Here is a 114603-nt window from a genome sequence, read left to right as displayed (position 1 = left end):
GGCCGTGTGCTGCATCGGCGTCGCACGAAGGTGCTATATCCGGGTCGGCCGGTTGCCGCTAGTCTGAGGGACACTTGTCACATCAGACACAGGAGCAACATGCTTGCGCGCGTCCTCCGCGGCGCCGCGGCTCTTGCCGCGGTGGTTGTGATCATTGCTTCGGGCAGCGTGTCCGGTCCGAGCGCCTCAGCGGCGCCCCAGGTGGAAACGGGGCGGGTGTCCACGGGGTTGGCGGGGTTCGCCGCAGGCAACATCATCTCCGACGAGGTCTTCTTCGCGAACGACACGATGTCGGCCGGCGACATCCAGGCCTTCCTGAACGAGAGGGTGCCTGCGTGCCAGGCAGGCTATCGGTGCCTGAAGGACTTCTCGCAGAGCACGACCACGCGGCCGGCCGATCTCATGTGCCGGTCGACCTATCAGGGAAGCAGCCGTCAGACGGCTGCGGAGATCATCTACCACGTCGCGCAAGCCTGTGGGATCAACCCGCAGGTGATCCTGGCGACGCTGCAGAAGGAACAGGGCCTCGTCACCCACACGTGGCCGAGCGACTGGCGCTACACGATCGCGATGGGTCAGGGATGTCCTGATACCGCCGCGTGCGACACGCGCTACTACGGGTTCTTCAATCAGGTGTACGGGGCGGCGTGGCAGTTCAAGCGCTACGCGAATCCGCCCGGGACGAGCAACTTCTTCACCTGGTACGCCCCCGGCAAGACCTGGAGCATTCTCTACAACCCGGATCGCGCGTGTGGTTCGTCGCCCGTCTTCGTCGCGAACCAGGCGACCGCGAACCTCTACTACTACACGCCGTATCAGCCCAACGCGGCTGCACTGGCGGCAGGGTACGGCACGGGCAACGGCTGTTCCGCCTACGGCAACCGGAACTTCTACAACTACTTCACCGACTGGTTCGGTTCGACGCAGACCCGTCTGGGCGCGGCCATCTCCACTGCCTACGCGGCGCTGGGCGGCAGCGGCGGATTCCTCGGAGCGCCGCTGGGCCCCACGACCTGTGGGCTGAGCGGCGGCGGGTGCTACCGCGACTACGCGGGGGGCGCCATCTACTGGACGCCCGCGACCGGCGCGTGGGCGCTCTCGGGCAAGGTGCGCGACGTCTGGAGTTCTCTGGACTACGAGCGAGGGTTCGGCTATCCGCTCAGAGCTCAGGTGTGCGGCTTGCCGGATGGCGGCTGCTATCAGGACTTCCAGAGCGGCGTGATCTACTCATCCGCGTACGGCACCTTCGGCCTGAACGGCTGGATCCGCCAGAAGTGGTCCTCGCTCGACTATGAGCGCGGTCTCGGTTTCCCGACGAGCAGTGTCAAATGGCTGGCCAGCGACGCCTCGTATCAAGACTTCCAGCGCGGCGTGATCTACTCCACGCGCGGCGGAACGCGGGCCCTCGTGGGCAAGATGCGCGAGGTGTGGAGTGCGCTGGATTATGAGCGCGGTCTCGGCTTCCCGTCCAGCGACGAGAAATGCCTGCCGGACGGCGCTTGCTTCCAGGACTTCCTCGCGGGCGTGATCTACTCGTCCGCCGCCGGGACGTTCGGACTGTCGGGGGCGATCCGGCAGAAGTGGTCCGCGCTGGACTACGAGCGCGGGCTCGGGTACCCCGTCACTCCGGCGCGGCTCCTGGCAGGGGGCGCCCGCTACCAGGACTTCCAGCGGGGGGTCATCTACTCGTCGTCGAGCGGCACGTTCGCCCTGACGGGGAGCATTCGCGCCACCTGGGCGGCGCTGGATTACGAGCGTGGACTGGGGTTCCCCTCAGGCGACCCGAGGTGCCTGGCCGACGGCGCGTGCTATCAGGACTTCGCGTCCGGCGTCATCTACTCGTCGTCCTACGGTACGTACGGGCTCACGGGGGCGATCCGACAGAAGTGGGCGGAGCTCGACTACGAGCGGGGACTCGGCTACCCGACGGGGCCGCAACGATGCGATGCCGTGACGAAGGTGTGCAGCCAGACCTTCGTCACGGGCACCATCACCTGGAACCCGTCGACGGGAGCGCAGGTCGGCTGATCAACCGCTCGACCGCCTGGATGAGGGTATCGGCACGCGAGTCGAAGGAGTGGGCGCTCCGGACGACCTCGGCCACGGACTTCAGCTCGGCATCGTCGGGGAACAGCAGATCGATGTCCCCACTCAGGAGTTCGATGAGCTCCGGAACCGAATCGTAGGTGCGGACAGCGCCGCCGAACTCTGCTTCGATGTCTTCGACAGAGTCGCTGATCACCCGCCCGCCGGCGGCAACGACATCGTACGGACGGTTGGAGATGAATCCGGCGGCGCGCATCGCCGGCCAGTGGTCGTTGAGCACGACGGCTGCGGACTCGTACAACCGCGGCAGCTCTTCGTTCGGCACGTTCGTCGCCGCGATGGCGGACCCGGGGATGTAGCCCGTCCAGTCCGGGCCGAACACCTTGACCGGGATGCCCGCCTCGAGCGGACCGACGACGGAAGGCCGGGGGATCCCCCGCGCGGTGCCGACGAAGACGATGTCGTCGCCCCGCGGCGTTCCCCGAGGCCGGAAGCGCGTCGTGTCGGTGCACTGCAGGAGAGGCTGCACCTCTCGACCGAAACGCTCGGAGGCCGACTGCGCCCACGACCTCGACGCTGCGAAGACGAGGTCGAAGTCGGCCAGCTCGGCGGCCGTGATCTCGTCAGGATGGCTGATGATCCACAGCACCGATGTGCCCGTGCGCGGGGGCCGGATGCGAACGGGACCACGGAGCACCAGATTCACGTCGTCCAGTGACGTCGTCGGCCGGTGGGTCGCTTCGATCGCGTCCACAACGGCCTCCATGCCTGCGGAGCGCAACGCCCGCGCGAGTGCTCCGGCGAAGTGGGTGTCGCCCCAAGCCTGGCCGGCGCGGCCGGCGGGGGCAGCCGTCTTGATCGCCCACCGCAGCGGACGACTTCCGCCGGCCGCTCTCATCACCATCGGCCTCGTCGGCGTGTCCCGATCCGGGGCCACAACCCAGCCGGCTGCTCCCAGGACTGCCTCGACATCGGTGTCGCGAAGCGGAGTGGACCCTTCGCGTGGGGGTTCGCGAGGAGCTTCGACAGCGATGTCCAGAAGCGTCGTGCCGCCGGAGCGGATGTCGTCACCCCGTCGACGGGAGTAGGTGGATCCGGCGATCTCCGGCACCTGGATCGCGGCGCCGAGCTCGACCGCGTCCTCCACGGGGTGGTGAGCGAGAAGGTGATGGCGGGCGCCTCGCCATCCGATGACACCGGCGGACGCGATCGTGCCATCGGGGGCGACCCACAGCGGGGCCGCCGGGCCGTCGGCGGCGGCGTGGGCCAGTCGGATGACGGCGGCGGGGGAGATCACGGCGTGCGGGCCGCGCACCACCACGATGTCGGTCGCGAGTTCTGCGTCCTCGACCACGGGCTCCCCGAGCGAGACGTGCAGATCCGGATACGCGAGGTGCAGCAGATACGCCTGGGTGAGGACATCGGTGGAAGGACGATCGAGGTGGATCTGCGCCGACGACGGCGACCGCGAGATGACCTCGGCTGCCAGGGCGAGTGCCTCGTCGGGATCACGCTCGTCGGCGGCAACCTCGCACACGAACGTGAACGCCGGCACGCCCTCGGGCTCATCGTGGGACTCCGGCCCGAGCACGGTCTGTGCCGCGGCAGCGGCGGCGGCGACGCGGACGGCAGACCAGGGGATGTCGTGGGCCGAGTCGCCACGCCCCAGCCGCACCCGCCCTTGACGCTGAGCGCTGCGCCACGCATGCCCGAGAGGCCCGCCGCTGTCGGTGGCGACCTCGGGATGGCGTTCGGCGTAGTCGGGCGCGGACCACGCCGGGCTGACCTCGAGTCGCTGTCGATCGTTGACCAGGTACGCGTACAGGGCGGGCACTCGGTCCGAGTCGGACAACTGGCGCGAGATCGTGCGTTCGCACGCGAGCGGATTGAGGCTGAAGCCCTCACGGAAGCCGTCGCGGACGTATCGACGTACCGCGGCTCGACGGGTGATGCGGCGACCCGCCTGGGCGACGACGAACGGCATGTCCACGACATCCGCTCGCAGGATCGTTCGTGCCCACCAGAACCGGTCGATCCGGCCGATGACACCACCGACGAGGGGAGCCGATCGCGCGCGCCGGATGGCGGACCGAACGCGCGACAGCATTCTTCGATTATAGGAACGACCGACATTCGGCTTGAGGAAGTGTTAGCTTTTGGCTGGCTCGGCCTCCCGCCGCACCAGCAAGGACGATGCGTGCTCGCGATTCTGACCGCCGTGATGGCGCCCGCTGCGCTGTTCGGGGTCTTCGTGCTGGCGGGCGCCGCATTCGCGAAGTCCCTCCAGCCGCGGGTCGGCGCAGACGGCGCGGTGATGATGGGGCTCGCTTGGCTCGGAGCGGCTGGTCTCGTCACGTTCTGGACGAGCTTCATCGATCTGCGACTCGGTTCGGTCGTCGGGGTGCTGGGCGTGATCGTCTCCCTCGGGGCGATCGTGTGGTCGCGCGCGTGGCGGCGGTGGCGCGCCATCGTGCCGGTGGGCTTGGTGGCGGTCGGCTCCACACTGGCGACGGTCGGGCTGTTCCGCCTCTGGATGGCCCCCGTGGGGCTGTTCGAGTTCTCGAGAACCCGCACTGTCGCGTGGATGCTGCCGGTCGACAACGTGCTTCCATCCGCCCTGGCGGACTGGTTGGCGGGCGACAGACCGCAGTTCCTGTCGGGGGACTGGCTGCCGAGCGATCGGCCGCCTCTTCAGACGGGCCTCCTGCTGCTTGCGAGGGGGGTGCTCGGACCGCTGGCCGGGATCTCCCGTGGATTCGCGGGCGAAGAACTCGCGTACGGAACGAGCGTGGCGGCTCAGTCGCTTGGGGTCGTTTCGATCGTGGCGCTGATGTGGGCGCTCGGTTACACCACGCGCATCGCGGTCGCGACCGTGGCCTTCGTCGCTGCGCTCCCGACGACCTACATCAACATGGTGTACACCTGGCCGAAGCTGCTCGCAGCAGCGTTCATCGTGGGCGCGATCGCCGTTCTGGTGGCCGCGGTCCGACGAGCCGAATCGCAGGTGACCTCCGTCATCCTGGCTGCTGTCCTGTCACTGCTCGCGATCGCGTCCCACGGGGGCGCCGTGTTCGTGCTGCCCGCGGTGCTCACGCTGGCTGTGATCGTCTTCGCGCGCTGCAACTGGGCGGAGCGAGGGCGGATGACGGCCGGCGCGATCGCCGCGTTCGCCCTCATCTACGCGCCGTGGATCGCCTTCCAGCGCATCGTCGCGCCGCCCGGCGACCGGCTGCTCAAGTGGCACCTCGCCGGGGTCGTCGAGGTGGACGATCGCAGCTTCCTCCGCGCTCTCGTCGACCAGTACGCCGCCTCGTCCTGGATGGAGCTTCTTCAGGTGCGCGCCTCCAACCTCGCGACGGCGCTGTGGCCGCAGTCGCTCGAAGGCGCCGATGTCTGGCGCGACGGGTGGCAGGACCGGGCACAGCACGCGGCGTTCTTCAACACCGCAGCGGCGATCGGGCTGGGCGCCGCGCTGGTCGGCGGCGTCCTGGTGACGGCTCTGATCTCTCGCATCCGCCATCGCAGAGACGATCGGCTGCACGACGCTGCGGGGCTCTCGCTCTTGATGCTGGCGTGCATCGTGCTGTGGTCGCTGGTGCTGTTCCAGCCGGAGGCGGCAATCGTTCACCAGGGGTCCCAAGCCTGGCTGATGATCCTGAGCGCCGTGGCATTCGGTTGGGTGGCTTTCACGAGATGGCGTCTCGCCACCTGGATCATCCTGCCGGCGCAGGCACTGTGGACGATCGTGGTGTTCGCCGACTCGGCCTTCTACGCCGACGCGCCGATGTCGCCGGCGGCGGTGTCGACGCTCTGCGTCGGGGTGGCCGTCGTCGCCACGGCCATCATCACTTCGCCGGGGCGGAGTGTTCGATCGGCAGCGGCTCGTTCCGGTAGACCCATCGGGTATACGCGTAGTACCTGAAGCCGGTCGCGAGAGCCTGACCGATGAACGTGCCGAACACGTTGTCTGCGACGGGGCCGTCGAGCCCGAGGACGTAGCGCGAGAATGCCAGGCAGCCGAGCTGGAGGAGGATCGCGATGACGTTGGCGAGCGCATAGAGCGTCACCTGCCTGACCGTCATCGGCGTGTGGCGATCGCGGTAGGTGAGGACCTTGTTGCCGAAGTAGGTGGCGACGAGGCCGACGAGGATGGCGATCGTCTTGGCGACCAGGGGATAGTGGAACAGCGGCCCCTCGCCTCCGGCGAAGACGAGGAGGTTGTACACCACGGCGTCGATGATGAATCCGGCTCCGCCGACGAGCAGGAACACCGACCCTCGCTTGATGTTGCGGATCAGGAAGGCACGGACGTGCGGCGTGTCGAATCGGGAGGGGCTCATGGCGTGTTCACTTCCTCGCAGAGCGCAACCGGAGCGGTGGTCTTCTCTACCACGAGCTCCGTCGGCTCGAGCATGGTGAGGGTTGTGCGTCCAGGGTCCAGTGCGACCGTCTGAGACAGGCCCCGAGCCTCGCCGTCCTGTGCGAAGAGGGTCACCGAGGCGCCGGTGGATGCCTCCAGATCGATTCCCTCGGGCCCCGCCGAGATCGTGGATCCTTCCTGCAGGAAGATCTCACACGTCGCCGGGCCGCCGGCGGAGGCACTCGTGTTCAGGCCGACCGTCGTCAGCGCTGTGAGGCGTGCGTCCTCGCCGTAGTCAGATCGACGCATCCCGAAGTCGGCTTCGAGCTCTTGGAGCTGCGAGATCGTCCGGGGCAGGTAGACAGGGTCGGGACGCGCATCGGGATCGACCTCCCCTGGATGCTCATCTGCGAGATCCAGAGCGGCGGAGAGGACGTCATGAGTGCCGAGCTCGCGGGCTGAGTCGCCGCCTGCCCGGAGCACCAGCAGGCCGGCGTTGTAGACGAACACCACTCCGATGAGGGCGACGACGGCGATCGTGCTCGCGACCGCCCGGCGGGCGATGCGCGAGAGGATCAGCGCGATGGCGGGAAGAGTGAACACCGCGGCGATGTAGATGTAGCGCGACTCGTCGGCGGAACCGGCCCCGAGCTTCGCCCGGCTGTAGCCCGTGAGGACCCCGAAGACGAGTCCCGCCGCCAGCATGCTCAGCGCGACGACGGTGGCCACCGTCAGTCGCGCTCGGGCCGCGGTCACCACACCCCACACGGCGATCGCGGTGACGACGACGATTCCGAAGCCCGGCACGGGCGTCGACGCGTTGTAGGCGCCGACGAACATCGTCCCCACGAACTCGGGAATGCCGGCCAGGATCTGACCGAGTCCCTGCGCCCGGAAGATCGCAGTGGGGTTGGGTCCCGCGACGATCGTGTACCAGAAGAGGTAGACGAGAGCGGGTACGCCGACCGCGACGAGCGCTTTGACCCACCCGTGCCGGTACCAGGCGACGAGCGCGACCGCGACGAAGAAGGGAAGGACAGTGCCCGCGGTGGCGGCTCCGGCGGTCAGCAGAGCGATGGTGGCGATGAGGCCGCCTGTTCGCATCGTCGGTCGCACGACGACGAGAAGCGCTCCCAGCCCGAAGGCGATCGCGCCCATGAAGCCCATCTGGAACGCCCACAGCAGGTTCTCGCCGGCCGCGCCGTAGAAGACGAAGACGGCGGCGAGCGCCGTGGCGATCCACGGCGTGGACCCGGCGTGCGTGAGAACACGCCACAACAGGTGTGCGACGACCAGATGCGCGGCGATGGCCACGCCGACGTAGGGAAGATAGCTGCCGAGCCCGAAGGTGTTCTGGAGAAACGTCCACACGCCGATCGGCAGGGCGCTCCAATGCCCGTTATGGCCTTCGACGAACCGCTTGGCGGCCTCGGGCTGCCAGATGATGTCCCACTCGTCGAAGAAGAACCACTGGTTGCGGGCGAGGAACAGGAGCGCGCACGCGCCCAGCAGCAGGGAGAGGTAATGCACCCAGGCGGCGGCGCGCGGGGAACCTGAGGCGCGCCACGACGGCGCCGCCACCTGAGTCGCGGTCATCGCTCCTAGATGGTCCCCTCGGCGATCGCGTTCTCGATCCACGGGATGACCTCATCGAGCATGTCCTCGAGGCTGGTCGTCGCTTCGAAGCCCAGGACCTCCTTGGCCTTCGTGACGTCCGGCACGCGCTTCTGCACGTCGTACTCGAATGCGGGGTCGCTCACGAGGTTCAGGGGGACCTCGGCGCCCTTGATCTTGCGCCAGATGATCTCGGCGAGTTCGACGACCGTGTGGCCGACCGGGGTCGAGATGTTGAAGTCGTTGTTGAGCGCAGCCGGGTGGCCCAGGCTCAGCACGATGCCGCGCGCCAGATCGCCACCGTAGGTGTAGTGGCGAACCTGGTTGCCTTCGCCGAGGATGTGCAGCGGGTCCTGGCCCTTGAGCACCTTCTGCACCAGGTCCGGAACGACGTGGCTCATGGCCAGCTGCACGTTGCCCGAGTGGATCTCGACATCGCCCAGCGCGCGCGATTCGCCGATGCCGACGCAGTTGAACGGGCGGAGGATGGTGTAGTCGACGTCGTACTGGCCCTTGGCCGCGCGAGCGAAGTACTCGACCGCGAGCTTCTGGAAGCCGTAGGACGACAGCGGCGGCGGGACTTCGAGCTCGTCGCCCTCCTTGGACGGCCAGCGGTCGGTGGACTCGAAGACCATCGACGACGACATGTACGTGACCTTCTTGAGCTTGCCGCCCGCCTTCTTCACGGCGATGGCAGCGTCGCACGAGGACGCGATGATGCGCTCGTTCGCGGCGATGAGGTCGTACTGATAGGTGTGGAAGTAGGAGATGCCGCCGATCAGCGCGGCGCCGGCGATGAAGTGATCGCAGTCCATGAGCAGCTCGGTGAGTCGCGCGGTGTCGGTCACGTCGGCGACGACGAGCTCGTAGTTCGGGTTGTCGTCGTACGACTTCTTGACCGGGCCGTACTTCGAGTAGTTGTCGACGCCCACTACCTGGTACCCCTGGCGCAGCAGCTCCTCGACGACGTAGCCGCCGATGAATCCCGCCGAGCCCGTGATCAGGACCTTTTCCATTAGTTGTTTCCCTTCGTGCCGCGTGCGGCGTCTGCGATGTCTTCGACGGCCAGGGGGCGGCCGAATGCGAAGAAGTACCAGCGCAAGTACTTGGGAATCCACTTGCGCAGCTGGAAGTTGGAGGCGCCCGCGGTGCGGTCGAGCCAGATGGTCGGCAGCTCCGCGACGGGGAGCCGCGCACGGCGCGCCTTGGCGGTGAGCTCCAAGCCGATCTCGAATCCATCCCGCGACTGGATCGTCACGGTCCGCACGAAGTCGGTGTTGTAGGCCTTGAAGGAGTTCGTCGCATCGCGGGTCCCGATGCCGGCGAACAGGTGGAGGGAGGTCCCCGCGAGGCGCGAGAGCGTCCGCTTGATGCGCGGACCGCCGATCTGCTGGCCGCCGGCCATGTAGCGGCTGCCCGCGGCGACCACGACGCCGCGCTCCACGAGGTCGGCGAGCTCGTCTATCTGGCGCGGATCGTCGCTGCCGTCAGCCATCGTGACCACCACGGTCGGGGCGGCCGCGACGTCGAATCCGTATCGGATCGCCTGGGCGGGCCCGCGGCCATAGGTGTTGATGACGCACCGGATGCGGCCGTCGGCAGCGGCAGCGCGTTCTACCACCGGGATCGTGGTGTCTTCGGGGGTGTCCACCACGACGAGCAGCTCGAAGTCCATGGTAACGGTGGAAGCCACGCGCGCCAGGAACGCCGCGATCTCCTCGCCCTCGTTGTAGGCCGGGACGATGATGGAGACGCGAGGCGAGTTGCTCAAATGAGCACTCCGTTCCCGAGGAGATTCCAGACGTCGGCGACCGGCTTGTCGGTGCGCAGCTCGCGGTACTCCTTGTGCGGGGTCGCGATGATCAGGATGTCGCTGCGTTCGAGCACCTCGTCCAACGACAGCAGGGTGTCGTCGACGGATGCCGGGACGTGCGGGTCGGTCGCGATCACGGTGTGGGCCTTGAAGCGCAGAACTCGCTGCAGCTTGTAGGAGAGGCTGGAGCGGATGTCGTCAGAGCCGGCCTTGAACGCCATTCCCAGGATGCCCACCGTCAGCTTCGACAGATCATGCTGTCGCTCCAGCTGGCTGGCGATGTACAGCGGAAGCCCTTCATTGACGAGCATGGCGGAGTGGCCGAGCTGGAAGGTGTTGTCGCTGAATGCGGCCAGCTGCATGGTGTCTTTGAACAGGCAGGGGCCAGCCGCGAAGCCGGGGCCGGGCATGTCCTGGGCACGGGGGTAGTCGAAGGTCAGACCGGCGCGTACGCGCTCGAAGTCGACGCCCTTGGAGTTGGCCATCATGTAGAACTGGTTCACCGCGGCGAACTTGATGTAGCGCCACGTGTTCGTGAACAGCTTCGCCAGTTCCGCCTCTTCGGGAGACAGCTCCACGATCTTCTCGGTCAGTGATCCGAACAGGGCCTTCGCGCGGGCCGTCGCCTCGGGGGAGTACCCCGACACGATCTGGGGGAGCTCGAACAGCTCCGTCATCGCCTTGTGCTCGGCGATGCGCTCGGGGCAGAACGACACATCGACGCTCAGTCCCATCTCGGCGACCATGTCCCTCACCAGCGCGGTCACGCCGGGGTAGATGGTGCTGCGCAGGACGAGCAGCTGTCCGTCGCGGAAGAACGGTGCGCAGGTGCTCAGCGCGCGGGGGATGGCGTTGGGGTCGGGGTTGAGGTGTTCGTCCACCGGGGTTCCGATGACGACGACCACGTTCTCCGCGCCGGCGACGACCGACGGATCAGTGGACGCCGTGAGCATGCCCGAGGCGACCACGTCGGCCAGCACGTCATCGGCGCCGGGTTCGATGAACGGCATCTGAGCGCGGCGGATCTTGTCGACCGCGGCTTCGGCGACGTCGTACACGACGGTCCGCTTGCCGCGGCTCGCGAGGGCGATCGCAAGCGGCAGGCCGACGTGTCCGCCGCCGCCGACGACGACGACGTCATTCTCGAAAGTCACGGTGAGGCTCCCCATCGGTCGGGTGGACAACCTGTAAATCGTACCCCACCCCCACCGCCCGAACCGGCGCCGCGACGGCGTCCCCGCGGGCCGGATGATAGTGTCGGGCCGAGTTCGGCGGATGGGAGCGGGAACACGTGTCTGCGACGAATCCACGGGTCGGCGTGGCCGTGCGTACGAAGAACCGACCCTGGTTCCTGAAGCGGACGATCGCTGACATCGTCGCTCAGCGCTACGCGAGCTGGAGCGTTCACATCGTCAATGACGGCGGTGACCCGTCCGCGGTCGACGCGCTGGTGTCCGCTCTTCCAGATGAGCAGCGCCGTCGGATCCGGATCAGCCACAACCCGGCGCCGAGCGGACGCTCCGCAGCGGCGAACCAGGCGATCCGCGGCTTGGACACCGAGTTCGTCGTGCTGCACGACGACGACGACCTGTGGGATCCGGGCTTCCTCGAAGCGACTGTCGCGCACCTCGACGCGCAGCCGAACGACGTCGGGGTGATGGTGCGCACCGAGATCGTCTATGAGAAGCAGGAAGCCGGCGAATTCATCGAGACCGGGCGCGCGCCGTTCTGGCCGGGCCTGACAGAGATCACCTATTCGGATCTGCTGCAGGTCAACCGCGCGGTGCCGATCTCCTATCTCTACCGCCGGAGCCTCCACGAAGAGGTGGGATACTACCGCGAAGACCTGCACGCTGTCGAAGACTGGGAGTTCAATCTCCGCACGACTCTGCGCCATCACATCGGCTTCCTCGACGGCGAGCCGCTCGCGTTCTGGATGCAGCGGGCCGGGGTCGGCGGCGAGCTGGGCAACAGCATGTACGCCCTTGCGTCAGAGCACGAGCACTTCGACCGGCTGGTCCGCGACGAGGCGCTTCGCGCGTACGTGGAGCAGAACGGTCCGGGATTGGCCCTCTACCTGACGCGCTACATCCAGGACGAGGTCCAGCGACAGCTCGACGAGCGGCGCGGACCCGGGCAGCGGATCATCGAAGCGGCACGCGGATGGCGCCGTCGGCAGCGCCAGCGATGAGTGAGACCCCCGACTGGCACCTGCTTCAGCGCTGTGTTCTGACGACCGATCCGGAGCGTGCACCTCTCTACGCCCGCGGTGGATCGCCTCTGTCCCGCACCTCTCTTGCGCTGGCGCCGGGGGAGTCCGTGTCGTACGCCACCTACTTCGGCGCGTTCCCGGGCGGATACTGGGCGAGATACGCCGGCGTGAGCGACGTGCGCGCCGCAGTCACGATCGAGGGGAGTGCGTCGGTCAGGGCATGCCGCACGGATGCCGGCGGTCGCACGTCGGTGGCGGCGACGGCGTCCGACGCGGCCGGCCGGACGGTCGTGAGCACATCGGTCGATGTGGACACCGGCTGGGTGTGGCTCGAGGTCACGGCGGGCGCGGACGGCGCGACGGTCTCGGATGTCGTGTGGGAGACGAGCCGGGCCCCTCGTTCGGACGTGTCGGTGACGATCGCGATCACGACCTTCGACCGGGAGCAGGAGTGTCTGCGTCTGCTCGGACGGCTGGTCGACCCGGAGGTGCGCTCGAGCGTGGTGCGCGTCGTGGTCGTGGATCAGGGAACACGTCCGCTCCGCGACGCTCACGGCTTCGCCGCGGTGTCAGCGCGACTCGGGGATGCCCTGCGACTCGTCGAGCAGCCGAATCTCGGCGGCTCAGGCGGCTTCAGCCGCGGGATGGTGGAAGCGCTCGACGAACAGAGCAGTCATGTGCTCCTGCTCGACGACGACGTCGATCTGGAGCCCGAGTCCCTCGCCCGCGTCGCCCGGTTCGCGGCGCACGCGGACGGACCGCTGCTGGTCGGCGCGCAGATGCTGAGCCTCATCGAGCCGACGGTCCTCCACTCGTTCGGCGAGCATGTCGCGCGTCGGGGATTCTGGTGGGAGCCCGTCGAACCGTCGCTCTCGTCGGCCGACCTGGCCCGCGTGACCGTGGAGAACACGCCTGCGCTCAGCCGCCGGATCGACGTCGACTTCAACGGGTGGTGGATGTGCCTCGTGCCCTCGGCGGTCGTCGAAGAGGTCGGCGCTTCGCTGCCGCTGTTCATCAAATGGGACGACGCGGAGTTCGGCCTACGCGCGGCGGAAGCGGGCGTCCGTACGGTCACGCTCCCCGGCGCCGCACTGTGGCACATGCCGTGGACCGCGAAAGACGACGGGCTGGATTGGCAGGCGTATTTCCAGTTGCGCAATCGTCTCGTGGCAGCGCTCATCCACGGCGGGCGACGAGGCGGAGGTGTGCTCCGATCGTCCTTCCTGCAGGACGTCAACCACCTCCTGTGCGCGCAGTACGGTTCGGTCGTGGTGCGCAATCAAGCCCTGCGGGACATCCTGGACGGACCCGGGCATCTCGAGCGGACTCTGCGGGAGGGACCCGGGCGCCCAGCGCGGCTCCTCGCCGGTGAGCATCAGGTGGTCGTGCCCGTGGAGAAGCTCCCTGAGACCCGCCCCGCGACGGTGATGCGCCCGTCGGGTGTGTTGTCGACGGTCGCGCGCGCCGGGCAGGTCGTCGTCCACCAGCTGCGCCGGCCCCGTCCGTCGACGAAGCCGCCGCGCCTCCCACGCGTCGACGGGAAGTGGTGGTCGCTCGGCGTTCTCGACACCGCGGTCGTCGAAGCCGCTTCCGGACGGGGAGCGTTCGTGGCCGTCCGAGACCGGTCGCGGGCATGGCGACTGCTCCGGCAATCGGTGGTGCTCAGGATGAGACTGTGGGCCACCTGGCCGCGACGCGCGCGGGATTACCGCGCGGCGGCACCTGCGCTCGCGTCTCCTGCCGCGTGGCGGGAGCGACTCTCTCTGAGCGCCGCCGAGGATCTTTAGACTGTTACGGGCGCCCGAGCACCCGGAAAGGCTTCACGACACGCATGGATCTTCTCATCGTCGGCTCCGGATTCTTCGGGCTCACCATCGCCGAGCGTGCCGCGGCATCCGGGCGCAACGTGACGGTGATCGATCGACGTCCGCATATCGGAGGCAACGCCTTCAGCGAGGACGAGCCGACGACGGGCATCGAGGTGCACCGGTACGGTGCCCATCTGTTCCACACGTCGAATCCGGGGGTGTGGGAGTACGTCAACCGCTTCACCAGCTTCACCGACTATGTGCACCGCGTGTACACCAACCATCGCGGCGTCGTCTATCCGCTCCCGATCAACCTCGGCACGATCAATCAGTTCTTCCGCGCCGCCTACTCGCCCAGCGAAGCTCGGGCGCGTGTGCACGAGCTCGCCGGCGAGTTCGATCCGACCCAGGCGCAGAACCTCGAGGAGCGGGCGATCGGTCTGATCGGCCGTCCGCTGTACGAGGCGTTCATCCGCGACTACACCGGCAAGCAGTGGCAGACCGATCCCAAGGACCTGCCGGCGGAGGTCATCAGCCGGCTGCCCGTCCGCTACAACTACGACAACCGGTACTTCAACGACACCTGGGAGGGTCTCCCGACCGACGGCTACACGGCCTGGCTCGAGCGGATGGCAGACCATCCCCGCATCGAGGTGAAGCTCGGCCTCGACTTCTTCGATCCGTCGCAGCCGCTGAACAAGCAGGCGACGGTGGGCCAGGTGCCCGTCGTCTACACCGGAGCCGTCGACCGGTACTTCGACTACACCGAAGGCGCGCTGTCGTGGCGCACGCTCGACTTCGAGCAGGAGGTGCTCGAAGTGGGCGACTTCCAGGGGACGCCCGTCATGAACTACGCGGATGCCGATGTGCCCTACACCCGCATCCACGAGTTCAAGCATTTCCATCCCGAGCGCAGCGACCGGTATCCCGATGACACGACGGTGATCATGCGGGAGTACTCGCGGTTCGCCTCTCGCGACGACGAGCCGTACTACCCCGTCAACACTCCGGAGGACCGCGCCGGACTGCTCGCATACCGTGAGCTCGCCAAGGGCGAGCGGAACGTGTTCTTCGGCGGCAGGCTCGGCACGTATCAGTACCTCGACATGCACATGGCCATCGGCTCCGCGCTGTCGATGTGGAACAACCAGATCGCGTGACCGATCTCAGTTGGTGGGAGGCGGCGCCCGCCCTCCTGGCAGCGATCGCCGCGGTGCTGGTGCCCGGTGCCGTCGCGCTGTCCCCGCTGCGAATGGGGCTGCTGGCTCGAGCGGCCATGGCGGGTCCGCTCTCCGTCGTCTCGATCGGCGTGGCCGGTATAGCTGCGTCGGCGATGGGGATTCCTTTCGCTGCGTGGCAGCCGATCGTCGCCGCGGTGATCTTCGGGGTGCTCGTGTGGCTGGCGCCCCGCCGTGGAATCAGCGTGCCAGGCCGCGTGACGCCGCTTCCGCTGGTGCTGGCGTGGCTCGGTTCCGCGGCCATGATCGCGGTCGTCGCGTTCGCGGCGACGCCGAGCCCCGCACTGGTGAGCCAGACGTACGACAACGTCTTCCATATCTCGGCGATCGCCGACATCCTGGCCCACGGCGACGCGTCGTCGTTCACCCTCCGTACGCTCATCGAGACGGATCGCGCATTCGCGTTCTATCCTGCGGGCTGGCACTCGATCGTCGCGCTCGTCGTCCAGACGACGGGAACGGCGATCCCGGTCGCAGTGAACGCCTCGTGGATCGCCGTGTGCGCCGCCATCTGGCTCCCCGGTGTCGCGTGGCTCGCTCAAGTCTGCAGCCCGACTGTCCGACCTGCGACGGCTGCGCTCGTCGCGATGCCCCTCGGGGCCGCCTTCGGCGCGATGCCCTACGCACTGCTGACGTGGGGCACGCTGTACCCGACGTTCCTCGCCACCGCCCTGCTCCCTGTCGCTGTCGCGGCCCCCGTGCTCGCCGCGCGCACGCTCCGCAGAGCGCAGCCCGCCTACCGGCGACGGGTGTGGTCATGGGCGGCAGGTGGCATCTTCGCCGTCGTGGGGGCGGTCCTCTTCTCGCAGCCCCGCGTGCTCGCGAGCTGGGTTCTGATCCTTGCGGTTCCGGGAGCCGCTGTGGCGTTCCGTGCCGTACGCGAAGGGCTGGCCGGCGGGCCCGATTCGCGCTTGCGTACAAGACGGGTCCTCGCCGTGGCGGCGGTCGTGGTGGCGGCGCTGGCTGCGGCCGGCGCCTGGTACCTCGTCTTCCGCCTCGGGCTCTTCGAGCGACCGCTCACCGACCGGCTCGGCGGCCCGCAGGCGGAGGCTGTTCAGCCGCTGTGGGTCGGTGCCTGGCAGGTGATCTCCCAATCGTGGCTCACGGGTGTCGGGGTCACGGTGACGGCGCCCGCCATCCTTCTGGCGGCGTCCGTCCTGTTCGGCGCGGTCATCGCATGGCGCGACCGTCGCACGCGGTGGATCGTGATCGCCTACCTCGTCGTCGCGGTGCTCTACGTGTTCGCTGCCGGCTCCGACGATGTCGTGACGAAGCTCGCGACCGCTCTCTGGTACAAGGACAAGTTCCGCTTGAGCTCGGTGCTTCCCGTCCTGGCCATTCCGATCGCAACGCTCGGGATCGTCAGCGCTGCGCGGCTGGTGCGCCTTCGATCCTCCTCGAAGGTGGTGGCGGTGGCCACCGCCTGGCTGGTGGCGGTGGTGTCCGCGTTCACGCTCGCCGTGTCGGGCGTGCCGGCCTCGGTGGGGGCGGTCTTCCAGATGCCCCAGACCGGCGCGCGCACCGAGGTCGTCTCCGCGACGCAGGTCGCCTTCTTCGACGGTCTGGGCGAGACCATCCCGGTGGGGCAGCGGGTGCTGGGCGATCCGTGGGACGGCTCCGCCTGGACGCTCGCCTTCGGATCGCGGGAGCCGGTGTTCCCGCACGTGAACGGGCAGTGGGATGCCGCTCGACAGAAGGTGGCGTGGCAGCTCACCGAGATCGACACCGACCCGGCCGTGTGCGACGCGCTCGATGAGCTGCGCGTGCGGTACGTCGTGTACTCCCCGCATGCGCTCGGAGGCGGAGATCCCGCGGGCAATCACTTCCCGGCGGTGCACGATGCTGTGGAGGCCGGACTGTTCACCGAGGTGGCGTCCGAGTCCGACGTGCGGCTGTACCGCATCGACCAGTGCGGTCCGCTGCCATGACCGAGCGGCACGGATCGGGCCGCGAATCCGGCTCACCTAGACTCGACGGTGTGAGCATTGCCGCCGTCGGCGCCCCCGGATCGCCCCGGCGCTACCTCCACTCGCTGTGGCTCCTTTCGGCGCGCGATCTCAAGGTCCGCTATGCCACGAGCGCACTGGGGTATCTCTGGTCCATCCTGGATCCGCTCGTCATGAGCGCGATCTACTGGTTCGTCTTCACTCAGGTGTTCCAGCGCACGGTAGGGCACGAGCCGTACATCGTCTTCCTGATCACGGCGCTGCTGCCCTGGGTGTGGTTCAACTCCTCCGTATCGGATTTCACTCGAGCCTTCAGCAAGGACGCCCGACTGGTGCGGTCCACGGCCATTCCGCGCTCGATCTGGGTCAACCGCATCGTGCTCAGCAAGGGCATCGAGTTCCTCTGCTCACTGCCGGTTCTTGCCCTCTTCGTCGTGATCGCCGCATTCTCGGAGCATCCCGTACACCTCAACTGGGGACTGCTCTGGGTTCCGGTCGCGATCCTGCTGCAGACGGTCCTGCTGGTCGGGCTGGGTTTGCTCGTCGCGCCGTTGTGCGTGCTGTGGACCGACCTGGAACGCACCACGAAGCTCATCCTCCGCGCGCTGTTCTACGCCTCGCCCGTCATCTACGGCGTGGAGGATCTGCCCGGCGCGTTCGAGACCATCGCCGCGTTCAACCCCCTCTCCGGGATCTTCGCCCTCTACCGTGTCGGATTCTTCGCCGAGGAGTGGGATCCGTGGGTCATCGGCATCGGTGCGATCATGTCCTTCCTGTTCCTCGCCCTCGGGATCTTCTGCTTCCGGCGGCTCGAGCGCCCCGTCCTGAAGGAGCTGTGATGGCCGGCACCGATCTCGCGATCGAGGTGGACGGGCTCGGAGTGCGATTCCGTCGCAACCGGCGCGGCCGGCGAAGCATCAAGGACCTCTTCTCGGACTCGAACCGACGCTCGAAGCCCGACGAGTTCTGGGCGCTGCGTGATGTGAGCTTCGATGTGAAGCCGGGTGAGTCGATCGGAGTGGTCGGGCGGAACGGGCAGGGGAAGTCGACGCTGCTGAAGCTCGTCGCCGGCGTGCTGCTCGCGGACGAGGGCACGGTCTCGGTCAACGGGGGTGTGGCACCGCTCATCGAGATCACCGGGGGCTTCGTCGGCGACCTGACGGTTCGAGAGAACGTGCGTCTGACATCGGGGCTGCACGGCATGGCGAGGGCGGAGGTCGCGCGTCGGTTCGACGGCATCATCGACTTCGCCGAGTTGGGCGACTTCGTCGACACGCCCTACAAACACCTCAGCAACGGCATGAAGGTGCGCCTGGCATTCTCGGTCGTCTCGCAACTCGAGGAGCCGATCCTGCTCGTCGACGAGGTCCTCGCGGTGGGAGACAAGGCGTTCCGCGAGAAGTGCTATGCGCGGATCGACGAACTGCTCGCCGAGGGACGCACGCTGTTCTTCGTGTCGCACAGCGAACGGGATCTGCGGCGATTCTGCACCCGCGGGCTCTACATCCATCAGCATCGACTGGCGATGGATGCGCCGATCGGGGAGGTCCTCGAGCGCTACGATGCCGACCACTTCGGCGGCAGGCCGGCACCCGCAGGAGCCGATTAGACACGCCTGTCGCGAACGGGTTCCCCTCGTGCGACGAAGCTCGCCGCCGGCGCGGGCAGAGGCCCTGGGCATGACAGAATGTTCGAATGCGTCTGGGGCTGCACCGCTTGCCGCGTCGGTGGCGGTGGCTCCTCGGCCACAGCGCCACCCGCTATCTCCTCGTCGGCGGCTTCGCCTTTCTCGTCGACATCGGCCTGCTCGCCCTCTTCCACGAGATCCTCGGATGGCCGCTGGCGGTCAGCACGCCGACCGCATTCCTGCTCAGCTTCGCTCTCACGTTCGTCATGCAGCGGCAGCTGACGTTCACCACCTCGGCGAAGGTCGTCGGGAGCGCGGTTCGCTACACCCTTCTCGTCATCTTCAATGCCGTGGCGACGACATTGATCGTCGCGGGCGGCGCCGCCATCGGACTGCCGTGGGAGTGGGCCAAGGTCGTCGCCGTCGCGTCGACGACCGTCTGGAACTACTTCGCCTACCGCTACTGGATCTTCCCGCGTCCGCCGGCAGGCGAGTAGCCCCGCGTACCACCTGGGCCTGGTCGCTAATCGCTCTCGTCCCCGCGCGCCGGGGGTGCCTCGGCGGCGCCTGCGCGAGTACCGCCCTGAGCTCGGCGCATCTCGTCGAGATCGGCGCGGAGGATGGCCAGATCCTCGGACACGCGGCGGACCTCGTCTTCGGACTTCGACAACTCCCAGGAGAGGTGGAGCGTCACGCCGACGAGCAGTACGATCGCGAGCGCGAAGATCAGGTTGGCCGGCACCTCGACGCCCAGGAGACGGGTGAGGCCGATCAGCAGCCCGGGGAACACGGAGATGACCAGGAGGGTGAACCCGATCACGAGCCACAGCGTCGCGTACTTCTCGCGAAGCTGTCGCCGCAGGAGCAGGCTGATGATGATCGTCAGCACGATCAGGGCGAAGCCGATGCCCGCGACGATGATCATGACCGCGGCTCCCGGACGCCGGCTCGCCGAAGGAGCGCGAGCGACAAGGCGAAGACGGTCCGCAGAAGGTATACCGACGCGCCGAGCGGGTTCTGGCTGGGCTTGCCGTGCGCCCGCGGGCGCATGGCGACGGGAACCTGAGTCACCGTCAGCCCAGCGTGGATCGAGGCGACGAGGGAATCGACCGTGTCGCCGAGGTATTCCGCCGGGTAGTAGCCGACGTACTGATCGATCGCTCGCGCGTTGGCCGCCCGGAATCCGCTGGTCACGTCGGTCAGGGTGGTCTTGGCCATCCGAGACAGAACGGCGGCCAGCAGCTTCATCGCCCAGCGTCGCGGACCGCGGGCCGAGTAATCTCCGACGTCGGCGAACCGGGCGCCGATGGAGATGTCAGCGTGCTGGAGCCCATCGAGCACCGGCACGATGTCGCGGGGGTTGTGCTGTCCGTCGGCGTCGACTTGGATCGCCCGTGTGTAGCCGTGCCGCTGGGCGTAGGTGAACCCGGTCCGCATGGCACCGCCGACGCCCATGTTGAAGGGGAGGCTCAGTACGACGGCTCCCGCTCGGCGGGCCACCGCGGCGGTGCCGTCGACGGAGCCGTCGTCCACAACGACTACCGTGTACTGAGGGCCCTTCAGGTGCTCGAAGATCTCGCGCACCGTTTCGCCCACATTGGCCGACTCGTTCCACGCGGGTACGATCACCAAAGTCCGTGATTGTGTGTCGACCATCGGCGCCAGTTTATCAGCGGGCCTTTCGCTCCACGGCGCGACCACGGCCGCGGATCGGCACGCCCACACGAGGAGATGAATGACCACGCCCGTCATCAACGGGTCGCGCCCGGCGGCGCCTCGCGATGAGCACGTTTCCCGGCGATCCTGGCAGTGGCTGCGCCGTCCTTTCGCGCTGACCGTCACCCTCATCGCAGCCTTCTTCGTCGCTCTGACGGCCGGCGCGGTCTTCCTCCCGCTCGCCACGGGACCGGATGAGCCGGGCCACTACGTGCATGCGGCGGCTGTCGTCCGGGGCCAGGCCGCGGACCTCACGCCCACCGTCCCGGCGGCGATCGACAACCTTCATCGCTTCGCCGGGTGCTTGGCATTCCACCCCGAGGTCACAGCCGTCTGCCAGGACGAGCAGTCCGTCGAGGATCCTCTCGCGCCCGTCGTCAGCGACACCGCCGCAGGCCTCTACAACCCGGTCTTCTACGCGTGGACGGGGATCGGCTCGCTCCTGGACCAGAGCGAGTCCGGCCTCTACTACGCGCGGATCCTCTCGGCACTGGTCACGGCGACCATCTTCGGCTGGGCGGCGTCCTACCTGATCCGCACGGCGCGGAGCAGGTGGGCTCCGATCTCGCTCTTCGTCGTCTGTGCACCCCTCGTGCTGTACATCGGCTCCGTGCTCAACCCGAGCGCATGGGAGATCGCCGGCGCGTTCGCGGTCGTCGTGTCGGCCTGGGGGATCCTCGGAGCGCGCCACCCCGACCGGTCGTGGAGCGAAGCGCACTCGCTCCTCGCGATCGCGGGTGCCGTCATGATCGTCTCCCGTGGACTGTCTCCGGTCCTGTTCGCGCTCCTCATCCTCATGGTGGTGATCCTCGCGGGATGGAAGCGTGTGGCAGCCGTGCTCCGCAGGTGGCCGACGTGGGCCGTCGTCGGCGTGGTTTCGGTGGTCGGCGCGGCGAGTCTGCTCTGGGTCGCCGTGAATGGGACGAACTACGTGGGCATCGAGCGCCCGGCGACCCTGCTGGACGGCATCCGTGCGATTCCCGTCTTCTACGCGGACACGTTCGGTCAACTGTCGATGATGTATGGGAGTCTCGGCTGGCTGGACGTGCCGCCGCCTCAGCCGCTGGTCATCATGTGGGTCATCGCGGTCGGCGCGTTCGCGTTCGTCGGCTTCGCCGGCTCGCAGGCGTCGGGCAGATTCGCGATCGCGCTCGCCGCGGCGGTGTGCGTGCTGCTTCCGGGTGTGGTCGCCGGCATCCAGTGGTCAGGCCTGGACTGGCAGGGCCGGTACACCTTCCCGCTTGTCGCCGGCCTGCTCGCGGTGTCAGCCGTCAGCGTCGACGAGGTCTTCGCACGCGATCGCGCGCTGCCCGCGGAGATCGGGCGACGGCTCGAAGCCGTCGGCACCTGGGCTGCGGTGGCCGTCACCGCCATCGGATACGTGTGGATGCTGGTGCTCGTCGCCAAGCGCTACCTGATGGGCTACGGCGCGTCGCTGTTCTCGCCTCCCACCTGGCTTCCGCCGGTCCCGCCTGTGGTGCTGGGTGTGCTGTCGGTGGGCGGCTTCGCCGCATTCGGGGCGATCGTCCTGCTGGCGGTGTGGAGCGGGAGGGTGAACCTCGCCGCAGACGATCGTCGGGAGGCCGCGCCCGTGGAGTCGACGACCGCGTGAGATCGTCGCGGGCCCGTCACGGGCCCGCGGAATTCAGCTCGAGGCGGCCGTCGCGGCCTCGAGCGGCGGCATCGGCTGCCACGACGCGTCCTTCGCGATCTTCCGGCCGTCGCGCAGGCCGCGGAACAAGTGGGATGTCCCGCGGAAGGTGCGCTCGACGAACACCAGCCGGATGAGCTCCTTGCCGAACGTGAGAGCCGTGCCGAGACCGAAGAGCAGCGGGTTGTACACGTCGAGCGAGCGGTAGTACTTCTTGATGTACGCCCGGTTGCGCATGATGTAGTACCGGTAGGCGTTCGAGGACGCGTTCATGTGGCGGATGCCCATGTCCCACTGCTTGATCTCGCGCGTGCGCCGCAGCACGAACTCGTCGACGATGACCGACTCGGTCTTGCGCGACGCGAGCCAGCCGTACATCTGGTCGTCCCAGTAGATGAAGAAGCGCGGGTCGGGCAGCCCGATCTGCTGGACGATCTCGCGGTGGATGAACATTCCCTCGAAGCATCCGGAGTTCATCGGCTTGTAGCCCGACTCGTCGAACTCCGCGGGGGCGAAGGGGATGGGGATGCCGAGGGGCTCGGCGACGCGGTACTGCCAGTAGAACGCGCTGCCGTCGTAGTCGTACCGGCGTCCCTGGATGCTCTTGAAGCGCGGCGCCCACTTGCCCATCTTCGCCAGGCCGTCGGGGAGCACCTCGACATCGTCGTCCATGAGCCAGATCCACTCCGAGCCGAGCTCGTACGCGACGCGCATCCCCTCGCTGAAGCCGCCCGAGCCGCCCGTGTTGGTGTCCAGCCGTCGGTACACCAGCACCGACGGCTCGAGGCTCTCGCGGAACGACTCGACGACGTCCGTCGTGTCGTCGGTCGAGGCGTTGTCGATGATCACGATGTGGCCGGGCTTCGGGTCCATCGTCGTGAGACTCGTCAGCAGACGCGTCAGCAGCCCCGACCGGTTATAGGTGACGACGGCGATCGTCGCGGTGGCGGGGTCGAAGGGCGCGGCGGACGATGCGTGGGTCACGTGGATGATCTCCGGAGAAGTGTGGCGGGGCGCCGAGACGTCGGGCCGGAGAGAAGCCTACCCTGCCCGCCTCCTACGCTCCCTGGGCGTGCGGCAGTCCCGACGCGTCCGCACCGCCCGTGCCGCCGGCATCCGCTCCGTTGTCGAGCTTCTCGCGCCAGGAACGCGACTGCCCGGCCCGAACCGCGCACAGGACGAGCATGAGCCACCCGAGCCCCGTGAGCGTGAAGCTCTCGAACATCGAGTCGACGAGCAGGGCCACGAGCATGAGCGGCGTCCACGCGTAGACCACCGACCGCCGCTCGCCGGCGACGAGCCAGGAGCGCGCGAGCGCGAGAGCGCCGAGCGCGAGGAAGAGGACCAGGCCCACCCAGCCGAGCTGGAGTGCGACGTCGAAGTAGGCGTTGAGGCCGGTGGCGTGGGTGGTGTCCAGCCAGAAGTTGATCGCGTTGAAGGGGTATTCCTGCCGGTTCCACACGCCGAACCAGCCGAAGCCCTGCACGGGCCGCTGGCGGAGGATGTCGACCATGAAGTTCCACAGCTCGACGCGCATGGAGAAGTCGGTCCCCGCGCCGAGCAGGGCGATGATCGGATGACGCGCGGCGTAGCCGACGATGACCCCGATGACGACGATGGCCCCGAGTGCGAGCTGCAGGCCCGCGCGTCGCTCGGGCTGGGCGTGGCGCACCAGCGCGAGCGCCCCGACGGCGAGGCCGACCGCGAGCGCGAGCACGACCACGGTGGGGGAGTCGCTGAGGGCCGCCATGCCGCCCGCGAGCACGACGGAGACCACCGAGAGGCCGGGCGGCACGGACTGCGTGCGGTACTCGATGAGGAACGTGATGAGCGCCAGCACGGCGACGAAGCCGAGCAGGTTCCGCGTGCCGAAGATGCCTTGCACGGGTCCGAGCTGGGCGAGGTTGCCCTGGATGCCGAGGAACGTGAAGGGGACGTCGAGCAGGATCCCCGACAGCACCTCCAAGGTGAGCGACGCCACCAGGAGCACGCGCAGCACGTCGCCGAGGGCGCGCACGGTCTGCAGCGTGTCGCGGACGTGGCCGATGACGACGGCGAGGAAGGCGATCGCCGCGAGTGACACCCAGCTCCAGAACGAGCCGGCGGTGTCGCCGCTCCAGAAGATGCTGGCGAACGCCCAGCCCACGAACACGATCACCGTGGTCGGCACCAGGCGCAGCAGCGAGACCTCCCGTCGACGGGCGACCATGATGGCCGCCCCGAAGACGCACAGCCCCGTCACGATGCTGATGTACGTGACGCGGCCGGCGACCCGCTCGATGGCGAACGCCGAGAACACCGTGGCGAAGACGACGAGGGTGAAGGCGCGGGCGAAGGATGCCGAGGCCAGCAGCGCGCCCAGCCAACCGGGCGATTCGGCGTGCGGAGTGTCGGTCACGCGCTGCGCCCTGCGGAGCGCATCGCGCGACGAGCCGGCCGGCGGGGGGATGCCGCGGGGTCGCCTCCCGGTTCGCGGCCGCCGCCTTCGCGCGCGACCGCCTCACCCCGTTCGATGGCGGCGCTCTGCTCGGCGGGGCCGACGCCGACGTGCGGCGACTGCTTGATCTTGGCCCCGAGCATCACGATGAAGAGCCAGCCCCACAGCAGCAGCGGGCTCGATTCGGCGAGGCCCTGCACGAGCAGGATGGCGCCGACGAGCGTGGGGAGGAGCGTGAGCGGCGAGTACGGGCGGTCGGCGCGAAGATCCCACCGTGGCCGGTCGATGGCGAAGAACCATGCGCGCCAGACGAAGGCGAAGTACAGCAGCGCGAGCAGCACGACCCCGACGATGCCCAGCTGCATCGCGACGTCGATCCACATGTTGTGCGCCTGCATCACGGTCTGACCGTGGTCGACGACCCAGCCGTCGAAGGCGGGATCCGACGGCACCCACGGCGTCGCGAAGCCCCAGCCGACCCAGGGACGCTCGGCGGCGCGGCCCAGCACAGCCTCCCAGATCGCCTCGCGGCCGGTGAGGTCGGCGCTGCGGCCCAGAGCGGTGAAGATCGTGTCTCGGAGCAGCCAGAGGCCGACGAGCCCGCCGACGCCGACGAGTGCGTAGGCGACGTAGTACTTCGTGCGCTCACCGGGTCTCGTCGCGGTGCGCATCAGGAGCACGGTGATGAGGACGACGGCGACGGCGGCTGCCGCGAGGTAGGCGGTCGCCGACCCGGCCCGCACGAAGAGGTAGGCCGCCAGGCCGGTCCAGATCCACAGGAAGGTGCGCCGGGGCGCGCCGGAGGCGAGCCGGATCGTGAAGACCACAACCGCGAGGAGGGCGACCGGGGCCAGCAGGTTGGCGTTGCCCATGATCCCCTGGAGGCGACCGGGGAAATCGAAGAGGTTGTTGCGCGACCAGTACTCGATCGGGTCGTCGGCCTTGTCGACGACGAAGCCGGGGAGGATCGGCTCTCCGATGAAGACCGCCACCCACAGCTCGAACAGGATCGACAGCGCCAGCACCCATTTGAGGGCCGACGCGACCGCGCGGACGAGCTCGCGCCAGGTCAGCACGCTGCCGATGAACAGCGCCTGCAGGGTGGTGATGTAGAGCAGCAGCAGGGTGAGCGCGGTCGTCTGCGGCCACACCGACCAGGTGAGCGACAGCGTCGCCCACACCACGTATGCCACGACGAACCAGGGCAGGCGCCGCCACTGCACGGGCGGACGCACCACGACCCACAGCACCGCCGACAGCAGCCCGCCGGCGATGGTGATGACGGCGGTCGTGAGCTCGCCGAAGGCGTTCACCCACGCCGTGCCCGAGAGCGACATGAACAGCACGAAGATGCACCAGCCGCGCAGCATGAGATGGCCGGTCTTCTCGCGGACCGGCGGTTCCGGCGGCGCCGACGCCGGGTGCTTCGAGTGGACGGCCATCGCTCTCAGGGTACCCCGCGGCCTCGGTTCCGCCGTGGGCGACGGGCGGGCCGGCTCGGCGCGCCGTCGCTAGGCTGTTCGGGTGCTGATCCCGCTCGCCAACGACCCGCGCGATTACGCGTGGGGTTCGACGTCCCTCATCGCAGATCTCGAGGGTCGGGCACCCTCCGGGCGTCCCGAGGCGGAGGTGTGGTTCGGCGACCACCCCGGTGATCCCTCCGAGACGCCCGACGGCCGCACCCTCGACCGGTGGATCGCCGACGAGGGGTCCGCCGCCGGGATCGACGAGCCGCTGCCGTACCTGCTGAAGCTGCTGGGTGCGGCATCCGCTCTTTCGATCCAGGCGCACCCGTCCAAGGCGCAGGCAGAGGCGGGGTACGCGCGCGAGGAGGCCGCGGGCATCCCGCGCGACGCCGCAGACCGCACCTACCGCGACGCGAACCACAAGCCCGAGCTCATCGTGGCGCTCAGCGACACCTTCCGTGCTCTCGCCGGCCTGCGCGACCTCGACGACACACGTCGCCTCGTCGCGGCGCTGGGGCCGGGTGCGGCGCCGCTGGCGGAGCGGCTGGCGGACCCGGATGCCTCGCTCACGGCGATCATCGGCTGGCTGCTGTCGGACGGGGCCGATGCCGCGCGCGACGTCATCGCCGCCGCCGTCGCGGCCGAGTCCGGCGAGTTCGCCGCCGAGCTGGAGCTCGCCCGCACGCTGGACGCCGGGTTCCCGGGCGACCCCGGCATCGTCGTGGCGCTGCTCATGAACCTCATCACGCTGCGGCGCGGACAGGGGCTCTTCGTGCCGGCGGGGGTGCTGCACGCCTACTTGGAGGGGCTCGGCGTGGAGCTCATGGCCGCGAGCGACAACGTGCTCCGGGGCGGCCTGACACCCAAGCACGTCGACGCGGCGGAGCTCGTAGGCGTGCTGGACCCGACGCCGAGTCTGCCGCCGATCGTCACGCCGCGGACCGTGGACGACGGCGTCGTCCGGTACGACGTGCCGGTGTCGGACTTCGCGCTGCTCGCCCTCACGCCGTCCTCGGAAGCGATAGACCTCGCTCTCGACGGCCCCGCGATCGCGCTCGCGACCGCGGGTGCGCCCCGAGTCTTCGGGCGCGCCACGGACTCGTCGGCGACCCTCGCGCCGGGCCGCGCGGTCCTCGTGACGCCCGACGAGGGAGGTGTCCGCGTGGCGGGCGACGGGCAGCTCTTCATCGCGCTGCCGGGCCGCTGAGCGCGCGCCCGAGCGCTCGGTGACCGGACTGTTATCACAGTGCGACACGCCGTCGGCGCGTCGTGAAGGTTCAAGAGCCGGTTGAGCCTTTACTATCTGCGACTTGACCTCACCGAACTACACGGGTGTAATTATCCGTACACGCACCAGCGTGGAGCAGGATCTCGGGGGGTGAGAACGACATGACGGTTTCGCAATTCCGTTCCGGCGTTCCCGACGACTGGTTCGTCGATCCGGTTCAACTGGGGGTTCCGGGGGTACGCCGCAACATCGATGCGGAAGAAGACAATCCGCTCGCATGGCAGACCGATGCGCTGTGCGCGCAGACCGACCCGGAGGCGTTCTTCCCTGAGAAGGGCGGCTCCACGCGCGATGCCAAGCGCATCTGCACGTCGTGCGACGTCCGGGGCGAATGCCTCGAGTACGCGCTCCAGAACGACGAGCGGTTCGGCATCTGGGGCGGTCTGAGCGAACGGGAGCGTCGCAAGCTCAAGCGTCGAGCGGGCTGACGCGCACGCCGGTCGGCCGGTTCGATCCGGTCGACCCGGCGCGTGCGCCCGGGGTCGCCACGGAGCCCGCCTAGGCTGACGAGGACATGCCCGCCGCAACGTCGAACCGAGTCCACGCCGTCCTGGTGGTGCGTCCTGACGGTCGCACGCCCGCGGCGTTCCATCTGCGACGGACGCTGGCGGCGCTCGCCGAGCAGACCCGACCGGTCGACGTGCTCACGATCGTGATGTGCGGCGGCGACGATCATCTGTTCGAGATCGCGGATGCCGCGGGCGCAGAGTCCGTCGTGAGGGCGCCGGCCTCCACGGGCTACGCCGCGGCGACCGCGCTCGTCACGCCCGGGCTCGAGGGCGACGCGGTGTGGCTGCTCGCCCAAGACACCGCGCCGGAGCCCGATGCGCTGGCGCGGCTCGCCGGTGCCCTGGAGGTCTCGCCGTCCGCGGCCTTCGTCGCGCCGAAGCTCGTCCGCTGGGACGACCGCTCCGAGATCGTCTCACTGGGCGTCGGCATGACGCGCTTCGGCCGCGCCGTCGGTCTCGCCGACGGTGAGCTGGACCAGGGGCAGCATGACGCGCACGAGGATGTGCTGGGTGTCGACATCCGCGCGGTCCTCGTGCGGGGCGAGGCGTGGACGCGGCTCGCGGGCCTGGACCGCGGGCTCGCGGGGGCCGACGAAGGGCTCGACCTCGGGGTGCGCGCGAGACTGGCGGGTGGCCGTGTGTCGCTGGTTCCCGCGGCCCTCGTCGCCGTCGCGGGCGACGGCGTCGCCGGTCTGCCCAGCCCGCTGACGCCCCAGCGCCGACGGCGCGCCGTGTACGCCGAGCGGGTCGCGCAGCTGCATCGGCGACAGGTTTACGCGCCGGCGTTCGCCGTTCCGCTGCACTGGCTGTCGCTGCTGCCGCTCGCCCTGTGGCGCACCATCGTGGCTCTCGCGCGCAAGCAGCCGGGGCGCATCGCGTCGGAATGGGCCGCCGCCGCGACGGTGCTGGTCGGCATCGCCGGGATCTGGCGTGCCCGCCGCCGCCTGGCCCGCGCACACACTGCCTCGTGGGGTCAGATCGCTCCGCTGCGCACGACCCAGGGCGAGCTGCGCGAGCGACTCGACGACGATCCCGAGGTCGCGATCGGCGGCCACCGCCGGAGCGACCTGAAGTTCTTCGTCGGGGGCGGCGCGTGGCTGGTGCTCGCGGCCCTCGCCGTCTCGGTCGCCGCCTTCCCCGCCCTGCTGGCGTGGCCGGTCCTCGGCGGCGGCGCGCTGCAGCCCCTCGCGACGACCGTCGGGCAGCTGTGGGACGAGGCGCTGTACGGTCAGCGCGCACTCGGGCTCGACACGATCTCGGCCGCCGACCCGTTCGCCGCGGTGGTGGCCCTGCTCGGCACGCTGTGGCCGTGGGCCACGTCGCGCGCCGTCGTGCTCCTGTGGGTGCTGGCTCTGCCGCTCGCGGCCCTCGGCGGCTGGTTCGCCGCGACCCGCGTCACCGAACGCGCGAGCCTGCGACTGCTGGGCGGCGCGGTGTGGGCACTCGCCCCCGCGTTCGTGGTCGCCCTCTCGCAGGGGCGACCGACCGGGGTGATGGTGCACCTGCTGCTGCCGTGGCTGTTCTACGCCGGTGCGGTCGCGCACCGTTCGTGGGCGGGTGCGGGCGCGGCGTCGATCCTGCTCGCGGCGGTGCTCGCGAGCGCGCCTTCGCTGGCGCCGGCGATGGTCGCGCTGTGGCTGGCGGCGCTGCTGCTCGCGGTCGTGCTGCGCTCCGGTCGCGGAGCGGCCCGCCTGATCTGGACGCTGGTGCCTTCGCTCGCTCTGGCGGCTCCGCTGGTGTGGAACGCCGTGGCGAACGGCCGCGCGTGGGGTCTGCTCGCCGACCCCGGGGTGCCGTGGGCAGGGCGCCAGGTGGCTGCCGACGCCGCCGGACGCGCGCTCCTCGCCGCCGGCATCCCCAGTCCCGATCTCGCCGGGTGGGCGACGTTGCTGCCCGACGGGCCGACGTGGTGGGTTCCGCTGCTGAGCGTGCCTCTCGCGCTGCTCGCGCTCGCCGCGCCGCTCACCCAGCGCTGGGCCGTGGGCATCGTGATGCTCTTCGTGACCGCGCTCGGTCTCGGCACCGCCTTCGCAGCCGTCGGGGTGTCGGTGGCGTTCGTGCAGTCGCAGACGATTCCGCTGTGGCCCGGGACAGGCCTCAGCCTGGCGTGGCTGGGGGCCCTGGGCGGCGCGCTCGTCGCGCTGGACGCGGGTCTGGCTCCGCGCGTCGCGCTGGCGCGCGGGCTCGCCGCGGCCCTGGTGCTGATCGGGGCGGTGGTGCTCGCCGTGCCATCGCTCACGGCCTTCACCCGCGACGCCGCGACGCTCTCGAACGGCCCTGCCAGCACGCTGCCCGCCTTCGTCGCCGCAGAGGGGCGGGACGATCCCGACGTCGGCACGATCGTGCTGACGCCCCAGGCGGACGGCGGTGTCGCGGCCCAGATCGTGTGGGGCGCGAGCGAGACGATGGGCGGCCAGAGCACGCTGCTCGCCGCGCGGACGGCTCCGACGTCTCAGGACGACGAGCTCGCGGTGATCGCCGCCGACCTGGTCACCCCCTCGTCCGAGGATGTCGTGGCCGAGCTCGCCGCCCGAGGTGTCGGCTTCATCCTGCTCGCGCCCGCCGCGCCGCCCGAGACCGACGCCGCGCGGACGCTGCGCCTGTCGGCGATGACGGCGCTGGGGCAGCGCGAGACGCTCGTGGTCGTCGGGGACACCGCCAAGGGCGAGCTGTGGCGGGTCGTTGACGAGCTCGCGCCGCGACCCGGAGAGCCGGCATCCGTCATCACGGCCGCACGATGGATCGCCTTCGGGCAGCTTGCCGTGTTCGGCGTCGCGCTGCTGCTGGCCGTGCCGACCGCCACGTCGGTGCGAGAGGCGCGGCGCACGCCCCGTGTGGTGGGGCCTCACTGGCAGGAGGGGCGATGAGCGACCGCCGAGTGTTCCGCTGGGCGACGACGAGCGCCCGGCTGCTGATCGGGACCGCCGTGTCGGTGGGGGCGGTGATCGCCGTGGTCACCGCGGTCTCGGTCCCCTGGCCCACGCTCGACCGCGAACCGCTCGCCGTGCCCGCGACACCGGCGCCCGCGGCATCCGTGATCTCGTGCGATGGCCCGCTGCTGGCGATCGGCCGGAACCCGACGGATGCCGACGCGCTCTCGGTCGCGGCGCCCCAGTCCGTCATCGCGGGTGTGGCGGAGGGGGAGCCGGCGGCCGAGCAGCGGCTGGAGGCGACCGGGATCGGTCCCGGCCCGCTCGCGTACACCGCCGTGCCGTTCGACGGGCAGGCGGTGGACGTCGCCGCGACGGGCGCGGCGACGGCAGCCGCCGACGACCTCTCTGGTTTCGCGGCCTCGGCGTGCCGCCCGCCGCTGCTGGACTCCTGGCTGATCGGCGGCTCGGGCGCGACCGGCGCCGCGGACCTGGTGCTGATCGCGAACCCCGGTACCGTCCCGGCCACGGTGCAGCTGACGGTGTACGGCACCGCGGGTCCCCAGTCGCCCCCCGGCGGCGTCGATCTCGTCGTGTCGCCCGGAACGCAGCGGGTCGTGCCGCTGGCCGGTCTCGCGTTCGGCGAAGAGACGCCGGTCGTGCGGGTGTCGGCCGTCGGCGCGCCGGTGCACGCCTCGCTTCAGGCGAGCATCACGCGCACGCTCACCCCGGGAGGCGTGGACCAGGTCGGCCCGGTGGCGCAGGCCGAGACGACGCAGATCATCACGGGCATCACCGTGGAGCGGCCGTCGACCACCGACGTCGCCGAAGAGGTGACGGTGCTGCGGATGCTGGCGCCCGCTGCCGCCGCGACCGCGCGGGTGACCGTGACCTCGGTCGGCCGGGCCGAGCCGCAGCGCGAGCCCGAGCAGGTCGCGCTCGAGGCGGGCAAGCCGATGGAGCTCGCCGTCAACGGGCTCAGCGCCGGCTCGTACACCGTCACGGTGGTCGCCGATGCGCCGGTCGTCGCCGCCGTGTGGCAGGCGACGGGCGTCGGAGAGGGCGACGACTTCGCGTGGTTCACGCCTGCGCCCGAGGTCGCGGTGCCGTCGCTGTTCGCTACGCCCGGAGGGCCCACTCCGTCGCTCTCGATCGTCAACACCTCCGGCGAACCCGTCGCTGTCGCGGTCACCCCGGCCGAGGGCGGCACGCCGCTCGATGTCACGGTGGCGGCGAACTCCTCCGTCGCCGTGCGGCTCACCACGCGCACCCTCTACACGATCGATCCGGCGGCTCCGGTGCGCGCAGGACTGTCGTTCGCGGGCGACGGCGCTCTGGCGGGAGTGCCGGTGTGGCCGGCGGACGTGGCGACGCGCGAGGTCGTCGTCTACCCCTGACCCGTCCGTTCCGGATGATCCGGCGCAGCGTCAGAAGTAGCGGAAGCGCTCCGGCCCGAGGTCCCAGGGATCGCGGTCGAGGTATTCGGCCGCCGCGCGGAAGACGGCGCCCTCGACCAGCATGCGGCGGTGCAGGTCGTCGTCGCGATGCAGGTGGCTGAGGCGCTCGATCGGCAGGCGATAGAGGATGATGCGGTGTTCGTCGGGCAGGACGGTCCACCGCGGTATGCCGTCGTCGCCGGTCGCCGCCGGCATGTCGGCCACCTCGAACCGCACGTCGCGCAGCTCGGGCCACGCCGAGCGCAGGAACTCCGCGGCGGTGCCCACCGACAGGTCGAATCGATCGACCCGGGTGTCGAGCGGTGGGAGCGGCGGGCGCACGACCGAGCTGCGCCCTTCGCGACCGTGCCGCCCGTGGCGGGAGGCGCGACGCGTCGCGCGCTCGCTGGTCCGGGTCCGACGCCACGCCATGCCCCCATCCTAGGTCGCCGGGGGCGTCCCCAGACGAGGGGCGGAGCCGACAGGCGGAGCGGACCGCGGCGATCCGCCCCGCATCTCGGTCCACGTCCTCAGCTGAGGACCGACCAGGCTCTGCCACGCGAGCCGGAGCCCGGCGGGGAGTCGCGCGGCGCGGCATCCGTCTCCCTGTCCGTCGTGCGCGGTAGCGTCATCACGATGCGCGAGAGAGTCTGCTCCAAGGTCGGATGCGCCCGTGAGGCCGTGTCGACGCTCACCTACGACTACGGCGACCAGATGGCCGCGCTCGGTCCGCTCGGCGCCGTCGGCAATCCGCACGCGCACGACCTCTGCGCGATCCACACCGACCGGCTGTCGGTGCCCAAGGGGTGGGTCGTGGTGCGCCACGAGACCCTCCGCGCCTGACGCCCCTGAGCAGCGCTCAGTCGCGGTGCCCAGTGCTCAGTCGCGGTGCGGCAGCACTCGCCGCGCAGCCCGCAGCGGAGCGGTCACCCGCCAACTCGTGCTCGACTCGAGATCACGGACTCGCTGCTCCAGGAATGCCATAGCCGCGCGGAGCTCTTCCGCTTCCTGTTCGAGCCGTGCGACGTCGTCTTCCAGCTGGGAGGCGTGGAGCCGGGAGTGGTGCAGTTCCTCTGAGATGGGAGCGAATCCGCCCCGCAGATCGATCTCCGCCCCCAGCCGCTCGTAATCGCCGCGGATGCGATCGGAGGTCGGTTCGTCCGCCGCGAAGAGGCGGCGCAGCGGCTCGGCTTCCACGTCGCCGACAGCCATCACGCCCAGCCCGTGGCCGTGATGGAACGTGAACGTCGGGTGATCACGCTCGAGCTGCTCCCACAGCTGCCAGACGCCGAAGCCCCGGCCGCGCTCCGCGATGTCGTGGAAGAGGATGACGCCGCCATCGCGCACGACGCTTCGCCACTCCTCATAGTCCTGGACCGCGTCCTCGTATCCGTGGCGGCCGTCGATGTGAAGCAGATCGACGGAGGCGTCTTCGAAGAGGGGGCGGGACTGGCTGAACCAGCCCCGGACGAGCCTGATCGACTCCGGATAGTCTCGGTCGGCGATCGCGCGTACCGAATTGAAGACGTCATCGCCGTAGAACCCGGCATGATCGTCACCTTCCCAGCTGTCCAGCGCATGGATGTGCATCGGGTGGTCGAGCCGCGCCGCCGCCTCCGCGAAAGCGAAGCATGAGAAGCCCATGTGGGTCCCGAGCTCGACGACCGATGCGGGCCGCAGGACGTCGATGAGCCATGCCGCGAAGGGGGCGTGGGTGTTCCACGCGCTCAAGGGGAAGTGGAGCGGAAGCCAGTACGAGGTCTCACGCAGCCAGAACGCGCTGGGGTTCATCGTCGGCGTTCGCTCGGACGCCAGTGGGATGATGGTCAACTCTGTGCTCCGTCGCTCGAGGTGGTGCCAGCATACGGGTGGCCGCCGCGGCACACGCGGATCGGCATGGGAGAATGGGCGGATGCCGACCCACACGCCCGTCGCCACGCCTGCCAGCCCCGCCGTCGCCGAGTCCGCTGACGGCTTCGAGTACGAGGTCGCCGACCTCGCGCTCGCCGAAGCCGGGCGTCACCAGCTGCGCCTGGCCGAGAACGAGATGCCGGGGCTCATGGCCCTGCGCGAGGAGTTCGGCGCGTCGCAGCCGCTGAAGGGCGCGCGCATCGCGGGCTCGCTGCACATGACGGTGCAGACGGCGGTGCTGATCGAGACGCTCGTCGCCCTCGGCGCGCAGGTGCGCTGGGCGAGCTGCAACATCTTCTCCACGCAGGACGAGGCGGCCGCGGCCGTCGTGGTCGGTCCGATCGGCACCGTCGACGCGCCGGCGGGCGTTCCGGTGTTCGCGTGGAAGGGCGAGACCCTCGAGGAGTACTGGCGCCTCGCAGACCGCATCTTCGACTGGACGGCCGAGGGCTTCGACGGTCCCAACATGATCCTCGACGACGGCGGCGACGCGACCCTCCTCGTGCACAAGGGCGTCGAGTTCGAGAAGACCGGGTCGGTTCCGGATGCCGCGCCCGACGACTCCGCCGAGTACCGCATCGTCCTCGACACGCTCCGCGCGAGCCTCGCACGCGACCCGCAGCGCTTCACGCGCATGGCGGACGAGCTCCTCGGCGTCACGGAGGAGACCACCACGGGCGTGCACCGCCTGTACGAGCTCGCGGCATCCGGCGATCTGCTGTTCCCGGCGATCAACGTGAACGACTCCGTGACGAAGTCGAAGTTCGACAACAAGTACGGCATCCGCCACTCGCTGCCCGACGGGATCAACCGCGCCACCGACGTGCTCATGGGCGGCAAGGTCGCCTTCGTGTGCGGCTACGGAGACGTGGGCAAGGGGGCCGCCGAGGCGCTCCGCGGCCAGGGCGCGCGTGTCATCGTCAGCGAGGTCGACCCCATCTGCGCGCTGCAGGCGGCGATGGACGGCTACCAGGTCGCACGTCTGGCCGATGTCGCCGGTCAGGTCGACATCGTGATCACGGGCACGGGCAACAAGGACGTGGTGACCACCGAGGACCTCCTGAAGCTCAAGCACCTCGCCATCGTCGGGAACGTCGGCCACTTCGACAACGAGATCGACATGGCGGGCCTCGAGGCGCTGCCCGGCGTCGAGCGGATCGAGATCAAGCCGCAGGTGCACGAGTGGCGGCTGCCCACCGGGCGCAGCGTACTCGTGCTGAGCGAGGGCCGGCTGCTGAACCTGGGCAACGCGACGGGGCACCCGTCGTTCGTCATGAGCGCGTCGTTCACGAACCAGGTGCTGGCGCAGATCGAGCTGTTCACCAAGCGCGACGAGTATCCGACCGCCGTGTACACGCTCCCCAAGCACCTCGACGAGAAGGTCGCACGCCTGCACCTCGACGCGCTCGGCGTGCAGCTCACCGAGCTCAGTCCCGAGCAGGCGTCGTACATCGGCGTTCCGGTCGAGGGGCCGTACAAGCTCGACCATTACCGCTACTGACCCGCGTCAGCGATCGGGGAAGCCGCGCGGCGGAGCCGAGACCGGCCCCGCGAGCGCGGCGGCGCGGGCCGTCTCGAGCTGCAGGGCGCGCAGCTCGCGCTCGCGGCGCACGGCCACGACGCCGATGAGGAACGTCTCGGGGTCGACCGGGGGCACCGGTGAGACGTGCTCGGCGGCTTCGCGGGCGAGGGATGCCGCGACCCGCGCGCGTGCGCCGGCTTCCATGCTGGGCGCCGACCGGGCGAACTGGGAGAGGCGGCGCGACAGGCGCTCGGGAAGCCGCGCGACGTCGGCGACGGACGCCCATTCCGTCAGCACCGGCGGGACCCCGAGCGCGGCGTCGGGCAGGCGCGGCGTGCGGGTGCGCTCGGAGTAGGTGCCGGCGACGAGGTCGCCCAGGCGCTGCGACCGCGGCGTGAAAGCCCCGACGAGCGCGGCCACCGCCCCGAGGGTGAACCACAGCTCGAACACGCCGACCAGCGCGCGGATGAAGGCGTGGCGGAACCCGGCCGCCCCGCCGTCGGTGCGGACGATGCGGCCGCCCACGGCGAGCTTGCCGAGGCTGCGACCGCGGGTGGTCGTCTCGACGACCGTCGGGATCACGATCAGCACGAGCACCAGCACGACGATCGTGAGGATGGGGACGACCGCGGGGTCGATGGCGCCGAGGCTCGCCAGCCAGCCGGTGCCGAGGGCGAACAGCACCAGCACCGCGAGGCCGAGGAGCATGTCGATGAGAACCCCGAGCGCGCGCAGGAAATAGCCCAGCGGCTGCACGTCGAGCGCGACCGCCTCGCCGGTGAGCACCTCGTCCTGGTGGATGTCGACGATCGCGGGGCGCTCAGCGGGCATGGCTACAGTAAAGCGCATGGACCTCGACGCCCTGACGGCCGCCCGGCGCGAGGAGTGGGCGCGGCTGGACGAACTCAGCCGCTCTCGCCGGCTGACGGGCACCGAGGTCGACGAGCTCGTGACGCGCTATCGAGCGGCATCGGCGGATCTCGCCGACGCGAAGACGTCTGCGGGGCGGAGCGTCCAGGGCGACCACATCTCGACGATGCTCGGCCGGGCACGCCTGCGCCTCACCGGCGCCCCCGAGAACGTCGTGCGGCAGATCCCGCGGTTCTTCGCGCTGCAGCTGCCGGCGGCGCTCTACCGCGTGCGGTGGACGACGCTCGTGATCGCGGTGGCCTTCGTCGCGGTGGGGGCCGTCGTGGCGCTGTGGGTGTCGGGCGACCCCGCCCTGGTCGCGAGCCTCGGCAGTGAGGCCGAGCTCGAGCAGTACGCCGAGAACGAGTTCACCGACTACTACAGCGAGAATCCGGCGGCGGTCTTCGCGGGCACGGTCTGGACCAATAACGCGTGGATCGCGGCCCAGTGCGTGCTGTTCGGCATCACCGGTGTGTGGCCCGTGATGGTGCTGGTGCAGAACGCGGTCGGCGTCGGGACCGCGGCCGGGGTCATGGCGGCATTCGACCGCGGCGACGTGTTCGTCCTCTACATCCTCCCGCACGGCCTCCTCGAGCTCACGTGCATCTTCGTCGCCGGTGCGGCGGGCCTTCACATCTTCTGGGCCTGGGTCGCGCCGGGACCGCGCTCGCGGGGCGAATCGCTCGCCGCCGCCGGCCGCTCGCTCGCGACGATCGCGATCGGCCTCGTGATCGCGCTCGGAGTGTCGGGGGTCATCGAGGGCTTCGTGACCGCGCAGCCGTGGCCGTGGCCCGTCAAGATCGGGATCGGCGCGGCGGCCCTGGGACTGTTCCTGACGTACATGCTCGTGGTCGGCCGGCGGGCGCACCGGCTGGGGGAGACCGGCGACCTCACCGAGTACGAGGCCGGCACGCCGACCCTCGTCGCCGGCTGAGCTCGCTGCGCTGCCCCGCTTCGTCCAGCCGGCTCCGGCCGACCGGATGCCGCATATCACTGTTTTGAATGACTCAAAACAACGGTAGGGTGGAGCCATGACGTCGCACGCCCGCACCGACCCGCGCACCGGCGACACGGCCGCGCGTCTGCGGGGGGCTGGCCTGCGGGTCACCGACTCGCGGCGGGCGGTCGTCGAGGCGCTGCTCGAACACCCGCACGCCAGCGCCGACGACCTCTTCGGCGTCGTGGCGCAGACGGTGCCCGGCACGAGCCTGCAGTCCGTCTACAACGCGCTCGGCGACTTCGTCGACGCCGGGCTCGCCCGCCGGATCGAGCCCGCCGGTCGTCCCGGCCTGTTCGAGCTGCGTGTCGACGACAACCATCACCACCTCATCTGCTCTCGGTGCGGTGCCGTCGAAGACGTCGACTGCGTCGTGGGCGCGGCGCCCTGCCTGACGCCCTCCGACGCGCACGGCTACGCCGTCCAGGTCGCCGAGGTGACCTTCTGGGGCATCTGCCCCGCGTGCTCGGCCGCCGCCGACGCCGGTCCCGGCGCGCGGGCCGAGGCCGCAGCATCCTGATCCTGTCCGATTCCCCAGCCCATCCGATTGGAAGGAAGTCATGACCGACAAGAACGACACGATCCCGGAGATCGGTGAGAACCCGACCGACGCCGATCAGGCGGTCACCCCGATCGACACGCCGGTCGACGAGCGCGAGGACGGCGAGACCCGCCCGCGGCCGAACGAATCCGAAGGCTGCCCGGTCATCCACGGGGGTCAGCCTCACCCGACCACCGGAAACGCCAACAGCGTCTGGTGGCCGAACCAGCTGAACCTCAAGATCCTCGCCAAGAACCCGGCGGTCGCCAACCCGCTCGACCCGGACTTCGACTACAAGGCCGCCTTCGAGTCGCTCGACCTCGCGGCGGTCAAGGCCGACATCGCCGCGACGCTCACCACGTCGCAGGACTGGTGGCCCGCCGACTTCGGCAACTACGGCCCCCTCATGATCCGCATGGCGTGGCACAGCGCGGGCACGTACCGCGTGACCGACGGTCGCGGCGGGGGCGGCGCCGGTCAGCAGCGCTTCGCGCCGCTGAACAGCTGGCCCGACAACGTCAACCTCGACAAGGCCCGTCGCCTCCTCTGGCCCGTCAAGAAGAAGTACGGCCAGTCGCTGTCGTGGGCCGACCTCATGATCCTGGCCGGAAACGTGGCGCTCGAGTCGATGGGCTTCCAGACGTTCGGCTACGCGGGTGGCCGCGCCGACGTGTGGGAGCCGGACGCCGACGTGTACTGGGGTCCCGAGACCACCTGGCTGGACGACGAGCGCTACTCGGGCGATCGTGAGCTCGAGAAGCCGCTCGCGGCCGTGCAGATGGGCCTCATCTACGTCAATCCCGAAGGCCCCAACGGTGAGCCCGACCCGCTGAAGTCCGCGCGCGACATCCGCGAGACGTTCGGCCGCATGGCGATGGACGACGAGGAGACCGTCGCGCTCATCGCCGGTGGACACACGTTCGGCAAGACCCACGGCGCCGCACCCGACACCAACATCGAGCACAACCCGGAGGCCGCAGGCCTCGAGCAGCAGGGCCTGGGCTGGAAGAACAACCACGGCACCGGTCACGGCGACGACACGATCACGTCGGGTCTCGAGGTCACCTGGACGTACCACCCCACCCGCTGGGACAACGAGTTCTTCCACATCCTCTACGCGTACGAGTGGGAGCTCATGCGCAGCCCCGGCGGCGGCCACCAGTGGCGCCCGATCAACGGCGGCGGCGCCGACATGGTCCCGCTCGCGCACTCGAACGGCCGTCGTGAGCCGCGCATGCTGACGAGCGACCTCGCGCTGCGCACCGACCCGGCGTACGACAAGATCTCGCGGAAGTTCAAGGACGACCCCGAGGCCTTCGCCGACGCGTTCGCGCGCGCCTGGTTCAAGCTCACGCACCGTGACATGGGCCCGATCCAGCGCTACCTCGGCGCCGAGGTTCCCGCCGAGGAGCTGCTGTGGCAGGACCGCGTCCCCGCGGTCGATCACGAACTCATCGACGCGGCCGACGCCGCGGCGCTCAAGGCGCAGATCCTCGAGTCGGGGCTGACGGTCTCGCAGCTGGTCGAGACCACGTGGGCTGCGGCATCCTCGTTCCGCGGCAGCGACAAGCGCGGCGGCGTCAACGGCGCCCGCATCCGCCTCGCACCGCAGAAGGACTGGGAGGTCAACAAGCCCGCCCAGCTCGCCACGGTGATCGCGAAGCTCGAAGAGATCCAGGCCGCGTTCAACGACGGCCGCACCGACGGCAAGAAGGTGTCGCTGGCCGACCTCATCGTGCTCGCCGGCAACGCCGCGGTCGAGAAGGCGGCGAAGGATGCCGGCGTCGAGGCGGAGGTCGTGTTCCACCCCGGTCGCACCGACGCCACGCAGGAGCAGACCGACGCGCAGTCGTTCGCGTTCCTCGAGCCGATCACCGACGGCTTCCGCAACTACTACGGCCCGCGGGCGTTCATGCCCGAGGAGCACCACCTGATCGATCGCGCCAACCTGCTCACGCTGAGCGCGCCGGAGCTCACGGTGCTCGTCGGCGGCCTGCGTGTGCTGGGTGCGAACTGGGACGACTCCGACTACGGCGTCTTCACCGACCGCAAGGGCGTGCTCACGAACGACTTCTTCGTGAACCTGCTCGACCTCGGCACGACGTGGAAGCCGCTCGACCCGGGTTCGCACGCGTTCGCCGGCTCGAAGGACGGCTCGGGCCGTCCGGTGGGCATCGGCACGCGCGTCGACCTGCTGTTCAGCTCGAACTCGGAGCTGCGCGCCGTCGCCGAGGTGTACGCCTCGGACGACGCGAACGAGAAGTTCGTGCGCGACTTCGTCAAGGCGTGGGGCAAGGTCACGGAGCTCGACCGCTTCGACCTGGTCTGATCGGCGACGCACAGAAGCGGCCCGCTCCCTTCCGGGAGCGGGCCGCTTCTGCCTGTTCGGCGTCTGCGCGCGCCGCCTACGGCACGCGGGCCTCGGCCTGGACCGGAGGCAGCGTGCCCTTGGGCTCGAAGAGTGCGCGGTGGAGCACACCGGCCAGCAGGCCGCCCACGATCGGGAACACGATGAACACCCAGAGCTGCGACAGCGGGCCGGCCCCGCCGTAGATCGCCGCGGCGATCGAGCGCGCCGGGTTCACCGACGTGTTGTCGATCGGGATCGAGATGAGGTGGATGAGCGTCAGCGTGAGGCCGATCGCCAGCGGCGCGAGCGCGGCGGTGCCCCGCGTGGAGTGCGTGACACCGAGGATGATGAGCACGAAGATCGCGGTCAGCAGCACCTCGGCGATGATCGCCGCACCGAGGCCGAAGCCCCCGGGCGAGAGGCTGTCGTAGCCGTTCGACGCGAAGCCGCTGTCCTGGGCGTTGGCGAGCCAGTTGTCAGGGTGGAAGATGCCGATCAGCACGATCATCGTCGTGCCGAGGGCGCCGCCGATGACCTGCGCGATGATGTAGCCGATCGTGTTCTTCCACTCGAAGCGTCCGGCAGCTGCGAGCCCCAGGGTGATGGCGGGGTTGAAGTGACCGCCCGAGATCGGACCCCACGCGTAGGCGCCGGCGACGACCGTCAGGCCGAATGCCAGCGACACCCCGACGAAGCCGATGCCGAGCGGATTCCCCTCGGAATCTGCGGGGAAGTTGGCGGCGAACAGTGCTGAGCCCACGCCGCCGAAGACGAGCAGAAACGTACCCAGAGCCTCCGCGACGAGCCTGTTGACCGTGGTCGGCGGGACGGCGGTATCCGACATGGCGGACTCCTTTCCTCGTCGCGAGGCTAGCGGTATCTTCAGCGACTTCCCAGGAAGCGCGTGCGGAGTGTCCGACTTGCGCACCCGACGGCACAGGTTTTCCCCGCGTGTTCAGGTGTTCGTCGCCGACCGTTGCGGTTCCGGATGCCGCGGCCGCCGCCGGTGCGGATCAGAGACGTCCGGCGGCCTTGAGCGCGAGATAGCGGTCGGCGATGCGAGGCGGCAGATCCTCCGGACCCGCGGTGATCGCCTCGCCGCCGGCGCGCCCGATCGCTGCGGCGACGACCGCGGCGTCCTGTGCGGTGCGCTCGACAGCGGCGGCGCGGTAAACGTCGACGGCGTCCGGGCGCTCGGGTGGCGACGGCGGTTCGTCCGTCACCGTGCCGACCAGCACGTGCGCGCCGCGCGCGAGCGCGGGGAGCGATCCGAGGAAGCCGCGGGCCGCCTCGGCCGCGTCCTGCGCGGTGAGCAGCACGACGAGCGACGGGCGGGAGGTGAGCGTGCGCACCTGCGCGAACGCGGCGTCCCAGTCGGTGTCGATGAGCTGCGGTTCGACCGGAGCCATGGCGTCGACGAGCGCGGGCAGCAGGGAGGGCCCGTCGACGCGGGTGACGCGGGCGCGGATGGCGCGGTCGAACATCAGCAGATGCACGTGGTCGCCGGCGCGGGCCGCCAGGGCGGCGAGGAGCAGCGCGGCCTCCATCGCGGCATCCATCCGGACGCCGTCGCCCACGCGTGCCGCCGCGGTGCGACCGGTGTCGATCACGATCACGACGTGGCGGTCGCGCTCGGGGCGCCAGGTGCGCAGCATCGTGGTGCCGGCGCGCGCCGTCGCCCGCCAGTCGATGGAGCGCACGTCGTCGCCGCGCACGTACTCGCGGAGGCTGTCGAACTCGGTGCCCTGGCCGCGCACCTGCACGCTCGTGTTGCCGTCGAGCTCCCGCAGTCGCGCGAGCCGCGAGGGCAGGTGCCGTCGCGCGGTGAACGGAGGCAGCACCCGGATCGCGCCGGGTTCGTCGATCCGCGCCTGGCGGCCGGCGAGGCGGAGCGGCCCGTCGGAGCGGACCACCACGAAGCGCGAGCGCAGTTCGCCGCGCCGGCGGGGGAGGAGCGGGATGACGATCGGACGCGCTTCGCCGGGCGGGATGTCGATCGCGACCCGGTCGGCCGGCGCACCGGCGGTGGGCTGCCATGCGTCCCGCAGCCGGCCGCGCACGGCGCGGTCGCCGGTGTTGCGCAGCACGATCTCGGCGCGCACCGGCTGGCCGAGCAGCACGCGGCGCGGCATCCGTCGCATCACGGTGATCCGCCGCGGATCGGGAGCCGCCGCCGCATCGGCGAGCACGAGGACGAGGCACAGGACGACCCACCCGGCGGCCGCCAGCCACGCGTCGACGCCGGCGAGCGAGAGCAGCACGACGGGCACCGCCCCGAGGGCGACGAGCAGCGGCGCGCGACCGGTCAGGTACATGTTCTCCTCGGGATCTCGATTCGCTCGTTCCTCACTGCTCGATGCTGACCCGTACCGCACCAACGGGCGTCAGGGGTCGCATCGATCCGGCTGGCGTCAGATCGGGACGCGGGTCTGCTGGATCACCGAGCCGAGCACGGCGTCGACCGACACGCCCTCGAGCTCGGCGTCGGGGCGCAGCCGGATGCGGTGCCGCCACGTCGGCACCAGCATCGTCTGCACGTGGTCGGGGGTGATCGCGGGGTATCCGCCGAGCCACGCCCACGCCTTCGATGCCGCCAGCAGCGCGGTGGCCGCGCGCGGGCTCACCCCCAGCTGCACCGAGGGGCTGCGGCGGGTGGCCTGCGCGAGATCGACGACGTAGCCGAGCACGTCGTCCGAGACGGTGACGGATGCCGCGGCCCGCTGCGCCGCGCGGATCTCGTCGGCGGTCGCAGCCCGCCTCAGTCCCGCGGCGGCGAGATCACGCGGGTCGAACCCGCTCGCGTGCCGGCGCAGCACCGCGAGCTCGGCATCCCGTGCCGGCACGTCGACGAGGAGCTTGAGCAGGAACCGGTCGAGCTGCGCCTCGGGCAGCGTGTAGGTCCCCTCGTGCTCGATGGGGTTCTGCGTGGCGGCGACGAGGAAGGGCTCGGGAAGCCGCCTCGTCACGCCGTCGGTCGAGACCTGGCGCTCCTCCATCGCCTCGAGGAGGGCCGCCTGGGTCTTCGGGGGCGTCCGGTTGATCTCGTCGGCGAGCACGACGTTCGTGAAGACCGGCCCCTCGCGGAACTCGAACTCGCCCGCCTTCGCGTCGTAGACGAGCGAGCCCGACACATCGCCCGGCATGAGGTCGGGCGTGAACTGGATCCGCTTGGTGTCGAGACCGAGCGCGGTCGAGAACGCGCGCACGAGCAGCGTCTTGGCGACGCCGGGCACACCTTCGAGCAGCACGTGACCGCCGGCGAGGAGGGCGATGAGCAGGCCCGTCACCGTGCCGTCCTGGCCGACGACTGCCTTGCCGACCTCGACCCGCACGCGGTTCATGGCGTCGCGCAGCGCGGCGTCATCGAGCGAGGCGGGCGCAGCGGTCGCCGCAGGGCCGGTCGCTGCCGCGGTGGGCGCCGCAGGGGTATCCGTCATCGGGGGCTCCTTTCGGGGCGGACGGCCGCACGGACGGCGTCCTCGAGATCTCTCAGTCGTGTGCTCAGAGCGACGAGCTCGGCGTCGCCCGCGGGGATGTCGTCGATCAGGATGCCGCGGACCGCGCGGCGGTCGGCGCCGAGGCGGGCAGCGGCGGCGTCGGCGATCTCGGGCGCCGCGGCGTTCGCTCCCAGGCCGAGGAGCGAGGAGAGGCGCCGGAGGGCGCCGATCCGCAGCCGGTCCGCGGCGTACAGGGGATCGCCCGCGCGCGCGTAGAGGCGGGCACGCCCCTCCGTCGTCTCGGAGGCGCGCACGGTCACCGGCAGGCGCTCGGTGACGAGCGGACCGAACCGGCGGCCCCGCCAGATCGCGGCCGCAACACCCGCGACCAGGAGCAGCACGATCACGGGGCTGACCCACGGCGGCGTCAGCTCACCGAGCGACGGGTCGGTGTCGGCGAGGTCGGTGTCTTCCAACCCGGGCATGTACCAGACGACGAGCGGATGCCGCCCCATCAGGTTCACCGCCAGCGCGGCGTTGCCGTCGTCCGCGAGCCGCTCGTTGGTGAACAGCGCGCGTCCGTCGACGGCCGAGACGCGCCCGGCGTCGGTCGGCTGCACCAGCAGCCCGAAGCCCTCGCCCGCGGGGTAGCACCCGTCGGCGAGGGGTCCGCCGCTGTACAGGCCGCCCGGCGAGACCGGGCCCGAGCGGACGGCGTCCGCCACATCGCAGCCGGGCGCCACCGACGCGTCAGGCCCGAAGCCCGCCGGTGCGGAGCCCGGGAGGAGGAGGCCGAGCGTGCGGGAGCGCGGCTCGATGAGGACGACGTCGGCCGCGGCATCCGCGAGGGCTGCGACAGCGTCGTCCGAGAGGGCCGGCGTATCGGGGAGCACCAGCGTGGCGGAGCCTTGCGCGAGCGCGGCGGCGGCTGCGGTGCGGTCGCGCGCGATGTCCACCTCGACGCCGTGGTCGCGCAGGATCTCCGCGAGCGCGCGGGTTCCGCCAGGGCCGGTCGACGCAGGGTCGAGGGCGCCCCGCTCAGCCCACTGGTTGGCAGCCGAGACCGCGCCGCCGATGCCGCCGATCACGAGCAGGGCCAGCCCGATCGCGACCCATGCGGCCACGCGGCGGCGACGCGGGGTCGGGGCATCCGTCGACGTCTCGTCCGCGGGAGCCGGCGCGACCGTCGCGCTCATGCGGGCACCTCTTCGCGCACGGCCGGGCGGGCCGCCGCGACGGCGTCGTCCACGGAGACGATCAGCCGGTACAGCTCGCCGGTGCCGGGCCGGCGGAGGTAGCGCACGTCATCGAATGCGGTCGCCGCGTCTTCGAGGCGAGCGGCGAGCGAGGGGAAGGCCCGCGCTGCGGCGCGGGCGAAGGCGTGCACGGTCGCGCCCGGCGGCGGATCGACGACGCCGCGCTCCAGGCATCCGCGGGCGAGGGCGCGGAAGCGCAGCACGACGGCCGCGTCCCAGTCGGCCGCGCCCGCGCGCTCCTCGGCGGCCGCCCGCAGCTCTGCGGCGGATCGGCCCTCGGCTTCGCCGAAGAGGAGCGGTGTGCGCGCGGCGGCGCGACGGGTGACCCGCGGCACGCCCCAGACCAGGAACGCCGCGACGATCACGACCGCGACCACGATGGCGGCCACCAGCGCGAAGGCAGACCCCCACCCACCCGACAGGTCGGGGTTGAAGAGCGACGCGATGAAGTCGCCGACGGCACGCGCGATGCGGTCGAAGGGGGTCGGCTCGGCGATGTCGTACGCGGGGTCGGAGAGCTCGTCCTCGGCCCAGCGGCGGGCCTCGTCCGCGTCGGGGGTGAGCGGCGGGACGGCGTCGGCGGCGCGGGCGAACACGGTCCGTGCGGCGGACGTCAGGCCCACGGCGACTCGCGGTCGGTGCCGTCGGCTCCGGGGGCGGTCCACGCCGTCGGCGACGGCTGCTCGGGCGCGCGCGCCGCCTCGGTCGCGGGTGCGGCGGATGCCGGGGACGTGGGCGGCACCGGACTCGGGGGAGCCGGCGGGGTGGCGCCCGCAGGAGCGGCCGCCGGGTACGGAGGCTGGGTCGAGAAGACCGGCTGCCCGGCGGCCGGGTAGCCGGGCTGCGGCGGGTAGCCCGCCTGCGGCGGGTAGCCCGGCGGAGGACCGTAACCCGGCTGTGCCGCGGGCGCGCCATACCCGGGCTGTGCCGCGGGCGCGCCGTACCCCGGCTGTGCCGCGGGCGCGCCGTACCCGGGCTGTGCCGCGGGCGCGCCGTACCCGGGCGCGACCGCATACCCGGCGGGGTAGCCCTGTGCGACCGCGTAGCCGGCGGGGTATCCGGGCGGGCCGTACACGCCCGGCAGTCCGCGCGGCGCGACAGCGCGGCCGACGTGCTCGCGGTACGGATCGGGGAGAGCGGTCGCTCCGGCATCCCGTCGCTCCACGTAGGCCAGCAGGTCGAGGTCGAGTCCCTCGCGCCGCATGCGGCAGTCGATGTAGATGAGAGCGGTCGCGGTGGACTGCACCACCAGCGCCACCGACTGCAGCAGCAGGGTCAGCACCTGGGTGAGCAGCGCCGCCGCGATGAAGCCGATGATCGCCGAGGGCTCCGGAGCCCCGGTCGGCGAGATGATCGTCGTGAGGCCCATCGACAGGAAGCTCATCGGCAGGCTCACCACCTGCGCGACGGCCGCGAAGATGACGCTGATGAGCAGGATGATCCCGAGCGCCGGCCAGAAGCGTCCGCGCGTCAGGGCCCAGGAGCGCGAGAGGGCCTGCAGGATCGTCGCGTGCTCGACGATGATCGCGGCCGGCACGAGCAGCAGCTTGATCATCAGCCACCACGTCAGCGGGATCGCGGCCAGGATCACCGCGATCGTCAGTCCGATCGCGGCCGCGGGGGCCGCCATGGCGATGCCGATGATCGCGAGCACGACGACGGCGATCAGGGCGACGATCGCGAGGATCAGCAGCGCCGAGTAGCCGATCAGCCGCCACGCGATCGGCTTCACCTGGCGCCACAGCGCGCCGAGGGTGAGCTTCTCCGCGACCGCCGCGTGGGTGACCTCGACCACCACGATGCCCTGGACGATGACGCTGAGCGCTCCGGCGGCCAGGCCGAGCACGATGCCGGCGACTGCCGTGAGGGCGATCGAACCGGCCATGACCGTGTCGTACTCCTCGGTGCCGGGCTGCAGCGTGTCGAGGCGTGAGAAGCTCGCCCACATCACGCCCAGCACGCCGGCGAGCACGACGACGTACGCGAGCGTCTGCACGACGAGCGCGAAGCCGAGGAGGACACGCGGGTTCTGCCGCAGCGCCGAGAAGGAGCGGCCCAGGATCGTGCCGAACGACAGCGGATGCAGCGGGATGATGCCGGGGCGGGATGCCGGCGTCCAGGCCGGGTACGCGGTCACGGTGTCCCCCTTCCGTCGGCCGCGCGCCGGGGCGAGCGGCGCGGCACGGTCGTCTGTCGGCGTGTCCCTATCGTTCCACATCGGACGGATGCCGCATCCGCCCTCTGCCGGCACTCTCGGCGCCCGTTCGGGCGAGGCACGGCCGGTGCACAGCCGGTGTCGACTACTCTGTGGGAAGCGCATGGGGACGGCGCGTGCCGTCTGTGCCCGAAGAGAAGGAACGAACGCGCGCGATGACTTCACGCATCCTGGTGGTCGACGACGACACCGCCCTCGCAGAGATGATCGGCATCGTGCTGCGCACGGAAGGATTCGAGACCGTCTTCTGCGCCGATGGAGCGCAGGCCGTCGACGCCTGGCGCACCGAGCGTCCCGACCTCATCCTGCTCGACCTCATGCTGCCCGGGATGGACGGGATCGAGATCTGCACGCGCATCCGCGCGGAGTCCGGCATCCCGATCATCATGCTCACCGCACGCACCGACACGGCCGACGTCGTCAAGGGTCTCGAGTCGGGTGCCGATGACTACATCGTCAAGCCGTTCAACCCCAAGGAGCTCGTGGCGCGCATCCGCACCCGGCTGCGCCCCGCGAGCCAGCCGGCCAACGACTCGCTGCGCATCGGCGACCTGACGGTCGACGTCGCCGCCCACGAGGTCCGCCGCGGCGACGGCCCTATCGCGCTCACGCCCCTGGAGTTCGAGCTGCTCGTCGCGCTCGCCTCGAAGCCTCAGCAGGTGTTCTCGCGCGAGATGCTGCTCGAGCAGGTGTGGGGCTATCACTACAAGGCCGATACGCGACTGGTGAACGTGCACGTCCAGCGGCTTCGGGCGAAGGTCGAGAAGGATCCCGACAACCCGAAGATCGTGACGACGGTGCGCGGCGTCGGATACCGCGCCGGCGCCGTCGTCTGAGGACACCGTGACCGCGCCGACCACGGGCGTCACGGGAACGGTGACGACCGCGCCTCCGGCTCGCTGGAGCCTCTGGCGCGCGTGGCCCCGCAGCATCGCCGCGCTGTGGCGCAGCTCGCTGCGGTTCCGGACCATCCTCGTGACCATCGGCCTCACCGCGCTCGCGGTCGTCGTCGCGTGCGTGTGGATGGCGCTCGCGATCCAGAACGACCTCTTCGACTCGCGCCGCGACCAAGTGCTGATCGACGCCGAGCAGGCGCGGGCCGCCGCGCAGCGCACGCTCGATGCCGCGGTGCAGAGCGAGGCCGTGCGCATGGAGAACGTGATGACCCTCGCGTTCACCGCGCTGCGCGATCAGTCGTCGGCCCGCATGATGGCGGCGTACCGCATCGGCCCGCCGGTCCCGAATGCGCCGCAGGACCGCAGCACCGCGGAAGAGGTCATGCCGGATCTGCTCACGACGCCGATGCGCGCCCTGGTCCGCGCGAACCCCGATCAGCAGATCTGGCAGCCGGTGGAGCTCCCCGACGGCCCTGCCGGGGCGCCGGGGATCATGGTCGGGCAGCAGCTCAGCATCCAGGGCGTCGCCTCGTACGAGCTCTATCTCGCGTACGACCTCGCGAACGCGCCCGAGACGCTCACCTTCGTGCAGCGCACGCTGTGGGTCGTCGGCATCGGCCTGGTGCTGCTCATCAGCGGCATCGCGTGGTTCGTGCTGCGCTCGGTGACGACGCCCATCAGCGAGGCGGCCGAGACGAGTGCGAAGCTCGCTGCGGGGCGCCTCGACGTCCGGCTCGAAGTGCGCGGCGAAGACGAGCTGGCGACCCTGGGCCGCTCGTTCAACGCGATGGCCGACAGCATCGAGTCGCAGATCAAGGAGCTCGCCGACCTGTCGCTGGTCCAGCAGCGGTTCGTGTCGGACGTGTCGCACGAGCTGCGCACGCCGATGACGACGATCCGGTTGGCGGCCGACATGATCAACGACCGGCGCGACGAGTTCGACCCGGCGACCGCGCGCGCCGCCGAGCTGCTGAACGCGCAGGTGCAGCGGTTCGAGACGCTGCTCACCGACCTGCTCGAGATCAGCCGGTACGACGCCGGATCGGTCCAGCTCGAACTGGAGCCGACCAGCCTCGCCCACCTGGCAGAGGATGTGATCGGCTCGATGCAGCAGCTGGCCGAGCAGCACGGCACCGACGTCCGCCTGGTCGCACCCGGCGGCTACTCGCCGGTCGACATGGATCCGCGCCGCGTGCGACGGATCGTCCGCAACCTGCTCGGCAACGCGATCGAGCACGGTGAAGGCCGCCCCATCGTCGTCACCGTCGACAGCAACCAGCAGGCGGTGGCGATCGGCGTGCGCGACTACGGCCTGGGCATGAAGCCCGACGATGTCGAGCACGTCTTCGACCGGTTCTGGCGTGCCGACCCCTCCCGCAAGCGCACGATCGGCGGCACGGGCCTGGGGCTGTCCATCGCGATGGGCGACGCGAAGCTCCACGGCGGCGAGCTCGCGGTCTGGTCGGGCTTCGGCCGCGGCACCCACTTCGTGCTCACGCTCCCGCGCCAGGCGGTGGCGCTGGAGGGCGCGTCTCCCATCCCGGTCGATCCCGGCGACGACGCGGCGCTCGACGACCTCGGGCTCGCCGCAGCCGTCGACCTGCCGCGCGGCGACGCGCCGTCCGAGACCGGATCCGGAACGGATGCCGCGACACGAGGAGCATCCGCATGACCCGGGCGCGCGGCATCCTGGCCCTCATCCTGGCGCTGTGCGCGGTCGTCGTCACCGGCTGCGCGGGCTTTCCGACGAGCGCGCCGCCGGAGTACGGCCTGGAGAACGGCAACACCGGCAACGGATCGTCGAACGTCGTGTTCATCCCCAACCGACCGCAGCCCGGGGCGACGCCGCAGCAGATCGTGGAGGGGTTCATCGACGCCGGCTCCGGACCGGGCGTCGCCGGCGACTGGGCGGTCGCCCGCGAGTTCCTCGCGCCGTCGGTCAGGGACGAGTGGCGGCCCGAGGCCGGCGTCGTCGTCGACGAGCGAGGCGAGCGCGACTACGTCGAGACGGGCGAGGGGGTCGTGGACTTCGCATTCGACGTCGTGGCGACCGTCGACGACAGGGGCGCCTACGAGCGCGCCGAGCTCGCCCCCGGCAGCCAGACGTTCCAGCTCGCGCAGCAGAACGACGGGGAGTGGCGCATCACCGATGCGCCCGACGGCGTGTGGCTCGACCAGGAGCAGTTCCCCACCGTCTTCCAGCGCTACCCGCTGATGTACTTCGATCCGTCCTGGCAGTACCTCGTGCCCGACATCCGGTGGTTCCCGGTCTCCAAGAGTGCGGTGAGCATCACCACGGCGCTCGTCAACCAGCCGCGCAGCGAGTGGCTGGCCGACTCGGTGACGACGGCGTTCCCCCCTGGCGTCACCGCGGCGCCGACCGTGCCGGTCGACGACGACGGCGTCGCCGAGGTGGCGCTCTCGGAGGGCATGCTGGGCGCCAACCGCGAGGCGGTCGACCGGATGCTCACGCAGCTCGAGGAGAGCCTTCGAGCCGCCGGGGTCTCGGAGGTCGTGATGACGGTGGATTCGACGCCGATCGACGCCGAGGTCGTCGCCGTGCGCACCACGCGGGTTCCGGCCGCACCGCTCGTGCTGACCGACGAGGGCTTCGGCTTCCTGACCGGCGACGAGCTCGACAAGATCCCGGGGCTCTCGGCGGCCGTCGAGGCGGTGCAGCCGGTCAGCGTGCAGGTCGCGCCCGAGCACGACTTCGCCGCTGCGAGACTCGCGTCGGGCGATGTCGCGCGCATGAGTGCCGCCACGGGCGAGGCCGAGCTCCTCGATACGCGGGCGGGACTCGTCGATCCGTCGATCGACGGCTACGGCGTGGTCTGGAGCGTGCCCCGCGACGATCCCTCGGCCCTCCACGCCTACCTCCGCGACGGCGGCGTCGTCGTCGTGCCCGATGCGTGGAGCGAGGCGACGGCGATCGCCGCCATGGCGCTGTCGCGCGACGGCACCCGCATCGCCGCCGTGGTCACCGCGGGCGGGCGCACGATGCTCTCGGTGGCAGGCATCGTCCGCAACGCCGACGGCGTGCCCGAGCGACTGGCGACGCCGCTGCAGCTCACGCCTGTCGTCGGGGCGGTCGTCGGTGCGAACACCCTCGGCGTCACCTGGATCGACGACGCCAGCATCGGCGTGCTCAGCAGCGGCGAGGGCGAGTCGACCGTCATCGAGCAGGTGGTCGGCGCGCCGACGTCCGAGTCGCGCGCCGCGGGCGGCATGGCCTCGATCGCGGGCGGCACGGGCGTCTCGAGCCTGCGCCTGCGGGCCGACGACGGCACCCTCTACGTCAAACGCGGCACCACCTGGCAGCCGACCGCCACCGGCACCCTGGTGCTCGCGACGCAGCAGGGCTCCCCGCAGTAGCCCTTCCTCCCCAGGCCGAGTGGGGCGGCGCTTCTCCACGGGCGAGGCTGCGCGACGGGGAGCGGATGCCGCGCCCCGGCCACACTGGCCGGGTGATGCGCGAGTGGGCGACCGAGGTGCGGGAGGCGTGCTCCGACGCCCTGGCGCTGCTGCTGCCCGTCACGTGCGCCGGATGCGACGAGCCCGACGTCAGCCTCTGCGAGCGGTGCGCGCTGGCCCTGGCGCCTGATGTCCGTCGACAGACGGTGCCGTCTGCGACGGGCGAGCTCGTCGTCTGGAGCGGGCTCGCCTTCGACGGCGTCGCCGCCCGGGTGCTGCGGGCGATCAAAGAGGACGGCCGCACCGGGCTGACCGCCGCACTGGTTCCGGCGCTCACGGCCGCGCTCGAGAAGGCGGGAGCGGGCGACGCTGTTCTGGTGCCCCTGCCCACGTCGCGTGCGGCATACCGGCGGCGCGGCTTCCGCGTTCCCGATCTGCTGATCCGCCGCGCCGGGCGCCGCCCGCGACGGCTGCTGCGTCACGCCCGGCGGACGGCCGACCAGCGCGGGCTCGACCGTGCGGAAAGGCGCCGCAACGTCGCCGGCAGCCTTGTGGCGTCGCTTCCCGCCGGTGCTCGGCGGTACGAGCGGGCGCGGTCCGGTGCGCTCGACGGACCCCTGCCGCGCCTCCGGGTCGTGGTGGTCGACGACGTCGTGACGACCGGCGCGAGCCTCGGCGAAGCGGTGCGCGCACTGCGTGCGGCGGGCCTCGAGGTGGTCGCCGCCGTCACCGTGGCGGCGACCCCCCGGCGCCGGAGCATACCCGGGTGAACGGCATCCGTCGCATTCGAAACTCACAGGTGACAGACCCCGACGCCGCGGCTAGCGTGGGTGGGACAAGGCGACTGATGGTCCGCCCTTGGCCGGGTGGACCGGAACAAGGAGGTCAGGGATGGAAACCAGCATCGTCGGCGTGGGAGTCGGGATCACGGATCGCTTCCGCAGTGTCGTCGAGGAGAAAGCCACCCGAATCGAGAACCTCGCGCCGCGCGCTCAACGCGTGGACGTCAAGGTCACGCATCGCGCGTACCACAACGGTCGCGTCGAAGACGAGACCGTCGAGCTCACCGTGAACGGGAAGGGGCCCGTGATGCGGGCCGAGGCCACCGACGGCGACAAGTTCACCGCACTCGACCTCGCGGTCGACAAGCTGTGCGAGCAGCTGCGGCGCGCGAAGGACAAGCGCGTCGATGCGCGCAACCACCCGCGCGGCGCCAAGTTCGAGAAGGGCAGCGGCGCGATCCAGGGGATCGACGTGCAGCCGGCATCCGTCGACGTGCTCCGCGCCGTCGCGACCGGCGAGATCCCGATCGTCACCGGGAACGAGGAGGAAGAGGGCTACACGCCCGTCGTGATCCGCACCAAGGAGTTCCACCCGGAATGGATGTCGGTGGAGGAGGCCGTCGACCGCATGGAGCTGGTCGGCCACGACTTCTTCCTGTTCATCGACGTCCGCACCGACCACCCGAGCGTCGTGTACCGCCGCAAGGGCTGGGACTACGGTGTCATCTCGCTGACCACGCAGGCGCAGCCGGAGGAGCTGGCGTCCTGACGGAGGCTTTCCGAGGGGTGCGGCCGGGATCGGCCGCACCCCTCGGTGCGTCCGGGCGCACGGCCCCGCTGCCTTCGCTGGGTAGCATCGACGGGTCGCGGAATGCCGCGGAATCCGTTCGTCGAAAGGCTCAGCCGTGATCCTCCGCAACGTGCGCCCGTGGGGCGCCGACGCCGCCGACATCACCGTCGAGGACGGCCGGATCGTCGGCGTCGCGCCGCACGACGGCCGCGCCGTTCCTCAGGCGGGTGACGTCGACGGCCGCGGTCGCCTCGCCCTGCCCGCGTTCAGCGACGTCCACGTGCACCTGGACTCGTCACGCATCGGCCTCCCGTTCCGACCGCACACGGGAGCACCGGGAGTGTGGGGCATGATGCTGAACGATCGACGGCACTGGCGTGAGACCGACGTCCCGCACGCAGAGATCGTCGCCGGCACGCTCGAGCAGATGATCCAGAGAGGAACGACGCGCGTGCGCACGTACGCGCAGGTCGATGTCGACTGCAGGCTCGAGAAGTTCGACTCGGTGCTGGCCGCGAAGGAGAAGTACCGGGACCACGCGGACGTCCAGATCATGACCTTCCCGCAGGCCGGCATCCTGCGTGAGGCGGGTACGGTCGACTACCTCGAGGAGTCGCTCCGGCAGGGGGCCGACGTCATGGGAGGAATCGATCCGTGCCAGCTCGACCGCGACCCGGTCCGCCACCTCGACATCGTGTTCGGGCTGGCGGAGAAGTACCAGGTCGAGGTCGACATCCACCTTCACGAACCCGGTGCGCTGGGCGTCTTCAGCACAGATCTGGTGCTCGAGCGCACGCGCGCGCTCGGCATGCAGGGCAAGGTCACCATCTCGCACGCGTACGACCTCGGCTCGGTGTCGGAGGCGGTGAGCCGCCGCCTCATCGACGAGTTCGCCGAGCTGGATGTCGCGATGGCGACCGTCGCGCCCTCGACCACCGGTCACCTGCGGCTCGTCGATCTCGTCGAGGCGGGCGTCAGGGTGGGACTCGGCGAAGACGGCCAGCGCGACTACTGGAGCCCGTACGGCAACTGCGACATGCTCGACCGCACGTGGCAGCTCGCCTTCGTCAACGGGTTCCGTCGCGACGATCACATCGAGCTCGCGCTCGCCGTCGCCACGATGGGCGGCGCATCGATCATGAGCCACGCATCGCCCCGCGTCACCGGTGTGGGCGATCGGCCGGGCGTGGGGGTGGGGGACCGCGCCGACCTCGTGCTGGTCGACGGCGAGACGCCTACGAGCGCGGTGATGGACCGCGGCGCTGACCGCACCGTCCTGCACGACGGCCGCGTGGTCGCCGACGGGATGAGGGTCGTCCCGCTCTGATCCGAGCGGGCTCCGGGGTCAGTCGATGAAGCCGTCGAGGATGCTGCCGATCACGAGCCCGCCGAGGATGCCGCCCATGAGGTCGCCGCCGCCGCCGCTGCGGCGGCCGCCGCCCCAGCCCTGTCCGTAGCCCTGCTGCCCGTAGCCGGGCGCGCCCCACTGCTCGGGCTGCGGGCGGGCGGCGTCGATGTCGCGCTGCGCGAGCTGCAGCGCCTCGCTCGCCAGGAACGCGGCCCGGCGCGCCATGGCGAAGGCCTGCTCGCGGTGGTCCTCGTCGATCGCGGTGACCGCCGCCGCGGAGGCGCCGAGGTAGCGGTCGAGATCGAGCCGCACCCGCTCGGCCTCGGCGAACCGCGTGCGCGCGTCGGCCCCGATCCAGCCGCGGTGGCCCGCGATGACATCGCGCGAGACGGCGAGCTGCCGGTCGGCGTCGTCGATCGCGTGGCGCACGTGCTCCAGCGGGGGGATCGGACGCGCGGCGCGCTCGCGCGCCGCGGCGATCGCCGCATCGAGCCCCGCGTTCGCCTCGCGCAGGCGCGTCAGCTGCTCGAACGGGTCGGTGTTCACGCCCGCCGCCGGCAGCGCGGCCAGAGCAGCCTGCAGCTCCTCGATCGCCGCCTGCACCGTCGGGGAGTGCGGCTCCTTGAGCGCGACGACGAGGTCGCCGCGGGAGTCCTCGACGATCGCGGCAAGGGTCGACTCGGCGCGCAGCGCCTCGACCTCGAAGGTCTCGACCGCGTCGAGCAGCGTCTCGGCACGGCGGACCGACTCGGTCGACGCCTCGAGCGCCATGTTGGCCTGCTCGCGCTGTCCGGCCTCGCGACGGCGCTCGGCGACGCCCGCGCTGTGCTCGGCGAAGCCGAGCAGCTGCTCCGCCTCGGCCGGGTTCGCGTCGATCTGCGCGAGCGCGTGCCCGGAGTAGCGGACCGCGAGCCGGTCGACGGTCGCACGGGCGTCGGGCAGACGCAGACGATGGCGCGCGGCATCCGCCCGCACCTTCTCGATGATCTCGGGGGCGCGACGGGCGCGCTCGATCGGGCCGGCGAGCGCCTCCGTGCGGTCGTCGAGGAGCTCCTCCGCCCACTCGCACAGCTGCACGATGCGCGCGTTGCGCGTGCGCAGTTCTTCGGGGGTGTCGGGGATCTCGTCGTGGTTCAGCTGGTGCAGGTGGAACGCCTCCTGCAGGTGAGTGCGGACCGACGCCAGCGCCTCGCGGAGCTCGGCGGTGGGGCCGGCGCCCAGCTCGGCGTCGGCGAAGGCGAGTTCATCGGTCGTCAGGCGGATGCGCTCGTCGGCGGCCACCAGCGCCTGCTGCGCTCGGCGCGCCAGATCGGCGTCCTGCGTGTTCAGTTCTTCCTGCTCGCGCTTGCGTCTGCCCCAGAATCCGGCCATGGATCGATCCTACGGGCGCCGCTGGGAGCGGGCTGAGGCGAGGGCCCTGCCGTGTGGATTGTTCGCGCAGAGCGTCCCGATTCGCGCCGGGTGCGGCATCCGTCCTCATCCCTTGTATCAGCGCGGCACCGTCCCACCTCTCGCAGTCGGGTGGGGCGCGTCCGTGCGCCCCGGGGAAGAAACGGAACGAACATGATCCGAAAGACCGTCGGGGCCGCGGCCCTGAGCGTCGCGCTCGTCTTCACGGGTGCCGGCGTCGCGTCGGCGCACGAGTGCTACATCCCGCACCGCTCCGACCAGGGCAACGCGGGAGCGTCGCATTCGAAGAACTGGGTGACGCTCGACATCATCGAGCTCTTCCAGAACGGACACGAGTTCCTCGGAGGCCCGGCGCTCACCGCGGAGCAGGTGCAGGAGGCGCTCGCCATGGCCGCCGAGGCGGGGATCCCGAGGACGCTGACCACCTTCGCGCGCGACACGCTGCCGAAGGGGAATGCGCCGGAGTCGCACTCCACCGACGGGAAGGGCATCGACCACTACTTCCACGCCTACGAGGAGCAGCTGATCGGCATCTTCTTCACGGTCCAGGGCGCCGCCTGACGTGAGGCACAAGGCGGGCGGGGCGATCATCGCCCCGCCCGCCTTTCGCGTGTGCCGCGGCTCGGATGGCGCGTGGTCGCGGCGGTGCGAGCGCAACGCCGGCGCGAGGTGGCCGGACGGCCGGGCGGCGGTCGCACGGTGCAGCGGGCGGGGTCTGGGTGTGCGGCGCAACCGGGCCTCGCTCGGCGCAAGGCCGCTTCGGGTGTCGCAACACGCGGGATCGCGCCGGCGAACCCGCGTGTCGTGCCACCCGAAGACGTGGGACGGATGCCGCGGCCGAGCGCGGCGGCCGGCTCAGCCGTCGCTGCGCTTGTGCCGCGGCTTGCGGGCCGGACGATCGTCGCCGTACGAGCCGCGCGAGCCCGAGTCGCGGGAAGAGCCACGGCTGCCGGAGTCGCGGTACGAGCCCCGGTCGCCGGAGCCCCGGTCGCCTGCGCCGCGGTTGTCGCGGTAGGAACTGCCCGTGGAGTCCTTGCGCCGCTGCGGGCGCCCGGTGTCGGGACGCAGCTCGATGAGCTGCCCCGAGATGCGGGTGTCGGCGAGCCGGTCCAGCGCCTCGGCGGGGAGGTTGGCCGGAAGCTCGACGAGCGAGAAGTCGGGCATGATCTTGATCGCGCCGAAGTCGTCGCGGCGCAGTCCGCCCTCATTGGCGAGGGCGCCGACGATCTGGCGCGGCTCGACGCGCTGGCGCTTGCCGACCGCGATGCGGTACGTCGCGAAGCCCTCGCGGGGCGTCCGGCGCTCGGGCCGGTCGCCGCGCTCGGTGCGGTCGCCCCGGTCGCCTCGGTCGGTGCGCTCGCGACGCTCGCGTGCGGGTGCCGGCTCGGGGTCGGGGTCGAGGAGGAGCGGCGTCTCGCCCTGCGCCACGACGGCGAGGGCCGCGGCCACGTCGACCTCGGGCACGTCGTGGTGGCGCACGAAGTGGGCGACGATGTCGCGGAACGCCTCGATGCGCTCGGCCTCGCCGAGCGCCGCGGTGATGCGGTCGTCGAAGCGCGACAGGCGCGTGACGTTGACCTCGTCGACGCTCGGCAGGGGGATCTCGGTGAGCTCCTGGCGAGTGGCCTTCTCGATCATGCGCACGAGCCCGCGCTCGCGGGGCGTCACGAAGCTGATGGCGTCGCCGGAGCGCCCGGCGCGGCCGGTGCGGCCGATGCGGTGGACGTAGGACTCGGCATCCGTCGGAATGTCGTAATTGACCACGTGCGACACGCGCTCGACGTCGAGTCCGCGGGCGGCGACGTCGGTGGCCACCAGGATGTCGAGCTTGCCCGACTTGAGCTGGTTGACGGTCTTCTCGCGCTGCGGCTGGGCGATGTCGCCGTTGATCGCGGCAGCGGAGTAGCCGCGGGCGCGGAGCTTCTCGGCGATCTCCTCGGTGATCGAGCGGGTGCGCCCGAAGACGATCATGCCGTCGAAGTTCTCGACCTCGAGGATGCGCGTGAGCGCGTCCATCTTCTGCTGCCAGGCGGTGACGAGGTAGCGCTGCGAGATGTTCGCTGAGGTCTGCGTCTTCGCCTTGACCGTGATCTCTTCGGGGTCGTGCAGGTACTGCTTCGACATGCGCCGGATCGGGGCGGGCATCGTCGCCGAGAACAGCGCGACCTGCTTGGTCTCGGGCGTCTCGGCGAGGATCGTCTCGACGTCCTCGGCGAAGCCCATCTTGAGCATCTCGTCGGCCTCGTCGAGCACGAGGTACTGCAGCTCGGAGAGATCGAGCGTGCCCTTCTCGAGGTGGTCGATGATGCGGCCGGGGGTGCCGACCACGATGTGCACGCCGCGGCGGAGCGCCGAGAGCTGGACGCCGTAGCCCTGACCGCCGTAGACGGGAAGGATGTGCACGTCCTTCAGGTGGGCCGCGTACTTCTCGAACGCCTCGCAGACCTGCAGGGCGAGCTCGCGCGTCGGGGCGAGCACCAGCGCCTGCGGGGTCTTCTGGCCGAGGTCGAGCCGATCGATGATCGGCAGCGCGAAGGCGGCCGTCTTGCCGGTTCCGGTCTGCGCCATGCCCACGACGTCGCGACCGCCCAGGAGCGTGGGGATGGTCGCCGCCTGGATCGCCGAGGGGGTCTCGTACCCGATGTCCTTCAGCGCCTTGAGAACGGGCTGGCTGAGCCCAAGGTCGGAGAAGGTCATCGCTGCGGGCTCGGTCGGAGCCTCGGTCTCGATCTGGTCGGCGTTGGTGTGCACAGTTAACCGTAGCGGGGTCCGCCTGGGAGGCGACAGGATGCCGCGCCGTGGCCGGCGGTCCTGCCGCGGCGCGCGGCGGTCAGGTGATCGCCGTGCGGCGGGTGAGGTCGGGGCGACGGGGCGGCACGAGGGCGTTCGCGGATGCGATCGCGAGCGGCAGCACGATCACCAGGCCCACGATCACGACCCACGGCACATCGGCGAGGTGCTGCGTGCCCTGCGACTGGATCGAGAAGCCGATCGGCGGGAGGATCCCGGCCAGCGCTCCCGCGGCGGTGCCGAAGCCGGCGATGATGAGTCCCTGCCAGAAGTTGACGCGGCGACGCACCGACCGCGCGCCTCCCACCGCGGCCAGCGTGGCGTCGTCGGGTCGCCGCTCGAAGCGCGCGAGGCCGAGCGCGACGGCGCTCGCCCCGAGCACGAGGACGCCCACCGCGGCCAGCAGAGGCACCATCCACGCCGCATCGCTCGGCGGGCCGGTCTCGACGCTCGGCGAGAGCATGAGCTCGGTGCTGCTCATCGAGTCGGCCTGCGCCTGCATGCCGTCGCGGTCCTCGACCGACACCGGCGCCGACGATGTCGCGACGACGCGCTCCGGTTGCGCGTCGATGCCCAGACGCTCGGCGGTGGTGGGCGCGATGGCGATCGTCACCGGCTGCAGCGGCGCGTCGATGATGATCGCGTCGAGGGCCTCGTCGTGGATCGGGTCCGCGAGCGTGGGATGGTCCTCGCTGCGGATCCAGACGTTGTCGGGCACGCGGCCGTCGTAGACGTCAGCCCCCGCGAACGTCTCGATGCGCACCGTGCCGTCGGTGGCGAACCTGTCGTCGGCGACCACGGCGGCGCCCGCACGATAGGCGGCGAGATCGGATGCCGTCAGCTCGACGCCCAGAGCCGTCGCGAGTCCGCCGGGCGCGATGACGGAGATCGGGTTGGTCGGATCCTGTCCCGTAGAGCTGAACGACGGCTGCGTCCGAGGGTCGAGCAGATGCTCGGGCGGGAGCACTGCGATCGTGAAGGTGATGTCGTCAGGAACCTCGTCGGCGCTGGCGTAGGCCCACCCCGGGAACTGCTGCCGCTCGAGGACGGCCGGCCGTTCGCCTCCCGCCTGGAGGGCGATGCCCACGGCCGCGTCGGCGGCCGCCCGCGCCTCTTCGGCGGTGAACTGCCCCGTGGTGGAACCGGTGCCGGGCCAGATCTGGACGGCGATGCTCCCCAGGGGCGCGGTGTAGTACCAGTTGCGTGCGGTCTGGGCGGTCTGCATCGCGGACTGCGAGATGGCGAACACGCCGATGAACACCGTCGCGGCGATGGCGGCGAACGCCGGCACCGAGCGCGACGCGTTGGCGGCGGCATCCCGCGACGCCAGCTTGGCCGCAGTGCCGACACGGGAGAGCATGCGGGACGACATCCACAGCAGCCAGCGTCCCGACAGCAGGATGCCGAACTGCGCGACGATCGGCCCGACCACGATTCCGTACGCCGGCAGGTAGCGCAGCGGCGAATCCCAACCGATGCCGGGTGTCGCGTTGATCGCGGTCACCGCGAACGCCGACGCCAGTGTGAGGGCGACTCCGCCGAGGAGCAGGAGCGAGCCCCACAGCGGACGCCTCGCCACCGGCTTCTGCGGGCGGCGCGCGCCCCGGAGTGCCTGCAGCGCGTCGGTGCGGGCGACGGCCCGGGCGGGCACGAACGCCGATGCCGTCCCGACCACGATCGCGAACAGCGCGATGCCGGCGAGTACCGGCCACGGCACGTGGAACCCCCAGAACTGGGTGGCACTGCCGTCCGACGTCAGCGCCATGACCGCCGCCGCGACGCCGACGCCGGCGACGATCCCCGGCACCCCGCCGATCGCGCCGAGCACCGTCCCCTGCAGGAGGATGGTGCGCGACAGGTCCCGGCGATCGGCGCCGACGCTCGCCGCGACCGCGAGCGCCCGCTGCTGGCGGCGCGCCGCCACGGCGAACGCCGCGCCGGCCAGCATCACGACCACGTAGCCCGCGAACAGTCCGCCGGCCGTGAGTGCGAGCACGAGCGGCCATAGCGATTCCCACCAGCCGCGCGAGAGCGATTGCACCTGCTCGTTGCTGAAGGGCGGCGGGTCGAGCACGACCGTCCGCGAATACGCCACGACGCCCTGCTCGTTCACGCGCTGGACGTCGGCCCACGACAGGTCGAGGTCGGGCAGGTACCAGCGGGGGTCGCCGCCGACCGCGTCGCGCGCGGCATCGGGGAGGAAGACAGCGGCTTCGCGGTCGGGCAGCGTCGCCGCGTCGAGGGTGCCCACCACGGTGTAGGCGCGCGTGTCGTTCGCCAGCCTCAGTTCGCCGCCGAGGGAGAGGCCCAGACGCTCGAGCGCCGCGGGTGTGACCATGGCCTCGTCGGCCGACGCCGGTCGTGCGCCCGCGACCAGGTCGGACGTGCCCGCGAACCGCGGATCCCACGGCTCACCGGCCCACGCGGTGAGGACCGCGGAGCCCTCCGGCGTCTCGACGGCCGCCATGCCCCGCTGGACCACGATGACCTCGGTGCCCTCCGGAAGCACCGAGGTCGGGTCGTCGAGCGGGGCGCCTCGCGGAATGGTCATGCTGCCGTCGGCGCTCACGGGGTAGCCGTTCCAGTCCGGCAGCTCGGGCACCTGCCAGAAGCCCGCGTCCGGCACCCCCGCCGGAGCGACCCACCCGCGCATGCCGCCGAGCTCGGCTGCGGCCTTCTCGGCGGGCGTGCCGATGAGGCTCGCCGAGTAGATGATGAAGGCCGTCATGCCGGTGATCGGCAGAGCGACGAGGGTGGCGACGAGCAGGCTCGAGATCCACGCACGCCGCAGCTGCCGCCGGGCCATCCGGGCAGACACGCGCCAGCGCGCCGAACGCGACGGTCGCGACGGCACGACGTGCGCGGGCGTGTCGGTGCGCTCCCTCTCGGGCGCGTCGAGGACGCCCGTCATCGCGCGGCCAGCAGCGAATCCGCGCTCGGGCGGCGCGACTCGTCGACGATGCGCCCGTCCCGCAGGAACACGATGCGGTCGGCGAACGCGGCATGGCGCGCCTCGTGGGTGACGAGGATGCCGGCGGCACCGGCATCCACCCTCGCCCGCAGCATCTTCAGCACCATCTCGCCGGTGACCGAATCCAGCGCGCCGGTCGGCTCGTCGGCGAGGATCAGTCGCCGGCCGCCGACGACGGCGCGCGCGATCGCGACGCGCTGCTGCTGCCCGCCCGACAGATCGTCGGGGTACGAATCGGCCTTGCCGTCGAGGCTGACCGACGCAAGCGCGTCCTTGCCCGCCCGGCGCGCGGCCCGGGCGCGGAAGCCGTCGAGCTCGAGCGGCAGCGTGACGTTCTCGAGCGCGGTGAGCGTGGGGATCAGGTTGAAGTCCTGGAAGACGAACCCGAGCGAGCGGCGCCGCAGCCGGGCCAGCTGCGCCGGCGACAGATCGCTGAGGTGCGAGCCTTCGACCACCACCTCGCCCGAGGTGGGGATCGCCAGCCCGCCGGCGATCGACAGCAGCGTGGACTTGCCCGACCCCGACGGCCCCATCACGGCGACCAGCTCGCCCTTCAGCACCTCGAGGTCGACGCCCGACAGCGCCGAGACCGCGATCGCGCCCGAACCGTACTGCTGCGTCACGCCGATGAGACGCAGCACCGTGTCGGTCATCGCGCCGACTCCGCGGGTGCGGATGCCTCGGCCTTCGCCGGTCGGCCGCGCTTGGGCTTCTCGGTCGACAGCTCCAGTGCCATCGCGTGATCGGGGTGCAGCGCCAGCCGCTGTTCGGAGTGGTCGAGCCAGCGCACCTCCGCCTCGGCCGCGAAGATCATCGAGTCCACGACGAGCGACCAGGCCAGCTCCTCCGGTCCGTCGGGATTCGCGCCGGCATACTTGGCTCGATTCAGCTCCTGCAGCTGCGCGAGAGACGCACGCCGCTGCGTCTGGATGATGTCCGCGACGTCGATGCCCGGCAGCGTCGCGGCGACCGCCAGCTTGATCGCCAGCTCGTCCCGCGTTCCCTGCCCACGCTGGACGGGAGAGGCGAGCCAGTCCCGCGCCTCGGCGGCTCCGGCATCCGTGATCTGCCAGTAGACGTGACCCTGCTCGTCGACGTCGCCCTTCTCGACCAGGCCATCGCGCTCCAGGCGATCGAGCGTGTTGTAGATCTGCCCGACGTTGAGCGGCCAGGTCGAGCCCGTGCGCCGGTCGAACTCGGCACGCAGCTGGTAGCCGTAGCACGGCCCCTGGTCGAGGATCGCCAGCAGGCTCTGTCGGACGGACATCGGGGTCTCCTTCGGGTGGAAGCTCGGAAGGTCAGAAGCGCAGCGCGTCGATGACGTTGGAGCGGACGGCCATCAGCGCCGGGATGAAGCCCGCGAGCGCGCCGATCGCGACGGCGGCGACGAGGCCGGTGACCGCGGCGCGGACGGGGAACGGCGGGACGTCCTGCATCCCGGAGAACATGTCCATGACGAACGGCGCCTTGAGGACCGCCACCGCGATGGCGATGCCGATCACTCCCGCCACGGCCGTCGCAACGACGCTCTCGAGCAGCACCGACGTGAAGATGCGACCCTGGGTCGCGCCGAAGCTGCGCCGCACGCCGATCTCGCGGATGCGCTGGCGCATCGCGACGAGCTGGATGTTCACGAGGCCGAGGCCGCCGAGCAGGAGCACGAGCCCGGCGATGCCGCCGGTGACCAGCTCGAACGCCGCCATCGACGTCTGCGCGTCGGGCCGCGAGGCCCAGTCGGTGCGCGTGACCGTGATCTGGACCGCGTCGTCCTGACCGGCGCGGAGGTCGGCGGCCAGCGCCGGTCCGACCTCGGCCACGCCGTCCTCGGGCGCCCACACCTCCCACGCGATCATCGCGTCGGCGGGCAGCGCGTCGCGGCGTGCGGCATAGGAGTCGTACATCAGCGTGAGGCGCTTCTCCTCGTCGCCGGCGTACTGGCGCGGCGTCACGCCGACCACGGGGTACGAGCCGGCGACGTCGCCCTGCAGACTCAGCGCGAAGCCGGCGCCCAGCGCCGGGCGGCCGTAGACGTCCCACAGCGCCCCCGAGATGACGACCGGCGGGGCGAGCAGCTCCGCGTCCGCGTCCTGGAACCACCGTCCCTCCAGCAGGGGGGAGCGGTGGATCACCGCGTACGCCGGATCGACCAGGCGCGCCATCACCGGCCGCACCTGCTCCGGCGTCTGCACCTGCAGTTGCACGGGATCGACGATGCGAGTGAGGTGAGAGAAGGAGTAGCGCTCGGCGACCCGGTCGACGTGCGCGTCGAAGGCCTTCCAGTCCATCGGCGCGCCGTCGGTGCGGTTCGCCGTGATCGACACGGTCGCGGGGCGCCCGCCGCTCTGGTCCGACTGCTCTGCCATCTGCTGCCGCTGGTACTCGCTCAGCGCCACCACCGCGGTCAGCGCGCCGACCGAGACCGCGATGCCGATGAGGCTCAGCAGCACCCGCAGCTTGTGGTGCCGCAGCTCCGACCACGCCTCGCCGAGCGCGCCGACGAGCCCGGTCACGAGGCCACCGCCGCGCGCTCGGCGTCGTCTTCACGCGTGGTGACGGCGACGGATGCCGCGCCCTGGGCTTCGGAGGGGTTGCGCGCTTCGGCGGCCTCGGCCGGGGCGTCGCGTTCGCCCTCGGCCGGGGCACCGCTCTCGGCCGGCGTGCCGCGGTCGCTCTCGGTCTGGGCACCGCTCTCGGCCGGGGCACCGCTCTCGCTTTCGGCCACACTCGCCGCGAGCTCCGGCGCTGCGGGGTCGCTCGCGCCCGACGGCGCCGCGGCACCGAGGTCGAACGGCGTCAGCACTCCCGCATCCAGTCGGTAGTGGCGTCGCGCGCGGGCGGCGACGTGCAGGTCGTGCGTGATCGTCACGAGCGCTGCGTCGGCCTCCGACGCGATCTCGTCGAGGAGCTCCATCACCGTGGCGCCGGTCTCGACGTCGAGGGCACCCGTGGGCTCGTCGGCGAGGATCAGCGCCGGGCGGCGCACCAGCGCCCGGGCGATGGCCACGCGCTGCTGCTCGCCGCCCGACATCTGCTCGGGCGTGGACTCGATGCGATGGCCGAGGCCGACGCGCTCGAGCATCTCGGTCGCGGTGCGCCGCCGGCGCCAGAAGGCGCGCCCCCACGCGTAGCCCAGCGGCATCTCGACGTTCTCGAGCGCCGTGCGGCCGGCGAGCAGATTGAACTGCTGGAACACGAAGCCGACGTTGCGGCCGCGCAGCCGGTCGAGGCGCCCGCGCCGCATACGGCGCACCGGCTCCCCGCGGAACCACACCGCACCCTCCGACGGTGCGTCGAGCATGCCCAGCAGGTTCAGCAGTGTCGACTTGCCCGAGCCGCTGCGCCCCACGATCGCGACGTGGTCACCCGCCGCCACGGCGAAGTCGATGCCGCGCAGGATGTCGAGCCGGCTGTCGTCGGGCAGCAGCACGTGCTTCGAGACGCCTTCGAGGCGGACGAGGCTCACCAGCTCCATCCCGCCGGCTCGCAGTACTCGCCGCCCATGCCGTCGTCGTAGCAGACCGGATCGTCGGCCGCCGCCAGTCCGGGGACGAACTGGCGCACCTGCTCGCCCTCCTCGAGCCCTGTCGTCACCTCGACGATGGCGCCGTCGCTGACGCCGAGCGCGACATCCCGCTCCTCGAGCTCGCCCGTGCCGGCATCCACCCACACGACGCCCGATCCGGCGCCGCCCTTGACCGACGTGGTGGGCACGACCAGCACATCCGACACGGTTCCGAGGTCGACTGCCAGCTCGGCCTGCAGTCCGGCGAAGACCACCTGGTCGCCCGGCACCGCGCAGGTGACCGTGGTGGTGCCGTCGTCGGCGACGTCGACCTCGAGGCCGGTGCACGTGAAGGGCGCCGGCCCACCCTGGATCGTGACTGCCCCCTCGCTCGGCGCGCCCTGCAGCCGATACAGCTGCACCGGGTCGACGGTGGCCTGCACGTGGTAGCGCGCCGGCGTGAGCTTGACCAGCTCAACGCCGATCGAGGCCGGCTGGCCCTTCACGACCGCCAGCTCTGTCACGTCGCCCGCTTCAGCAGCGAGCACGTCGACGTTCTTGACGGGCTCCGCCTGCTTGATCGTGAAGAGCTTCTGGCCGGCGGCGACCGACTGGCCCTCGCCGACGTGGACAGCGGTGACGGTGCCGTCGATCTCGGAGCGAATGGGGTACGCCGCATCCCGTGCGATCGTGCCCGGGAGGCTGAGGGCGTTGGCGACCTGACCGCGCTCGACCATCACGACCGGGTCGGCGATCTGCGCGGACGGCTGCACGGCGGCGGCCGGTGCGGTGTCGGGGAAGAACGCGATCTTCACGAGCGCGGCCGCAGCCGCCCCCAACGCGAGCACCAGGAGGATCGGGAAGATCCATCGACGCCAGACAACCATGTCGCACCTCTCCGTCGGGGGCATACCGAGTATGTAGTGACCGAGTATATACATACTCGGAATGCAGACAACGGATGCCGCGGCCACGCGTGAAGGGCGCCGCACGTCCGTTCCACACCCAGCGCACACCAAGGTCACGGGTGGATAACATAGGCAGGTATGCCTGGGGCCATGCACCCGGGCGGCACCGGCGCCGTCGCGCCGCATCCCGAAGCCTGAAGATGGAGATACTCCGTGGCCAACCCCCTCGAGAAACTGCTTCGTGCCGGTGAGGGTCGCATCCTCCGGCGGCTCCAGCAGGTCGTGAAGGCCGTGGGCGCCCTCGAAGAGGATTACGAGCACCTCACCGACGAAGAGCTCCGTGGCGAGACCGCGGAGCTGCGTGCGCGGTACCAGGCCGGCGAGACCCTCGACCAGCTCATGCCCGAGGCCTTCGCCGCCGTCCGCGAGGCGGCGAAGCGCACGCTCGGCCAGCGCGCGTACGACGTGCAGATCATGGGCGGCGCCGCGCTGCACCTCGGCAACATCGCCGAGATGAAGACCGGTGAGGGCAAGACGCTCACGGGTGCCTTCCCGGTGTACCTCAACGCCATCGCCGGCGAGGGCGTCCACGTCGTCACCGTCAACGACTTCCTCGCGTCGTACCAGTCCGAGCTCATGGGCCGCATCTACCGCGCGCTCGGCATGACCACCGGCACGATCGTCGCGGGCCAGACGCCCGAGATCCGTCGCGAGCAGTACAACTGCGACATCACGTACGGCACCAACAACGAGTTCGGCTTCGACTACCTGCGCGACAACATGGCGTGGCGCAAGGAGGATCTGGTCCAGCGCGGTCACTTCTACGCGATCGTCGACGAGGTCGACTCGATCCTCATCGACGAGGCGCGGACGCCGCTCATCATCTCGGGACCGTCGTCGGGCGAGGCGAACCGCTGGTTCGTCGAGTTCGCGAAGATCGCCAAGACGCTCGAGGCGGGCGTCGACTACGAGGTCGACGAGAAGAAGCGCACGATCGGCGTGCTCGAACCGGGCATCGAGAAGGTCGAGGACTACCTCGGCATCGACAACCTGTACGAGTCGGCGAACACCCCGCTCATCTCGTTCCTGAACAACTCGATCAAGGCGCTCGCGCTGTTCAAGCGCGACACCGACTACGTCGTGATGAACGACGAGGTCATGATCGTCGACGAGCACACCGGCCGCATCCTCGTGGGCCGGCGCTACAACGAAGGCATCCACCAGGCCATCGAGGCCAAGGAGGCCGTGCCGGTCAAGGCCGAGAACCAGACCCTGGCCACCGTCACGCTGCAGAACTACTTCCGCCTCTACAACAAGCTCGCGGGCATGACCGGTACCGCCGAGACCGAGGCGGCCGAGTTCATGTCGACGTACCAGCTGGGCGTCGTCCCCATCCCGACGAACAAGCCCATGATCCGCAAGGACCAGGCCGACCTCGTGTACAAGAACGAGACGGCCAAGTTCGCCCAGGTCGTGGAAGACATCGCCGTGCGCCACGAGGCCGGCCAGCCGGTGCTCGTCGGCACGGTGAGCGTCGAGAAGAGCGAGTACCTGTCGCGCCTGCTGGCCAAGAAGGGGATCAAGCACGAGGTCCTCAACGCGAAGAACCACGCGCGCGAGGCCGAGATCGTCGCACGCGCCGGGCGCCTGGGCGCCGTCACCGTGGCCACGAACATGGCGGGCCGCGGCACCGACATCATGCTCGGCGGCAACGCCGAGTTCCTCGCGGTGCAGGAGATGAAGACCAAGGGCCTGGACCCCGTCGAGACTCCGGACGAGTACGAGGCCGAATGGGACGCCGTCTACGAGGCGATGCGCGACCGCGTCGCGACCGAGAGCACGAAGGTCGTCGAGGCGGGCGGCCTCTACGTGCTCGGCACCGAGCGCCACGAGTCGCGCCGCATCGACAACCAGCTGCGCGGTCGTTCAGGCCGTCAGGGCGACCCCGGCGAGAGCCGCTTCTACCTCTCGCTCACCGACGACCTGATGCGGCTGTTCCAGTCGGGCGCCGCGGAGGCGATCATCGCCCGCACGAACTTCCCCGACGACGTCGCGATCGAGTCGGGCATGGTCACGCGGGCCATCAAGTCCGCGCAGAGCCAGGTCGAGGCGCGCAACGCCGAGATCCGCAAGAACGTCCTCAAGTACGACGACGTCCTGAACCGGCAGCGCGAGGCGATCTACTCCGACCGCCGGCACATCCTCCAGGGCGACGACATCGCCGGCCGCGTCCAGCACTTCATCGAGGACGCGATCAACGCCGTCATCGACGACCACACCGGCTCGGGCCACAGTGAGAACTGGGACTTCGACGCCCTCTGGACCGAGCTGAAGACCCTCTACCCGGTGGGTGTCACCATCGACGAGGTCGTCGCCGAGGCGGCCGGCCGCAAGGGCGGCATCACCGCCGACGGGCTCAAGCGCGAGATCCTCTCCGACGCCCGCATCGCGTACGACACGCGCGAGACGACCCTCGGCGAGGCGGCGACCCGCGAGCTCGAGCGCCGCGTGGTGCTGCAGGTGCTCGACCGCCGCTGGCGCGACCACCTCTACGAGATGGACTACCTCAAGGACGGCATCGGCCTGCGTGCGATGGCCCAGCGCGACCCGCTCATCGAGTACCAGCGCGAGGGGTACCAGATGTTCCAGGCGATGATGGGGCAGATCAAGGAGGAGTCGGTCGGCTACCTCTACAACCTCGAGGTCGAGGTGCGTCGGCAGGGTGAGGCGGGTGCCGAGCAGGTCACGCAGGTCGAGGCGAAGGGCCTCGGCGCGCAGCCCGTCGACAATCAGCGCCTGCAGTACTCGGCCTCCAACGACGCCGGCGAGGTCGAAGTCCGAAACGACCGCGGTCAGGTGCAGCAGGCCGCGACCTCGCGGCTGCGCCAGGCGGCTGCCGCCGCCGCGGCGGCTCCCGGACCGCAGGCGCCGGCCGCCGAGCCGCAGCGCGGAGCATTCGGCCAGCGGACGGATGCCGACGCCCCGGCCGCGCAGCAGACCCCGATGAACCGCGCCCAGCGCCGCGCCGCCGAGCAGCGCAAGAAGTAGGACACAGACCTGGTGGCCCGCGCTGGAGCGCGGGCCACCAGGCGTTCATTGGCCCTCTTCGCCCGCGGATATCCTGGGGCGATGAGTCCCCTCCGCCCCCTCGATCAGTCGAGCAAGCTCCAGAACGTTCTCTACGAGATCCGCGGGGCGGCACTGGCCGAGGCCGACCGGCTGCAGGACGAGGGGCACACGATCCTCAAGCTCAACACCGGCAATCCGGCGGTGTTCGGCTTCGAGGCGCCGTTCCAGATCGTGCGCGACATGATCGAGGCCGTGCCGCACGCCCACGGCTACAGCGACAGCAAGGGCATCATGTCGGCGCGCCGCGCGGTGGTCTCGCGGTACGAGCAGGTGCCGGGCTTCCCGCAGTTCGACCCCGACGACGTCTACCTCGGCAACGGGGTGTCCGAGCTCATCACCATGACGATGCAGGCGCTCCTCGACGAGGGCGACGAGGTCCTCATCCCGGCGCCGGACTACCCGCTGTGGACGGCGATGACGAGCCTCGCCGGCGGCACGCCGGTGCACTACCGCTGCGATCCCGACGACGAGTGGCAGCCCTCGCTGGAAGACATCCGCTCGAAGATCACGCCGCGCACCAAGGCGATCGTCGTGATCAACCCGAACAACCCCACGGGGGCGGTGTACTCGCGCGAGGTGCTCGAGGGCATTGTCGAGATCGCGCGCGAGAACTCGCTGCTGCTGCTGTCCGACGAGATCTACGACCGCATCCTGTTCGACGGAGCGCAGCACATCCCGCTCGCGACGCTCGCCCCCGACCTGCTCTGCCTGACGTTCAACGGCCTGTCGAAGACGTATCGCGTCGCGGGCTACCGCTCCGGCTGGCTCGTCATCACCGGTCCGAAGAAGCACGCGGCGGGCTTCCTCGAGGGCATCCAGCTGCTCGCTTCGACGCGGCTGTGCCCGAACGTGCCGGCACAGCACGCCGTGCAGGCCGCGCTCTCGGGGGTGCAGTCCATCGACGCGCTCATCGCTCCGGAGGGCCGACTGCACGAGCAGCGGGATGCCGCGTGGGAGGGTCTCGAGCGCATCCCCGGCGTGACGTGCCTGAAGCCCAAGGGTGCGCTGTATGCGTTCCCGCGTCTCGACCCGAACGTGCACGAGATCCACGACGACGCCAAGCTCGTCTACGACTTCCTCGTCGCCGAGCACGTCCTGCTGGTGCAGGGGACCGGCTTCAACTGGCCGACGCCCGATCACCTCCGCATCGTCACGCTGCCCGAGGCCCGGGTGCTGTCGGAGGCCGTCGAGCGCCTCGGCAACTTCCTGGCGTCGTACAAGCAGTGACGGGACGGATGCCGCGGGCCGCGGCATCCGTCAACCCCCTCGTCCGTGCGCACCGGCAGTCGTAGCGTCGGGGCATGTCCATCGAACTGAACCAGCCGGCGCTGCGCCATGCGCGCGCTCTCATCCGCGACGGCAAGGTCGTCCGCGATGAACGCGACGCCTGGTCGGAGGCGGCGCCCACGGCCGACGAGGAGAACTCGTTCATCGAGCGCGAGGGATGGACCGAGTACTCCCACTGGCATCTCGGCGTCGACCGCGACGAGAACCACGAGACGAAGGGTGCGTATTCGTTTCCCTTCGGCGACTTCACGCGGGTGCACCGGTCGGGTGTCATCTCGGCGGAGAGCCGCGCCGGGCAGCACGACCACGACGAGATCCGCGATGCCTTGAAGTCGCTGCTGGAGCTCATCGACAAGGACGCCGACGACTGACGTCGGAGCCGGCCGCAACGTCGGGGCCGGCTCCGGCTCCTGACTTGCGGCCGGCGGCGGCGCGGTGCGGAGCGGCGGTGTCAGAGGAGGGCGAGGGACGTCGCGCGCCAGCGCCCGTCCATGCCCTCGATGCGCACCGCGAGGGCCCGCGTGCGGGCCGGACCCCGCACGACGACGACCGCCTCGATGATGCCGTCGGCCGGTGAGGACTCGTGCACCGACATGATCGCGTGCACGGGCCGTCGCGCCGCGGCACCCCGCGCGCTGCGCGCGCGGGCGGCGAGGTTGGCCCGCGTCACGAGCTTGCGGTACGCGTCCTCGGTGAGCCAGCGCGCGAGCTGATCGACCTCGCGCACGCCCGCGAACACCTCGAGCACGCCGAGCGTGAGGTTGCGCAGGAACGGCTCCGGCGGGGGGAGCGCGGTGGACGGCGTCCGCTGCGGCGCGAAGAACTCTGCGAGCTGCGTGCTGCGGGACGCATAGGGTACGCGGGCGGTGCCCGCGGGCGTCGTTGCCATGGGTGCCTATCTCGACAGGGGGGATTGTCTTGGGGACAGTAGAACACACGGGGAACTCTCAGGAAAATCGAACCCGGTCAGCTGTGGATAACTCTCCGCCCGACGAGCCCCTGTTGCCCTACTCTCACTGAGTGCGCTGGGACCGCTTCTTCGACGACCTCGAGGATCAGCTCGCCTCCGAATGGGAGGCCGAACGGGCGGCGCTCGACACCGAGGCCGAGCGCCTCCGCCTGTCGCGGGTGCAGCTCGCCGAGCGGCTGACGCTGCTCGGCGGCCGCGACCCGGCCCCTGTGGCCGCATCGTTCGACCTCAGCGACGGGACGACGCTTCGGGCCGCAGTGACGGGCGTGGGGGCGGACTGGGTCGCGCTGGCGCCCGCCGAGGGACCGGCCGGCGCGGTGATCGTGCCGTTCGCCGCGCTGGTCGCTATCGGGATGCCGCATGCCGACCTGCTGCGCACGGCCCGGCCCGCGCCGCCCCGTTCGCCGCTGGCCGACCGGCTCACGTTCGGATTCGTGCTGCGTGACCTGGTGCGCCGCCGCGCCGGAGTCGCCGTGCACCTGTCGTCGGGTCGCGGGCTCACCGGCACCATCGATCGTGCGGGAGCGGACCACCTCGACCTCGCCCTGCACGAGCCGGGCGCGGCGCGCCGCGCGGACGCCGTGGCGGGCTACCGCCTCGTGCCCTTCGCCGCGATCGCATGGATCCGCGCGGACGAGGCGCCGAACCTCCCGTGATCGCGGGGCAGCCGGCCGCACCCGCGCGCGTCAGTCGGGGTTGCGGACGATGCCGCTGCCCCAGAGCTCCGGGAAGCTGGCGGTCTGAGACTGCCGCCACAGCGCCATGCGACGAGCCTCTTCGGCCTGGTCGTCGAGGTACTCGCCGACGCTCGCCGCGTCGACCCGCCACCGCGCCGGCGCGCCCACGCGGAACCCCCGCAGGCGGCCCTCCCTCACGAGAGCCATCACCTCGTCGACGCTGACGCCGAGCACCTCGCCCACCTGGGCCGGTGCCAGCAGACGCACGTCGGACGTCGGGTCTTCGGGCATGCCCCCATTATGGACCCGCCCCACGGGTGCGGGCCGGGCCCCCGAACCCCTGTGGATAACGCCCGACGCCCCGTGCCCGAGTGCGTGACGATGGACGCATGACGGCCGCCAGCGACCCTGTCCGCACCCCTCGTCGAGCTTTCTGGGGAGACGCCCGATTCTTCCTCGGGGTCCTCCTCGTCGCGGCATCCGTCGTGGGCGTATGGCTCGTCGTCTCCGCGGCGAGGCAGACCGTTCCGGTCTACGCCGCGGCGCACACGATCGTCCCGGGGGAGGCGATCGCGGCGGGCGACCTCAAGGTCGTGGAGGTCGCGCTCGGCCCGGTGACCGGCACCTATCTGGCTCCCGACGATCTCGACGAGGCCGCGGTCGCGACCCGCACGATCGAGGCGGGCGAACTCGTTCCTGCGGCATCCGTCGGCGATCCCGACTCGGCTCGCACTACCAGCGTGGTCGTCCGCAGCGCTGTCGACGTGCCCGCGTCGGTCGACGCGGGCACGGTCGTGGAGGTGTGGTCGGCGCCGCTGGTCGAGCAGGGCGCGTACGACGAGCCCCGCATCCTCGTCGCCGACGCCACCGTGGTCGCGGTCACCCGCGACGACTCCATGATCGGCGGCGGCGCGGCCGCGCTCGAGCTCGTGATCCCGCGCGCGGACGTCTCGGCGACGCTCGCCGCGATGGCCGACGGCTCGGCGCTGTCCGTCGTACCGACGACGGGCGCCGGCTCATGAGAGTGGTCGTCGCCGTCGACGACGCGGCGCCCCTGATTGAAGGGCTCCGGCGCGAGGGCGTCGACGTCATCGCACAGGTCGCGGCATCGGCCCCCGCGCTCGCGGCGTCGGACCGGATGCTGGGGGCCGACGCCGAGGCGATACTGCAGGCGCTCGCCGACGCCGACGCGCTGGTGATCGAGGTGTCGCGGGCCACGATGTCGCCCACGGTGGTCGCGCTCTGCGACCGCGCGGGCACCAGAGTGCTGCCGCTCGTCGACGACCCGGCGGGGGAGCGGCTCGCCGTGGCGTGCGGGCTCGAGGCGCCGCTCCCGCGCGGCACCGAGCCGTGGCGCATCGCCGAGGCTCTCGCCGCGAGCCCGGCCGCGCCGGCTGCGCCGACCGCCCCGCGACCGGAGCCCCGCGTGATCACCGTGTGGGGTCCGGCGGGCGCACCCGGCCGGTCCACCGTCGCCGTCGAGCTGGCGATCGAACTCGCGCGCGGCGGGCGGCACGTGGCCCTCGTCGACGCCGACACCCATGCGCCGTCGCTGGCGCTCACCCTGGGGCTCGCCGACGAGGGGCCGGGCTTCGCGGCGGCGTGCCGTCAGGCAGAGCTCGGTGGGCTCGATGCGCGTGAGCTCACGCGCATCGCGATCCCGCTCGGCCGCACCGGCGTCGAGGTGCTCGCCGGCATCAACCGTCCGTCGCGATGGCCCGAGCTCAGCGAGCGCCGTGTCGCCGCCGCGCTCGCCGCGTGCCGCGAGTGGGCGGATTACACGGTGGTCGACGTCTCGTCGTCGCTCGAGCGCGATGAAGAGATCATGAGCGATCTCGAGGGGCCGCGCCGCAACGCCGCCACGCTCGCGGCGCTGCGCAGCGCCGACTCCGTCGTCGCGGTGGTCGCGGCCGACCCCGTCGGGGTCTCGCGCTTCCTCCGCGGCCACGCCGACCTGCGTGCGACGATCGGCGCGACGCCCGTCGCGGTGGTGGCGAACCGCCTGCGGCCCGGCACCCTCGGCATCGACGCGCGCGGCCAGGTCCGGCGCACGCTCGACCGGTTCGGCGGCATCGACGACGTGTGGTTCCTGCCGCAGGACCCCAGATCAGCGGATGCCGCGATCCTCGCGTCGCTGCCGATCGCCGAGGTGGCGCCGCGATCACCGCTGACGCTCGCGGTGCGGCGATTCGTCGGCGAGGCGCTCGTGCCGGCTCCCGAGCCCGAGCGCGGCGTGAGGGGCCGGCGGCGCGGCATCCGCTCGTCCGCCGGTCGCTCCGGACAGGACGCCGTGCCGCAGCCCGACGCCCGCGTCGCCGCACCGGCCGGCTGAGCCGCGCGCTCTAGGCTAGATGCGTGTCGACCCTCAGCGATCTCGTCTACGCCCAGGGCCGCTCCAGCGAAGAAGACGTGGAGTGGCTGCACCGACTCGCGGGGGACGGCCAGCTCCTCGCCGATCTGGCGTTCGCCGACATCGTGCTGTGGGTGCCGACCTCCGACGACTCCTTCGTGGCCGTGGCTCACACGCGCCCGGGCGGCGCCGCGACGCTCTTCTACCGCGACATCGTCGGTGACCGCGTGCGTCCGCAGTGGCGCACGCAGGTGCGCGAGGCGTTCCAGAGCGGCCGCATCGTCGATTCGGCCTCGCCGGACTGGTTCGAAGAGACGCCCACGCGCGTGCGCGCCGTGCCCGTGGCCCGCAAGCACGGCGGCGAGGTCACCGTCATCGGCGTCCTGACCCGCCACACGAACCTCGGCGAGGCGCGCACGCCGTCGCGCCAGCAGATCACGTTCAACGACTGCGCCGACGACCTGTTCGGCATGATCGCGTCGGGCGACTTCCCCGACCTCACGGCGCCCACCTCGCCGCGTCGGGGTGCGCCGCGTGCATCCGACGGGCTCGTCCGCCTCGACGTCGACGGCATCACGACGTTCGCGAGCCCCAACGCGCTGTCGGCGTTCAACCGGCTGGGATTCGACGACGAGCTCGAGGGCGAGTCCCTGGTCGAGGTCGTGACCGGCATCCTCCCCACGAAGCGCCAGTTCGACGAGTCGCTGCCGGTCGTGGTCACCGGGCGCGCACCGTGGCGCGCCGACCTCGAGGCGCGCGGCGTGACGGTGTCGCTGCGGACCATCCCGCTCCGGGATCAGGGCACGCGCATCGGTGCGATCGTCCTGTGTCGCGACGTGACCGAGATCCGCCACCAGGAGCAGGAGCTGATCACCAAGGACGCGACGATCCGCGAGATCCATCACCGCGTCAAGAACAACCTGCAGACGGTCGCGTCGCTCCTGCGCATCCAGGCCCGTCGCTCGCACACCGACGAGGCGCGCGAAGCGCTCACGCAGGCGATGCGCCGTGTCTCGGCCATCGCCGTCGTGCACGACACCCTCTCGGAGGGCCTCGCCCAGAACGTGGACTTCGACGAGGTGTTCGCGCGCGTGCTGAAGCTCGTCGCTGAGGTGGCGGCCGCCCCCAACACGCGCGCGAAGACGCACTCGACCGGGCGCTTCGGCACCCTGCCCAGCGAATACGCGACCCCGCTCGCACTCGCTCTCACCGAGCTGGTGACGAACGCGGTCGAGCACGGCCTCGCCGGCCAGGAGGGCGACGTCGAGATCATCGCCGAGCGCACTGACGACCGGCTCGAGGTGCGGGTGCGCGACACCGGCTCCGGACTGCCCGAGGGGCAGGTCGGGCGCGGCCTCGGCACGCAGATCGTGCGCACGCTCATCCAGGGCGAGCTCGGTGGCACCATCGACTGGCACACCATCATGGGCAGCGGCACCGAGGTGACGATCGAGATCCCGCTGCGCTACATCGAGCGCTCGAAGGGCTGAGCCGCTCGGCGAAGAGCGGAGACATGCAGAACGGATGCCGCGGGCCGCGGCATCCGTTCTCTCTTGGTGTTGCTCAGGAGGCGCGGCGCGCGCGGGCGGCGCGACGCTTGAGGGCGCGGCGCTCGTCTTCGGAGAGACCGCCCCACACGCCCGAGTCCTGACCGGTCTCGAGGGCGTACTGCAGGCAGATCTCGGTGACGGTGCAGCGCGCGCACACCGACTTGGCCTTCTCGATCTGATCGACGGCCGGGCCGGTGTTCCCCACGGGGAAGAACAGTTCGGGGTCGACGGTCAGGCAGGCGGCCTTGTCGCGCCAGTCCATGGTGGTGCTCCTTGTAACAGAGGGGTGGGGATTTGGGCTCGGTTCGGGTCCGATACCCTGGGTGGGATGTGCGAGATCACTCGCCCCACGTCGCTGTGGGAGCACACGGCTTCACCAATCGTCCCATAGCGGTTTACCTGAATCAAGGGTTCGCCGGCGGGTTTGTGTAGGTCTTCCTGAGTGTTCCCCCAGGGCTCTGGAGGATTCGCACAAACGCGATGTGAGCCGAAGAAGGAGTGGTCGGAGAATGCGGACAAACCTGTCCGGAAGGGCCGCCGCCGTGCTGGTGGGACTCGAGGGAGCGGGCCTCGCGGCCCTCACCGTGCGCGAGCTCGTGGCCATCGTCACCGGCGACACCGGCTCGCTCGTGAGCGCCATCGCCCTCCTCGTGCTGACGCTCATCGGCGCGGTCGCGGTGCTCGCCTTCGCCGTCGCGATCTGGCGCGGCCAGTCGTGGGGACGCTCGGGCGGCATCGTCACGCAGTTCCTGATCCTCGCGGTGGCCATCGGCGCCGCGACCGGCGCCTTCGCCGAGCCCGCGCTCGCGTGTGCGCTCGCCGCTCCCGCGCTCGTGGTGCTGGTGCTGCTCGTGCTGGCGGTGCGCGATGCCGGGAGGGCGGCTCGCCGCGGCGACGACGTCGACGGCGGGGCGCCGGGCGCGGCATCCCGCTGACTCTCGTTCAGCCGTCCGCGCCCACCCGTCCCGATCGGCGCCCGCGAGGGACGACCCGCGAGGGGCGACCCGCGCGGTCAGACGCCCAGTGCCGCCCGCAGCCGTGCGACGTGGCCGGTGGCGCGCACGTTGTAGAGCGCGTGCGAGATGCGGCCCTCCTCGTCGATCACGAACGTCGACCGGATGACGCCCATGAACGTCTTGCCGTAGTTGACCTTCTCGCCCCAGACGGCGTACTTCTCGTGCACCTTGTGGTCGGGGTCGCTGAGGAGGTCGTAGGTGAGTCCGTCGCGCTCGCGGAACCGGCGCAGCTTCTCGGGCTGATCGCGCGAGACGCCGAGGATCGTGTAGCCGGCCTCTTGGAGGGGTGCGAGGCTGTCGCGGAAGTCGCAGGCCTCCTTCGTGCAGCCCGGCGTCATCGCCTCGGGGTAGAAGAAGAGGATCACGCGCCCGCCGCGAAGGTCCTGCAGCGTGACGGCCCGGTCGTCCTGGTCGACGAGGGTGAAGGCGGGGGCGGGGGAGCCGGGTTCGAGGCGCGTCGTGGTCACCGTTCCACTCTAGGCGGCGGCCCGACCGGGCTTCCGGGCGCCACCGCCGTCCACGACTATGCGCCCGGCTCCTGCGCCCTCTTCGCGAACGTCTCGAGCAGCCGCTGAAGCGAGTCCAGGCGGGCGGCGCCGCCGGGACCGAGCCGTCCGTCCTCGACCGCCTCGACGATCGCGCAGTCCGGCGCATCGGGCAGGTGGGTGCAGCCGCGCGGACACTCCTGCGCGATCTCGTCGAGATCCGTGAAGGCGCGCAGGATGTTCGCCTGGTCGACGTGGCCGAGCCCGAACGAGCGCACGCCGGGCGTGTCGATCACCCAGCCGTTGCCGGTCTCGCCGCGGTAGCGCAGCGACACCGTCGAGCTGGAGGTGTGGCGGCCGCGGCCGGTGACGACGTTGACGTGGCCCGTCGCGCGCCGCGCCTCGGGCACCAGTGCGTTGACGAGCGTGGACTTGCCGACGCCGGAGTGGCCGACGAACACCGTCGAGTGCCCCACGAGCGCCGCGCCGATCCGCTCGAGGGGCATCTCCTCGCGCCCGCTCGTGAACACCTCGAGGTCGAGACCGTCGAAGTGCGCGAGGAACACCGCCGGGTCGGCGAGGTCGGTCTTCGTCACGACGAGGAGGGGACGGATGCCGGCATCCAGCGCCGCGACGAGGTACCGGTCGACGAGACGGGGACGGGGCTCGGGGTCGGCCGCGGCGACCACGACCAGCATCTGGTCGGCGTTGGCGACGATGACGCGCTCGACCTGGTCGGTGTCGTCGGCGCTGCGGCGCAGCAGCGAGGTGCGCTCCTCGATGCCCACGATCCGGGCGAGGGTGCCTTCGTCTGCAGAGGTGTCGCCGACGACACGCGCCCTGTCGCCGGTCACGATCGGGGTCTTGCGCAGCTCGCGCGCGCGGGCGGCGAGCACCGTGCGCTCGCTCGGCAGGTCCTCGTCGACGAGGACGGTGTACCGGCCCCGGTCGACCCCCAGCACGCGGGCGATCTCGGCGTCGCTGTGCGCGGGCCGGCGCTTGGTGCGTGGGCGGTTGGCTTTGGGGTTGGGCCGCACCCGCACGTCGGCCTCGTCGAACTCCGGCTCGTCGTCGTCGAGGTCGTCGAGCCAGCTCATGCGGTCGCTCCGCGTCGGTTCACCCTGTCATCCCGATCGCTCGGCCGAGCCTGCACGCGGCGTCTCACGACGCGCGCATCGTCTCCTCGGTCACGTCTCCGTCGGCGCTGTCGCCGTCGAGCATCCGCTGCCAGATCTGCGGGAACTCGGGCATCGTCTTGGCCGTGGTGCCGATGTCGTCGACCTCGACGCCCGGCACAGACAGGCCGATCAGGGCGCCCGTCGTCGCCATGCGGTGGTCGTGGTAGGCCCGCCAGGTGCCGCCGCGCAGCGGACGCGGGACGATCCGGATGCCGTCCGGGAGCTCCTCCGCCTCGCCGCCGAGTCCACGCAGCTCGGCGACGAGCGCCGCGATGCGATCGGTCTCGTGACCGCGGATGTGCCCGATGCCGTGCAGGGTGGACGGCGACTCGGCGAACGCGGCGAGGGCGAAGATCGTCGGCGTGAGCTCGCCGGCGGCCGACAGGTCGAGGTCGACGCCTTGGATGCCGGCTCCGGCGGTCACGGTGAGCGCTCCGCCGCGCCGCACGACGCGCGCGCCCATGAGCGACAGGATTTCGGTGAGCATGGCGCCCGGCTGCGTCGAGTGCGCCGGCCATCCCGTGACCGACACCGAGCCGCCCGCGATCATCGCCGCCGCGAGGAACGGCGCGGCGTTGGAGAGGTCGGGCTCGATCGCGACATCCTTGCCCCGGATCGGACCCGCGGGGACGATCCACTCGCCCACGGCGGGGCGCTCCACGTGGACGCCGCGGTGCGCGAGCGCCTCGACCGTCATGTCGATGTGGGGGATGCTGGGCAGCCGCGCGCCCGAGTGGCGCAGCTGCAGGCCGACGTCGAATCGCGGGGCCGCGAGCAGCAGGCCCGACACGAACTGGCTCGAGGCGCTCGCGTCGATGGTGACCTCGCCGCCGCGCACGTGGCCGTGGCCGCGGAGGATGAAGGGGAGGGCCCAGTGACCGCCGTCGTCGATGTCGACGCCGACGTCGCGCAACGCCGTGATCATCGCGCCCATCGGGCGATGCAGCGCGCTCTCGTGAGCGGTGAGGGTGACATCGCCGCGGGCGAAGCCGCCGAGCCCGGCGACGAAGCGCATGACGGTGCCCGCCTGCCCGCAGTTCACCTCGGAGTCGCCGTGGAGCGGCCAGACCGGCGTGACCTCGATGTCGTCGCCGTACAGCCCGTTGCCCTCGACCAGCTCGATGCCGACGCCCAGAGAGCGCAGCGCCTCGATCATGCGGGTGGAATCGTCCGAGTGCAGCGGGGCGATCAGGCGGCTCGGGCCGTCGGCCAGCGCGGCGAGGATGAGCTCGCGATTGGTGAGGGATTTCGAGCCGGGCACTGTCACCGTGGCGTGCAGCGGCCCGGCGGCGACCGGCGCGTGCCAGTGACCGCCGTCGATCGGCGCGGAAGTGGGGGAATACCCGTCGGCTGTCATCGGGTTCTACCCTACTGAACCCGGTGGACAGCAACCGGGAGCCACCCACCGAGCGGAGCCGGATGTTCGCCACTCTCGATCGCCTCGACCTCGAGGCGTCCCTGGACAGCGCGTCCGTCGCTTCCGGCCCCGGCGGCCTGGAAGCGGCCGCCGTAGACTGGCGCGTGATGAGCGATTCGACCGACCAGGCTGCCCCGACGGAGCAGGCGCAGGACCCGCGTGCGCAGTTCGAAGAGCAGGCGCTGCCCTTCATGGACCAGCTGTACGCCGCCGCGATGCGCATGACCCGCAACCCGGCGGACGCGGCCGACCTCGTGCAGGAGACCTTCGTCAAGGCGTTCGCGTCGTGGAAGACCTTCACACAGGGGACGAACCTCAAGGCGTGGCTCTACCGCATCCTGACGAACACCTACATCAACACCTATCGCAAGAAGCAGCGCGAGCCCTACCAGGGCACCATCGACGAGCTCGAGGACTGGCAGCTCGGCGGCGCCGAGTCGACCACGGCGACGAGCACCCGCTCGGCGGAGGCCGAGGCGATCGACCACATGCCCGCGTCGGTCGTCAAGGACGCGCTGCAGTCCATCCCGGAGGACTTCCGGCTGGCGGTGTACCTCGCCGACGTCGAGGGCTTCGCCTACCAGGAGATCGCCGACATCATGAAGACCCCGATCGGCACGGTCATGAGCCGTCTGCACCGTGGCAGGCGCATGCTGCGTGAACTGCTGGCCGACTACGCGAAAGAGCGCGGCATCGCCACTGCCGCCACGAGGAGCACGAAATGACCGACTGCGGCTGTGAGAAGGCCCGGCGCGACCTGGAGGAGTACCTGCGCAACGAGGTCTGCAAGACCTCGCAGACAGACATCGCGGAGCACCTGGAGCACTGCGCGGGCTGCCGCGACGAGGCTCTCGTCGCGCGCACGCTGACCGAGGTGCTGGCGCGCGCCTGCAAGGAGAGCGCGCCCGAAGAGCTTCGCGACCAGGTGCTCGCGAAGCTACGCGCGGCGCAGGCCGTCCACGGCTGACCCGCGCTGCGGGACGGCCGCCTACGTCGGCGGCCACTCTCCGCGCATCTGCGGCGGCAGGAATCCGCTCGTGCGTCGCTGGATCATGTACCAGCCGGGATGTCGGCACGCGCCGAGACCGCGTTTCCGTCGGCGACGAGCCAGTCCCTGATGTCGTCGAGGCCGTTCAGACCGGACAGCGCGAATTCGATCATCGCCGGACCGGCCGACCTCGATGCGGCCAGGCCCTCTCGCACCGCAGCGCCTGCCGCAGCGGCGCTCGTGGCGTCGTCAGCCATCGTCACCCCACCGATCATCGGCTCGCGGGTGCGCGGGGGTGAAGACCTCGAGGGCACCCGGCACCACGTCGACCGTCAGCGGCAGAGCCCCGATGGGGTCGCCGTCGGCGTACGCAGTGACCCCGGGGGATTCGAGCCGCACCGAACGGACGCGCGTGATCGACACCTGTTCCACGGTCGCGTGGGTGCCGCGGTACACCTTCGGCAGCAGCCCCAGCAGCCGCAGTCGCCCTGCCGGGCGGACCAGCACGAGATCGAGCAGTCCGTCCGCCGGGTCGGCGTCGGGGGCGATCGGGATGCCGCCGCCGTACGTGCGTCCGTTGCCCACCGTCGCCATCACGAGGTCGCCCGAGATGCGTTCGCGTGTGCCGTCGGCGCGTTCGTACTCGACGTCGTACGGGATGCCGGCGAGCGTCAGGAACTCGACGAGGATCGCGACGTTGTAGCGCGAGCCGCCGCGCGGCCAGCGCATGGCGTTGGCGCGATCGTTGACCTTCGAGTCGAACCCGCTCGCGAGGACCGACCCGAAGTACCGGGTCGAGCCGTCCTCGCGTGTCACGCGCGCGAGGTCGACGCGCCGGATCTCGCCGCCGGCGATCGCCGTCGCGGCCGCCGCGATATCGAGCTCGCGCAGACCGAGCGTTGCGGCGAAGTCGTTGCCGGTGCCCGACGGGATGATCCCGAGCGGGATGCCGGTGCCGGCGAGCTCCTGCACGGCGAGGCCCACCGTCCCGTCGCCGCCGGCCACGGCCACCGCGTCGACGCCGACGCCGATCGCGGTCCGAAGCAGCTCGGACGACTCCGCGGCGCTGCCACCGCTCAGGATCGTCGTCTGGACGCCGTGCGCGCGCAGCAGCTCGGCGGCCTTCTCGGCTGCGCCGGTGTGCGCACCGGACCGCGCCGCCGGATTGGCGAGCAGTGCGACCCTCATGCGCGGTCCGCGGGTGCGGCGGACACCAGGGCGCCGGGGTTCATGATCCCGTGCGGATCGAGCACGTCCTTCACCGCGCGCAGCACTGCCACCCCGAGCGGACCGATCTCGTCCTCCAGGTAGGCGCGGTGGTCGCGCCCGACGGCATGGTGATGGGTGATCGTGCCGCCGGCGCGGACGATCGCGCGGGATGCGGCATCCTTCGCCTCCACCCACGGCGCCTGCGGGCGGTCGGTCAGCGCGGCGACCACCGTGAAGTAGAGCGACGCACCGGCCGGATACACGTGAGAGATATGGCACAGCACGATCGGCTTGGTGCCGGCGGCCGTGAGGCTGTCGTTCAGGGCCGCGGTGACCTCCGCTTTCAGCGCCGGCAGATTCGCCCAGGTCGTCGCGGTCTCGAGCGTCTCGGCCAGCACGCCGATGTCCATGAGGGTGTCGCGCAGCCCGGGCGAGGCGAAGCGTCCGCGCTCCCACGACCGTGCGGGATCCTCGCCGCGCGAGGTCGCGCCGTGTGCGACGAAGACCGCGTCGAGCGCGTCGCGCGTCGCATCGGCCTCCGCGAGCGTCGCCCCTTCGAAGGTGGCGACGGCGAGGCTGCCGCGCAGCCGGGTGAGGTGCCCGCCCATCGCGGCGTTCACGCGCGTCTCGGTCTCGTCGCTCAGCCGCAGGACGGTCGGACGGATGCCGCGCTGCGTCGCCTCGCGGAACGCGGAGGCCCCCGCGGCGAAGTCGGGGAAGGACCACGCGCGGTACGCCGTGGCCGCCGGCACGGGGCGTACACGGACGGTGACCTCCGTCAGGACGCCGAAGGCGCCCTCGGAGCCCAGGAGCAGCTGGCGGAGGTCGGGACCGGCGGCGCTGGCCGGCGAGCGGCCGAGGTCGAGCTCGCCCGCCGGGGTGGCGGCGCGGAGCGCGTGCACGAGGTCGTCGAAGCGACCGTACCCACGCGAGGCCTGCCCGCTCGAGCGGGTCGCGGCGAACCCGCCGAGGGAGGCGTACGCGAAGCTCTGCGGGAAGTGTCCGAGGGTGTAGCCGCGCGCGCGGAGCAGCTCCTCGGCCTCAGGGCCGGTCGTACCGGCCCCGAACGTCGCGAGCAGCGACACCTCGTCGAGCGCGAGCAGCGCCGCGGTGCGGGAGAGATCGAGCGCGATCACCGCGCGCTGCGCGCCACGCTCGGGGTCGACGCCCCCGACCACCGACGTCCCGCCGCCGAACGGCACCACGGCGATGCGCCGCTCGTCGCACAGCCGGAGGACGGCCGCCACCTCGTCGTGGTCGGCGGGGGAGACGACCGCGTCGGGAGCCGCCTGCGGATCGTCCAGCCGTCGGCGCAGCAGGTCGGGCGTGCTCTTGCCGCCCAGGTGCCGCATGCGGACGGTGTCGTCGAGGGTCGCGTGGTCCGGCCCGACGACACCGGCCAGCGCCCCGAGCTCGGCGGCAGCGAGCACCGAGGGCGTCAGCGTGGGCCTCTCGCGCCGCGGGATCGGGTGGGGCTTGCCCGGTATGAGGGCCGCGACGATCGCTCTCGCCGCTGCGGGCAGTCGCGGCGGCTGCGGATCCCACGCATCCCAGGGGCCGGGTGCGCCCGGGGCGGGCACCGCGGGCAGGGGCGGCGGCTCGGGCGTCGTCGGCATCCGGCCAGTATCGCACCCGGGTGTGCGCGCTCCCCGACCCGGAGGACCGGCACGCCGCAGGGGACGCGGGTGCCGCAGCCACGGCCGATGCGGAGTCCCGTGCGGCATCATGAAGTCGTGCAGACGCGCATCGTGGGACGGACGCCGGGCCGGTCGGCATTGTCGGCCTCGCGTCGCGCCGGCGAGTTGGCGGCGCTCGGCGATGAGCGCGAGATCGACCTGCTGGTGATCGGCGGCGGCATCACGGGGGCGGGGATCGCGCTGGACGCCGCGAGTCGTGGCCTGCGGACCGTGCTGGTGGAGCGGCACGACCTCGCGCACGGCACGAGCCGCTTCAGCTCCAAACTCGTGCACGGCGGCCTGCGCTACCTGGCCTCGGGCCAGGTCGGCATCGCGCGCGAGAGCGCGGTGGAGCGACACCTGCTCCTGACCCGCACCGCGCCGCATCTCACGCGCGCGCTCGCACAGGTCGTCCCGCTGCACGAGCCCGGACATGTCGCGCGAGGTGCGTTCGTCGGCCTCGGCTACGAGCTCGGCGACGGACTGCGCCGCACCGTCGGGACGCCCGGCGCGCTGCTGCCCGGTCCGCGCGCGATCGGACGGGCGTCCACCCTCCGGCTCGCACCCGCCGTGCGCACCGAGGGCCTGCGCGGCGGTGTCACGGGCTGGGACGGTCAGCTCATCGACGACGCCCGGCTCGTGGTGGCGGTCGCGCGGACGGCCGCGGGGTATGGGGCATCCGTCCTCACCCGCGTCGAGGCGCTCTCGGTCACCGGTCGCGACGCGCACCTGCGCGACGTCCTCACCGGCGAGACCCTCCACGTGCGCGCCCGTGCGGTCGTGAGCGCGGCGGGCGTGTGGGCGGGAGCGCTCGACCCCGACGTGCGCCTGCGGCCGAGCCGCGGATCCCATCTGGTGGTGTCGACGGCACGACTGGGCGGGTCGGACGTCTCGCTCACGGTCCCGATTCCCGGGTCGTCGAGCCGCTTCGTCTTCACCCTCCCCGCTCAGCACGGCCGCACCTACATCGGCCTGACGGACGTGCCCGCCGACGGTCCGGTGCCCGAGGTGGCGCACGCGACCGAGACCGAGATCGACATGCTCCTGCACACGGTGAACACGGTGCTCGCCGAGCCCCTCGCGCGGGCCGATGTGCTGGCGACCTACGCCGGCCTGCGGCCTCTCCTCGCGGGCGATGACGACGGCGACACCAGCGACCTGTCGCGGCGACACGCGATCATCGAGTCGTCCACCGGCGTGCTCAGCGTCGTCGGAGGCAAGCTGACCACGTACCGGCGCATGGCCGAGGACGCGGTCGACGCCGTCATCCGGCGCGACCCGTCGTTCCGATCGCGGCCGTCGCCGACGCGCGCCATACCGCTCGTCGGCGCCTGGCCGCGGCACCGGCTGGGCGAGATGGCCGCGACGCCCCGCCTCGTGCGGCGGTTCGGCGCGGAGGCCCCGTTCGTCGCGTCGCTTCCCGACGGGCCCGGGGCCGCCTGCGGCGTCACCGCGCAGGAGCTCCAGTGGGGCGTCGAGGTGGAGGGTGCGCTGAGCGTGGCCGACCTCGTCGACCGTCGTACGCGCCTCGGGCTCGTCGCGGCCGATCGCGAGGAGTCGACGGATGCCGCGTCCGCCGCCTTCGCGCGCGCCGGGGTGGAGCCCCTCCCGGCTAGCTGACGGCGGCCGCGGCGGCGGCGCCGGCCGCGGCGACCGCGGCCGCTGCGGCGGCACCCACGGCGGCCGAGATGCGATGCAGGACGGCGGCGATCTGCGAAGCCGGTTGCCCCTCCTGAAGGGCGTGCCGTCGTGCCGCGGGCGCGGCGCGACCGCCCACGACGCGCTCGAGCTCGCCGGCGCCGTCCAGCAGCGCGATGATCGTCGCGGTCCGCGCGTCGACCCCGTCGCCGGCGGTCGCCTCGATGAGCGCGGCGCGGGCGGCGGCGCCCGCCGCCTCGCTGGAGAGCGCGACGCGAGTCCGCGGCACGAGGCCCAGGAGGCGCGACTCCTCGCGCACGACCACACCCGAGTCGACGAGCCGCTCCACCTCGGTGTCGTACGCCTTCCGGCCGATCCTCGCGACGAGCTCGGGCGTGAGCTCGGCTCCGTCGGCGGCCGCGGCCGCCGCGGCGAGCCGGTCGTCCGCGGGGGTGCTCGTCGTCCGGACGGGCGCGGTGGCGTCGTCGGCCGTGTCGAGCACGATGGATCCGCCCAGCGCGAGCTCGGCCAGCACGGCACCTCCGACGAGCGCCTCCCGGCCGTCCGACCGCTCGAGCCGCCCGCGGTCGTCCGTCGTCAGCACGAGAATCTCCTCGGCGATCGATTCACTCATGATTCCTCCTCGGTTGTCGGCGCGCCGTGCGCGTCAGGCGAGCACTTCCCTCAGCTTGAGCCGCTGTCCGCGGCGCAGGAGCGTCCGGCGGAACACGCGCGCTGCGAAGGACACCAGGAGCAGCGCCGCCGCGACGCTGACCCCCATGCTCAGCACGACCTCGAGTGCGTCGGCGGCGCCGTAGCTCTGACGCACGATCATGACGAACGGCGCGAAGAACGGCACGAAGCTCATGATGACCGCGAAGACCGAGGACGGATCGTCCGGAACCACGAACGACGCGACGAACAGCGGCACGAACATCGCCATGCCCAGCGGGTTCAGCAGGGCGCCGGCGTCCTCCTGGCTCGAGACCAGCGATGCCGCGACGGCGAAGAGGGAGGCGAACGACAGGTACGCGATGACCATCCACACCAGGGCGCTGAGGAGGAATCCGATGTCCTGGCCCTCGACATCCAGTGGCGTCTCCGCCACGATCGCGGCGGTCGCGGCAGACGCGGCGATGAATGTCGCCTGCGTGAGCGTGAACGCGCCGATCGCGGCGATCTTGCCGAGGAGGAGCTCGCGGGCGGGAACATAGGGCGCCATGATCTCGATGACGTTCGTCGAGCGCTCCTCCACCAGTCCCGTCGCAAGGCTCGTCGCGCTGAGCATGACGAAGCCGAACACCACGGCCAGGACGATCACCATGATGAGGAAGCGCTCCAGGTCGTCGCCCCCGTTCGTCGCTGAGACCTCGAGGCGGATGGGCGTCGCGGATGCCTCCAGGCCGGCCTCCTGCGCGACCGACGCCAGATCCAGGCGGGCCTGCGCGGCGTCGATCGCGGCGAGCAGCTCCCCCGGGGGCTGCACCGTCGCCACGACGACGAGCTCGCCGCCCGCTCGGTCGATGCGAAGGATCTCGGCGTCTTCATCCGCGTCGGACTCGGACGGAAGCCCGAGCTGCTGCGCGACGTCGCTCGCCGACGAATCCTCCGAGACGGCCCACGACGCGGCGCCGGTCCCGAAGCCCTCCGAGAGCTGCGGCGCGGTCATGACGCCGAGGAACGCCACGGCCGCGACCGCCAGCATGATGATCCAGTTGACGGGGGAGAGCGCGCGAAGCCGGTACTCCCGGCGGAAGACGGTGACCCAGGCGTTCATGCGCGGACCTCGCTCGAGTGCAGGACGTCGGCCAGCGACCGCAGGCGACGGGTGACCTCCTGGAGTTCGCCGTGCGCGTTCGCGGCGGCGAGCACCTCGCCGAGCTGCGAGGCATCGTCCACCCGGACGGTGTACACGCCGGACTCCTCGTGACGGATGAGCGGATGCCGCCACGGCGGCGTCCCGGCACGGAAGCTGATGCGGAACTCGTCGGGCGCTCCCGCGAGCAGCGACGTGAGCGGAGCGTCTGCCACGATCGTCCCCTCCGAGATGACGACGACGCGATCGCAGAGCTGCTCGAGGACTCCGAGCTGGTGAGACGAGACCACGATCGCGGCCCCCGCCCGGCGGAACTCCCGCAGCACGTCGGCCAGGCCCGTGACGGCGACCGGATCCAGCCCGGAGAACGGCTCATCCAGCACGAGGAGCTCTGGATCGCCGAGGAACGCCGCTGCCAGCTGCACGCGCTGCTGGTTGCCCAGCGACAGCGTCTGAAGGCGATCGCTCAGCTTGTCGGCAAACCTGAGTCGTTCGGACCACGTGCGCACGCGCTCGGCGGCGACGTTCCCCCGCAGGCCGCGCAGCTCGGCGAAGTAGCGGAGCTGCTCGTCGACGCGCATCCGCGGGTAGAGCCCGCGCTCCTCGGGCATGTAGCCGAAGCGCCGTACCGTCTCGGGCGTGATGGCGGCGTCGGACCACGTCACGACGCCGTCGTCGAGCTCCAGCAGCGACATGGCCACGCGCATGGAGGTCGTCTTGCCGGCCCCGTTGCGGCCGACGAAGCCGACGATCTCGTCGCGGTCGACACTGAAGTCGACGTCACGGATCCCGCGTCCGTTGCCGAACGTCTTGGTCGCTTTCTGATATCGCAGCACCGTTCATCCTTCCGCTGCGTCCATGTCCTGAGCGTATGAACCCCGTCGCGGCGGGGCAATCGGACATCAGGAGGACGCCGTCAGCCGAAAGTCGAGGTCGTCCAGCGCCGCGCGCAGCACGTCCATGCCCATTCGTCGCCGAAGCGACTCCGACGCCGAACCCGTGATCCGGCCGGCGAGGCGCTCGTCGGTGCGCAGACGTGCGAGCGCGTCGACGAAGTCGTCCGTCGACGTCGCGGTGAGGACGTCCACGCCGCTGCGGAGCCCCATCCCCTCCGTCGCGCACGCCGTGCCGACCACGGGAACGGCGTGCGCGATCGCTTCGGCGACCTTGCCCTTGACGCCCGCACCGTATCGGAGCGGTGCGATCGCGGCGAACGAGCGGTCGTAGACCGGCGACAGATCCTCGACCCATCCCAGGCGCGTCACGTTGGTGGGGACGCTCGCCCCCTCCGGCTCCCAGCCTCGACCGACCACCAGGATCTCCACCTCAGGCAGCCTCCGCGCGACGCGGGGGGCGATGTCGGATTCGATCCACGCGACGGCGTCCGCATTCGGCCGGTGCGCACTCGGCCCGACGAAGACGACGGAGCTGCGGGGCACGTCAGCGCGTTCGCGCTCGAAGGCGTCGTATGCGTTCGACACGGTGAGGCAGGTCGTCGCGGGTCGGAGCCGGCGAAAGGCGTCGGCGTCGGTGTCGCAGACCGTCAGGACGACGTCCGCATGATCGAGGATGAGGCCCTCGAGACCCCGTGCCGCCTCGGCCTCCGCGGCGGACGCGAACCAGCGCGGGTCGCCGGTGGACTTCCGATGCTCTGCCTCACGGCCGAGGCGCACATGGTGCGCGTCGACCGAATCGTAGACGACCGGCGCCGACACTCCCATGACGGCCAGCAGCGGGTACCAGTACGCGAACGCCTCCGGTCGTGCGATCAGCGCCCATCGCACGCGTCGTGCGTTCTCGGTGACGAAGCGCACCTGCTCCTCCCGCTCGGCGGGCGCGTGAACCCCGAGCATGGCGAGCCGGGCGAGCATCTCCGGCCGGTAGCGCGTCGACACCGGGAGGAACGCCACCTCGAATCGCTCCCCGAGGACGCGCAGGATGGCCTCGGCGCGCTGGGATCCCGAATCCTCATCGGGCGTGGGAGTCGCGACGTCGAAGACGAGGACGAGGTCGCGGACTCGCGGAGAACCGCTGGGGAACGTCATGCGGCCGCCTCCTCGACGACGCGGACGGCGCACCCGGCGAAGTCGAGCGCGCGGATCTCGGCAGCGCGTGCCCGCAGCGCCTCCCGCACACGGCGCGAGGAGCGCAGCCGTTGGATCCGCCTCGTGAGCACGTCAGGCGTGACCCTTGCCGGGTCGAGCACGACCCCGACGCCGGCTGCCTCGATCGCCGCCCCGTACCCGCGCTGCTCATGGCTCTGCGCGACGACGATGAGCGGCGTGCCCAGGAGCACCGCCTGCTGGATGCTGCCCGCACCTCCCGCGGTCACGAACACCGCGGCGCGCGAGAGCTCCGTGGCCTGGTCCACCCACGCGCGGACGTCGGCGCGCGGCAGTCTGCGCTCGAGCCGGGTGCTCGCCTCGCGCGATCCGGTCGCGATGACGGCGTGGAGATCGGTGCCGTCGACTGCTGTCGCCGCGTCCACGAAGAGCGTCAGGTCGTCGTTGAAGCTGGTGCCGGCGCTCACCAGAAGCCGAGAACGCGACGCCGCGGGTTCCGGGCCGCGTGGGGGCTCCGTCCCGATGAGGTGGACGTGGGCGGGCAGCTGCGCCGCGTGGGCCTGGAGGAAGGGGGCGAGGGCGACGAGAACCGGCTGTCGCCGCCCTGCGACGACCGGCGTCGCGACGACCTCGTGCGAGACGGCGGTGGGGGAGAGCCAGGCCGTCTGCGCCGAGCCGGCGCGGTCGCGCACGTACGACGCGACGGTGTCGGCCACGACGACGCCCGGCAGGATCCGCGCCACAAGGTCGGAGAAGTGCGACGCCGCGCTCTTCTGGTACGCGTCGAACACCGTGTGCGCCCGACGGGAGGCGACATCCACGCGCGGAACCGAGAACTCGTCGGCCGACCACGCGGCCCGATAGAGATGTGCGGTGAGACCACGTTCCTCGGCGGACGCCACGAACTCCGATGTGCACAGCACGTGGACGTCGTGACCCGCGACACGCAGCGCGGAGCCGACCGCGACGAGCGGCGTCATGTGCCCGTGCAGCGGCGGACCGGTCAGCAGGATCCGCACGGCGATCCCTCCTCCGAGGCGGGCGCCGTCGTCACGCCGTCGCCCGCACCGCGCCGATGGCCCCGCACAGGGCATCCGCGCTCGCCGTCGCCTTCGCCAGGTCGACGTGTCCGATCCCCCGTGACATGTCGTCGAGCCACGTGGCCGGCATGCCGCGTCGCGCGGATTCCGCAAGTCCGTCGCACAGTGCTCGCGGCGACTCGAACGCCGCCGAGATGTTGGCGCGACACAGGTTGACCAGAGCACGGCCGCGCTCGGCATCCGGCTCCCATCGCCCCGCGCCCGCGAGCGCGCCGTCGAACCACGTCGCGAACTGCTCGACGTCGCCGGACGGCACACGGGCGGCCGCGAAGACGCGCGGTGCGCCGCCATAGACGTCGCGACCGATCGTGAAGTCGTCGAACGGCGCGCCGCCGTCCTCGAGGCGGCGGAGCAGGTGCGAGGTGGGGATGGAGGTCAGCAGCGCGGTCGCGAGGAATCGCTCGGCCTCGGACCCCGCCGACGCCGGCTCTGGTCCCGCGAGCCAGACGATCCCGGCCGCGCCCGGGGCGGGCCCCGTCTGAGGCGGTCGCAGCGATCGCGGGGCGTCGAGGCCCACGCGCCGCTGGAACGCCGTGAGCGCCGCGCCCACGCGGCGGGCGGGCTCTTCCACCTCCGCTCCCACCAGCACGACGTACGCGGCTCCGGTCCACGACGACGAGTCGACCGCGGCCTCCCAGGCGGCGTCCATCGCTGCGGCGATCGGAAGGCCTGCCAGCGCGCCGGCGGACGTGGCCAGGGTGTCGCCGAGCGACGCGACGACGGCCGAGACCTCGTCGATCCAGACATCCGAGAAGGGCAGCAGACGACCCGACAGCTGCATCCATTCCCCGCGGTGCGCGACGGTCGCGCCGCCGCCGTTCTCGGCGGCTTCGCGCTGGAGAGCGTGCCAGCGTTGCTGCCCGACAGTGAGGGCGGCGAGGGTGCGGCCGTCGGGCGCCACCGTTCCCGCGGCAGAGATCCCGATCTCGAACTCGATCATCGGGGATCGGCGGTCGGCGGACCAGATGGTCCTCACGCCCGTCGCCGGGGATGCTTCGCGGACCGGCGTGTCCACGACTGATGCGGTGCTGCTCATGATTCTTCCTCGCTCTCTCCAGGGGGATCGGCCGGCTGCGGCACGACGTCGACGTCGGCCCAGATGGCCGTGCGATGGCGCATCGGCACACACGTCCGGATACGTTCGGCCAGATGATCCAGTGGGACGTCGGGATGCTGCAGCCCCAGTCGCCCCAGGAGCCTCGCCCGCGACGTCAGGTCGGCGGACTCCGCCGCGAGATCCGACCACAGACGCAGGCGCGCCCGGTTCCAATCTCGTTCGTCCGGCCCGTTCGCAAGCGCGTCCTCCCAGCGCGCCCGCATCCGGTCGCGGGCCATGGTGGTCGCCGGCATCCCCGCCCGGGCGGTGATGATGGCCAGGTCGGCACGCGTCGTGTCCAGCAGCCCGAAGGCACCGCGGCCCGCCTCTGCTCCGGAAGCCTGCGCGACGGCATCCGCCAGCACGAGGCACGCGATGCGCTCGTCGAGGCGCCGGGGGAGTCCGACGGCGGCGAAGCGGTGGCGCGCCGTCACGTGCGGATCGACGATGGTCACCTGCTCGCGTCCGTGCACCCACGGATCGCTGGGCGACGGGCGCCGTCGCGCGGGGCGGCGGATCGGCAGCCGGGCCATCTCCCGCAGGATGTCGTCCTCGTCCGCCGCCGACACGTCCGCCGCGACGACGGTGACCTGCGCGCGCGTCGTCGCATACTTCGTCTCGAAGAAGTCGACGCAGTCCGCCGCCGTGATCCCCGACAGCGACGCCTCGTCGCCGAACCCGTTGCGCGTCATGGCGGTGTCTGCGACGAGCTGCTCGTGCAGTGCGGGCCACGGGAACCGGCCGAATGCGCGGTCCTGCATCGCGGCGGTCTCACGCCCGACGGCTGCCCGCTGCGCCTGCACGTCCTCCTCCGTCACACGCAGCCGGCGGAACCGGCGCGCATCGATCCGGACGGTCTCGACGAGGTCGTCGGGCGCAGTGGCCCGGTAGAAGTCGGTGTACTCCGCGTGCGTCGTGCCGTTGGCATAGCCCGCGGAGTACACGGCGTGCGCCCCGACATCCGCGCGTCCGTCATGGCTGCTCGCCTGGAAGAGCAGATGCTCGACGAGATGCGCGAGCCCCGGTGCGTCCGCCGGGTCGTCCACGAAGCCTGCGGGGAAGTGCCACGCGACACCTGCCCGCGCCGTCGGCCATCCGCGCTCGATCCGCACGGTCACCCCGTTGTCGAGGACGCGGACATCGGCGCGGGTCTCGAGCCTCACCGTGCCCTCCCGAGAAGATGACCGACGAATCGCAGATACTCGCTCTGCATCTCCTCCTGCCAGTCGACGTAGCTCACGAAGTCGTGGGCGTGCGTGAGGACGCGCAACGCGATGAGCTCGCGATCGACCTCGCCATCGCCGCCGTATGCCTCGAGGAAGGCATCGATCGCCTCCTGCCAGGCGCCCGGCGCGCCGGAGGCCCACGACAGCTCCGTGAGCTCTCCGACGACCCAGTTGACGTCGTGGCTCGAGGGCCCGAGTGCGACGTCTTCTCCGGCGAGCAGCTCCACCCCGCCGTCGTCCGAGAGGACGACGGCGCCGAGGCCCGGCGCGCCGTGCAGCGCGACGGCCGTGCTGATGCTCGGCAGGTCCTCGAGGCGCGCCTGCAGCCGCTCCAGCGCGGCGCGTCCCAGCTCGTGCACGGCGTTGAGGTGGAATCGAGCGCCGAGAGGCGTCGTCGCCCTGCCGTCGAACCAGCGGAGCATCCTGCTCGCCGGCCGCGGTCGCACGGGTAGCGCGAGCTCGGCGGCGTCGATGTCGTGCAACGCGCGAAGAGCGGCCCCGAAGCAGGACAGTCCCTGCAGCGCGCGGGGGCTCGGCGCACCTCCGCCGAGGACCTCTGAGGCGAGGGAGGAACGGCCGGTCGTCGCGTACCACCTCTCCGTCGCGTCCCCGCGACCCGTCACGACGCGGCCGCTGTGGGGCGACGCGGCGGCAACGGACGGGAGCGCGCACGTCGCGAAGGCGTCGGTGGCCCGTGACCCCAGGCGCCGGCGCCACCAGTAGCCGCCGTCGGAAGCGGCGTGCACCGTCGTCTCGAGGAGTCTCGTCCCGTAGGTCGCCAGCGTCGTCATCGCACATCCTCCCCGTCGTCGTCATCGTCTGGGACGGGCGGGTCGAGCTGGTCACGTCGACGGGAGACGAGAGCGAAGGCATCCGACAGGGATGCCGCGACCCAGCGATCCTTCGCGCCGTGCCACAGCCGCTCGCCGAGGATTGGCGGCACGAGCACGACAGAATCGCGCGCCGCGAGCCGGGCCCACGCCTCGTGCACCTCGTCGGATGCCAGCGCGCCGGGAGGCAGTGACGGCGCTAGGGCGACGACCCCGTGCCGCGCCGCCGCGATGACGAGGGACGGCGTGTCGGCGATCCCCGCCGAGAATCGCATGAAGTAGTCGAGCGTCGCGGGGTACACGATGATGACGTCGCTCCAGTGGGCGAGCTCGGTGTGCTGCGGGGCCCGCTCGGACTGCCACGCGTCGATGTAGAAGTCGTCTCCCAGGCGCGACTCGAGAGCGACACGTCCGACGAACCCCAACGCGCTCCGCGTCACGATCACCTTCACCCGCAGCGTCGGATAGTCGGTGCGAACCCAGTCGAGCAGCTGTGGGACCGAGGTGGCTGCCGACGAGCCCGTGACGACCAGGAGCAGCCGGGCGAAGTTGATGGGCGGCGAGACCACGTCGCGGTCCGGGACCTCGGTCACGACAGCAGCTCCAGCAGCGCCTCGGCCTCGGCGAGGGCGGCGTGGGGACCCTCGGTGTAGAGGACACCGGCGGTGTTGACGACGAGCTCGTCGACGCCGGCCTCGGCGTACGCGCGCACCCCGGCGCGCAGCTCGTCGTCGTCTCCGAACAGGAAGGCGCCGCCGTCGGCGATGCGCTGCGCCTGCTCCTCGACGGCGATCCCGCCCTCGAGATCGATCCCCGCCTGGCGGAGCATGTCGCGATAGTGCGGTCGGGAGATGTGGTTGGCGTTGCCCCGCGCGACCAGTTCCCGAACATCGCGCTCCCCGCTGCGACGTGCAGCGGGGACGATCGCGACGATCGGCGGGCACGGGCGGTCCGCTTCTGCCGCGCCGCCGCGCACGCGGGGGATGATCGTGTCACGGAGGTAGGACGCAGGCGTCAGCCAGGTGATCGGGCGGGCGCCGTGGAGTCCTGCCACCCGCGCCATCCCCGGTCGCAGCACGCCGAGACCGGCGTCGACGCGGGGGCGGGGAGTCTGCGGCAGTGCGGCGTGCGCCGTCCAGTAGTCCCCGGCGAACTCGACCGTTCCCTTCTCGAGCAGCGCCGTGAGGATCGTGAGGTACTCGTCGGCCGCAGTCAGGACGCTGCCGTACGGCGCTCCGAACGCGGCCTGCGCGACGCGTGCGGCGGGCCCGACGCCGATCGTCAGCGGGTGTCCTGTGGCAAGGGCGGTCGTCACGGCTCGCACCGCGAGATCGAAGGGATGCTGGTTCGGCATAAGCGCGACGCCGATGCCACCCGGGACGGCGAAGCCCGAGCCGGCGGCGAACGTCAGCGTCTGCAAGGGGTCGGTCGCGCCGCCGGTTCCCTGCCAGAGGCTCGCCCCCGTCCACTGGGCCAACGCGGCCCACGGCAGGATCTGCCCGGGCCGCTGCGCCGAGAACGGGACGAGCAGCGAGACCTTCACAACGCCGCTCCCTCGCGCATCGTCTGGAACTCCAGGAGGCTCCGCACCGACGTGCCGATCCCTCGCCACGTCAGCGACAGGCCCGCGTCGGCGGCGAGCGCGATGATCTCGTCGATCGAGCGGGACGGAGAGGGCATCATGCAGCGGAGGTAGAGCTCTTCCCGCGGACCCGACAGCGGGACGTGCGCGTCGGCGATGAGCAGGCGCGAGTGCGGCGCCATGCTACGGGCGATCGAGGCGAGGATCCGCCGGGCGCCGTCGTCGTCCCAGTCGCCGAGGATCGCGGAGAGCACGTAGACCTCAGCGGGCGGAAGGGGGTCGAAGAACGAGCCGGCGACCACGTGCAGGCGATCGCGGTGCGGTGAGGACGCGAACCGGTCCGCCGTCGCCGCGGCGATACCCGGAAGGTCGAGCACTCCCACCGTCAGATGCGGATGCGCGGCGACGAGCGCGTGCGCGAGGGCGCCGACGTTGCCGCCGACGTCGAGGACCTGGGTCGCGCGGTGCCACGGATACTGCGAGACGATCACGTCGCCGTCCATCGCGAGAGCGCCGTTCTGCGGGGGCTGCATCTCGAGCGCGTCGTCGTCGCTGCAGTCCTCCCAGAAGGTGCGCCCGCCGAGCGCGTCGAAGCCGGGCGCCCCGGTCAGGATCGTGTGGTCGAGGAACAGCAGGGCGATGTCGGACCGCGCGAACACGCCGTGACGATCCAGGGCGTAGCGGATGCTGTGCGGGTGGTCCGATCGCAGCACGCTGCCGGCCTCGGTCAGGACGAACCGCCGCTCTCCGGTCGTGGCGAGCATTCCGACCTCGACCAGCGCGAACAGCAGGGCGCGGGTCGCACTCCGGTCGGACCCGAGGTCGCGCACGATGTCGTCGAGCGACGAGCCTTCGTCGTCGATGAGGTCGGCGAGCCTGAGCGTCGCCGCCGCGCGGATGAGCGCGGCGTCGTACAGACGGGCGCGATCCCTCAGCGAGGACTCCGTCGTGCTGGTGAGGATGTCCATGTCCGTGGTCCCTGTCGTTCGGGTGGCGGAGAGCCTGTCGGCCGCGCAGGCTCCCCGCCGGGGCTTCAGCAGCCCGCGTTGATGGTCTGCGTGACGAGCATTCCGCTCAGCCACGTGATGCCCACGAGTCCGCAGTAGGCGGTCGTCGCGGGCGCGTCGGTCGCCTGGCGTGTCGCGATCTCGTCCACGTCGCAGTAGGCGTCGTACCCCTCGACGAGCTTCATGATCTGATCGGTCTTCATGTGTTTCACCCCTTTCCTGTCTCGATGTGTGCTTCTGCCGGTCAGCAGCTCAACTGGAACGTCAGCGATCCGAGGAAGCCGAGGCTTGCCGCAACGCAGTAGGCGGTCGTCGCGGGCGCGTCGGTCGCCGTGGCGTCGCGCAGCTCGCGGCTGTCGACATACGTGTCATAGCTCGCGACGAGATCAGCGATCGTGTCGGTCTTCGTGCTCAATTGGTCACCTCCCCTCGGGTGATCGGAGCCGAAGGGAGTCCTTGCGGCGCAAGGTTTCGCGACGGCCGGTCCGGGTCTATGCCCGACGACCGCAGCACGTCGGCCAGATGAGCGGCCACGTCGAACCCTTCGCGATGCGCCTCGACCAGGGCGCGCGCGAACGCATCGGCCCGATGCTCGCCGAAACTGCGGGGGCTCCCGCCCACCGCGGGAGGGGGGTCGTCGGCGGTGCTCACGCCACGACCGATGCGCTCGGCGAAGGGGGTCGTGCGGTCCGGCACGAGGCCGGTGCCCTCGACGACGTCGACGATGCGCTGAAGGAGCTCGTCGGAGGGGTGCGGCAGATAGACCACGATCGCGTCGTTGCGCGGATACTGGCTTTCGACGGTCAGCATCTTCGCGCGGTAGGCGCCGTGCGCATCGAGCAGTTCCACGAGGCTCGCGAAGACTTCCAGCGCGTCGGCCGGGGCTTCCGCCCGCACGTAGATGCGACGGATCGGTCCGGGCACCTCACCGGTCCCGATCACGAAGAAGCCCGGAGAGAACATCGGCCGCAGCCGTGAGATGCGCACCTCGACCGTATCGTCGTCGGCCTGACGCCACCGGCTCGGGTCGAAGCGCACCCGTACCCCGTCGAGCTGCACGACCAGGTCACCTTCGGGCGCGTGCACCGCTTCCCGTTCGGGGATGCGGACGCCGTGCGGACGGTCGACCAGCCGCGCGCGCAGGGCCCGCTCGAGCCGGGGGTTGCGCACATGCACGGGCGAGCGCCCCGCGGCGGATCCGCAGTGCATCCGGCGGTACAGCAGGCCCGAGAGAGTGTTGCGCAGCTCGGGGATCGAGCCGGCGGTGACGCGCTCGTCGTCGACGACGACGGTGAGGCCGGCGAGGTCGACCGTCACACGATCGAGGATCCCGGCCGTGCTGTTCCCGGTGTGGATGGTGTCCGTCATGCCAGTCCGATCGCGTCGCCGAACTGTTCGGGGCCGATCATCATCGCGCGACCGATGCCGGCGGCTGCGCGCTGGATGCCGCCGAGCCGGGCGGCATCCATGGCGGACGCCAGCATCCGGTCGATCAGGTGCCAGCCCGCCTCGAAGACGACGCGACGTCGCATCGCTTCGTCGACGTCGCACCGGCGGTGCGCGTACGCGCTCCAGAAGGCGGAGACGATGGGCTGCAGGCGGAGGATCTTCTCGATCGCCCGCTGCATCATGAGCTCGTGCGTCATCTCCTCGACGTCGAAGGGGCGGTCGTCGCCGCGGTCGGTCGGCACATCGAGGATCGCCCGGTTCATCCACTCGCCGACGAACGAACCGACGTCCCGAGCCGGGTCGCCCGCTCCGAACTCCTCCCAGTCGGTGAGGAGCCAGCGGCCTTCGACGCGCAGCAGCTGGTCGACGCGCAGATCTCCGTGGACGAGCGTGTCGCGCGGCGGCGGGGCCGCCAGGTGCGAGCGGATCGCCTGGAGGAGCGGTTCATCCCGCTGCAGCAGGCGCCACGCGTGCAGCTGCGCCATGGACAGCTGCTCGTAGAGGGGCGCCGGGATCGCGCTCGCGAGCTTCAAGAAGCGCTCGGCGGGGTGGGCGACGCGCAGGGCCGATTCGTCGCCGATCGGTGAAGCGTGAAGCGCCCCGACGAGGTCGCCGACAGCGGCGGCGTCCGACGGGCTGAACTCCTCGCGCACCATGAGCTCGACACCCGTGACGCCCGCGAGGTACTCGAAGGCGACGACCGCGTCCTCTCCGTCGGCGCCGAGGAGACGAGGATGCGCGATCTGCCGCGCCGCCGCCGAGCGGTGGAACGCCAGCGTCCGCTCCCACCGGGAAGCCACGTCGCTCGGGTCGCCGGTGAGCTCCTTGGCGAAGACGTCGACCCCTGTCGTCGTGACGCCGAACCACAGACGGTTGCGGCCAGGGCGGGTTCGCACGTCGTCGGCATCGAAACCGCCGAGACCCAGCTCCTCCAGGAGCCGGGAGACCGCGGGGGCCTCATCGAGCGGGACCGGGGCGAAGCCGTCGAGGACGGCGACGCCGGGTCCTGCCGGGTCAGCCGCGCTCATGTGCCCGGACACTGGCGTCGGCGTGAGGAGCGAGCGACGGCGCGGACGCCGCGAGCGCGGCATCCACCTGCACCTGCATCTGGTCCGGACCGGTCACGTTCCACCTCTCTCCGCCCCGCGGGGCGACCCGGGCCGGCAGCCGGGAGGACCGCCGAGCGATCCCAGATTCGGGGCGGTGCCCCGGATGCTCAAGCGGCCAGGGCGGAATTCCGTCGAAAGTCCGGCACCGGATCGACGTTCGGCGGAGGCGGGGTGAGAGGCGGCTAGCTCAGCGGGAAGGAAACGTCGAGGAGCCAGCCGTCCGTGCTGCGGCCCGCCGAGAAGGTGCCACCGAGGAGGCCGGCGCGCTCGCGGATGCGCGCTGTCCCGTAACCGCCGCTGGGCACGAGCGACGCGCGGGCCGGTCGGCTCAGCGAGTTCCAGATCCGGAGGGCGACCATGCCGTCCTCGCGGGCGAGCTCCAGCCGCACTCGTTCGGGCGCGGGCGCGTGCTTGAGCACGTTGGTCGCAGCTTCCCGGATGACGCGCTCCAGACCGCTCACGGTGAGACGGTCCAGGCCTTCCGAGGCGTCCGGCGCGACCTCGACCTCGACCTCGTAGCCGGCGCGTTCGAGCGCCGACCGGAAATCCTGCACGGCGACCGACACGCTCCCGGCCATCGACGGCGCAGCTTCCTCGCGCGCGTCGACGGCCAGGTGCACCACGCGGCGCAGATCGACGAGCGCCTGTCTGGCCGAGGCGATGATCGCCGCCTGCGAGCGCTCGCGCTCCCGCGGGTCGTCCGTGCGATCGAGCAGCCGCGCGTGCATGGCGATGACGGTGAGGTCATGGGCGACGACATCGTGCAGATCATCGGCGATCCGCTGACGCTCCTGCTGCACGAGTTCGGCGTTGAGGCGCCGGGCGTCGCGCAGCTCCTCACGGGCACGCGTCCCCTTCGTGATGACCGCGCGCAGGACGATTCCGGTCGCGCTCGCGCCGGCCGCGACCATCAGCACCGCGCTGAAGGTCGCCATGGAGTCCGGGCGCTGGTCGAGGCGGTGGATCGCGGCCGCAGCGGCGAGGAACGCCCCGAGGTAGGCGGCCTGCACCCACGCGGAGCAGTAGCGGAGCACGACGAGACAGCCGACGGCCAGTGCCAGGAGCGCCACCTGCTGGGCGTCGATGAGAGGGGAGAGGGCGGTCAGAGCGAGCAGGAAGACGGCGGTGAGCGTGGCGTTCCAGATCACCAGCAGGAACGCCGAGGTGAGCAGCAGCTCGAACGTCAGCGCACGCGGGTCGCCGATCCCGTCGACCGCCGCGAGCGCGAGCGAGGCCACCAGAGCGGCGGCGAGGAGTCCCACCAGGGCCCAGCCCTCGACGCGGGTCGGTCGCTGGGCGCTCCACGCCGTCGGGAGACTGCGGATGCGCTCGCGATGCTGACCCTTCACCGCTTCATTATCCTGAACCCGATCGCGGCATCGGCCGCACGCCCCGACGGCGGCCGCGGACCGCTCGCGACCTCCGGGGGGCGGGCGGCTCGGGAACGGTCAGCTGCAGGCGCCGAGAAGCCGGCACAGTGCGCTCCAGATCGAAGCAGTGAACATTGCTCTCCCTCCTCTCCGAGGGGATGAACGGATGATCGACACGACGATCCTGGCAGTGGGTCGCTCGCCGGCGCATCGTCCGATCGACGGGGCGCGCTCCGCCTTTCGTCGAGGTGGTCACCCCACTAGGCTGGGTCGGTGCCCTCGACCGCCGTCCTGATCGCCGACGACGAGTTCCTTCTCCGCCGCGCCCTGACGATCTTCCTAGAGGAGGCGGACGACATCGAGGTCGTCGGTACGGCGGTCGATGGCGCGGACGCGATCGAGCAGGCGAGGACTTTGCGCCCGGACGTCATCCTGATGGACATCCAGATGCCCAACGTCGACGGCGTCGCTGCCACGACGCAGCTGCTGCGTGAGGCTCCGGATACGAAGATCCTCGCCGTCACGACGTTCGGATCCATGCAGACGATCCTGCCCATGCTCGTCGCCGGGGCCTCGGGCTACCTCTTGAAGGATTCCGATCCGCGCGACATCGTCGCCGCGGTGCGCGAGGTGCACCGCGGGCTGCGGGTGCTCTCGCCGGCGGTGAGCGCCATGCTCGTGTCGGCGGTGGTCAACGCGTCCTCGCCCGCGCCGGCGGAGCGGCTCTCCGACGAGGAGATGCTCACGCCCCGCGAGATCGAGATGGTCGCGCTGCTGTCGAAGGGCCTTTCCAATGCTGAGATCGCCGGCCGGAAGAATGTTTCGGAGGCTACGGTGAAGTCTCATCTGAGCAACGTCATGGCTAAGTGGAACGTGCGCGACCGCGTCCAGGTGCTCATCCGCGCGGTTCGCGCCGGCATCGTCCAGCTCGACTGAGGTCCGGCCGCGCCGCGTCCGAACACCCGCCCCGGCGGTTCCCACGCGAAGAGAGCCGCACCCTTCCGGGTGCGGCTCTCATCGCGTGTCGTGCGGTTCAGGAGGTCGTCAGCGCCTGCTGCATGATCGTGGCCTGCTCGGCCGCGTGCACCTTCGGCGAGCCGGTGGCGGTGGACGCCGCGGCCGCACGCGAGACGCGGCTGATCGTGCGTCCCCGCAGGTGCTTGACCACCTCGAGGGCGATGAACGGCCAGGCGCCCTGGTTCTCGGGCTCGTCCTGCACCCACACGAGCTCGGCGTCGGGGTACGACTCGATGATCGTGTTCAGCTCGTCGACCGGTGCGGGGTAGTACTGCTCGAGGCGCACCAGCGCGATCTCGGGGTTCGGGTTCTTGTCGAGCTCGGCGCGCAGATCCCAGTGGATCTTGCCGGCGTGCAGCAGCACGCGCTTGACGGCGGACTTGTCCAGACCGCGGTCGTCGTCGAGCACCGGCTGGAACCGGCCGCTGAGGAACTCGTCGACCGGACTGGTCGCCCCGCGCAGGCGCAGCATCGCCTTCGGCGTGAACACCACGAGCGGACGACGCGGACGCGCATACGCCTGGCGGCGCAGCAGGTGGAAGTACGACGCGGGTGTCGACGGACGGGCGACGGTCATGTTGTCCTGCGCGCACATCTGCAGGTACCGCTCGATGCGGGCCGACGAGTGGTCGGGGCCCTGGCCCTCGTAGCCGTGGGGGAGGAGCAGCACCACGCTCGACTGCTGGCCCCACTTCTGGTCGGCCGACGAGATGAACTCGTCGACCACCGACTGCGCGCCGTTGCCGAAGTCGCCGAACTGCGCCTCCCACAGCACGAGCGAGTCGGCGCGCTCCACCGAGTAGCCGTACTCGAACGCCATCGCGGCGTACTCGCTCAGCAGCGAGTCGTAGACATAGAAGCGGCCCTGGTCCTCGCTGAGGTTCGTCAGCGGGATCCACTCCTGGCCGTTCGACCGGTCGTGGAGCACGGCGTGACGCTGCACGAACGTGCCGCGACGCGAGTCCTGGCCGGCCAGGCGCACATTGGTCTTCTCGAGCAGGAGCGAGCCGAACGCCAGCAGCTCGCCGAAGCCCCAATCGATCGAGCCGTTACGGCTCATGTCGAGGCGCTTGTCGAGCAGCTGCTGCAGCTTGTTGTGGACCGTGAAGCCCTCGGGCTTGTTGACGAACGTGTCGCCGATGAGGTTCACGACCTCGCGCGAGACCCCGGTGGTCTCGGGCTCTCCGGCGACCACCTGAGCCGCGGCATCCGCGACCATCACCGGCGACGAGCCGGTCTCGGCCGCGTGCGTCTCGGCGAAGGCGATCTCGAGGCGGTTCTGGAAGTCCTGCTTGGCCTTCTCGTACTCCTCCTCGGTGATGTCGCCGCGACCGACGAGAGCCTCGGTGTACAGGCGGCGCACGGAGCGCTTCGCCTCGATGAGGTTCGTCATCAGCGGCTGCGTCATCGACGGGTCGTCGCCCTCGTTGTGGCCCCGTCGGCGGTAGCAGACGAGGTCGACCACGACGTCGCGGTGGAACCGCTCACGGTACGCGAAGGCCAGCTGGGCGACGCGGGTGACGGCCTCGGGGTCGTCGCCGTTCACGTGGAAGATCGGCGCCTGGATCGTCTTGGCCACGTCGGTGGCGTACACCGACGTGCGCGCGTCGGTGGGGGTGGTCGTGAAGCCGACCTGGTTGTTGACCACGACGTGCACGGTGCCGCCGGTGCGGTAGCCGCGCAGCTGCGACATCTGCAGCGTCTCGACGACGACGCCCTGCCCGGCGAAGGCCGCGTCGCCGTGCACGAGGATCGGCAGCCACGTGAAGCTTCCGATCGGCTTGCGGTCCTGCTTGGCGCGCACGATGCCCTCGAGCACGCCGTCGACCGTCTCGAGGTGCGAGGGGTTCGCGGCGAGGTACACCGGCAGCTCGGCCTGGTTGTCGGCGACGAAGGTGCCCTCGGTGCCCAGGTGGTACTTGACGTCACCGGACCCGCTCTTCGAGCCGATCGCGACCGACCCCTCGAACTCGCGGAACACCTGGCCGTAGGTCTTGCCGGCGATGTTGGTCAGCACGTTCAGGCGGCCGCGGTGCGCCATGCCGATCGCGGCGCCGTCGAGGCCCGCCTCGGCCGCACCCTGCAGGATCTCGTCGAGCAGCGGGATCAGCGACTCGCCGCCCTCGAGGCTGAAGCGCTTCTGGCCGACGTACTTGGTCTGCAGGAAGGTCTCGAACGCCTCGGCCTGGTTCAGCTTGTCGAGGATGCGCAGCTGCTCGTCGTGGCCCGGCTTCTGGTACTTGACCTCGACGTTCTCCTGGAACCACGCGCGCTGGGTCGGGTCCTGGATGTGCATGTACTCGATGCCGATGGTGCGGCAGTACGAGTCGCGGAGCACGCCGAGGATGTCGCGCAGCTTCATCTGGCGCTTGCCGCCGAATCCGCCCGTGACGAACTCGCGGTCGAGATCCCAGAAGGTCAGGCCGTGGCTCTCGATCTCGAGGTCGGGGTGCGTGCGCTGCACGTACTCGAGCGGGTCGACGTCGGCCATGAGGTGGCCGCGGACGCGGAACGAGTTGATGAGCTCCTGCACGCGCGCCTGCTTGTCGACGCGCTCGGCGAGGTCGACGTTGATGTCGGCCGCCCAGTGGATCGGGGCGTAGGGGATGCGCAGGGCGGCGAAGATGCCCTCGTAGAAGCCGCGCTGGCCGATGAGCAGCTCGTGCACCTTCTTGAGGAACTCGCCCGAGCCCGCACCCTGGATCACGCGGTGGTCGTACGTGCTCGTGAGCGTGATCGTCTTGCCGATCGCCAGCTCGTTCAGCGTCTTGTCGCTCGCGCCCTGGAACTCGGCGGGGTACTCGAGGGCGCCCGCGCCGACGATGCAGCCCTGGCCCTTCATGAGGCGCGGCACCGAGTGGACGGTGCCGATGCCGCCGGGGTTGGTCAGCGAGATCGTGGTGCCCTGGAAGTCCGCAGCGGTCAGCTTGTTGCCGCGGGCACGGGTGACGAGGTCCTCGTACGTCGTGAGGTACTCGTTGAAGGTCAGCTGCTCGGCGCGCTTGATGCTCGGCACGAGCAGCGCACGCGTGCCGTCGGGCTTGGGGAGGTCGATCGCGATGCCGAGGTTGACGTGCGCCGGTGCCACGAGCGACGGCTTGTCGTCGATCTCGGCGTAGAAGACGTTTTGGCTCGGGAACTCCTTGAGCGCCTGGATGATCGCCCAGCCGATGAGGTGCGTGAAGCTGACCTTGCCACCGCGGGTGCGGGCCATGTGGTTGTTGATGACGATGCGGTTGTCGATCATCAGCTTCGCCGGCACGGTGCGGACGCTGGTCGCGGTCGGGACCGTGAGCGACTCATCCATGTTGGCCGCGAGGGTCTTCGGCAGGCCGCGGAGCGTCGTGACGACGTCGGCGTCCACGTCGCCGTCGGCGGCGGACGGCGACACCTTCGGCGCCTGCGCCGGGATCGGCTGCGGAGCGGCCGGGCGCGCGGTGGTGCGGGCGACCGGCTGCGCGCCGATCACGGGGATCGGTGCGGTCACGGGCCGCGGCTCGGTGGCCGCGGGCTGTGCGGCCTCGGAGACCGGGGCCGCCGGAACAGCGGCGGCCGGAGCCTGCCCGCCGGCGGGAGCTGCGGCCGGGGCCGTCTCCGCCGGGGCGGTCGCCGCCGCGGGTGCCGTGCCGTCGGCAGGATGGTAGGCCTCGAGGACGGGCCACCATGCCTTGTCGACGGAGTTCCGGTCGATCTTGAACTGTTCGTACAGCTCCTCGACGAGCCACTCGTTGGCTCCGAACTCTCCCTCGTTCGAAACCCCGACGCCCGTCACCTGGCTCGACACGCTGAATCGCCTGCTTTCATCGGTGAAGTTCTGGGATACGCGCGGGGCTCGAGTGCCGACACACGCGTCGGTTAAGCCTAGCCCAGTCTGCGTGGGGGGTCCCGGCCCCGGGGAGCCGCGAAGCTGAAAGAACCCGCAGGATTATCCGCACAGGAAGTGTCACTACCCTTGGCGGTCATGGAGTTCTACGGCGAAGCCCCCGACGTCGACCTGACCTACTCGGACGTGTTCCTCGTGCCGAGGCGGTCCGCGATCACGAGTCGCCTCGACGTCGACCTGGCCCCGCACGACGGCACGACGGCGACACTGCCGCTCGTCTCGGCGAACATGAACTCGGTCACGGGGGCGCGCCTGGCCGCCACCCTCGCCCGGCGCGGCGGACTCGGGGTGCTGCCGCAGGACATGCCGCTGCAGGAGCTCGACGCCGCGATCCGCTGGGTCAAGGCGCAGCCGGTCGCGTGGGACACCCCCCTGGTGCTGCCGCCCGAGGCCACTGTCGCCGACGCCGCGCGGCTCCTGCCTCCCACCGACGGTCACGGGATCGTCGTCGCCGACGCCTCCGCAGGGCACGTGGACGCCGACGGCATCCTCGGCATCGTGCCGGCCGCGCGGCTGGGCACCGCCCTGCCCGACGCGCGTCTGGGAGACCTGGCGCGCGGGCGTGCGGCATCCGTCGACGCCGACGACATCGAGAGCGCGCGCCACGCGTTCGACGTGATCGTCGCCGCCGAGGCCGAGACGGTGTGCGTGCTGCACCACGGGCACCTCGTGGGAACCCTGTCGCGCCGCAGCGCCCTGCGCTCGACGCTGTACCGGCCCGCCGTCGACGCCTCGGGACGCCTCATCGTGGCCGCCGCCGTCGGCATCAACGGCGACGTCGCCGCCAAGGCGCAGGCGCTCGCCGCCGCGGGGGTCGACGTGCTCGTCGTCGACACGGCCCACGGCCACCAGGAGGGCATGCTCCGCGCCCTGCGCGCGGTCGCCGACCTGGACCTCGGCATCCCGATCGCGGCCGGCAACATCGTCAGCGCGGAGGGCGTCCACGATCTCGTGTCGGCCGGCGCGAACATCCTCAAGGTGGGCGTCGGCCCCGGCGCGATGTGCACCACGCGCATGATGACCGCCGTCGGGCGTCCGCAGTTCTCCGCGGTGCTCGAGACGGCCGAGGCAGCCCGCGTGATGGGAGCTCACGTGTGGGCCGACGGCGGCGTCCGGTACCCGCGCGACGTCGCGCTCGCGCTGGCGGCGGGTGCGGCATCCGTCATGATCGGCTCGTGGTTCGCCGGCACGATCGAGGCTCCCGGCGAGCTGCAGGTCGACGAGGCCGGCCGCGCCTACAAGGAGTCGTGGGGCATGGCCTCGACCAAGGCCGTGCACGAGCGGTTCGGCCGGCTCGACCCCTACGAGCTCGCGCGCAAGGAGCTGTTCGCCGAGGGCATCTCGTCGTCGAAGATCTACCTCGACCCGCTGCGGCCGGGCCTGGAGGACCTGCTCGACATGATCACCTCGGGCGTCCGGTCGTCGTTCACGTACGCCGGCGCCTCGACGGTGGCCGAGTTCCACGACCGCGCCCGCGTCGGCCTGCAGTCCGCTGCCGGCTACGAAGAGGGCAAGGCGCTGCCGGTCAGCTGGTGAGGGGACGGATGCCGCGACCCCCGGCATCCGTCATCGCTTCCTCGTCGCGCGATCGCCCTCGCGGTCGCGATCCGTCCGATCGTCGTCCTTCTCGTCCTCGTCCTCGTGCTCCAGGCGGATGCGACGGCCCTGCTCGACGTCCTTCTTCTCCTTCTCCTCGGCCTTGTCGCTCTTGCGCGTGTCGCGCGGCGGCAGCTGGATGTCCTCCTCGGCCGCGATGCCCGCCTGCAGCTGGCGGCCGCGCTCGAGTTCAGCGTCGAATTCGGCGCCGAACAGCAGCGCGATGTTGGCGATCCACAGCCACAGCAGGAAGATGATCACGCCTGCCAGCGACCCGTACGTGCGGTCGTAGTTGGAGAAGTTCGCGACGTAGACGCCGAAGGCGACGGAGGCGATGACGAGGGTGAGGATCGCCAGGAGCGAGCCCAGGCTCACCCACCGGAACTTGGGCTGCTTGGCGTTGGGCGTCGCGTAGTAGAGGATCGCCACCATCAGCACGACGATCAGCAGCAGCACCGGCCACTTCACGATCTCCCACACCGTCGTGGCGACCTCGCCGAGCCCGAGGGCAGAGCCCACGGCGTCGGCGACCGGCCCCGAGACCACGAGGATGACCAGTGCCACGACGATCAGCACCACGCCGATGATCGTGATGAGCAGCTGAGCCGGCTTGAGCTTCCAGAACGGACGGCCCTCCGCGATCTCGTAGACGCGGTTCATGGCGCGGCTGAACGCCGCGACGTACCCCGACGCCGACCAGATGGCCAGCAGAAGGCCGAGGACGAGGCCCCAGCCGGCGGCGGGGGAGTCCGCGAGCTGCTCGAGAGGGCCGCGCAGCGTCTGCGCGGTCTCGGGCGAGGCGGACTCGACGACCCCGAGGATCGCGTCGGTGGCCTGCCCGTTCCCGGCGATCAGCCCGAAGATCGAGAACACCGCGACGAGTCCGGGGAAGATCGCCAGCACGGAGTAGTACGTGAGCGCGGCGGCGATGTCGGTGCACTCGTCGGAGGAGAACTCCCGGGCGGTCTTCACGAAGACGTACTTCCAGGAGCGCTTCTCGATCTCGCGCGGGGTGTCGGGCTTGTCGGGGTGCTCGGGGGAGGGAGCGTTGCGGGGGTCCGTCCGCCGGTCGGCGCTCGTGTCGGTCATGCCCCGAGCGTGCGGCGCGCCCGAGAGATCCGCGGAGGGGGTTGACAGCGGGCGCGGTTCTCGGATGACGGCGGCTCGGGCTTCGCGCACGGGTACGGCCGCTACGAGCGGAAGACACCTGCCGTAGACTGGTCCGCACGATGGACGACCCTCCTAGTTGCAGACGATCGCCCCACCGACCCTCCTCCCGAACGAACGGGGGTGACGTGTGATGGATTACGTCATGTTGGGCGTGGGGCTTCTGCTCACCATCGGGACCGGCCTGTTCGTCGCCAGCGAGTTCGCTCTGGTGAACCTCGACCGGGCAGACCTCGAGGCCCGCCAGGCCGCCGGCGAGAGCCGCCTGTCGCTGACGATCAGCGCGCTGCGCATCACCTCGACGCACCTGTCGAGCGCGCAGCTGGGCATCACGCTGACGACGCTCCTCACCGGCTACACGATGGAGCCGGCGATCTCGAACCTCCTCGCACCGGTCTTCGACGCGTGGGGCATCCCGGAGGGCGTCTCGCGCCCCCTCGCCGCCGTCATCGGCGTCTCGATCGCGACCGTCTTCTCGATGATCATCGGCGAGCTCGTGCCGAAGAACTTCGCGCTCGCCGTCCCGCGGCAGACCGCCAAGCTCGTCATGCCCTTCCAGGTGGCGTTCACCACCGTGTTCCGCCCCGCGATCGCGGTGCTCAACGGCAGTGCGAACGGCGTGCTGCGGGCCGTCGGCATCGAGCCGAAGGAAGAGCTCTCGGGCGCGCGCACGGCGGAGGAGCTGTCGAGCCTCGTCCGCCGGTCCGCGATCGCCGGTGTGCTCGAGGAGGACACCGCATCGCTCCTCGACCGCAGCCTCACCTTCGCGCGCCTGTCCGCCGCCGACGTCATGACGCCGCGCCCGAGCATCCACGCGCTCGCCGCCGACGACTCGGCCGAGGACGTCATCCAGCTGGCCCGGCGCACCGGGCACAGCCGGTTCCCGGTGTACGGCGAGTCGATGGACGACATCACCGGCATCGTGCACCTCAAGGCCGCCGTGGGCGTGCCGCGCGAACGGCGCTCCGACGTGCCCGCCGCGGCGCTCGCCACCGAGCCGCTGCGCTTCCCCGAGGCGGTGCACCTGGACGTGCTCGTGGCCGAGCTGCGCGCCCGCGGCTATCAGATGGCCGTGGTCGTCGACGAGTACGGCGGCACCGCGGGCGTGGTCACGCTCGAAGACCTCGTCGAAGAGATCGTGGGCGAGGTGCTCGACGAGCACGACCGCCGCCGCGCGGGCATCGTGCGGGTGGACGACACGGTCATCTTCCCCGGCGAGCTGCGGCCCGACGAGGTGCGCGACCGCACCGGCATCCGCATCCCCGAGGGCGATGTCTACGACACCGTCGGGGGCTACATCATGAGCGTGCTCGAGCGCATCCCCGCCGTGGGCGACAGCGTCGAGATCGAGGACGGCACCATCGAGGTGCAGCGCATGGAGGGGCGCCGTGTGGACCGCGTGCGCTTCACGCCCACGCCGATGCCCCACGAAGACGCGACGGAAGGAGGTGATGGCCGATGAACGACTGGGCAGGAATCGCCTGGCTGGTGGTGCTCCTCATCGCCAACGCCTTCTTCGTCGGCGCCGAGTTCGCCGTCATCTCCGCGCGCCGGTCGCAGATCGAGCCGCTCGCCGAGAAAGGCTCCCGGTCGGCCAAGACCGCGCTCTACGCGATGGAGCACGCGACGCTCATGCTGGCGACGAGCCAGCTCGGCATCACGATCTGCTCGCTGCTGATCCTGAATGTCTCCGAGCCCGCGATCCACCACCTCCTCGCCGAGCCGCTCGGCCTCACAGGCTGGTCGGAGGGAGTGGTCGACGGCATCGCCTTCGCCATCGCGCTCCTCCTGGTGTCGTACCTCCACGTCGTGTTCGGCGAGATGGTGCCGAAGAACCTCGCCTTCTCGGTGCCCGACCGCGCGGTGCTGATGCTCGCGACTCCGCTGGTGTGGGTGTCGAAGGTCTTCCACCCGGTGATCGTCACGCTGAACTGGATCGCGAACCACATCGTGCGCCTGTTCCGCGTCGAGCCGAAGGACGAGGCCGCCTCGACGTTCACGCTCGAGGAGGTCGCGACGATCGTGAACCAGTCGCGCATCGAGGGCGTGCTCGACGATGCCGCCGGCACGGTGTCGGCCGCGTTGGAGTTCACCGACAAGAAGGCCGCCGACATCGCGGTGCCGCTGTCGCAGCTGGTGACGCTCCCCGAGACCACGACGCCCGACGAGATCGAACGCGCCGTCGCCAAGCACGGCTTCTCGCGCTACGTGATCGTCGACGAGACGCACGTGCCGCTCGGGTACGTCCACCTCAAGGACATCCTGCGGGCGGCCGAGGGACCGGATGCCGCGACCGATGTCGCGCGTCAGATCCCCACCAAGCGCATCCACCACATGGTGCCGGTGCTCGAGTCCACCGACCTCGAGGACGCCCTGGCGCTGATGCGCCGCGCGGGCCGTCACCTCGCGCAGGTGCGCAACGAGGCCGGCGACATCACGGCGGTGCTGTTCCTGGAGGACATCATCGAGGAGCTCATCGGCGAGGTGCAGGACGCCACGCGGCGCCGGATGTTCTGACGCATCTCCGCTCGTTGAGCGAGCGAAGTGGGACGAAACGCCCTGAGCCTGCGAGATGGCTCAGGGCGTTTCGTCTCGCTCGTTCCTCGCTCGCTCAACGGCCGGGATCGCGCGTGTCGGGCGACCGGTCTCGCTCGCTCAACGACCGGGACAGGCGAGCGCCGGGGCACCGGTCTCGCTCGTTCCTCGCTCGCTCGACGACCGGGATCAGGCCCGGGCCACCGGGCGCGCGCGGAGGTACTGGGCGGGCCAGTAGTCGATGTCGGCGCCGAGCTCGGAAGCCGCGCGCAGGCCGTAGTGCGGGTCGCGGAGCCACTCGCGGCCCGACATGACCGCGTCGGCGTCGTCGTCGGCGAGCACGCGCTCGGCGTGCGCCGCGTCGTCGATCATGCCGACGGCGTTCACGGGCACGCCGGCCTCGCGCCGGATGCGCGACGCGAGCGGCACCTGGTAGCCAGGTCCGGTCGTGAGCTGCTGGTGGGCGACGAGCCCGCCGCTGGAGATGTCGAAGAAGTCCGCGCCGCGCTCGGCCGCCCACCGGGCGACGATGACCGTCTCCTCCGGGTCCCAGCCGCCCTCCGCCCAGTCGGTGGCGGAGAACCGCACGATGATCGGCGCGCCGGGCGCGGCATCCGTCACCGCCTCCAGCACCCGCAGCAGCAGGCGCGCGCGGTTCTCGAGAGAGCCGCCGTACTCGTCGTCGCGCTGGTTGGACAGCGGCGAGAGGAACTGGTGCAGGAGGTAGCCGTGCGCCGCGTGGAGCTCGAGCACCTGGAATCCCGCCTCGATCGCGCGGCGCGCGGCGGCCGTGAAGTCGGCCACCACGCGCTCGATGCCCTCGCGGTCGAGCGCGACCGGCTCGGCGTAGCCCTCGAACGCGACGGCGGAGGGGGCGACGGTCGTCCAGCCGCCCTCGTCGGCGGCGACCGAGCCCCGGCGGTCGGAGAACGGCGGCCACGTCGACGCCTTGCGGCCCGCGTGGGCGAGCTGCACGCCGGCCACCGCGCCGCGGCGGCGGATCGCGGCGACGATCGGCGCCCATGCGTCGCGCTGCTCGTCGTTCCAGAGCCCGGCGTCGTCGGGCGAGATCCGCCCCTCGGGCGCCACGGCCGTCGCCTCGGCGACGATGAGACCGGCGCCGCCCGACGCGAACTGGGCGAGGTGCGTGTGGTGCCACTCCTGGGGCACGCCGTCCACGGCGCTGTACTGGCACATCGGCGACACCCACAGACGGTTGCGCACCGTCACGTCGCGCAGGGTCAGCGGGGTGAACAGGCGGCTCATCGCGGTCTCCGGATCTGATCGGGGGGGAGCGGGGTACTGTGACCACATGGTGAGGACGTGGAAGCGTGACGACGCCGCGCTCGCCCTGCGGAGGCCCACGGCCTCCGACGACAAGTATTCCCGAGGCGTGCTGGGCATGCGGACAGGGTCGGACGCCTACCCGGGCGCCGCGGTGCTCGGCGTCGAGGCCGCGTGGCGCACCGGGCTCGGGATGGTGCGCTACCTCGGGGCCGACCGTCCCTCCGCGATGGTGCTCGCGCGCCGGCCCGAGACCGTGACGGCCGACGGGCGCGTGCAGGCATGGGTCGTCGGATCGGGAACGGATGCCGCGACCCGCACTCCGGCCGACACCGACGCGCTCCGCGCGATCCTCTCCGACACCGACCCCGTCGTCGTGGACGCGGGAGCGCTCGACCTCGCCGCAGAGGCCACCGCGCCGCGGATCCTCACGCCGCATGACCGGGAGCACGCGCGCCTGCGGTCGGCCCTCGGCCTCGGGCACGGCCCCGCCGATCGCGCGGAGGCCGCGCGGGAGACGGCGGAGGCGACCGGGGCGGTCGTGCTGCTGAAGGGATCCGTGACGGTGGTGGCCGCCCCCGACGGCTGGACGGCGACGGTCGAGGCGGGCACGCCGTGGCTGGCGACCGCCGGCACCGGCGACGTGCTCGCGGGCGTGATCGGCGCGCTCGTGGCCGGCGCGATGGCTCGCGACGAGCCGACGGATGCCGCGGCCCTGGCGGCGCTCGCCGCCTCCGGGGCGTGGCTGCACGGGCGGGCGGGAACGATCGCCGCCCTCGGCGCGAGCATCGCGGGCGTGCCGAGCATGCCGGCGTTCCCGGACGGCCCGATCACGGCGCTGGACGTCGCCGAGGCGCTGCCGCGCGCCGTCGCCGAGGCGCTGCGCCGCTGACGAGCGGCCTCGCGAGCCGTCCCTAGGATGGGGAGGTGTCTCGGCGGGCGTGGGTGTGGATCGCGTTCGTCCTCGTGCACGCGGTCGTCATCTGGCTCGGCTTCGTCGACGATCACGCCGCCTCGTGGGACGTCGGCCAGCTGTACCGCTGGTGGGCCTGGCAGACCCTCCACGGCGAGGCGTTCCCCGGCATCACCGAGGACTGGATCTACCCGGCCCTGGCGCACCTGCCGATCCTCCTCACGGGGGTGTTCTACCCCCTCGTCGATTACACGCTGGTGTGGGGGCTGCTCGTCACGGCACTGGATGCCGCGGCCTTCGCCGTGCTCGTCGGTCGCGGGCGGTCACGCGGCCGGCTGATCGCGGCGTGGTTCTGGCTCGCGGCGACGCTGGCGCTCGGCGGCGTCGGGATGTTCCGTCTCGACGCCGTGACCGTGCCGCTCGCGGTGGCGGGCTCGCTGTGGCTCGTGGGGCGTCCGTGGCTGGGATCGGCGCTCCTCGCGGTCGCGACGTGGATCAAGGTCTGGCCGGCGGCGATCCTCGCCGCCGGCGTGATCGCGGTGCGACGGCGGCTCGCGATCGTCGGCGCCGCAACAGCGGTGAGCGCGATCGTCGTCGCTGCGGTGCTCCTCGCCGGCGGCGGTGCGCATCTGCTCGGATTCGTCGGCGACCAGACGTCGCGCGGCCTGCAGATCGAGGCGCCGGTCAGCACGTTCTACATGCTGCTCGCGGTCGCCCGGCATCCGGGGGCGGCGGTCGTCCACGACGACGAGCTCATCACGTTCCAGGTGCAGGGGCCGGGCGTCGACGCCGTGATCGCGGCGATGACGCCGGTGCTGCTGGTCGGGATGCTCGCGCTCGCCGCGACCGGCGCGGTCAAGGTCTGGCGCGGTGCGACGTTCGCGGCCCTGTTCCCCCCGCTCGCCGCCGCGCTCGTGCTCGGCTTCATCGTGCTCAACAAGGTCGGGTCGCCCCAGTACATGACCTGGCTGATCGCGCCGCTGGTGGTCGGCCTGGTCCTTGATGTGCGGCGCTGGTGGCGCCCCGCCGCGCTCGCCGTCGTCATCCTGGCGCTCACGCAGGGCGTCTTCCCGTTCTGGTACGACGCGATCCTGGTGCTGCGGCCGGTGGAGGTCTGGATGCTCGTGCTGCGGAACGTGCTGCTCGTGGTGCTCTTCGTGTGGGTCGTCGTGCGGCTCGCGCGCGTGCGGGTGCGGCCGCCGGTGCGGTCACGCGTGCCAGAGTAGGACCCGGCCCTCGTCGCTCCCCGACATCCCCCAGAACCCGGAGGTTCGCATGCTCGTCGCCTTCTCCGTCGCTCCCAGCGGCACCGGCAACGCCGACGGATCGGTGCACGACGCCGTCGCCGCCGCCGTGCGCGTCGTCCGCGACAGCGGGCTGCCGCACCGCACCACCTCGATGTTCACCGAGATCGAGGGCGAGTGGGACGAGGTGTTCGACGTCATCAAGCGCGCCACCGAGGCGGTCGCGCCGTACGGATCCCGCGTGTCGCTCGTGCTGAAGGCCGACATCAGGCCCGGCTGGTCGGGCGAGCTCGACGGCAAGATCGAGCGCCTGGAGGCGGCGATCGACCGTCAGGGCGGCGACTCGGGAGAGGCCTGACGACACGCGCCGACATCAGCGGCGCCGCGTGTCCGAATCGATTCGACAGGATGCCGAGCCGGCGGCTAGCATGACCCGGTGACCTCCTCGAACACTTCGAGGGGGGCGGCGATGTGGGCGCTCCTCTCCCTCGCCGTCGGCAGCTTCGGCATCGGCATGACCGAGTTCGTCGTGATGGGGCTGCTGCCCGACATCGCATCCGACCTCCTCCCTGCGCTCTGGGCGACGAGCACGGAAGACGCCATCGCGCAGGCCGGCTGGCTCATCTCGCTGTACGCCCTCGGCGTGGTCGTCGGTGCGCCGACCATCGCCGGCGCGGTCGCGAAGTACCCGCGCCACCGGGTGATGATCGCCCTCGCCCTGGCGCTCACCGTCTTCAACGCGCTCACCTTCCTCGCCCCG

Annotated in this window: 101 protein-coding genes (1 of these 101 only partly in view); 45 read left to right on the top strand and 56 right to left on the bottom strand. The window is 71.2% G+C overall.

Translation table 11 applies throughout. The features are described 5' to 3' along the window. The first annotated feature begins 216 nt into the window (after positions 1–216). The gene (locus IM770_RS07915) at positions 217–2028 is read left to right on the top strand and encodes an LGFP repeat-containing protein (protein ID WP_203580589.1); all 1812 of its coding nucleotides are present in this window, start codon (positions 217–219) and stop codon (positions 2026–2028) included. On the opposite strand, the gene IM770_RS07910 is transcribed toward IM770_RS07915, so the two are convergent. Next, positions 1991–4153, bottom strand: a complete 2163-nt coding sequence (locus tag IM770_RS07910) for a glycosyltransferase family protein (RefSeq protein ID WP_203580588.1) — start codon at positions 4151–4153, stop codon at positions 1991–1993. The two genes, IM770_RS07915 and IM770_RS07910, sit on opposite strands and share 38 nt — an antisense overlap. Positions 4154–4243: 90 nt before the next feature. On the opposite strand from IM770_RS07910, the gene IM770_RS07905 reads away from it, so the two are divergent. Next, the gene (locus IM770_RS07905; protein WP_203580587.1) at positions 4244–5968 is read left to right on the top strand and encodes a hypothetical protein; all 1725 of its coding nucleotides are present in this window, start codon (positions 4244–4246) and stop codon (positions 5966–5968) included. Here the strand turns inward: IM770_RS07905 and IM770_RS07900 are convergent. Genes IM770_RS07900 through IM770_RS07880 form a run of 5 tightly spaced genes read right to left on the bottom strand, consistent with a single transcriptional unit; the run spans position 5892 to position 10987 of the window. Next, positions 5892–6386, bottom strand: a complete 495-nt coding sequence (locus IM770_RS07900) for a GtrA family protein (RefSeq protein ID WP_203580586.1) — start codon at positions 6384–6386, stop codon at positions 5892–5894. The genes IM770_RS07905 and IM770_RS07900 overlap by 77 nt on opposite strands. Continuing rightward, positions 6383–8002, bottom strand: coding sequence for a hypothetical protein (locus tag IM770_RS07895; protein ID WP_203580585.1), 1620 nt, complete (start codon positions 8000–8002; stop codon positions 6383–6385). Before IM770_RS07895 ends, IM770_RS07900 begins: the two co-directional genes overlap by 4 nt. Positions 8003–8007: 5 nt before the next feature. Further along, complete coding sequence (locus IM770_RS07890; protein ID WP_203580584.1) at positions 8008–9036, bottom strand: NAD-dependent epimerase/dehydratase family protein; 1029 nt, start codon at positions 9034–9036, stop codon at positions 8008–8010. Next, complete coding sequence (locus tag IM770_RS07885; protein ID WP_203580583.1) at positions 9036–9791, bottom strand: glycosyltransferase family 2 protein; 756 nt, start codon at positions 9789–9791, stop codon at positions 9036–9038. The genes IM770_RS07890 and IM770_RS07885 overlap by 1 nt, the downstream gene beginning before the upstream one ends. Next, a complete protein-coding gene (locus IM770_RS07880) occupies positions 9788–10987 on the bottom strand; it encodes a nucleotide sugar dehydrogenase (protein WP_203580582.1) in 1200 nt (399 codons plus the stop codon). The genes IM770_RS07885 and IM770_RS07880 overlap by 4 nt, the downstream gene beginning before the upstream one ends. 137 nt (positions 10988–11124) lie before the next feature. Between IM770_RS07880 and IM770_RS07875 the strand changes: the two genes are divergently transcribed. The 7 genes from IM770_RS07875 (at position 11125) to IM770_RS07845 (ending at position 19161) form a co-directional block, all read left to right on the top strand. After that, positions 11125–12024, top strand: a complete 900-nt coding sequence (locus IM770_RS07875; RefSeq protein ID WP_203580581.1) for a glycosyltransferase family 2 protein — start codon at positions 11125–11127, stop codon at positions 12022–12024. Then, positions 11997–13832, top strand: a complete 1836-nt coding sequence (locus tag IM770_RS07870) for a glycosyltransferase (protein ID WP_307785400.1) — start codon at positions 11997–11999, stop codon at positions 13830–13832. Before IM770_RS07875 ends, IM770_RS07870 begins: the two co-directional genes overlap by 28 nt. Before the next feature lie 44 nt (positions 13833–13876). Next, positions 13877–15013, top strand: a complete 1137-nt coding sequence (glf, locus tag IM770_RS07865; protein WP_203580579.1) for a UDP-galactopyranose mutase — start codon at positions 13877–13879, stop codon at positions 15011–15013. After that, a complete protein-coding gene (locus tag IM770_RS07860; RefSeq protein ID WP_203580578.1) occupies positions 15010–17019 on the top strand; it encodes a DUF6541 family protein in 2010 nt (669 codons plus the stop codon). Before glf ends, IM770_RS07860 begins: the two co-directional genes overlap by 4 nt. Positions 17020–17069: 50 nt before the next feature. After that, on the top strand, positions 17070–17876 hold the full coding sequence (locus IM770_RS07855; protein WP_203580577.1) for an ABC transporter permease: 807 nt from the start codon (positions 17070–17072) through the stop codon (positions 17874–17876). Then, a complete protein-coding gene (locus IM770_RS07850; RefSeq protein WP_203580576.1) occupies positions 17876–18646 on the top strand; it encodes an ABC transporter ATP-binding protein in 771 nt (256 codons plus the stop codon). The genes IM770_RS07855 and IM770_RS07850 overlap by 1 nt, the downstream gene beginning before the upstream one ends. An 86-nt stretch (positions 18647–18732) precedes the next feature. Next, positions 18733–19161 (top strand): GtrA family protein, encoded by a 429-nt coding sequence (locus IM770_RS07845; protein WP_203580575.1) that lies wholly within the window; start codon positions 18733–18735, stop codon positions 19159–19161. A 26-nt stretch (positions 19162–19187) separates the two neighbouring features. Here IM770_RS07845 and IM770_RS07840 read toward each other — a convergent pair whose 3' ends face one another. Next, positions 19188–19589, bottom strand: coding sequence for a DUF2304 domain-containing protein (locus IM770_RS07840; protein ID WP_203580574.1), 402 nt, complete (start codon positions 19587–19589; stop codon positions 19188–19190). After that, positions 19586–20320 carry a glycosyltransferase family 2 protein gene (locus IM770_RS07835; RefSeq protein ID WP_203580680.1) on the bottom strand — a complete coding sequence of 245 codons (735 nt, stop codon included), beginning with the start codon at positions 20318–20320 and terminating at the stop codon, positions 19586–19588. The genes IM770_RS07840 and IM770_RS07835 overlap by 4 nt, the downstream gene beginning before the upstream one ends. Before the next feature lie 79 nt (positions 20321–20399). On the opposite strand from IM770_RS07835, the gene IM770_RS07830 reads away from it, so the two are divergent. After that, positions 20400–21992: a DUF2142 domain-containing protein gene (locus tag IM770_RS07830; RefSeq protein WP_203580573.1), complete on the top strand. Its 1593-nt coding sequence runs from the start codon at positions 20400–20402 to the stop codon at positions 21990–21992. A gap of 33 nt (positions 21993–22025) precedes the next feature. Here IM770_RS07830 and IM770_RS07825 read toward each other — a convergent pair whose 3' ends face one another. The 3 genes from IM770_RS07825 to IM770_RS07815 all read right to left on the bottom strand — a co-directional run bounded on the left by IM770_RS07825 (position 22026) and on the right by IM770_RS07815 (position 25910). Beyond that, positions 22026–23015: a glycosyltransferase gene (locus IM770_RS07825; protein ID WP_203580572.1), complete on the bottom strand. Its 990-nt coding sequence runs from the start codon at positions 23013–23015 to the stop codon at positions 22026–22028. Between the two features lie 73 nt (positions 23016–23088). Then, positions 23089–24429 (bottom strand): O-antigen ligase family protein, encoded by a 1341-nt coding sequence (locus tag IM770_RS07820; RefSeq protein ID WP_203580571.1) that lies wholly within the window; start codon positions 24427–24429, stop codon positions 23089–23091. Beyond that, entirely contained in the window at positions 24426–25910 is a 1485-nt protein-coding gene (locus tag IM770_RS07815; protein ID WP_203580570.1) for an O-antigen ligase family protein, read from the bottom strand. Before IM770_RS07815 ends, IM770_RS07820 begins: the two co-directional genes overlap by 4 nt. Before the next feature lie 82 nt (positions 25911–25992). On the opposite strand from IM770_RS07815, the gene manA reads away from it, so the two are divergent. From manA to IM770_RS07795, 4 genes are all read left to right on the top strand, one after another. Next, positions 25993–27141, top strand: coding sequence for a mannose-6-phosphate isomerase, class I (gene manA / locus IM770_RS07810; protein ID WP_203580569.1), 1149 nt, complete (start codon positions 25993–25995; stop codon positions 27139–27141). Between the two features lie 182 nt (positions 27142–27323). Continuing rightward, the gene (locus IM770_RS07805; RefSeq protein ID WP_082497093.1) at positions 27324–27650 is read left to right on the top strand and encodes a WhiB family transcriptional regulator; all 327 of its coding nucleotides are present in this window, start codon (positions 27324–27326) and stop codon (positions 27648–27650) included. A gap of 86 nt (positions 27651–27736) precedes the next feature. Next, positions 27737–30598, top strand: a complete 2862-nt coding sequence (locus IM770_RS07800) for a glycosyltransferase (protein WP_203580568.1) — start codon at positions 27737–27739, stop codon at positions 30596–30598. After that, positions 30595–31998 carry a DUF5719 family protein gene (locus tag IM770_RS07795; RefSeq protein ID WP_203580567.1) on the top strand — a complete coding sequence of 468 codons (1404 nt, stop codon included), beginning with the start codon at positions 30595–30597 and terminating at the stop codon, positions 31996–31998. Before IM770_RS07800 ends, IM770_RS07795 begins: the two co-directional genes overlap by 4 nt. Positions 31999–32028: 30 nt before the next feature. Here IM770_RS07795 and IM770_RS07790 read toward each other — a convergent pair whose 3' ends face one another. Continuing rightward, positions 32029–32469, bottom strand: a complete 441-nt coding sequence (locus tag IM770_RS07790) for a metallopeptidase family protein (protein WP_203580566.1) — start codon at positions 32467–32469, stop codon at positions 32029–32031. Positions 32470–32673: 204 nt separating this feature from the next. Here IM770_RS07790 and IM770_RS07785 point away from each other — a divergent pair, with 204 nt between their 5' ends. Beyond that, the gene (locus tag IM770_RS07785; protein ID WP_203580565.1) at positions 32674–32880 is read left to right on the top strand and encodes a DUF3499 family protein; all 207 of its coding nucleotides are present in this window, start codon (positions 32674–32676) and stop codon (positions 32878–32880) included. A 36-nt stretch (positions 32881–32916) separates the two neighbouring features. Here IM770_RS07785 and IM770_RS07780 read toward each other — a convergent pair whose 3' ends face one another. Next, the gene (locus IM770_RS07780) at positions 32917–33867 is read right to left on the bottom strand and encodes a class I SAM-dependent methyltransferase (protein WP_239065906.1); all 951 of its coding nucleotides are present in this window, start codon (positions 33865–33867) and stop codon (positions 32917–32919) included. 82 nt (positions 33868–33949) lie between these two features. Between IM770_RS07780 and ahcY the strand changes: the two genes are divergently transcribed. Beyond that, the gene (gene ahcY, locus IM770_RS07775; RefSeq protein ID WP_203580564.1) at positions 33950–35449 is read left to right on the top strand and encodes an adenosylhomocysteinase; all 1500 of its coding nucleotides are present in this window, start codon (positions 33950–33952) and stop codon (positions 35447–35449) included. Between the two features lie 6 nt (positions 35450–35455). Here the strand turns inward: ahcY and IM770_RS07770 are convergent, their stop codons facing one another. Then, positions 35456–36301, bottom strand: coding sequence for an RDD family protein (locus tag IM770_RS07770; protein ID WP_203580563.1), 846 nt, complete (start codon positions 36299–36301; stop codon positions 35456–35458). Between the two features lie 16 nt (positions 36302–36317). Here IM770_RS07770 and IM770_RS07765 point away from each other — a divergent pair, with 16 nt between their 5' ends. From IM770_RS07765 to katG, 3 genes are all read left to right on the top strand, one after another. Continuing rightward, positions 36318–37313, top strand: a complete 996-nt coding sequence (locus tag IM770_RS07765) for a stage II sporulation protein M (RefSeq protein WP_203580562.1) — start codon at positions 36318–36320, stop codon at positions 37311–37313. A gap of 97 nt (positions 37314–37410) precedes the next feature. After that, on the top strand, positions 37411–37896 hold the full coding sequence (locus tag IM770_RS07760) for a Fur family transcriptional regulator (RefSeq protein ID WP_203580561.1): 486 nt from the start codon (positions 37411–37413) through the stop codon (positions 37894–37896). Between the two features lie 40 nt (positions 37897–37936). Beyond that, on the top strand, positions 37937–40246 hold the full coding sequence (katG, locus tag IM770_RS07755; RefSeq protein ID WP_239065905.1) for a catalase/peroxidase HPI: 2310 nt from the start codon (positions 37937–37939) through the stop codon (positions 40244–40246). A 76-nt stretch (positions 40247–40322) separates the two neighbouring features. Here katG and aqpZ read toward each other — a convergent pair whose 3' ends face one another. From aqpZ to IM770_RS07725, 6 genes are all read right to left on the bottom strand, one after another. Beyond that, entirely contained in the window at positions 40323–41111 is a 789-nt protein-coding gene (aqpZ, locus tag IM770_RS07750) for an aquaporin Z (protein ID WP_203580560.1), read from the bottom strand. A 169-nt stretch (positions 41112–41280) separates the two neighbouring features. After that, the gene (locus IM770_RS07745) at positions 41281–42582 is read right to left on the bottom strand and encodes a DUF58 domain-containing protein (protein ID WP_203580559.1); all 1302 of its coding nucleotides are present in this window, start codon (positions 42580–42582) and stop codon (positions 41281–41283) included. A 96-nt stretch (positions 42583–42678) separates the two neighbouring features. Next, positions 42679–43704, bottom strand: a complete 1026-nt coding sequence (locus IM770_RS07740) for an AAA family ATPase (RefSeq protein ID WP_372430661.1) — start codon at positions 43702–43704, stop codon at positions 42679–42681. Beyond that, positions 43701–44900, bottom strand: coding sequence for a DUF4350 domain-containing protein (locus tag IM770_RS07735; RefSeq protein ID WP_239065904.1), 1200 nt, complete (start codon positions 44898–44900; stop codon positions 43701–43703). Before IM770_RS07735 ends, IM770_RS07740 begins: the two co-directional genes overlap by 4 nt. Continuing rightward, the gene (locus IM770_RS07730; protein WP_307785399.1) at positions 44897–45583 is read right to left on the bottom strand and encodes a DUF4129 domain-containing protein; all 687 of its coding nucleotides are present in this window, start codon (positions 45581–45583) and stop codon (positions 44897–44899) included. Before IM770_RS07730 ends, IM770_RS07735 begins: the two co-directional genes overlap by 4 nt. Then, complete coding sequence (locus IM770_RS07725) at positions 45574–47097, bottom strand: DUF7847 domain-containing protein (protein WP_203580558.1); 1524 nt, start codon at positions 47095–47097, stop codon at positions 45574–45576. Before IM770_RS07725 ends, IM770_RS07730 begins: the two co-directional genes overlap by 10 nt. A 233-nt stretch (positions 47098–47330) precedes the next feature. Here IM770_RS07725 and mtrA point away from each other — a divergent pair, with 233 nt between their 5' ends. The 6 genes from mtrA to IM770_RS07695 all read left to right on the top strand — a co-directional run bounded on the left by mtrA (position 47331) and on the right by IM770_RS07695 (position 54384). After that, positions 47331–48011 (top strand): MtrAB system response regulator MtrA, encoded by a 681-nt coding sequence (gene mtrA, locus IM770_RS07720; RefSeq protein ID WP_203580557.1) that lies wholly within the window; start codon positions 47331–47333, stop codon positions 48009–48011. Between the two features lie 7 nt (positions 48012–48018). Continuing rightward, entirely contained in the window at positions 48019–49743 is a 1725-nt protein-coding gene (gene mtrB, locus IM770_RS07715; protein WP_203580556.1) for an MtrAB system histidine kinase MtrB, read from the top strand. Next, positions 49740–51446, top strand: a complete 1707-nt coding sequence (locus IM770_RS07710; RefSeq protein ID WP_203580555.1) for an LpqB family beta-propeller domain-containing protein — start codon at positions 49740–49742, stop codon at positions 51444–51446. Before mtrB ends, IM770_RS07710 begins: the two co-directional genes overlap by 4 nt. A gap of 95 nt (positions 51447–51541) precedes the next feature. Then, positions 51542–52255: a ComF family protein gene (locus IM770_RS07705; protein WP_203580674.1), complete on the top strand. Its 714-nt coding sequence runs from the start codon at positions 51542–51544 to the stop codon at positions 52253–52255. A 121-nt stretch (positions 52256–52376) separates the two neighbouring features. Next, positions 52377–53036, top strand: a complete 660-nt coding sequence (gene hpf, locus IM770_RS07700; protein ID WP_203580554.1) for a ribosome hibernation-promoting factor, HPF/YfiA family — start codon at positions 52377–52379, stop codon at positions 53034–53036. A 136-nt stretch (positions 53037–53172) separates the two neighbouring features. Next, a complete protein-coding gene (locus IM770_RS07695; protein ID WP_203580553.1) occupies positions 53173–54384 on the top strand; it encodes an amidohydrolase family protein in 1212 nt (403 codons plus the stop codon). An 18-nt stretch (positions 54385–54402) separates the two neighbouring features. Here IM770_RS07695 and IM770_RS07690 read toward each other — a convergent pair whose 3' ends face one another. After that, complete coding sequence (locus IM770_RS07690) at positions 54403–55776, bottom strand: coiled-coil domain-containing protein (protein WP_203580552.1); 1374 nt, start codon at positions 55774–55776, stop codon at positions 54403–54405. A 192-nt stretch (positions 55777–55968) separates the two neighbouring features. On the opposite strand from IM770_RS07690, the gene IM770_RS07685 reads away from it, so the two are divergent. Continuing rightward, the gene (locus IM770_RS07685) at positions 55969–56376 is read left to right on the top strand and encodes a DUF433 domain-containing protein (RefSeq protein ID WP_203580551.1); all 408 of its coding nucleotides are present in this window, start codon (positions 55969–55971) and stop codon (positions 56374–56376) included. Positions 56377–56670: 294 nt separating this feature from the next. On the opposite strand, the gene IM770_RS07680 is transcribed toward IM770_RS07685, so the two are convergent. The 7 genes from IM770_RS07680 to IM770_RS07650 form a co-directional block, all read right to left on the bottom strand. Continuing rightward, entirely contained in the window at positions 56671–58512 is a 1842-nt protein-coding gene (locus IM770_RS07680) for a DEAD/DEAH box helicase (protein ID WP_203580673.1), read from the bottom strand. A 133-nt stretch (positions 58513–58645) separates the two neighbouring features. After that, the gene (locus tag IM770_RS07675; protein ID WP_239065903.1) at positions 58646–61516 is read right to left on the bottom strand and encodes an ABC transporter permease; all 2871 of its coding nucleotides are present in this window, start codon (positions 61514–61516) and stop codon (positions 58646–58648) included. Continuing rightward, positions 61513–62229 (bottom strand): ABC transporter ATP-binding protein, encoded by a 717-nt coding sequence (locus IM770_RS07670; RefSeq protein WP_203580550.1) that lies wholly within the window; start codon positions 62227–62229, stop codon positions 61513–61515. The genes IM770_RS07675 and IM770_RS07670 overlap by 4 nt, the downstream gene beginning before the upstream one ends. After that, positions 62226–62843 (bottom strand): PadR family transcriptional regulator, encoded by a 618-nt coding sequence (locus tag IM770_RS07665; protein WP_203580549.1) that lies wholly within the window; start codon positions 62841–62843, stop codon positions 62226–62228. Before IM770_RS07665 ends, IM770_RS07670 begins: the two co-directional genes overlap by 4 nt. Before the next feature lie 31 nt (positions 62844–62874). After that, complete coding sequence (locus IM770_RS07660) at positions 62875–64086, bottom strand: ABC transporter permease (RefSeq protein WP_203580548.1); 1212 nt, start codon at positions 64084–64086, stop codon at positions 62875–62877. Continuing rightward, positions 64083–65048 carry an ABC transporter ATP-binding protein gene (locus IM770_RS07655; protein WP_372430660.1) on the bottom strand — a complete coding sequence of 322 codons (966 nt, stop codon included), beginning with the start codon at positions 65046–65048 and terminating at the stop codon, positions 64083–64085. Before IM770_RS07655 ends, IM770_RS07660 begins: the two co-directional genes overlap by 4 nt. Further along, positions 65036–65965 carry an efflux RND transporter periplasmic adaptor subunit gene (locus tag IM770_RS07650; RefSeq protein ID WP_203580547.1) on the bottom strand — a complete coding sequence of 310 codons (930 nt, stop codon included), beginning with the start codon at positions 65963–65965 and terminating at the stop codon, positions 65036–65038. The genes IM770_RS07655 and IM770_RS07650 overlap by 13 nt, the downstream gene beginning before the upstream one ends. A gap of 234 nt (positions 65966–66199) precedes the next feature. On the opposite strand from IM770_RS07650, the gene secA reads away from it, so the two are divergent. The 3 genes from secA (at position 66200) to IM770_RS07635 (ending at position 70773) form a co-directional block, all read left to right on the top strand. Then, positions 66200–69034 (top strand): preprotein translocase subunit SecA, encoded by a 2835-nt coding sequence (gene secA, locus IM770_RS07645; RefSeq protein ID WP_203580546.1) that lies wholly within the window; start codon positions 66200–66202, stop codon positions 69032–69034. Between the two features lie 81 nt (positions 69035–69115). Then, positions 69116–70342, top strand: a complete 1227-nt coding sequence (locus IM770_RS07640; protein ID WP_203580545.1) for a pyridoxal phosphate-dependent aminotransferase — start codon at positions 69116–69118, stop codon at positions 70340–70342. 74 nt (positions 70343–70416) lie between these two features. Beyond that, the gene (locus IM770_RS07635; protein ID WP_203580544.1) at positions 70417–70773 is read left to right on the top strand and encodes a hypothetical protein; all 357 of its coding nucleotides are present in this window, start codon (positions 70417–70419) and stop codon (positions 70771–70773) included. A gap of 80 nt (positions 70774–70853) precedes the next feature. On the opposite strand, the gene IM770_RS07630 is transcribed toward IM770_RS07635, so the two are convergent. Further along, positions 70854–71291 carry an Rv3235 family protein gene (locus IM770_RS07630; RefSeq protein WP_203580543.1) on the bottom strand — a complete coding sequence of 146 codons (438 nt, stop codon included), beginning with the start codon at positions 71289–71291 and terminating at the stop codon, positions 70854–70856. Positions 71292–71422: 131 nt separating this feature from the next. Here IM770_RS07630 and IM770_RS07625 point away from each other — a divergent pair, with 131 nt between their 5' ends. Beyond that, positions 71423–72028, top strand: a complete 606-nt coding sequence (locus tag IM770_RS07625; RefSeq protein WP_203580542.1) for a hypothetical protein — start codon at positions 71423–71425, stop codon at positions 72026–72028. A 30-nt stretch (positions 72029–72058) separates the two neighbouring features. Here the strand turns inward: IM770_RS07625 and IM770_RS07620 are convergent, their stop codons facing one another. Then, positions 72059–72340, bottom strand: a complete 282-nt coding sequence (locus tag IM770_RS07620; protein ID WP_203580541.1) for a helix-turn-helix domain-containing protein — start codon at positions 72338–72340, stop codon at positions 72059–72061. A gap of 98 nt (positions 72341–72438) precedes the next feature. Here IM770_RS07620 and IM770_RS07615 point away from each other — a divergent pair, with 98 nt between their 5' ends. From IM770_RS07615 to IM770_RS07605, 3 genes are read left to right on the top strand one after another with little or no spacing between them, the layout of a single operon-like run. Continuing rightward, entirely contained in the window at positions 72439–73071 is a 633-nt protein-coding gene (locus IM770_RS07615; RefSeq protein WP_203580540.1) for an SAF domain-containing protein, read from the top strand. After that, positions 73068–74381 (top strand): CpaE/TadZ family protein, encoded by a 1314-nt coding sequence (locus IM770_RS07610; protein WP_203580539.1) that lies wholly within the window; start codon positions 73068–73070, stop codon positions 74379–74381. Before IM770_RS07615 ends, IM770_RS07610 begins: the two co-directional genes overlap by 4 nt. 23 nt (positions 74382–74404) lie before the next feature. Further along, on the top strand, positions 74405–75889 hold the full coding sequence (locus IM770_RS07605; protein WP_203580538.1) for a sensor histidine kinase: 1485 nt from the start codon (positions 74405–74407) through the stop codon (positions 75887–75889). A 73-nt stretch (positions 75890–75962) separates the two neighbouring features. Here IM770_RS07605 and IM770_RS07600 read toward each other — a convergent pair whose 3' ends face one another. Beyond that, entirely contained in the window at positions 75963–76211 is a 249-nt protein-coding gene (locus IM770_RS07600; protein ID WP_018171995.1) for a WhiB family transcriptional regulator, read from the bottom strand. Positions 76212–76458: 247 nt separating this feature from the next. Between IM770_RS07600 and IM770_RS07595 the strand changes: the two genes are divergently transcribed. Then, positions 76459–76884: a histidine kinase gene (locus tag IM770_RS07595; protein WP_203580537.1), complete on the top strand. Its 426-nt coding sequence runs from the start codon at positions 76459–76461 to the stop codon at positions 76882–76884. Positions 76885–76961: 77 nt separating this feature from the next. On the opposite strand, the gene bcp is transcribed toward IM770_RS07595, so the two are convergent. The 3 genes from bcp to aroA form a co-directional block, all read right to left on the bottom strand. After that, a complete protein-coding gene (gene bcp / locus IM770_RS07590) occupies positions 76962–77432 on the bottom strand; it encodes a thioredoxin-dependent thiol peroxidase (RefSeq protein WP_203580536.1) in 471 nt (156 codons plus the stop codon). Between the two features lie 56 nt (positions 77433–77488). Continuing rightward, entirely contained in the window at positions 77489–78547 is a 1059-nt protein-coding gene (gene rsgA, locus IM770_RS07585; RefSeq protein WP_203580535.1) for a ribosome small subunit-dependent GTPase A, read from the bottom strand. A 64-nt stretch (positions 78548–78611) separates the two neighbouring features. Continuing rightward, positions 78612–79985 carry a 3-phosphoshikimate 1-carboxyvinyltransferase gene (aroA, locus tag IM770_RS07580; RefSeq protein ID WP_203580534.1) on the bottom strand — a complete coding sequence of 458 codons (1374 nt, stop codon included), beginning with the start codon at positions 79983–79985 and terminating at the stop codon, positions 78612–78614. A gap of 167 nt (positions 79986–80152) precedes the next feature. Between aroA and IM770_RS07575 the strand changes: the two genes are divergently transcribed. Both IM770_RS07575 and IM770_RS07570 read left to right on the top strand, forming a co-directional pair. Continuing rightward, positions 80153–80770 (top strand): sigma-70 family RNA polymerase sigma factor, encoded by a 618-nt coding sequence (locus IM770_RS07575; protein ID WP_203580533.1) that lies wholly within the window; start codon positions 80153–80155, stop codon positions 80768–80770. Continuing rightward, positions 80767–81012, top strand: a complete 246-nt coding sequence (locus tag IM770_RS07570; RefSeq protein ID WP_203580532.1) for a zf-HC2 domain-containing protein — start codon at positions 80767–80769, stop codon at positions 81010–81012. The genes IM770_RS07575 and IM770_RS07570 overlap by 4 nt, the downstream gene beginning before the upstream one ends. Positions 81013–81095: 83 nt before the next feature. On the opposite strand, the gene IM770_RS07565 is transcribed toward IM770_RS07570, so the two are convergent. From IM770_RS07565 to IM770_RS07555, 3 genes are read right to left on the bottom strand one after another with little or no spacing between them, the layout of a single operon-like run. Then, positions 81096–81296, bottom strand: coding sequence for a hypothetical protein (locus IM770_RS07565; RefSeq protein WP_203580531.1), 201 nt, complete (start codon positions 81294–81296; stop codon positions 81096–81098). Continuing rightward, positions 81283–82221 carry a diacylglycerol kinase gene (locus IM770_RS07560; RefSeq protein ID WP_203580530.1) on the bottom strand — a complete coding sequence of 313 codons (939 nt, stop codon included), beginning with the start codon at positions 82219–82221 and terminating at the stop codon, positions 81283–81285. The genes IM770_RS07565 and IM770_RS07560 overlap by 14 nt, the downstream gene beginning before the upstream one ends. Further along, on the bottom strand, positions 82218–83858 hold the full coding sequence (locus IM770_RS07555; protein ID WP_203580529.1) for an FAD-binding oxidoreductase: 1641 nt from the start codon (positions 83856–83858) through the stop codon (positions 82218–82220). Before IM770_RS07555 ends, IM770_RS07560 begins: the two co-directional genes overlap by 4 nt. Before the next feature lie 117 nt (positions 83859–83975). Between IM770_RS07555 and IM770_RS07550 the strand changes: the two genes are divergently transcribed. Continuing rightward, positions 83976–85538 carry a glycerol-3-phosphate dehydrogenase/oxidase gene (locus IM770_RS07550; protein WP_203580528.1) on the top strand — a complete coding sequence of 521 codons (1563 nt, stop codon included), beginning with the start codon at positions 83976–83978 and terminating at the stop codon, positions 85536–85538. On the opposite strand, the gene IM770_RS07545 is transcribed toward IM770_RS07550, so the two are convergent. From IM770_RS07545 to IM770_RS18170, 16 genes are all read right to left on the bottom strand, one after another. Next, a complete protein-coding gene (locus IM770_RS07545; protein ID WP_203580527.1) occupies positions 85531–86190 on the bottom strand; it encodes a GOLPH3/VPS74 family protein in 660 nt (219 codons plus the stop codon). The two genes, IM770_RS07550 and IM770_RS07545, sit on opposite strands and share 8 nt — an antisense overlap. A 33-nt stretch (positions 86191–86223) precedes the next feature. Next, complete coding sequence (locus IM770_RS07540; RefSeq protein WP_203580526.1) at positions 86224–87333, bottom strand: ABC transporter permease; 1110 nt, start codon at positions 87331–87333, stop codon at positions 86224–86226. Continuing rightward, complete coding sequence (locus IM770_RS07535; RefSeq protein WP_203580525.1) at positions 87330–88208, bottom strand: ABC transporter ATP-binding protein; 879 nt, start codon at positions 88206–88208, stop codon at positions 87330–87332. The genes IM770_RS07540 and IM770_RS07535 overlap by 4 nt, the downstream gene beginning before the upstream one ends. Positions 88209–88274: 66 nt before the next feature. Continuing rightward, the gene (locus IM770_RS07530) at positions 88275–89417 is read right to left on the bottom strand and encodes a glycosyltransferase (protein ID WP_203580524.1); all 1143 of its coding nucleotides are present in this window, start codon (positions 89415–89417) and stop codon (positions 88275–88277) included. After that, positions 89414–90454: a glycosyltransferase gene (locus tag IM770_RS07525; protein ID WP_203580523.1), complete on the bottom strand. Its 1041-nt coding sequence runs from the start codon at positions 90452–90454 to the stop codon at positions 89414–89416. Before IM770_RS07525 ends, IM770_RS07530 begins: the two co-directional genes overlap by 4 nt. Positions 90455–90485: 31 nt before the next feature. Then, entirely contained in the window at positions 90486–91571 is a 1086-nt protein-coding gene (locus IM770_RS07520; RefSeq protein ID WP_203580522.1) for a hypothetical protein, read from the bottom strand. After that, entirely contained in the window at positions 91568–92794 is a 1227-nt protein-coding gene (locus tag IM770_RS07515; protein WP_203580521.1) for a M16 family metallopeptidase, read from the bottom strand. Before IM770_RS07515 ends, IM770_RS07520 begins: the two co-directional genes overlap by 4 nt. After that, positions 92791–93648, bottom strand: coding sequence for an aminoglycoside phosphotransferase/kinase family protein (locus IM770_RS07510; protein ID WP_203580520.1), 858 nt, complete (start codon positions 93646–93648; stop codon positions 92791–92793). Before IM770_RS07510 ends, IM770_RS07515 begins: the two co-directional genes overlap by 4 nt. Further along, positions 93645–94280 carry a flavoprotein gene (locus IM770_RS07505; protein ID WP_203580519.1) on the bottom strand — a complete coding sequence of 212 codons (636 nt, stop codon included), beginning with the start codon at positions 94278–94280 and terminating at the stop codon, positions 93645–93647. The genes IM770_RS07510 and IM770_RS07505 overlap by 4 nt, the downstream gene beginning before the upstream one ends. Continuing rightward, complete coding sequence (locus tag IM770_RS07500) at positions 94277–95230, bottom strand: LLM class flavin-dependent oxidoreductase (RefSeq protein ID WP_203580518.1); 954 nt, start codon at positions 95228–95230, stop codon at positions 94277–94279. The genes IM770_RS07505 and IM770_RS07500 overlap by 4 nt, the downstream gene beginning before the upstream one ends. Beyond that, entirely contained in the window at positions 95227–96237 is a 1011-nt protein-coding gene (locus IM770_RS07495; protein ID WP_203580517.1) for a methyltransferase, read from the bottom strand. The genes IM770_RS07500 and IM770_RS07495 overlap by 4 nt, the downstream gene beginning before the upstream one ends. A gap of 65 nt (positions 96238–96302) precedes the next feature. After that, positions 96303–96479: an LxmA leader domain family RiPP gene (locus IM770_RS07490; protein ID WP_203580516.1), complete on the bottom strand. Its 177-nt coding sequence runs from the start codon at positions 96477–96479 to the stop codon at positions 96303–96305. 41 nt (positions 96480–96520) lie between these two features. After that, the gene (locus tag IM770_RS07485; protein ID WP_203580515.1) at positions 96521–96691 is read right to left on the bottom strand and encodes a hypothetical protein; all 171 of its coding nucleotides are present in this window, start codon (positions 96689–96691) and stop codon (positions 96521–96523) included. Beyond that, positions 96688–97644 carry a T3SS effector HopA1 family protein gene (locus IM770_RS07480; RefSeq protein WP_203580514.1) on the bottom strand — a complete coding sequence of 319 codons (957 nt, stop codon included), beginning with the start codon at positions 97642–97644 and terminating at the stop codon, positions 96688–96690. Before IM770_RS07480 ends, IM770_RS07485 begins: the two co-directional genes overlap by 4 nt. After that, positions 97641–98753 carry a class V lanthionine synthetase subunit LxmK gene (gene lxmK, locus IM770_RS07475; protein WP_203580513.1) on the bottom strand — a complete coding sequence of 371 codons (1113 nt, stop codon included), beginning with the start codon at positions 98751–98753 and terminating at the stop codon, positions 97641–97643. The genes IM770_RS07480 and lxmK overlap by 4 nt, the downstream gene beginning before the upstream one ends. A 263-nt stretch (positions 98754–99016) precedes the next feature. Then, positions 99017–100183 (bottom strand): sensor histidine kinase, encoded by a 1167-nt coding sequence (locus IM770_RS18170; RefSeq protein ID WP_203580512.1) that lies wholly within the window; start codon positions 100181–100183, stop codon positions 99017–99019. 294 nt (positions 100184–100477) lie between these two features. Here IM770_RS18170 and IM770_RS07465 point away from each other — a divergent pair, with 294 nt between their 5' ends. Further along, a complete protein-coding gene (locus IM770_RS07465; protein WP_203580511.1) occupies positions 100478–101140 on the top strand; it encodes a response regulator in 663 nt (220 codons plus the stop codon). Between the two features lie 97 nt (positions 101141–101237). Here IM770_RS07465 and IM770_RS07460 read toward each other — a convergent pair whose 3' ends face one another. After that, the gene (locus IM770_RS07460) at positions 101238–105005 is read right to left on the bottom strand and encodes a multifunctional oxoglutarate decarboxylase/oxoglutarate dehydrogenase thiamine pyrophosphate-binding subunit/dihydrolipoyllysine-residue succinyltransferase subunit (RefSeq protein ID WP_203580510.1); all 3768 of its coding nucleotides are present in this window, start codon (positions 105003–105005) and stop codon (positions 101238–101240) included. 177 nt (positions 105006–105182) lie between these two features. On the opposite strand from IM770_RS07460, the gene guaB1 reads away from it, so the two are divergent. Further along, the gene (gene guaB1 / locus IM770_RS07455; protein ID WP_203580509.1) at positions 105183–106640 is read left to right on the top strand and encodes a GMP reductase; all 1458 of its coding nucleotides are present in this window, start codon (positions 105183–105185) and stop codon (positions 106638–106640) included. 30 nt (positions 106641–106670) lie between these two features. Here guaB1 and IM770_RS07450 read toward each other — a convergent pair whose 3' ends face one another. Then, a complete protein-coding gene (locus IM770_RS07450; RefSeq protein ID WP_203580508.1) occupies positions 106671–107789 on the bottom strand; it encodes a YihY/virulence factor BrkB family protein in 1119 nt (372 codons plus the stop codon). A gap of 211 nt (positions 107790–108000) precedes the next feature. Here IM770_RS07450 and IM770_RS07445 point away from each other — a divergent pair, with 211 nt between their 5' ends. After that, complete coding sequence (locus tag IM770_RS07445; protein WP_203580507.1) at positions 108001–109329, top strand: hemolysin family protein; 1329 nt, start codon at positions 108001–108003, stop codon at positions 109327–109329. Next, complete coding sequence (locus tag IM770_RS07440) at positions 109326–110384, top strand: hemolysin family protein (protein ID WP_203580506.1); 1059 nt, start codon at positions 109326–109328, stop codon at positions 110382–110384. The genes IM770_RS07445 and IM770_RS07440 overlap by 4 nt, the downstream gene beginning before the upstream one ends. Positions 110385–110591: 207 nt before the next feature. On the opposite strand, the gene IM770_RS07435 is transcribed toward IM770_RS07440, so the two are convergent. Beyond that, entirely contained in the window at positions 110592–111668 is a 1077-nt protein-coding gene (locus IM770_RS07435; RefSeq protein WP_203580505.1) for an NADH:flavin oxidoreductase/NADH oxidase, read from the bottom strand. A gap of 46 nt (positions 111669–111714) precedes the next feature. Between IM770_RS07435 and IM770_RS07430 the strand changes: the two genes are divergently transcribed. The 4 genes from IM770_RS07430 to IM770_RS07415 all read left to right on the top strand — a co-directional run. Beyond that, complete coding sequence (locus tag IM770_RS07430; RefSeq protein WP_203580504.1) at positions 111715–112578, top strand: ADP-dependent NAD(P)H-hydrate dehydratase; 864 nt, start codon at positions 111715–111717, stop codon at positions 112576–112578. Positions 112579–112613: 35 nt separating this feature from the next. Then, positions 112614–113825 (top strand): glycosyltransferase 87 family protein, encoded by a 1212-nt coding sequence (locus tag IM770_RS07425; protein WP_203580503.1) that lies wholly within the window; start codon positions 112614–112616, stop codon positions 113823–113825. 49 nt (positions 113826–113874) lie between these two features. Beyond that, positions 113875–114201: a thiamine-binding protein gene (locus IM770_RS07420; RefSeq protein ID WP_203580502.1), complete on the top strand. Its 327-nt coding sequence runs from the start codon at positions 113875–113877 to the stop codon at positions 114199–114201. 111 nt (positions 114202–114312) lie between these two features. After that, a protein-coding gene (locus IM770_RS07415) for an MFS transporter (protein WP_203580671.1) crosses the window boundary here: on the top strand, positions 114313–114603 show its 5' end (the start). The gene runs 894 nt beyond the window's last position; only the first 291 of its 1185 coding nucleotides appear in the window; its start codon is at positions 114313–114315; its stop codon lies beyond the right edge, outside the window.

The sequence above is a fragment of the Microbacterium hibisci genome (assembly GCF_015278255.1).
Taxonomy (GTDB): domain Bacteria; phylum Actinomycetota; class Actinomycetes; order Actinomycetales; family Microbacteriaceae; genus Microbacterium; species Microbacterium hibisci.
This window is presented reverse-complemented; position numbering and strand designations above follow the sequence as displayed.

Excerpts from the sequence above, each read along its gene's own strand:
- IM770_RS07910 (WP_203580588.1), bottom strand. The coding sequence starts at position 4,153 with ATGCTGTCGCGCGTTCGGTCCGCCATCCGGCGCGCGCGATCGGCTCCC.
- IM770_RS07900 (WP_203580586.1), bottom strand. The coding sequence starts at position 6,386 with ATGAGCCCCTCCCGATTCGACACGCCGCACGTCCGTGCCTTCCTGATC.
- IM770_RS07895 (WP_203580585.1), bottom strand. The coding sequence starts at position 8,002 with ATGACCGCGACTCAGGTGGCGGCGCCGTCGTGGCGCGCCTCAGGTTCC.
- IM770_RS07890 (WP_203580584.1), bottom strand. The coding sequence starts at position 9,036 with ATGGAAAAGGTCCTGATCACGGGCTCGGCGGGATTCATCGGCGGCTAC.
- IM770_RS07870 (WP_307785400.1), top strand. The coding sequence starts at position 11,997 with ATGGCGCCGTCGGCAGCGCCAGCGATGAGTGAGACCCCCGACTGGCAC.
- glf (WP_203580579.1), top strand. The coding sequence starts at position 13,877 with ATGGATCTTCTCATCGTCGGCTCCGGATTCTTCGGGCTCACCATCGCC.
- IM770_RS07850 (WP_203580576.1), top strand. The coding sequence starts at position 17,876 with ATGGCCGGCACCGATCTCGCGATCGAGGTGGACGGGCTCGGAGTGCGA.
- IM770_RS07845 (WP_203580575.1), top strand. The coding sequence starts at position 18,733 with ATGCGTCTGGGGCTGCACCGCTTGCCGCGTCGGTGGCGGTGGCTCCTC.
- IM770_RS07840 (WP_203580574.1), bottom strand. The coding sequence starts at position 19,589 with ATGATCATCGTCGCGGGCATCGGCTTCGCCCTGATCGTGCTGACGATC.
- IM770_RS07835 (WP_203580680.1), bottom strand. The coding sequence starts at position 20,320 with ATGGTCGACACACAATCACGGACTTTGGTGATCGTACCCGCGTGGAAC.
- IM770_RS07830 (WP_203580573.1), top strand. The coding sequence starts at position 20,400 with ATGACCACGCCCGTCATCAACGGGTCGCGCCCGGCGGCGCCTCGCGAT.
- IM770_RS07815 (WP_203580570.1), bottom strand. The coding sequence starts at position 25,910 with ATGGCCGTCCACTCGAAGCACCCGGCGTCGGCGCCGCCGGAACCGCCG.
- IM770_RS07805 (WP_082497093.1), top strand. The coding sequence starts at position 27,324 with ATGACGGTTTCGCAATTCCGTTCCGGCGTTCCCGACGACTGGTTCGTC.
- IM770_RS07800 (WP_203580568.1), top strand. The coding sequence starts at position 27,737 with ATGCCCGCCGCAACGTCGAACCGAGTCCACGCCGTCCTGGTGGTGCGT.
- IM770_RS07795 (WP_203580567.1), top strand. The coding sequence starts at position 30,595 with ATGAGCGACCGCCGAGTGTTCCGCTGGGCGACGACGAGCGCCCGGCTG.
- IM770_RS07790 (WP_203580566.1), bottom strand. The coding sequence starts at position 32,469 with ATGGCGTGGCGTCGGACCCGGACCAGCGAGCGCGCGACGCGTCGCGCC.
- IM770_RS07785 (WP_203580565.1), top strand. The coding sequence starts at position 32,674 with ATGCGCGAGAGAGTCTGCTCCAAGGTCGGATGCGCCCGTGAGGCCGTG.
- ahcY (WP_203580564.1), top strand. The coding sequence starts at position 33,950 with ATGCCGACCCACACGCCCGTCGCCACGCCTGCCAGCCCCGCCGTCGCC.
- IM770_RS07770 (WP_203580563.1), bottom strand. The coding sequence starts at position 36,301 with ATGCCCGCTGAGCGCCCCGCGATCGTCGACATCCACCAGGACGAGGTG.
- IM770_RS07765 (WP_203580562.1), top strand. The coding sequence starts at position 36,318 with ATGGACCTCGACGCCCTGACGGCCGCCCGGCGCGAGGAGTGGGCGCGG.
- IM770_RS07760 (WP_203580561.1), top strand. The coding sequence starts at position 37,411 with ATGACGTCGCACGCCCGCACCGACCCGCGCACCGGCGACACGGCCGCG.
- katG (WP_239065905.1), top strand. The coding sequence starts at position 37,937 with ATGACCGACAAGAACGACACGATCCCGGAGATCGGTGAGAACCCGACC.
- aqpZ (WP_203580560.1), bottom strand. The coding sequence starts at position 41,111 with ATGTCGGATACCGCCGTCCCGCCGACCACGGTCAACAGGCTCGTCGCG.
- IM770_RS07745 (WP_203580559.1), bottom strand. The coding sequence starts at position 42,582 with ATGTACCTGACCGGTCGCGCGCCGCTGCTCGTCGCCCTCGGGGCGGTG.
- IM770_RS07740 (WP_372430661.1), bottom strand. The coding sequence starts at position 43,704 with ATGACGGATACCCCTGCGGCGCCCACCGCGGCAGCGACCGGCCCTGCG.
- IM770_RS07735 (WP_239065904.1), bottom strand. The coding sequence starts at position 44,900 with ATGAGCGCGACGGTCGCGCCGGCTCCCGCGGACGAGACGTCGACGGAT.
- mtrA (WP_203580557.1), top strand. The coding sequence starts at position 47,331 with ATGACTTCACGCATCCTGGTGGTCGACGACGACACCGCCCTCGCAGAG.
- IM770_RS07710 (WP_203580555.1), top strand. The coding sequence starts at position 49,740 with ATGACCCGGGCGCGCGGCATCCTGGCCCTCATCCTGGCGCTGTGCGCG.
- IM770_RS07705 (WP_203580674.1), top strand. The coding sequence starts at position 51,542 with ATGCGCGAGTGGGCGACCGAGGTGCGGGAGGCGTGCTCCGACGCCCTG.
- hpf (WP_203580554.1), top strand. The coding sequence starts at position 52,377 with ATGGAAACCAGCATCGTCGGCGTGGGAGTCGGGATCACGGATCGCTTC.
- IM770_RS07690 (WP_203580552.1), bottom strand. The coding sequence starts at position 55,776 with ATGGCCGGATTCTGGGGCAGACGCAAGCGCGAGCAGGAAGAACTGAAC.
- IM770_RS07685 (WP_203580551.1), top strand. The coding sequence starts at position 55,969 with ATGATCCGAAAGACCGTCGGGGCCGCGGCCCTGAGCGTCGCGCTCGTC.
- IM770_RS07680 (WP_203580673.1), bottom strand. The coding sequence starts at position 58,512 with ATGACCTTCTCCGACCTTGGGCTCAGCCAGCCCGTTCTCAAGGCGCTG.
- IM770_RS07675 (WP_239065903.1), bottom strand. The coding sequence starts at position 61,516 with ATGACGGGCGTCCTCGACGCGCCCGAGAGGGAGCGCACCGACACGCCC.
- IM770_RS07670 (WP_203580550.1), bottom strand. The coding sequence starts at position 62,229 with ATGACCGACACGGTGCTGCGTCTCATCGGCGTGACGCAGCAGTACGGT.
- IM770_RS07665 (WP_203580549.1), bottom strand. The coding sequence starts at position 62,843 with ATGTCCGTCCGACAGAGCCTGCTGGCGATCCTCGACCAGGGGCCGTGC.
- IM770_RS07655 (WP_372430660.1), bottom strand. The coding sequence starts at position 65,048 with ATGGAGCTGGTGAGCCTCGTCCGCCTCGAAGGCGTCTCGAAGCACGTG.
- IM770_RS07650 (WP_203580547.1), bottom strand. The coding sequence starts at position 65,965 with ATGGTTGTCTGGCGTCGATGGATCTTCCCGATCCTCCTGGTGCTCGCG.
- IM770_RS07640 (WP_203580545.1), top strand. The coding sequence starts at position 69,116 with ATGAGTCCCCTCCGCCCCCTCGATCAGTCGAGCAAGCTCCAGAACGTT.
- IM770_RS07635 (WP_203580544.1), top strand. The coding sequence starts at position 70,417 with ATGTCCATCGAACTGAACCAGCCGGCGCTGCGCCATGCGCGCGCTCTC.
- IM770_RS07630 (WP_203580543.1), bottom strand. The coding sequence starts at position 71,291 with ATGGCAACGACGCCCGCGGGCACCGCCCGCGTACCCTATGCGTCCCGC.
- IM770_RS07620 (WP_203580541.1), bottom strand. The coding sequence starts at position 72,340 with ATGCCCGAAGACCCGACGTCCGACGTGCGTCTGCTGGCACCGGCCCAG.
- IM770_RS07615 (WP_203580540.1), top strand. The coding sequence starts at position 72,439 with ATGACGGCCGCCAGCGACCCTGTCCGCACCCCTCGTCGAGCTTTCTGG.
- IM770_RS07610 (WP_203580539.1), top strand. The coding sequence starts at position 73,068 with ATGAGAGTGGTCGTCGCCGTCGACGACGCGGCGCCCCTGATTGAAGGG.
- IM770_RS07600 (WP_018171995.1), bottom strand. The coding sequence starts at position 76,211 with ATGGACTGGCGCGACAAGGCCGCCTGCCTGACCGTCGACCCCGAACTG.
- IM770_RS07595 (WP_203580537.1), top strand. The coding sequence starts at position 76,459 with ATGCGGACAAACCTGTCCGGAAGGGCCGCCGCCGTGCTGGTGGGACTC.
- rsgA (WP_203580535.1), bottom strand. The coding sequence starts at position 78,547 with ATGAGCTGGCTCGACGACCTCGACGACGACGAGCCGGAGTTCGACGAG.
- aroA (WP_203580534.1), bottom strand. The coding sequence starts at position 79,985 with ATGACAGCCGACGGGTATTCCCCCACTTCCGCGCCGATCGACGGCGGT.
- IM770_RS07575 (WP_203580533.1), top strand. The coding sequence starts at position 80,153 with ATGAGCGATTCGACCGACCAGGCTGCCCCGACGGAGCAGGCGCAGGAC.
- IM770_RS07570 (WP_203580532.1), top strand. The coding sequence starts at position 80,767 with ATGACCGACTGCGGCTGTGAGAAGGCCCGGCGCGACCTGGAGGAGTAC.
- IM770_RS07560 (WP_203580530.1), bottom strand. The coding sequence starts at position 82,221 with ATGAGGGTCGCACTGCTCGCCAATCCGGCGGCGCGGTCCGGTGCGCAC.
- IM770_RS07555 (WP_203580529.1), bottom strand. The coding sequence starts at position 83,858 with ATGCCGACGACGCCCGAGCCGCCGCCCCTGCCCGCGGTGCCCGCCCCG.
- IM770_RS07545 (WP_203580527.1), bottom strand. The coding sequence starts at position 86,190 with ATGAGTGAATCGATCGCCGAGGAGATTCTCGTGCTGACGACGGACGAC.
- IM770_RS07540 (WP_203580526.1), bottom strand. The coding sequence starts at position 87,333 with ATGAACGCCTGGGTCACCGTCTTCCGCCGGGAGTACCGGCTTCGCGCG.
- IM770_RS07530 (WP_203580524.1), bottom strand. The coding sequence starts at position 89,417 with ATGACGTTCCCCAGCGGTTCTCCGCGAGTCCGCGACCTCGTCCTCGTC.
- IM770_RS07520 (WP_203580522.1), bottom strand. The coding sequence starts at position 91,571 with ATGAGCAGCACCGCATCAGTCGTGGACACGCCGGTCCGCGAAGCATCC.
- IM770_RS07510 (WP_203580520.1), bottom strand. The coding sequence starts at position 93,648 with ATGACGACGCTGGCGACCTACGGGACGAGACTCCTCGAGACGACGGTG.
- IM770_RS07495 (WP_203580517.1), bottom strand. The coding sequence starts at position 96,237 with ATGGACATCCTCACCAGCACGACGGAGTCCTCGCTGAGGGATCGCGCC.
- IM770_RS07490 (WP_203580516.1), bottom strand. The coding sequence starts at position 96,479 with ATGAAGACCGATCAGATCATGAAGCTCGTCGAGGGGTACGACGCCTAC.
- IM770_RS07480 (WP_203580514.1), bottom strand. The coding sequence starts at position 97,644 with ATGACGGACACCATCCACACCGGGAACAGCACGGCCGGGATCCTCGAT.
- lxmK (WP_203580513.1), bottom strand. The coding sequence starts at position 98,753 with ATGAGCGCGGCTGACCCGGCAGGACCCGGCGTCGCCGTCCTCGACGGC.
- guaB1 (WP_203580509.1), top strand. The coding sequence starts at position 105,183 with ATGGAGTTCTACGGCGAAGCCCCCGACGTCGACCTGACCTACTCGGAC.
- IM770_RS07450 (WP_203580508.1), bottom strand. The coding sequence starts at position 107,789 with ATGACCGACACGAGCGCCGACCGGCGGACGGACCCCCGCAACGCTCCC.
- IM770_RS07445 (WP_203580507.1), top strand. The coding sequence starts at position 108,001 with ATGGATTACGTCATGTTGGGCGTGGGGCTTCTGCTCACCATCGGGACC.
- IM770_RS07440 (WP_203580506.1), top strand. The coding sequence starts at position 109,326 with ATGAACGACTGGGCAGGAATCGCCTGGCTGGTGGTGCTCCTCATCGCC.
- IM770_RS07435 (WP_203580505.1), bottom strand. The coding sequence starts at position 111,668 with ATGAGCCGCCTGTTCACCCCGCTGACCCTGCGCGACGTGACGGTGCGC.
- IM770_RS07430 (WP_203580504.1), top strand. The coding sequence starts at position 111,715 with ATGGTGAGGACGTGGAAGCGTGACGACGCCGCGCTCGCCCTGCGGAGG.
- IM770_RS07420 (WP_203580502.1), top strand. The coding sequence starts at position 113,875 with ATGCTCGTCGCCTTCTCCGTCGCTCCCAGCGGCACCGGCAACGCCGAC.